The 102,881-nt window shown below is 71.8% G+C and carries 94 protein-coding genes and 2 pseudogenes; 48 read left to right on the top strand and 48 right to left on the bottom strand.

Going from position 1 to position 102,881, the window contains the following annotated elements:
- Positions 1 to 42: 42 nt before the first annotated feature.
- Positions 43 to 702, bottom strand: coding sequence for an NAD(P)H-binding protein (locus ACFRCG_RS29130; protein ID WP_380036839.1), 660 nt, complete (start codon positions 700 to 702; stop codon positions 43 to 45).
- 50 nt (positions 703 to 752) lie between these two features.
- On the opposite strand from ACFRCG_RS29130, the pseudogene ACFRCG_RS29125 reads away from it, so the two are divergent.
- A pseudogene (locus ACFRCG_RS29125) lies at positions 753 to 839 on the top strand (sulfite oxidase-like oxidoreductase); the annotation flags it as partial.
- A 6-nt stretch (positions 840 to 845) separates the two neighbouring features.
- Here the strand turns inward: ACFRCG_RS29125 and ACFRCG_RS29120 are convergent.
- Positions 846 to 1,493 (bottom strand): TetR/AcrR family transcriptional regulator, encoded by a 648-nt coding sequence (locus ACFRCG_RS29120; RefSeq protein ID WP_380036837.1) that lies wholly within the window; start codon positions 1,491 to 1,493, stop codon positions 846 to 848.
- Between the two features lie 140 nt (positions 1,494 to 1,633).
- Between ACFRCG_RS29120 and ACFRCG_RS29115 the strand changes: the two genes are divergently transcribed.
- Together ACFRCG_RS29115 and ACFRCG_RS29110 are read left to right on the top strand one after the other, a co-directional pair.
- A complete protein-coding gene (locus ACFRCG_RS29115; protein ID WP_380036835.1) occupies positions 1,634 to 2,563 on the top strand; it encodes an NADP-dependent oxidoreductase in 930 nt (309 codons plus the stop codon).
- A 32-nt stretch (positions 2,564 to 2,595) separates the two neighbouring features.
- A complete protein-coding gene (locus tag ACFRCG_RS29110) occupies positions 2,596 to 3,837 on the top strand; it encodes an MFS transporter (protein WP_380036833.1) in 1,242 nt (413 codons plus the stop codon).
- Here ACFRCG_RS29110 and ACFRCG_RS29105 read toward each other — a convergent pair.
- Positions 3,809 to 4,303 (bottom strand): hypothetical protein, encoded by a 495-nt coding sequence (locus ACFRCG_RS29105; RefSeq protein WP_380036831.1) that lies wholly within the window; start codon positions 4,301 to 4,303, stop codon positions 3,809 to 3,811. The genes ACFRCG_RS29110 and ACFRCG_RS29105 overlap by 29 nt on opposite strands.
- A gap of 422 nt (positions 4,304 to 4,725) precedes the next feature.
- Here ACFRCG_RS29105 and ACFRCG_RS29100 point away from each other — a divergent pair, with 422 nt between their 5' ends.
- From ACFRCG_RS29100 to ACFRCG_RS29090, 3 genes are all read left to right on the top strand, one after another.
- The gene (locus tag ACFRCG_RS29100) at positions 4,726 to 4,923 is read left to right on the top strand and encodes a hypothetical protein (RefSeq protein WP_380002243.1); all 198 of its coding nucleotides are present in this window, start codon (positions 4,726 to 4,728) and stop codon (positions 4,921 to 4,923) included.
- A 40-nt stretch (positions 4,924 to 4,963) separates the two neighbouring features.
- Complete coding sequence (locus tag ACFRCG_RS29095) at positions 4,964 to 5,827, top strand: phosphotransferase (protein WP_380036829.1); 864 nt, start codon at positions 4,964 to 4,966, stop codon at positions 5,825 to 5,827.
- Between the two features lie 399 nt (positions 5,828 to 6,226).
- Positions 6,227 to 6,739: a hypothetical protein gene (locus tag ACFRCG_RS29090; RefSeq protein ID WP_380036827.1), complete on the top strand. Its 513-nt coding sequence runs from the start codon at positions 6,227 to 6,229 to the stop codon at positions 6,737 to 6,739.
- 188 nt (positions 6,740 to 6,927) lie between these two features.
- Here the strand turns inward: ACFRCG_RS29090 and ACFRCG_RS29085 are convergent, their stop codons facing one another.
- Positions 6,928 to 7,965 carry a hypothetical protein gene (locus ACFRCG_RS29085; RefSeq protein ID WP_380036825.1) on the bottom strand — a complete coding sequence of 346 codons (1,038 nt, stop codon included), beginning with the start codon at positions 7,963 to 7,965 and terminating at the stop codon, positions 6,928 to 6,930.
- Positions 7,966 to 8,228: 263 nt separating this feature from the next.
- On the opposite strand from ACFRCG_RS29085, the gene ACFRCG_RS29080 reads away from it, so the two are divergent.
- Positions 8,229 to 8,666, top strand: coding sequence for a hypothetical protein (locus tag ACFRCG_RS29080; protein ID WP_380036849.1), 438 nt, complete (start codon positions 8,229 to 8,231; stop codon positions 8,664 to 8,666).
- A 270-nt stretch (positions 8,667 to 8,936) separates the two neighbouring features.
- On the opposite strand, the pseudogene ACFRCG_RS29075 reads toward ACFRCG_RS29080, so the two are convergent.
- A pseudogene (locus ACFRCG_RS29075) lies at positions 8,937 to 9,026 on the bottom strand (hypothetical protein); the annotation flags it as partial.
- A 14-nt stretch (positions 9,027 to 9,040) separates the two neighbouring features.
- On the opposite strand from ACFRCG_RS29075, the gene ACFRCG_RS29070 reads away from it, so the two are divergent.
- A complete protein-coding gene (locus ACFRCG_RS29070) occupies positions 9,041 to 9,349 on the top strand; it encodes a hypothetical protein (protein WP_380036823.1) in 309 nt (102 codons plus the stop codon).
- Positions 9,280 to 9,969: a 2-phosphosulfolactate phosphatase gene (locus ACFRCG_RS29065; RefSeq protein ID WP_380036821.1), complete on the top strand. Its 690-nt coding sequence runs from the start codon at positions 9,280 to 9,282 to the stop codon at positions 9,967 to 9,969. The genes ACFRCG_RS29070 and ACFRCG_RS29065 overlap by 70 nt, the downstream gene beginning before the upstream one ends.
- A gap of 59 nt (positions 9,970 to 10,028) precedes the next feature.
- On the opposite strand, the gene argG is transcribed toward ACFRCG_RS29065, so the two are convergent.
- Positions 10,029 to 11,477 carry an argininosuccinate synthase gene (gene argG / locus ACFRCG_RS29060; RefSeq protein ID WP_380002235.1) on the bottom strand — a complete coding sequence of 483 codons (1,449 nt, stop codon included), beginning with the start codon at positions 11,475 to 11,477 and terminating at the stop codon, positions 10,029 to 10,031.
- Positions 11,478 to 11,609: 132 nt separating this feature from the next.
- Here argG and ACFRCG_RS29055 point away from each other — a divergent pair, with 132 nt between their 5' ends.
- The 4 genes from ACFRCG_RS29055 to ACFRCG_RS29040 all read left to right on the top strand — a co-directional run bounded on the left by ACFRCG_RS29055 (position 11,610) and on the right by ACFRCG_RS29040 (position 15,683).
- Positions 11,610 to 12,044, top strand: a complete 435-nt coding sequence (locus ACFRCG_RS29055; RefSeq protein ID WP_380036819.1) for a VOC family protein — start codon at positions 11,610 to 11,612, stop codon at positions 12,042 to 12,044.
- Positions 12,045 to 12,577: 533 nt separating this feature from the next.
- A complete protein-coding gene (locus ACFRCG_RS29050; protein WP_380036817.1) occupies positions 12,578 to 13,645 on the top strand; it encodes a tartrate dehydrogenase in 1,068 nt (355 codons plus the stop codon).
- Positions 13,642 to 14,556, top strand: coding sequence for an alpha/beta fold hydrolase (locus ACFRCG_RS29045; RefSeq protein WP_380036815.1), 915 nt, complete (start codon positions 13,642 to 13,644; stop codon positions 14,554 to 14,556). The genes ACFRCG_RS29050 and ACFRCG_RS29045 overlap by 4 nt, the downstream gene beginning before the upstream one ends.
- A complete protein-coding gene (locus ACFRCG_RS29040) occupies positions 14,553 to 15,683 on the top strand; it encodes a M20 family metallopeptidase (protein ID WP_380036813.1) in 1,131 nt (376 codons plus the stop codon). Before ACFRCG_RS29045 ends, ACFRCG_RS29040 begins: the two co-directional genes overlap by 4 nt.
- Positions 15,684 to 15,717: 34 nt before the next feature.
- Here ACFRCG_RS29040 and ACFRCG_RS29035 read toward each other — a convergent pair whose 3' ends face one another.
- On the bottom strand, positions 15,718 to 16,488 hold the full coding sequence (locus ACFRCG_RS29035) for a TetR/AcrR family transcriptional regulator (RefSeq protein WP_380036811.1): 771 nt from the start codon (positions 16,486 to 16,488) through the stop codon (positions 15,718 to 15,720).
- A 188-nt stretch (positions 16,489 to 16,676) separates the two neighbouring features.
- On the opposite strand from ACFRCG_RS29035, the gene ACFRCG_RS29030 reads away from it, so the two are divergent.
- The 7 genes from ACFRCG_RS29030 (at position 16,677) to ACFRCG_RS29000 (ending at position 25,567) form a co-directional block, all read left to right on the top strand.
- Positions 16,677 to 18,398: a peptide ABC transporter substrate-binding protein gene (locus tag ACFRCG_RS29030; RefSeq protein WP_380036809.1), complete on the top strand. Its 1,722-nt coding sequence runs from the start codon at positions 16,677 to 16,679 to the stop codon at positions 18,396 to 18,398.
- 31 nt (positions 18,399 to 18,429) lie between these two features.
- Entirely contained in the window at positions 18,430 to 19,398 is a 969-nt protein-coding gene (locus ACFRCG_RS29025; protein ID WP_380036807.1) for an ABC transporter permease, read from the top strand.
- A complete protein-coding gene (locus ACFRCG_RS29020; RefSeq protein ID WP_380036805.1) occupies positions 19,395 to 20,342 on the top strand; it encodes an ABC transporter permease in 948 nt (315 codons plus the stop codon). The genes ACFRCG_RS29025 and ACFRCG_RS29020 overlap by 4 nt, the downstream gene beginning before the upstream one ends.
- A complete protein-coding gene (locus tag ACFRCG_RS29015; RefSeq protein ID WP_380036803.1) occupies positions 20,342 to 21,388 on the top strand; it encodes an ABC transporter ATP-binding protein in 1,047 nt (348 codons plus the stop codon). The genes ACFRCG_RS29020 and ACFRCG_RS29015 overlap by 1 nt, the downstream gene beginning before the upstream one ends.
- Entirely contained in the window at positions 21,385 to 22,452 is a 1,068-nt protein-coding gene (locus ACFRCG_RS29010; RefSeq protein ID WP_380036801.1) for an ABC transporter ATP-binding protein, read from the top strand. Before ACFRCG_RS29015 ends, ACFRCG_RS29010 begins: the two co-directional genes overlap by 4 nt.
- Positions 22,449 to 24,326: a S9 family peptidase gene (locus ACFRCG_RS29005; RefSeq protein WP_380036799.1), complete on the top strand. Its 1,878-nt coding sequence runs from the start codon at positions 22,449 to 22,451 to the stop codon at positions 24,324 to 24,326. Before ACFRCG_RS29010 ends, ACFRCG_RS29005 begins: the two co-directional genes overlap by 4 nt.
- Before the next feature lie 92 nt (positions 24,327 to 24,418).
- The gene (locus tag ACFRCG_RS29000) at positions 24,419 to 25,567 is read left to right on the top strand and encodes a glycerate kinase (RefSeq protein ID WP_380036847.1); all 1,149 of its coding nucleotides are present in this window, start codon (positions 24,419 to 24,421) and stop codon (positions 25,565 to 25,567) included.
- A gap of 14 nt (positions 25,568 to 25,581) precedes the next feature.
- Here the strand turns inward: ACFRCG_RS29000 and ACFRCG_RS28995 are convergent, their stop codons facing one another.
- A complete protein-coding gene (locus ACFRCG_RS28995; protein ID WP_380036797.1) occupies positions 25,582 to 26,478 on the bottom strand; it encodes a LysR family transcriptional regulator in 897 nt (298 codons plus the stop codon).
- Between the two features lie 96 nt (positions 26,479 to 26,574).
- On the opposite strand from ACFRCG_RS28995, the gene ACFRCG_RS28990 reads away from it, so the two are divergent.
- The 5 genes from ACFRCG_RS28990 (at position 26,575) to ACFRCG_RS28970 (ending at position 34,149) form a co-directional block, all read left to right on the top strand.
- A complete protein-coding gene (locus ACFRCG_RS28990; protein WP_380036795.1) occupies positions 26,575 to 27,534 on the top strand; it encodes an LLM class flavin-dependent oxidoreductase in 960 nt (319 codons plus the stop codon).
- Positions 27,535 to 27,617: 83 nt separating this feature from the next.
- Positions 27,618 to 28,469, top strand: coding sequence for a class I SAM-dependent methyltransferase (locus ACFRCG_RS28985; protein ID WP_380036793.1), 852 nt, complete (start codon positions 27,618 to 27,620; stop codon positions 28,467 to 28,469).
- 37 nt (positions 28,470 to 28,506) lie between these two features.
- Complete coding sequence (locus tag ACFRCG_RS28980) at positions 28,507 to 29,304, top strand: thymidylate synthase (protein WP_380036791.1); 798 nt, start codon at positions 28,507 to 28,509, stop codon at positions 29,302 to 29,304.
- 169 nt (positions 29,305 to 29,473) lie between these two features.
- Positions 29,474 to 31,057 (top strand): PQQ-binding-like beta-propeller repeat protein, encoded by a 1,584-nt coding sequence (locus ACFRCG_RS28975; RefSeq protein ID WP_380036789.1) that lies wholly within the window; start codon positions 29,474 to 29,476, stop codon positions 31,055 to 31,057.
- Entirely contained in the window at positions 31,054 to 34,149 is a 3,096-nt protein-coding gene (locus ACFRCG_RS28970) for an amidohydrolase family protein (RefSeq protein WP_380036787.1), read from the top strand. The genes ACFRCG_RS28975 and ACFRCG_RS28970 overlap by 4 nt, the downstream gene beginning before the upstream one ends.
- Positions 34,150 to 34,168: 19 nt before the next feature.
- On the opposite strand, the gene ACFRCG_RS28965 is transcribed toward ACFRCG_RS28970, so the two are convergent.
- Positions 34,169 to 34,393 carry a hypothetical protein gene (locus ACFRCG_RS28965; RefSeq protein ID WP_380002215.1) on the bottom strand — a complete coding sequence of 75 codons (225 nt, stop codon included), beginning with the start codon at positions 34,391 to 34,393 and terminating at the stop codon, positions 34,169 to 34,171.
- Between the two features lie 81 nt (positions 34,394 to 34,474).
- Positions 34,475 to 35,926 (bottom strand): MFS transporter, encoded by a 1,452-nt coding sequence (locus ACFRCG_RS28960; protein ID WP_380036785.1) that lies wholly within the window; start codon positions 35,924 to 35,926, stop codon positions 34,475 to 34,477.
- Between the two features lie 210 nt (positions 35,927 to 36,136).
- Here ACFRCG_RS28960 and ACFRCG_RS28955 point away from each other — a divergent pair, with 210 nt between their 5' ends.
- Positions 36,137 to 36,772, top strand: a complete 636-nt coding sequence (locus ACFRCG_RS28955) for a TetR/AcrR family transcriptional regulator (protein ID WP_380036783.1) — start codon at positions 36,137 to 36,139, stop codon at positions 36,770 to 36,772.
- A 147-nt stretch (positions 36,773 to 36,919) separates the two neighbouring features.
- On the opposite strand, the gene ACFRCG_RS28950 is transcribed toward ACFRCG_RS28955, so the two are convergent.
- From ACFRCG_RS28950 to ACFRCG_RS28940, 3 genes are all read right to left on the bottom strand, one after another.
- Positions 36,920 to 38,425, bottom strand: coding sequence for a S1 family peptidase (locus ACFRCG_RS28950; protein WP_380036781.1), 1,506 nt, complete (start codon positions 38,423 to 38,425; stop codon positions 36,920 to 36,922).
- A 116-nt stretch (positions 38,426 to 38,541) separates the two neighbouring features.
- Positions 38,542 to 39,501 (bottom strand): LysR family transcriptional regulator, encoded by a 960-nt coding sequence (locus ACFRCG_RS28945; protein WP_380036779.1) that lies wholly within the window; start codon positions 39,499 to 39,501, stop codon positions 38,542 to 38,544.
- A 64-nt stretch (positions 39,502 to 39,565) separates the two neighbouring features.
- Positions 39,566 to 40,753, bottom strand: coding sequence for a protein-glutamine glutaminase family protein (locus tag ACFRCG_RS28940; RefSeq protein ID WP_380036777.1), 1,188 nt, complete (start codon positions 40,751 to 40,753; stop codon positions 39,566 to 39,568).
- A 297-nt stretch (positions 40,754 to 41,050) separates the two neighbouring features.
- On the opposite strand from ACFRCG_RS28940, the gene ACFRCG_RS28935 reads away from it, so the two are divergent.
- A complete protein-coding gene (locus tag ACFRCG_RS28935) occupies positions 41,051 to 41,254 on the top strand; it encodes a hypothetical protein (protein ID WP_380036775.1) in 204 nt (67 codons plus the stop codon).
- A 95-nt stretch (positions 41,255 to 41,349) separates the two neighbouring features.
- Here ACFRCG_RS28935 and ACFRCG_RS28930 read toward each other — a convergent pair whose 3' ends face one another.
- The 3 genes from ACFRCG_RS28930 to ACFRCG_RS28920 all read right to left on the bottom strand — a co-directional run bounded on the left by ACFRCG_RS28930 (position 41,350) and on the right by ACFRCG_RS28920 (position 43,886).
- Positions 41,350 to 42,954: an ABC-F family ATP-binding cassette domain-containing protein gene (locus tag ACFRCG_RS28930; protein WP_380036773.1), complete on the bottom strand. Its 1,605-nt coding sequence runs from the start codon at positions 42,952 to 42,954 to the stop codon at positions 41,350 to 41,352.
- Positions 42,955 to 43,122: 168 nt separating this feature from the next.
- Positions 43,123 to 43,302, bottom strand: coding sequence for a hypothetical protein (locus ACFRCG_RS28925; RefSeq protein ID WP_380036771.1), 180 nt, complete (start codon positions 43,300 to 43,302; stop codon positions 43,123 to 43,125).
- 131 nt (positions 43,303 to 43,433) lie between these two features.
- Positions 43,434 to 43,886, bottom strand: coding sequence for a winged helix-turn-helix transcriptional regulator (locus tag ACFRCG_RS28920; protein ID WP_380036769.1), 453 nt, complete (start codon positions 43,884 to 43,886; stop codon positions 43,434 to 43,436).
- A gap of 92 nt (positions 43,887 to 43,978) precedes the next feature.
- Here ACFRCG_RS28920 and ACFRCG_RS28915 point away from each other — a divergent pair, with 92 nt between their 5' ends.
- Both ACFRCG_RS28915 and ACFRCG_RS28910 read left to right on the top strand, forming a co-directional pair.
- On the top strand, positions 43,979 to 44,572 hold the full coding sequence (locus tag ACFRCG_RS28915; RefSeq protein WP_380036767.1) for a dihydrofolate reductase family protein: 594 nt from the start codon (positions 43,979 to 43,981) through the stop codon (positions 44,570 to 44,572).
- Positions 44,569 to 45,024, top strand: coding sequence for a PPOX class F420-dependent oxidoreductase (locus ACFRCG_RS28910; RefSeq protein ID WP_380036765.1), 456 nt, complete (start codon positions 44,569 to 44,571; stop codon positions 45,022 to 45,024). The genes ACFRCG_RS28915 and ACFRCG_RS28910 overlap by 4 nt, the downstream gene beginning before the upstream one ends.
- A 53-nt stretch (positions 45,025 to 45,077) precedes the next feature.
- Here ACFRCG_RS28910 and ACFRCG_RS28905 read toward each other — a convergent pair whose 3' ends face one another.
- From ACFRCG_RS28905 to ACFRCG_RS28880, 6 genes are all read right to left on the bottom strand, one after another.
- Positions 45,078 to 45,401, bottom strand: coding sequence for a putative quinol monooxygenase (locus ACFRCG_RS28905; protein WP_380036763.1), 324 nt, complete (start codon positions 45,399 to 45,401; stop codon positions 45,078 to 45,080).
- A gap of 104 nt (positions 45,402 to 45,505) precedes the next feature.
- Entirely contained in the window at positions 45,506 to 45,916 is a 411-nt protein-coding gene (locus ACFRCG_RS28900; protein WP_380036761.1) for a GNAT family N-acetyltransferase, read from the bottom strand.
- 170 nt (positions 45,917 to 46,086) lie between these two features.
- Entirely contained in the window at positions 46,087 to 47,703 is a 1,617-nt protein-coding gene (locus tag ACFRCG_RS28895) for an NPCBM/NEW2 domain-containing protein (protein ID WP_380036845.1), read from the bottom strand.
- 235 nt (positions 47,704 to 47,938) lie between these two features.
- On the bottom strand, positions 47,939 to 48,982 hold the full coding sequence (locus ACFRCG_RS28890) for an ABC transporter permease (protein WP_380036759.1): 1,044 nt from the start codon (positions 48,980 to 48,982) through the stop codon (positions 47,939 to 47,941).
- Positions 48,979 to 50,526: a sugar ABC transporter ATP-binding protein gene (locus tag ACFRCG_RS28885; RefSeq protein WP_380036757.1), complete on the bottom strand. Its 1,548-nt coding sequence runs from the start codon at positions 50,524 to 50,526 to the stop codon at positions 48,979 to 48,981. The genes ACFRCG_RS28890 and ACFRCG_RS28885 overlap by 4 nt, the downstream gene beginning before the upstream one ends.
- Positions 50,527 to 50,640: 114 nt before the next feature.
- Positions 50,641 to 51,702 carry a substrate-binding domain-containing protein gene (locus ACFRCG_RS28880; RefSeq protein ID WP_380036755.1) on the bottom strand — a complete coding sequence of 354 codons (1,062 nt, stop codon included), beginning with the start codon at positions 51,700 to 51,702 and terminating at the stop codon, positions 50,641 to 50,643.
- Positions 51,703 to 52,064: 362 nt separating this feature from the next.
- Here ACFRCG_RS28880 and ACFRCG_RS28875 point away from each other — a divergent pair, with 362 nt between their 5' ends.
- On the top strand, positions 52,065 to 52,820 hold the full coding sequence (locus tag ACFRCG_RS28875) for a DeoR/GlpR family DNA-binding transcription regulator (protein ID WP_380036753.1): 756 nt from the start codon (positions 52,065 to 52,067) through the stop codon (positions 52,818 to 52,820).
- A gap of 23 nt (positions 52,821 to 52,843) precedes the next feature.
- Here the strand turns inward: ACFRCG_RS28875 and ACFRCG_RS28870 are convergent, their stop codons facing one another.
- Positions 52,844 to 53,482, bottom strand: a complete 639-nt coding sequence (locus tag ACFRCG_RS28870; protein WP_380036751.1) for a hypothetical protein — start codon at positions 53,480 to 53,482, stop codon at positions 52,844 to 52,846.
- Positions 53,479 to 54,036, bottom strand: coding sequence for a hypothetical protein (locus ACFRCG_RS28865; RefSeq protein WP_380036749.1), 558 nt, complete (start codon positions 54,034 to 54,036; stop codon positions 53,479 to 53,481). Before ACFRCG_RS28865 ends, ACFRCG_RS28870 begins: the two co-directional genes overlap by 4 nt.
- A 657-nt stretch (positions 54,037 to 54,693) precedes the next feature.
- Here ACFRCG_RS28865 and ACFRCG_RS28860 point away from each other — a divergent pair.
- Both ACFRCG_RS28860 and ACFRCG_RS28855 read left to right on the top strand, forming a co-directional pair.
- Complete coding sequence (locus ACFRCG_RS28860; RefSeq protein WP_380036747.1) at positions 54,694 to 55,404, top strand: FadR/GntR family transcriptional regulator; 711 nt, start codon at positions 54,694 to 54,696, stop codon at positions 55,402 to 55,404.
- A gap of 71 nt (positions 55,405 to 55,475) precedes the next feature.
- Positions 55,476 to 56,639: a CynX/NimT family MFS transporter gene (locus ACFRCG_RS28855; RefSeq protein WP_380036745.1), complete on the top strand. Its 1,164-nt coding sequence runs from the start codon at positions 55,476 to 55,478 to the stop codon at positions 56,637 to 56,639.
- A 55-nt stretch (positions 56,640 to 56,694) separates the two neighbouring features.
- Here ACFRCG_RS28855 and ACFRCG_RS28850 read toward each other — a convergent pair whose 3' ends face one another.
- Entirely contained in the window at positions 56,695 to 57,168 is a 474-nt protein-coding gene (locus tag ACFRCG_RS28850; RefSeq protein WP_380036743.1) for a MarR family winged helix-turn-helix transcriptional regulator, read from the bottom strand.
- Between the two features lie 122 nt (positions 57,169 to 57,290).
- Here ACFRCG_RS28850 and ACFRCG_RS28845 point away from each other — a divergent pair, with 122 nt between their 5' ends.
- Entirely contained in the window at positions 57,291 to 58,169 is an 879-nt protein-coding gene (locus ACFRCG_RS28845) for a DODA-type extradiol aromatic ring-opening family dioxygenase (RefSeq protein WP_380036741.1), read from the top strand.
- A gap of 83 nt (positions 58,170 to 58,252) precedes the next feature.
- Positions 58,253 to 59,188 carry an NADP-dependent oxidoreductase gene (locus ACFRCG_RS28840; RefSeq protein WP_380036739.1) on the top strand — a complete coding sequence of 312 codons (936 nt, stop codon included), beginning with the start codon at positions 58,253 to 58,255 and terminating at the stop codon, positions 59,186 to 59,188.
- A 73-nt stretch (positions 59,189 to 59,261) separates the two neighbouring features.
- Here the strand turns inward: ACFRCG_RS28840 and ACFRCG_RS28835 are convergent, their stop codons facing one another.
- Together ACFRCG_RS28835 and ACFRCG_RS28830 are read right to left on the bottom strand one after the other, a co-directional pair.
- Positions 59,262 to 60,008, bottom strand: coding sequence for a hypothetical protein (locus ACFRCG_RS28835; protein WP_380036737.1), 747 nt, complete (start codon positions 60,006 to 60,008; stop codon positions 59,262 to 59,264).
- Positions 60,005 to 60,658: a hypothetical protein gene (locus ACFRCG_RS28830; RefSeq protein WP_380036735.1), complete on the bottom strand. Its 654-nt coding sequence runs from the start codon at positions 60,656 to 60,658 to the stop codon at positions 60,005 to 60,007. Before ACFRCG_RS28830 ends, ACFRCG_RS28835 begins: the two co-directional genes overlap by 4 nt.
- A gap of 267 nt (positions 60,659 to 60,925) precedes the next feature.
- On the opposite strand from ACFRCG_RS28830, the gene ACFRCG_RS28825 reads away from it, so the two are divergent.
- The 4 genes from ACFRCG_RS28825 (at position 60,926) to ACFRCG_RS28810 (ending at position 64,818) form a co-directional block, all read left to right on the top strand.
- The gene (locus ACFRCG_RS28825; protein ID WP_380036733.1) at positions 60,926 to 62,191 is read left to right on the top strand and encodes a glycosyltransferase; all 1,266 of its coding nucleotides are present in this window, start codon (positions 60,926 to 60,928) and stop codon (positions 62,189 to 62,191) included.
- Between the two features lie 99 nt (positions 62,192 to 62,290).
- Complete coding sequence (locus ACFRCG_RS28820) at positions 62,291 to 63,124, top strand: arylamine N-acetyltransferase (RefSeq protein ID WP_380036731.1); 834 nt, start codon at positions 62,291 to 62,293, stop codon at positions 63,122 to 63,124.
- A gap of 104 nt (positions 63,125 to 63,228) precedes the next feature.
- Complete coding sequence (locus ACFRCG_RS28815; protein ID WP_126637880.1) at positions 63,229 to 63,555, top strand: hypothetical protein; 327 nt, start codon at positions 63,229 to 63,231, stop codon at positions 63,553 to 63,555.
- A gap of 45 nt (positions 63,556 to 63,600) precedes the next feature.
- Positions 63,601 to 64,818, top strand: a complete 1,218-nt coding sequence (locus ACFRCG_RS28810; protein ID WP_380036729.1) for a DUF6745 domain-containing protein — start codon at positions 63,601 to 63,603, stop codon at positions 64,816 to 64,818.
- Between the two features lie 28 nt (positions 64,819 to 64,846).
- Here the strand turns inward: ACFRCG_RS28810 and ACFRCG_RS28805 are convergent, their stop codons facing one another.
- From ACFRCG_RS28805 to ACFRCG_RS28775, 7 genes are all read right to left on the bottom strand, one after another.
- Positions 64,847 to 65,803, bottom strand: a complete 957-nt coding sequence (locus tag ACFRCG_RS28805) for an STM4011 family radical SAM protein (protein WP_380036727.1) — start codon at positions 65,801 to 65,803, stop codon at positions 64,847 to 64,849.
- Entirely contained in the window at positions 65,800 to 67,143 is a 1,344-nt protein-coding gene (locus tag ACFRCG_RS28800; protein WP_380036725.1) for an STM4012 family radical SAM protein, read from the bottom strand. The genes ACFRCG_RS28805 and ACFRCG_RS28800 overlap by 4 nt, the downstream gene beginning before the upstream one ends.
- Positions 67,144 to 67,341: 198 nt before the next feature.
- Positions 67,342 to 68,151 (bottom strand): STM4013/SEN3800 family hydrolase, encoded by an 810-nt coding sequence (locus ACFRCG_RS28795; RefSeq protein ID WP_380036723.1) that lies wholly within the window; start codon positions 68,149 to 68,151, stop codon positions 67,342 to 67,344.
- 56 nt (positions 68,152 to 68,207) lie between these two features.
- Positions 68,208 to 69,371: an STM4014 family protein gene (locus ACFRCG_RS28790; RefSeq protein ID WP_380036721.1), complete on the bottom strand. Its 1,164-nt coding sequence runs from the start codon at positions 69,369 to 69,371 to the stop codon at positions 68,208 to 68,210.
- A 22-nt stretch (positions 69,372 to 69,393) separates the two neighbouring features.
- Positions 69,394 to 70,371 carry an STM4015 family protein gene (locus tag ACFRCG_RS28785; RefSeq protein WP_380036719.1) on the bottom strand — a complete coding sequence of 326 codons (978 nt, stop codon included), beginning with the start codon at positions 70,369 to 70,371 and terminating at the stop codon, positions 69,394 to 69,396.
- Positions 70,372 to 70,450: 79 nt separating this feature from the next.
- Positions 70,451 to 71,434, bottom strand: a complete 984-nt coding sequence (locus ACFRCG_RS28780; protein WP_380036717.1) for an STM4015 family protein — start codon at positions 71,432 to 71,434, stop codon at positions 70,451 to 70,453.
- Positions 71,435 to 71,476: 42 nt separating this feature from the next.
- A complete protein-coding gene (locus ACFRCG_RS28775) occupies positions 71,477 to 73,090 on the bottom strand; it encodes a PucR family transcriptional regulator (protein WP_380036715.1) in 1,614 nt (537 codons plus the stop codon).
- A gap of 298 nt (positions 73,091 to 73,388) precedes the next feature.
- Between ACFRCG_RS28775 and ACFRCG_RS28770 the strand changes: the two genes are divergently transcribed.
- Positions 73,389 to 74,504: a serine hydrolase domain-containing protein gene (locus ACFRCG_RS28770; RefSeq protein ID WP_380036713.1), complete on the top strand. Its 1,116-nt coding sequence runs from the start codon at positions 73,389 to 73,391 to the stop codon at positions 74,502 to 74,504.
- A 65-nt stretch (positions 74,505 to 74,569) separates the two neighbouring features.
- Here the strand turns inward: ACFRCG_RS28770 and ACFRCG_RS28765 are convergent, their stop codons facing one another.
- The 8 genes from ACFRCG_RS28765 to ACFRCG_RS28730 form a co-directional block, all read right to left on the bottom strand.
- A complete protein-coding gene (locus ACFRCG_RS28765; RefSeq protein WP_380036711.1) occupies positions 74,570 to 75,436 on the bottom strand; it encodes an MBL fold metallo-hydrolase in 867 nt (288 codons plus the stop codon).
- On the bottom strand, positions 75,429 to 76,301 hold the full coding sequence (locus tag ACFRCG_RS28760) for an NAD-dependent epimerase/dehydratase family protein (RefSeq protein ID WP_380036709.1): 873 nt from the start codon (positions 76,299 to 76,301) through the stop codon (positions 75,429 to 75,431). The genes ACFRCG_RS28765 and ACFRCG_RS28760 overlap by 8 nt, the downstream gene beginning before the upstream one ends.
- A 172-nt stretch (positions 76,302 to 76,473) precedes the next feature.
- On the bottom strand, positions 76,474 to 79,641 hold the full coding sequence (locus ACFRCG_RS28755) for a LuxR C-terminal-related transcriptional regulator (protein ID WP_380036707.1): 3,168 nt from the start codon (positions 79,639 to 79,641) through the stop codon (positions 76,474 to 76,476).
- Between the two features lie 44 nt (positions 79,642 to 79,685).
- On the bottom strand, positions 79,686 to 80,774 hold the full coding sequence (locus ACFRCG_RS28750) for an ABC transporter ATP-binding protein (RefSeq protein ID WP_380036843.1): 1,089 nt from the start codon (positions 80,772 to 80,774) through the stop codon (positions 79,686 to 79,688).
- A 74-nt stretch (positions 80,775 to 80,848) separates the two neighbouring features.
- Positions 80,849 to 81,946, bottom strand: coding sequence for an ABC transporter ATP-binding protein (locus ACFRCG_RS28745; RefSeq protein ID WP_380036705.1), 1,098 nt, complete (start codon positions 81,944 to 81,946; stop codon positions 80,849 to 80,851).
- On the bottom strand, positions 81,943 to 82,941 hold the full coding sequence (locus ACFRCG_RS28740; protein ID WP_380036703.1) for an ABC transporter permease: 999 nt from the start codon (positions 82,939 to 82,941) through the stop codon (positions 81,943 to 81,945). The genes ACFRCG_RS28745 and ACFRCG_RS28740 overlap by 4 nt, the downstream gene beginning before the upstream one ends.
- A gap of 71 nt (positions 82,942 to 83,012) precedes the next feature.
- Positions 83,013 to 84,842, bottom strand: a complete 1,830-nt coding sequence (locus ACFRCG_RS28735; RefSeq protein ID WP_380036701.1) for an ABC transporter substrate-binding protein — start codon at positions 84,840 to 84,842, stop codon at positions 83,013 to 83,015.
- Positions 84,843 to 84,922: 80 nt separating this feature from the next.
- Positions 84,923 to 85,951, bottom strand: a complete 1,029-nt coding sequence (locus tag ACFRCG_RS28730; RefSeq protein WP_380036699.1) for an ABC transporter permease — start codon at positions 85,949 to 85,951, stop codon at positions 84,923 to 84,925.
- 697 nt (positions 85,952 to 86,648) lie between these two features.
- On the opposite strand from ACFRCG_RS28730, the gene ACFRCG_RS28725 reads away from it, so the two are divergent.
- Both ACFRCG_RS28725 and menC read left to right on the top strand, forming a co-directional pair.
- Positions 86,649 to 87,452: a GNAT family N-acetyltransferase gene (locus tag ACFRCG_RS28725; protein ID WP_380036697.1), complete on the top strand. Its 804-nt coding sequence runs from the start codon at positions 86,649 to 86,651 to the stop codon at positions 87,450 to 87,452.
- Complete coding sequence (gene menC / locus ACFRCG_RS28720) at positions 87,449 to 88,558, top strand: o-succinylbenzoate synthase (RefSeq protein ID WP_380036695.1); 1,110 nt, start codon at positions 87,449 to 87,451, stop codon at positions 88,556 to 88,558. Before ACFRCG_RS28725 ends, menC begins: the two co-directional genes overlap by 4 nt.
- Here the strand turns inward: menC and ACFRCG_RS28715 are convergent.
- Both ACFRCG_RS28715 and ACFRCG_RS28710 read right to left on the bottom strand, forming a co-directional pair.
- Complete coding sequence (locus tag ACFRCG_RS28715; protein WP_380036693.1) at positions 88,548 to 89,552, bottom strand: alpha/beta hydrolase; 1,005 nt, start codon at positions 89,550 to 89,552, stop codon at positions 88,548 to 88,550. The genes menC and ACFRCG_RS28715 overlap by 11 nt on opposite strands.
- Before the next feature lie 145 nt (positions 89,553 to 89,697).
- Positions 89,698 to 91,302, bottom strand: a complete 1,605-nt coding sequence (locus ACFRCG_RS28710; RefSeq protein ID WP_380036691.1) for an MFS transporter — start codon at positions 91,300 to 91,302, stop codon at positions 89,698 to 89,700.
- Positions 91,303 to 91,430: 128 nt separating this feature from the next.
- Here ACFRCG_RS28710 and ACFRCG_RS28705 point away from each other — a divergent pair, with 128 nt between their 5' ends.
- Complete coding sequence (locus tag ACFRCG_RS28705) at positions 91,431 to 92,036, top strand: helix-turn-helix domain-containing protein (RefSeq protein ID WP_380036689.1); 606 nt, start codon at positions 91,431 to 91,433, stop codon at positions 92,034 to 92,036.
- 39 nt (positions 92,037 to 92,075) lie between these two features.
- Positions 92,076 to 92,261: an antitoxin gene (locus ACFRCG_RS28700; protein ID WP_380036687.1), complete on the top strand. Its 186-nt coding sequence runs from the start codon at positions 92,076 to 92,078 to the stop codon at positions 92,259 to 92,261.
- Between the two features lie 112 nt (positions 92,262 to 92,373).
- On the opposite strand, the gene ACFRCG_RS28695 is transcribed toward ACFRCG_RS28700, so the two are convergent.
- Positions 92,374 to 94,722, bottom strand: a complete 2,349-nt coding sequence (locus tag ACFRCG_RS28695) for a collagenase (RefSeq protein ID WP_380036685.1) — start codon at positions 94,720 to 94,722, stop codon at positions 92,374 to 92,376.
- Between the two features lie 260 nt (positions 94,723 to 94,982).
- Here ACFRCG_RS28695 and ACFRCG_RS28690 point away from each other — a divergent pair, with 260 nt between their 5' ends.
- From ACFRCG_RS28690 to ACFRCG_RS28680, 3 genes are all read left to right on the top strand, one after another.
- Positions 94,983 to 95,522 (top strand): putative immunity protein, encoded by a 540-nt coding sequence (locus ACFRCG_RS28690; RefSeq protein ID WP_380036683.1) that lies wholly within the window; start codon positions 94,983 to 94,985, stop codon positions 95,520 to 95,522.
- A gap of 157 nt (positions 95,523 to 95,679) precedes the next feature.
- Entirely contained in the window at positions 95,680 to 97,203 is a 1,524-nt protein-coding gene (locus ACFRCG_RS28685; RefSeq protein WP_380036681.1) for a carotenoid oxygenase family protein, read from the top strand.
- Between the two features lie 365 nt (positions 97,204 to 97,568).
- Positions 97,569 to 97,958 (top strand): chaplin, encoded by a 390-nt coding sequence (locus ACFRCG_RS28680; RefSeq protein WP_380036679.1) that lies wholly within the window; start codon positions 97,569 to 97,571, stop codon positions 97,956 to 97,958.
- A 245-nt stretch (positions 97,959 to 98,203) separates the two neighbouring features.
- Here ACFRCG_RS28680 and ACFRCG_RS28675 read toward each other — a convergent pair whose 3' ends face one another.
- From ACFRCG_RS28675 to ACFRCG_RS28665, 3 genes are read right to left on the bottom strand one after another with little or no spacing between them, the layout of a single operon-like run.
- Positions 98,204 to 99,640, bottom strand: coding sequence for a hypothetical protein (locus ACFRCG_RS28675; RefSeq protein ID WP_380036677.1), 1,437 nt, complete (start codon positions 99,638 to 99,640; stop codon positions 98,204 to 98,206).
- Positions 99,637 to 100,881 (bottom strand): beta-ketoacyl-[acyl-carrier-protein] synthase family protein, encoded by a 1,245-nt coding sequence (locus ACFRCG_RS28670; protein ID WP_380036675.1) that lies wholly within the window; start codon positions 100,879 to 100,881, stop codon positions 99,637 to 99,639. The genes ACFRCG_RS28675 and ACFRCG_RS28670 overlap by 4 nt, the downstream gene beginning before the upstream one ends.
- 1 nt (position 100,882) lies before the next feature.
- On the bottom strand, positions 100,883 to 101,215 hold the full coding sequence (locus ACFRCG_RS28665) for an acyl carrier protein (protein ID WP_380036841.1): 333 nt from the start codon (positions 101,213 to 101,215) through the stop codon (positions 100,883 to 100,885).
- 397 nt (positions 101,216 to 101,612) lie between these two features.
- Here ACFRCG_RS28665 and ACFRCG_RS28660 point away from each other — a divergent pair, with 397 nt between their 5' ends.
- Together ACFRCG_RS28660 and ACFRCG_RS28655 are read left to right on the top strand one after the other, a co-directional pair.
- Complete coding sequence (locus ACFRCG_RS28660) at positions 101,613 to 102,491, top strand: SDR family NAD(P)-dependent oxidoreductase (protein ID WP_380036673.1); 879 nt, start codon at positions 101,613 to 101,615, stop codon at positions 102,489 to 102,491.
- 90 nt (positions 102,492 to 102,581) lie between these two features.
- Positions 102,582 to 102,881 (top strand): biotin carboxylase N-terminal domain-containing protein (locus ACFRCG_RS28655; protein WP_380036671.1); only part of this gene is annotated, 300 nt, incomplete at its 3' end.

Below are 102,881 nucleotides of genomic sequence, written 5' to 3'. Positions count from 1 at the left end.
CCGTCCCCGCTCCGGTGTCGTTCGCGGTGCCGACCCGACGGGTCAGCCGGCGACCGCCCCGACCGCCTCGTCCACCGGCACGCTCCCGCCGATCAGTTCCAGCGTCAGGCCGGCCGTTCCGGGGGCGTCGACCAGGGCGGCGAGTACGGCCGCCACGTCGTCGCGGGTGACGGGTCCGCGCCCGGTGGACGCGGCCAGCGCCACCGTGCCGGTGCCCGGTTCGTCGGTCAGGCGCCCCGGTCGCAGGATGGTCCAGTCGAGTCCGGCCCGTGACCGGACATCGGCGTCCGCCGCGCCCTTGGCGCGCAGATAGGCGGCGAAGACCGGGTCGGTGCCCTCCGGGGGTTCCCCGTTTGTGCCCATCGCGGACACGACGAGGAAGCGCCGTACGCCGGCCGCCTCGGCCGCGTCCGCGAACAGGGCGCAGGCCGCGCGATCGACCGTGTCCTTGCGAGCCGCCCCGCTGCCCGGCCCCGCGCCGGCGGCGAATACGGCCGCGTCCGCGCCCTCCAGATGCCCGGCGACCTCCGCGACCGTCGCCGACTCCAGGTCGCACACGACGGGTTCGGCGCCCGCCGCCAATACGTCGCCCGCCTGCTCCGGCCGACGAATGATCCCCGCGACCTCGTCTCCACGCCCATGCAGCAGCCGCGTGAGCCGCAGCGCGATTCGACCGTGACCACCCGCGATGACAATGCGCATGCGCACGACCATACGCCCCGGCGGCGATCATCACGCGGTTCGGCGCCACCTGGGAGGAACGCGGCTACCACACCATCGGCGACCCCTGGCGCGAGCGGCGGTACGCCCACCAGGAAGCCGTGCCGCACGAGGGGCCCGGCCGCTCAGTCCTTGCGCCACAGTTCGTCGTAGCGCCGCGCCGAGGGCGGCCGGCCGGGGAGCGGGAAGTCGGTGTTGTCCGGGCGGGCGCGCAGGCCGTCGAGGACCAGGGCGACCAGGCGCTCGCGGGCGTTGGCGTCCGCCGTCGTCGGTACGGGCGGGCGTCGGGAGAACTGCTCGATCACCTGGAAGATGTCGACGGTGGTGGCGTCGGCGCGCAGGACACCCGCGGCGTGGGCGCGGGCCACGACCTCCTCGGCCAGCCGGTCCGAGACGCGGCCCGCCTCGGCCATCTCCGCCGTGAAGCGGACCGTCCCGGCGATCGGCGCGAGTGAGCCCGGGCCGAAGTCGACGCATTCGCGTACATAACCGGCCAAACCCGCCCAGGGGTCCTCGGCGGCGAGCGCGGTCCGCGCGGCCTCCGAATACTGCTCGGCGGCCGACACCGTGAGTTTTTGGAGCAGTTCCTCCTTGGTGCCGTACCGCCGGTACAGCGTGGCGATGCCCACGCCCGCGCGCTCGGCGACCGCGGACACCGGCGCGTCGGCGCCCTGGCTCGTGAAGACCTCCCGCGCCGCGGCGAGCACTCGCCGGTCGTTGCGCGCCGCCTCGGCCTGGCGGCCGCGTTTGCGCGGCTGTTCGCTCGTGCTCATGCTCACCAGGATATCCGTTGCGGAGCGGATCACTCCGTTATAGTTTAACGGAGCATTCCACTCCGTTATTTTTCGGCGGTGCCGGTCCACGCCACGTGCGTGGTCCGACCCGCCGCTTCGGTCGCCGAGGAGGCAGAGCCATGAAGGCCGCAATCGTCAGGGAGTTCGGCGGGCCCGAGGTCCTGCACATCGCCGAGATCCCCACCCCGCACGCGGGGCCGGGCCGGGTGCGCGTCCGGGTGCGCGCGGCCGGTGTCATGCCCTTCGACACCGCCCTGCGCGCCGGGCGGTTCCCGCCCGCGATGACGCCCCGCTTCCCGGCCGAACCTCTCGTGCCCGGCAACGAGTTCGCGGGCGTGATCGACGAGGTCGGCGAGGGGGCCACGGGGCTACCGCCCGGAACGGAGGTGCTCGGTTACGCGACCACGGGCGCCTACGCCGAGTTCATCGTCGTCCCCGCCGACCAGGTCGCCCGCAAACCCCCGGGCATGCCCTGGGAGATCGCCGCGGGGTTGTCCGGCAACGGGCAGGGCGCGCACATGGCCCTGCGGCAACTGGCGGTCGGCCCGGGGGACATCGTGCTGATCAACGGCGCCGCGGGTGGTCTCGGCACCATCGCCGTACAACTGGCCGAGGCATGGGGAGCCGCGACCGTGATCGGCACGGCGAGCGAGCGCAACCACGACTACCTGCGCTCCCTGGGCGCGGTCCCGGTCACCTACGGCCCGGGCCTGGTCGAGCGGGTACGGGCGATCGCCCCGGACGGTGTCGACGCCGCACTCGACGCGGCGAGCCCCGAAGTGCTCCGCGACTTCGTCCAACTCACCGCGGACCGTCACCGCGTGCTCACCATGATCTCCGACGAGGCCGCCCGCGAACTCGGCCTGCGCGAGTGGAGCGGCGTACGCAGCGGCGAACTGCTGGGGGAGCTGGCCCAGTTGTGGAGCGGGGGCGGGTTCGTCGTGCACCTTCGCGAGACGTACGCACTGGCCGACGCGGCACGGGCGCATCGTGCCGTCGAGACCGGCCACGGCCGCGGCAAGGTCGTTCTCGTGGTCGACCCGTCATGACGGCGGTGCGCGATGCGGCGCCGGTGGGGGGTGTGCGGGGTCGGGACCTCTTCGACGACCGGCGGTTCCGGCTCCTCTTCCTGGCACGCACGATCTCCGTACTGGCCGCCGCCTTCGGCCCCGTGGCGCTGGCCTTCGGTGTCCTGGACCTGCCGGGCGCCGGTGCCACCACGCTGACGATCGTGCTCACCGCGCAGACGGTGCCGCAGATCGCCCTGATGTTGTTCGGCGGAGTCGTCGCCGACCGGATCTCCCGCACCCGGCTGATGCTGACGGCGGAACTGGGCTCCGCCGCGGCGTTCTTCGGCATCGCTACCATGTTCGTCACCGGACACGCCCCGGTGTGGGGCATCGCGCTCCTGGCCGCCGCCACCGGCATCGCACTCGCCCTCTACTACCCGGCGCTCACCGGCGTGGTACCCGAGATCGTCCGGGACGAGCACCTCCAGACCGCCAACGGCGTGCTGCGCCTCGGCGTCAACAGCGCGCGCCTGCTGGGCATGGCGGCGGCGGGCGGCGCGGTGGCACTGGTCGGTGCCGGATGGGCTCTGGCGGTCAACGGCGTCGGCCTCGTGGTGTCCGCGGCGCTGCTCGTGGCCCTGCGCCCGACGCCCGGGACGGATCGGGGGCGGACCTCCATGGTGAGCGATCTCCGGGAAGGCTGGCGGGAGTTCGCGTCCCGCCGCTGGTTGTGGGTGATCGTTCTCCAGTTCTCCTTCGTGATCGCCGCGATGCAGGCCGCCTTCGGCGTCCTCGGTCCCGTGGTGGCGAAGGCCGATCTCGGCGGAGCACCCGCCTGGTCGACGATCCTGGTCGGACAGGGACTCGGCACGCTGGCGGGCGTGTTCGTGGCCATCCGCCTCCGTCCCCGACGGCCCCTGTTGGTGGCCACGTCGATGGTCTTCGCGGTGGCCCTGCCGATCGCCCTGCTGGGCATCGGCGCCCCGGTGTACGTCGTCGCCTTCGGCGCGTTCGTCACCGGCGCGGCCTTCGACGTCTTCGGCGTGATGTGGGAGACCACGATGCAGCGGGAGATACCGCGCGAGGCGCTGTCGCGCGTGGCGGCGTACGACGGGCTCGGCTCCTTCATGTTCGGCCCGCTCGGCCTCGTCGCCGCCGCCCCCATCGCGGACGCCGTCGGCGCGCACCACGCGCTGCTGCTGTGCGCGGCGCTGATCGTGCTGGTGACCGTGGGGGCGCTGGCCGTCCCCGAGGTGCGCAACCTTCGTGCCGTGACCCAGGTGGTCAACGACCGGGTCGTTGCGTCGGGGTGACCAGGACCTTCAGGGCGCTGCGCTCGTCCATCGCGCGGTAGCCGCGTGGTAGCCGGTGCCCATGACGTCGGTCAGCGCGAGCAACCCGCGCGGCAGTCGCTCGTCCGAGGCAGCCTCGCCGGGTACCGGACTGCCCGCAGTGGGCCCACAGGTCGCTGCCGCACACACACGAGTGGTCCTCGAAGGAGTCGTTGAGGTACACGGCGACCCGGTCGCGCGGTCGTACACCCCGGTCGAGGTAGTGGCACGCCCACGCCTCGGCGAGGGCGTCGAGTGCGGCGATGCCGAACTCCCGCCGGGGTGTTCCGTCGCCGACCACGAGCGGCGGATCCGAGACGAGCAGGGGTGCGTCGGGGGCCCGGCTGTGCTCCAGCGCGATGCGCCAGAGGTTGCCACCCCCGAGGCGGGGGTCCCGGGCCAGGGCGATGCGGGCCGGTCGTGGGAGCAGGGTGTGTCGGGCGGACAACAAGGGATCCCCGATTCGCGGTGGGAGGACGGGAAGCCCGCACGTACGCCGACGGGGCGGCGGTGCGGGAACGGGTCCAATGCACCCACGGCGTGCGGCCGGAGGCAACGGGTTGCGCCGGTGGGGCGGGGGGGGCGAGCAACATTCACCGCATGTCGGGGAACGGCGTTGCGTTCGCGCAATCCGGCCGATTGCCAAGGTGGTTCACCGACGCGTGTGATGGACGGGTCTGCGCACGCCGGCGGGGGCCGGCCCGGCCACGAGACGCGGGCCCGCAGCACGATCGGCGGAAGAATCACCGAGTTCCGGTTCCATAGCGTGAAGACCTGTTACAGAATGCGAGGCGTCGTCCGTTCGCCTGCCCGGCGACGCGAGGAAGACGAAGACGCCGGAATCCGATACCGGAAGGAACGCAACCCCCGATGACACCGCTGATCCTCGGCCGCCGCGCCGCACCCCCGGCCCGTGCGGCGGGTCCGCTACCCGAGCACCACTACGACGACGCCGTATGCGCGAACGTCGTCCCCGACGGCCGACTCCTGATCCACGTCGTCGACGCGCGCACGATCGCCGCGTACACCCAGACCCAGGAACCCCTCGGGTGGAAGAAGGACGACTGACCCGCCCCGGGTCACCGGCCCCGAGAACGAGGACGTCACCGTGGACCCGCTGTTGGCCGCCGCCGTCGAGGCCCTGGGCGTCAGCGAACCCCCCGCGCCACTGAGCCCCCACCACACACACGCCTGGCGCACCGCCGACTGGAAGATTCGCACCGCCGACGACCCGACCGCCGCGGCGGCGCTGCTCCACGAGGCGCGGGCCGTACGCCTGCTGTCCGAGGCGGAACTCACCGCCCGCACAGGCGCGTACGCCCGAGTCGGCACCGGTGCGTGGGCCGCCCTCGCCTGGAGCCCCGGTACCACGTTGTGGGAGTGGTGCGCCGCCCACCGCGACGATCCGGCGGACGCCACCCCCCGGCTGCGCCGGATCGCGGACCGCGCGTTCGCCCTCCTGCGGCGCTGGCACGCGGCCGGCTGGCGCCACGGAGACCTGCATCCGGGCAACGTGCTGATCGGCGGCCCCGACGACGACGTCGAGTTCATCGACTTCGAGCTGACCCACCACCGCGAACTGCTGCCGCTGCCCGGCCCCTACCGGGGCGGGGGCGACCAGGCCACCGCCCCCGAGATCGCCCGCCTGCTCCTGACCACCGCGGCGGACGTCGACCTCGAACTCACCGACGCCGCCGAGGTCTACAGCCTCGGCGCCACGCTGCGCTGGGCGTGGACCGGCGCCGGCCCCGCGACCCCCCGCTTCGTCGGGCCGGGCGTCACGCCCACCGACGTCCTGGAGGACATCGTCGGCGGCCGGCGCAGGGTGCCGCTGACCGAGGCGCGACCGTGGGCCGACCGCCGGCTCGAAGCGCTCATCGAGGACACCATGGCCCTCGACCCGTGCACCCGCTCCCGCACCGCGTCGCACCGGATCGGGGGGCCCGGCGGGGCCGGCCGCCCGGGGCGGTGAAGGCCGTGTGCCGAATCGGCCGGCCCTCGCCGGCCGGGGCGGGATGGGGGAGGCGCGGGAGGGGCGGGACCGCAGAATCGGTTGTGTGACGCCGCCACCGGAGCGGGTCCGGCCCGACGCCACGACCGTGCCCGTCGGGACGGGCGCCGTGTTCGAACACCGGGCCGAATCGTGAGCAGGACTCGGGCTCGTCGAGTTCGGCGGTGAAGCGGTGAAGTGGTGAAGTCGGCGTCGGATGGCCGGGTTTCGGTCGCGTGTGTGAGCTTCGCGGTCGGCGGGGTGACTTCGGTACGACTGAGTGATTGTCGTTGCGGGTACACGCCGTCGACCGGCCGCCGGGGGCGAGTCCGGTCCGGTACGGGCGAGGTCCGGCCGATTTTCACCTGTAGGGAGACAGCCGTGACGTTCGCATCCGACCCCCAATCGCCTCCCCCGACACCGGGCCGCCACGAACCCGCCGCGCCCGCCGCGCACTTCGAGACATGGGCGCCGCCGCCCGCGCCGCCCGTACTGCCGCCGCGCAACACCTCGCGGGCCAACCGGTCGCGGCGGGATCCGACTCCGCGGCAGCCCACCCCGATGCCCGGGCACCCCATGCAGGACGCCCGGGGGCCGGCGGTGGGGGCACCCGCAGCCGCGGTCGAGGACGCGTTCCACGAACCCGTGCAGGGGCCGCCGGCGGACGCGGCGGAGCGGCTGTTGCGGCTGGTGGCGACCCATCGAACGGTTCCCGACGTCGCCCGGATGGTCGCGATCCTGCGGGACTACTCGGAAGCCGCCGCCGACGACGCGTTGCGCGAAGCGGCGATGACGCGGCCGGTGAGCGATCTGGTACTGCTGGCCGATTTGCTCCGGGACCCCGACCGCACCGTGCAGACTCAGCGCCCCGGCACGGATCCCGAACGTCGCTGATACGTCGTTGAGTTGCCGGCCGGAGACCACGGCGGCGCGTCGTTGCGGCCGGTCGGCGAAGTGAAAGCGGATGCCCGCCACGACCGGACTCGAACCGGCCGTGACGGGCATCGGGGCGTCGGGGCGTCGGGTGACCCGGGTGACCCGGGCGGTCGAGGCGACCCGGGCCACCCGGATGGTTTGCGGGGTCAGCCGAGCATGCGGGTGGTGCTCGGAGGGCGGTTCTCCAGCATCGTGGCCTCCCACGGCTCGAAGGCGACCGGCTGCTTGGGTTGCCGGGAGTTCGGCAGGTCGACCTGTCGGGCGAGGAACGCCGCCGCGCACAGGGCGGTGATCGAGCCCGCGCCCAGCGCGATCAGGCCCGACGTGTCGAGCCACGCGGCGGCGTGCCGTCCGGCGGTCAGCTGCGGGACGACGGAGGTGGCGATGGTGGCGCACCCCGCCGCCAGGGCCGCCAGACGCGCGTTCCGGCCGGCACGTACGGAGGTCAGTCCGGCCAGGAACAGGCAGGTCAAAGCCACCGCGGCCAACCACGCGGCGGTGTAGGGCGGCGTCCGGAAGGTCGCGGGAATCGCGCTGCCCAACGCGACCCCGGAGACGGCCAGGCCCACCGCCGTGACCCACCGCAGGCCCGCCCCTCCGGCCGCGGCCGAGCGCCGCGGCGCGTATTCGGGCGCGAACCCGGCGGTGCCTCCCGGCGCGTGCGGGTCGGGCTCCGTTGCGGGCCGTCCGTCCTGCGCGGCGTAGGTGGGGTTCCGCAACAGATCCGTCAGCAGTACCAGATCGCTCACCGGCCGCGTCATCGCCGCTTCCCGCAACGCGTCGTCGGCGGCCGTTCCCGAACCGTCGTCCAGGATCGTGATCATCCGGGCGAGATCCGGGATCGACCGATGCGTCGCCGCGATGCGGAGCAGTTTGTCCGCCGGCTCGTTGTAACCCCCTTGCGGGTAGCCGGACGGTTCCTCGATCGGGGCGCTCGGTGCGGGGTGCGCGACGGGCGGCGCGGCGGGTTCCGCGACCGGGGCCGGAGCCGGCGCGGAGGCGGGCCACGCGGGTGCCGGATTCTCCGGGTGGGCCTGCGGGCGGGACGGAGGTTCGGTGGGTCGCGGCGGCGTGGCGGGGGTGTCGGGCGGGGCCGCCCACGTCCCGAAACGCCCGGTGGGCGCGCCGGGTTCGTGATGCGTCGGTGTCGGCGTCGGTGATTCGGGATCGAATGGAAACATCACGAACTCTCCCTGGACATGGAACCGGCGGAGCATGCCCGTACCGGACGCGTCCCGGTGCCGGGCAACGGCGTGTACCCGCACCGGCGCCCGTTCAGACGCACGGCCCGCCGCCTCGAACCCCCGTGCGATCGGCGCACCGGCCACGGGAACGACCCCACCACGCCCGGGCGTGGAAGCGCCGGGAAGTCCCTCTCTTTTCCCGATACGGGGCGGATAGCTTGCCGAGGCTCGTCAAGTCCCCGTCCTGTCGCGGAGGTTGTGCCGTGTCGTATCCGCCCGTCGACCCCCGTCGTGGCAGCCGGTCCCCGCGTCCCCCGCGCTATCGCTCGGGCGTCACCACGGCCGCGGGCACGCTCTGCGTCCTGTACGGACTGGTCGTGGGCGGCGCCGGCGGGGCCGGGTTGCTCTGGGGGATCAGTGCCTTCGCCGACTGGGGGTGGGTGGCCCTGTTCAGCCCGTTCGTCCTGGCGCTGGGCGTGGGTCTGGCGCGCAATGGATGGAAACTGCTCGCGGGTGACCTCGACGCGGATTCCCGGTTGACCCGGCTGCTCATGGTGCCCACGACCCTGTCCGGTATCGCGATCGGCGGCATGGTGGCCCAGGCCGATTTGTCCACCGGTTCGGCGCAGCACCAACTGGCGGGTTTCGGCGCGGCCTTCGTGTTGTCGATCGTGACGATCGTGCTGGTCGAGGCGGGGTAGCGCGCGCCGCCGGGTGTCAGCGTGGTACGCCGAGGCCGTCGAGGACGATGTCGACCGCCCGGTCGAATGCCTCGCCCGCACTGAGGTCCGAGGCGTGGGCGAGGGCGCGCAGGAGGAGGGAGACAGGGAGGCGAACGCCTTGCCCGGGTCCTGGCTCTCGGCGAGCCGCAACGCCTCGGCGGTCGGCTTCTCCAGGTAGTGCACCGCGGTGGCCTCGATCAGGTACTGCTTGGTGGCGAAGTTTTGGAAAACGGTGGCGATGCCGACCCCCGCCCGCCGGGCGACCTCGTCGGTGGAGGCGGCGGCCCCCTGCTCGGCGAACACGTGCTCGGCGGCGAGCAGGGAGCCTGCTGGAGACATACTCCGCCACGTGTTTGAAGCACGTCTGGAACTACCAGGCATTCGCCGCCTGGTTCACCGACCTCATGCACGACACGGGAGACGCCTCCTGTCGAGGCCACTTCCGCCGCCACCTGGCCCGCGCCGAATTCGACCGCCTATACACCTCGAAAACCGCCAACCACCTCTTCGCCGAATTCCTCACCGGCCTGAACCGACGTCCGCCGCCGTTCCGAGCGGGTGGTGTCGGGTGGGAGTGCGCGATCATGTTCGGATGGATGTTCGGTTTCTCGGCATTGGTGATCTGGGCGAAGTCCCGTCCGTGGCGGTCGTGGTCGACGTGATGCGTGCCTTTACCGTGGCCGGCTGGGTCTTTGCTCGGGGGGCGGATCGGATCGTTCTCGCGGAGTCGCCGGCCGAGGCTCTGGCGCTCAAGGCGCGGCATCCGGATTGGGTGGCGATCAAGGATGGTCCGCCCGCGCCCGGGTTCGACTTCGTCAACTCGCCGGGGCTGCTGCGGTCGGTCGACCTCGGGGGGCGGACCGTTGTGCACAAGACCACGGCGGGGACGGTCGGTGCCCTCGCGGTCAAGGACGCGTCGTTGGTGTTGTGCGCCGGCTTCGTGGTGGCGGAGGCAACGGCTCGGCTTCTGCGGGTGTGCGGGAGCGACGGTGTCACGTTCGTGGTCACCGGTGAGGATGGGCGGGCCGATGAGGATTTGGCGTGTGCCCAGTACATCGCTCGGAGAGCCGTCGGGGCCGACACGGATGCCGGCGGGTTTCTCCGCCGTGCCGGTGCGTCGCGCGCCGCTGCCGAACTCACGGAGGGCGTGCGTCGAGGAGTCCATCCCGATGACGTCGCACTGTGTCTCGAGCTCGACCGGTTCCCCTTCGCCATGGTGGCGGCCATGGAAGGCTCGCTCATGGTTCTGCGTCCCCGTGCGACGGGAGAGCGGACGTCGTAGGTTGCGCGCCGGGGATGGGCCCGCCCGTGTTCGGGGCGGGCCCTTGGTCGGGGTGGGAGTCAGTCGGTGCCGAGTTCCATGGCCGCGCGGTCGAGGAGTTGGTCGTCTTCGGATACCTCGCCGCGGGAGGCGATGGCTTCGGCTCCGCCTTCCGGCATGTCTTCGATCAGGGCGGTCGGCGGGGCCTGGAGGGCGCCGATGAGCGCGGGGTGGGTGGTGCCGACGATGCCGAGGCCGGCGTACTGCTCCAGCTTGGCGCGCGAGTCGGCGATGTCGAGGTTGCGCATGGTGAGCTGGCCGATCCGGTCCACCGGGCCGAACGCCGAGTCTTCGGTGCGCTCCATCGACAGCTTGTCGGGGTGGTAGCTGAAGGCGGGCCCGGTGGTGTCGAGGATCGAGTAGTCCTCGCCGCGCCGAAGCCGCAGGGTCACCTCGCCCGTCACCGCGGACCCGACCCAGCGCTGCAGCGCCTCGCGGATCATCAGCGCCTGCGGGTCCAGCCAGCGGCCCTCGTACATCAGCCGGCCCAGCCGGCGGCCCTCGAACTGGTAGTGCGCGAGGGTGTCCTCGTTGTGGATGGCGTTGACGAGGCGCTCGTACGCGATGTGCAGCAGCGCCATGCCGGGCGCCTCGTAGATGCCGCGGCTCTTCGCCTCGATGATCCGGTTCTCGATCTGGTCCGACATGCCCAGGCCGTGCCGGCCGCCGGTGGCGTTGGCCTCCATCACCAGGTCGACGGCGGAGGCGAACCGCTTGCCGTTGATGCTGACGGGGCGGCCCTGGTCGAACCCGATCGTGACGTCTTCGGGGGCGATCTCCACGGTCGGGTCCCAGAACCGCACGCCCATGATCGGCTCGACCGTCTCGACGCCGGTGTCCAGGTGTTCGAGCGTCTTGGCCTCGTGGGTGGCACCCCAGATGTTGGCATCCGTCGAGTAGGCCTTCTCGGCGCTGTCGCGGTAGGGCAGCCCGTGGGCCACCAGCCACTCCGACATCTCCTTGCGGCCGCCCAGTTCGGTGACGAAGTCGGCGTCGAGCCAGGGCTTGTAGATGCGCAGGTGCGGGTTCGCGAGCAGACCGTAGCGGTAGAACCGCTCGATGTCGTTGCCCTTGAACGTCGACCCGTCGCCCCAGATCTGGACGTCGTCCTCCAGCATCGCCCGCACCAGCAGGGTGCCGGTGACGGCGCGGCCGAGCGGGGTGGTGTTGAAGTAGGCGCGCCCGCCGGAGCGGATGTGGAACGCGCCGCAGGCGAGTGCGGCCAGGCCCTCCTCGACCAGCGCCGCCCGGCAGTCGACCAGGCGGGCGATCTCCGCGCCGTAGGTCCGCGCGCGGCCGGGCACCGAGGCGATGTCGGGCTCGTCGTACTGGCCGATATCGGCGGTGTAGGTGCACGGGACGGCACCCTTGTCGCGCATCCACGCGACGGCGACGGACGTGTCGAGGCCGCCGGAGAAGGCGATACCGACGCGTTCGCCGGTGGGCAGGGAGGTGAGAACCTTGGACATGGGAAAGATATACAGGATCCCGCATGACTATGCAATTCGGTCTTGTGATGCGTCCGTGCGCGGCCCGGTCGCCCAGTCGGACCGGCGGCACCCGCGGGGCCGGTATTCGAGGGCCGTCGCTACGGTGGGGCGATGGCATCGATCAAGAAGTTCCAAGTCACCTTCGACTGCGCGGACCCCGAGCGCGTCGCCCGTTTCTGGTGCGAGGTGTTGGGGTATGTCGTACCGCCGCCGCCGAAGGGATTCGACACCTGGGACGACTACACGCGCTCGTTGCCGACCGAGCGCCAGGGCGCGGGATTCGCCTGCATGGATCCCACGGGCGAGGGCCCCCGCCTGTACTTCCAGCGGGTTCCCGAAGGCAAGGTCGTCAAGAACCGGGTGCATCTCGACGTGCGGGTCGGTACCGGGCTCGTCGGTGAGGAGCGCCTTGCCGCGCTCCAGGCCGAGCGGGTGCGGCTGGAGGCGCTCGGCGCGGTATGCGAGCGGGTCCTGCTCGCCGACGACTTCAACGAGTCGTGCATCGGGATGCGCGACATCGAGGGCAACGAGTTCTGTATCGACTGAGCCTGATCGAGGTGGTGCGTAGGGTTCCCTGTTCCGTCCCCGTGGGTCGGAACGGGGAACCTGTCTCGTTTGGGCCGGAGCGCGGGGGAGGGCCCGCCGGCGGGCCCGATGTGGGTTGTTCGGTGCCGGGAGGCAACCCCACGGAGCGTGTCGTCCGGCGGGGCTCGGCGTGGAGCGGGGCGACCGGGTGGCGGCGCGGGCCGGGAGGCGGCCTGTTCGCCGGCGCACAGCGGGGCGCGGGTGCTCGTCACGCTGTCCGAACACGACCGCGTGCTCCGGCTGTTGCCGCCCTGGGGCGGCACGCCCCCACCACCGCCCAAGCCATCCACGCCCGCCTTGCCGGCCGACCCTGAAAAGTCCCACGGCGGCACACGAGCCAGGCCGCGGGTCGCGCGGCCCCCACCCCCACCCCCATTCCCACCCCGCCGTCCGCCGCAGGTGACGTCGGCGGGCGTGCTGTGTGGACCTCTAGCAATTAACCGTGGCTATCTCATAGGCTAGGTGTGTTGCTAGTAGGGGTGATGGGAGTTCGTATGCGTACATACCGGATCGCGGCGATACCCGGTGACGGCATCGGTCGGGAGACCGTGGCGGCGGCTCGGCGGGTTCTCGACGTGTTGTCCGCCGCCCACGGGTTCGAGCTGTCGTGGACGGAGCACCCCTGGGGTTGCGCGTTCCACGCCGAGACCGGCGCGATGATGCCGAGCGACGGGATCGAACAGCTGAGCGCCGCCGACGCGATCCTGCTCGGGGCGGTCGGCACGCCGGAGGTCCCCGACCACGTGTCCCTGTGGGGGCTGCTGATCCCCATCAGGCGCGAGTTCGACCAGTTCGTCTCGCTGCGCCCGGTGCGTTCGTTGCCCGGGATCCGTGGGCCGCTGCGCGACGAACGACCGTTCGACCTGGTCGTGGTGCGGGAGAACACCGAGGGCGAGTACGGCGAGGTCGGTGGCCGGCTGTACCGCGGCCGCCCCCACGAACTCGCGGTGCAGGAAGCCGTGTTCACCCGCATGGGCGTCGAGCGCATCGCCCGCTACGCGTTCGGGCTCGCCCGTACCCGCTCGGGCCGGGTGGCCTCCGCGACCAAGTCGAACGGCATCGTGCACACCATGCCGTTCTGGGACGAGGTGGTGGCCGAGGTCGCCGCCGACTTCCCCGACGTCGAGCTGACCTCGTACCACGTCGACGCCCTCGCCGCGCTGCTCGTCCTGGACCCCACCCGCTTCGACGTGATCGTCGCCTCCAACCTGTTCGGCGACATCCTCAGCGACCTGACCGCCGCCCTCGCCGGGAGCATCGGCGTCGCCCCCTGCGGCAACATCGACCCCACCGGACGGGGCCCCTCGATGTTCGAGCCCATCCACGGCTCCGCGCCGGACATCGTCGGCACCGGATCGGCCGACCCGATCGGCCAGATCTGGTCCGGGGCGCTGATGTTGGAGCACCTCGGCGAGAAGGAGGCCGCCGACCGCCTCGTCCGGGCCCTGGATCGGGTCGTCGCGGCCGGCACCGTCACCCCCGACCTCGGCGGCACGCTGTCGACGGACGAGGTGTGCGACGCCTTCATCGAGGAACTGCGCCGCTCCGGGACGGCCGCATGACCCCGCACCACCCGCCGCCCGGCCTGCGCCGCGTGCGGTCCTCCCGCGGCGGCGTCCGGATCAACGCCCTCGTCGGCGGCGACGGCCCCCCGATCCTGCTGCTCCACGGCTACCCGCAGACCTCCGCCATGTGGCACCGGGTCGCCCCGGAACTGATCGCGGCCGGCCACACCGTCGTGCTGGCGGACCTGCGCGGCTACGGAGACAGCGACAAACCCGCCGACACGCCCTCCCATACGCCCTACAGCAAACGGGTCATGGCCGCCGACCAGGTCGCGCTGATGCAGTCCCTGGGCTTCGCGCGCTTCGCGGTCGTCGGCCACGACCGGGGTGCCCGCGTCGCCCACCGGATGGCGCTCGACGCGCCCGAGCGGGTGCGGTGCGTCGCCGTGCTGGACGTGGTGCCGACGCTGCACATGTTCGACAACGTCGATCGGGCGATGGCCTCCACCTACTTCCACTGGTTCTTCCTCGCGCTGGAGTCCGACCTGCCCGAGCGGCTGATCCTCGCGGACACCGACGCCTGGCTGCGCGGCCGCTTCGCGGGTCGGCACGCCGGCGGTGCGCCGTTCGACGAGGCGGCGATGGCCGAATACGCGCGCTGCTTCGACCCGGACACGGTGCGCGCGTCGTGCGCCGACTACCGCGCCGCGGCCGGCGTCGACCTGGTGCACGATCGCCGAGACCGCGAACAGGGCCGGGTGATCGAGGCTCCGCTGCTCGCGCTGTGGGGGACGAAGAGCTACGTGGGGCGCTCCTTCAACGTGCCGGGCGTCTGGCGGTCGTACGCGCGCCACGTCGACGCGGCGCCGATCGAGGCCGACCACTATGTGTGCGAGGAAGCGCCCCACGAGGTGGCGCGGGCCCTGGCGTCGTTCTGTCGGCCCACCGAATCGGGAGGCACCCGTTGACCACCACGTCCCACGACGTCGACGCCGCGCGCTCCCTGCGCCGACTGCGGCAACTGGTCGAACTGGAGACGCCGTCCGGCCACGCTCCGGGGTTGGACCCGCTGTACGAATTGCTGGCCTCGTGGTCGAGCGGTCTGCTGGGCCGGGCCGAACGGGTGGTCAGCGACGGGGTGCCGCACCTGTACGTGCACGAGCGGATCCGCGACCCGGCGCGGGCCCCGGTGCTGCTGCTCGGCCACGCCGACACCGTGTGGCCGCTGGGCACCCTCGCGGAGCGCCCGTTCACCGCGGTGGACGGGCGGGCGACCGGGCCCGGGGTGTTCGACATGAAGGCGGGTCTGGTCACGGCGCTGGACGCGCTGGAGCTGACGGGAGGTGCCGACGACGTGCGGATGCTGGTCACCGGCGACGAGGAACGCGGCTCGCCCACCTCGCGCGCGCTGGTCGAGGAGGCGGCGGCCGACTGCCGGGCGGTACTGGTCCTGGAACCCGGTCAGAACGGGGCCCTGAAGACCGCCCGCAAGGGTGTGGCGCTGTATCGCCTGGCCGTACGCGGGCGCGCGGCCCATGCCGGACTGGAGCCGGAGTCGGGGGTCAACGCCCTGGTGGAGTTGGCGCACCAGGTGTTGGCGATCGACGGCCTCGGCGACACCGGGCGCGGCACGACCGTCACCCCCACCGTCGGCTCGGCCGGCACCACGACCAACACCGTGCCCGAGTCGGCCCATGTCGAGATCGACGTACGGGCCTGGGAGCGGCGGGAGTTGGAACGCGTCGAGCGGGCGCTGAGCGCACTGTGCGCGCGGTTGCCCGAGGCCCGGGTCGAACTGGCGGGAGGCATCAACCGCCCCCCGCTGGAACGCGACATGTCCGTACACCTGTTGTCGGCCGCCCGCCGCCTGGCCCGCGAGCAGGGGCTGGCCGCGCTCGGGGAGGCCCGGGTCGGCGGCGCCTCCGACGGCAACTTCACCGCCGGACTGGGCATCCCCACCCTGGACGGCCTCGGACCCGCCGGCGCCGGTGCGCACGCCCGGCACGAGTGGGTGGACCTGGACTCCCTCCCGGACCGCGCGAGGCTGGTGGCCGGACTGATCCGGGCGCCGGCGGTCACCGCGACCGCCGGCTGACAAAGGGCACACCGGTCGCCCCGCCCGGGTCGGCTCATTCCCGCTCGCCCGGCGCGGCCCCCTCCCTCGCGGCCCTCGCCTCCCGGGCCTGTGCCGCACGCGCCTCGATCGCGTCGAGGAACAGGTCCACGGCGGTGTCGAAGACCCGGGGGTCGCCGATGTCCCGCAGCTCCCCGCTCATCGCGGCGATGCGCGGATACTGCTCGGCCGGCAGCCTGCGGTATTCCAGTTGCCAGGCCAGCGTGTCGCCGTCGCGGGTCTCCGGGTCCAGGACGAGCATGCCCGCCTCCATGCTCGCCAGCGAGCGCACCACGTTGCCGAACACGCGCAGGTACATGGCCGCGTCCTCCTCGTCGAGGCCGGCGCGCAACAGCGCGTCCAGGGCGAACTCGACGTTGGCGAACTCGGTGGGCCTGCGGGTGGTGCGCGCGGCCATCTGCACGGCGAACTGCGGGTAGCGCATCAGGTGTTCGTGTACATAGCGGGCCAGCGTGCGCAGATCCTCGCGCCAGGAGGCGGTCGCCTCCAGGCGACCGCCGTAGGAGCGCGCCCGGAGGTCGTCGATCAGCTCCAGGACCAACTGGTCCTTGTCGCGGAAGTGCCGATACAGCGACGTCGGGTGGGCGTTCACCTCCTTGGCGAGCGACTGGAAGGTGAAGGCGTCCAGTCCGTCCCGGGCGGCGACCCGCTCGGCGGCCTCCAGGATCACCTGGCGGCTGAGGGTGTCCCGGGGGAGTCGACGGCGCCTGGGGCCGGTGGTTTTCGCCGGCGCACCGGAGGGTTCCTCGGCGTTCGGGGCACTCATGTGCGGGGTCCTTCCCGGTAGTCGGCGCCGGTGGGCGCCCTTGTTCCGAGACTGGCGGAGCCATGGCCACATTTCAAGTCAATCTCATCGGCTAACTCCTAGCCTATGTGTATTGCTATGCCGTTCACGTCTCCTTACCCTTGATCCTCGAGTCCCGGGGACATCCCGTACAGGGAAGGTCGAACACCATGATTCCTGAACGAACCGGCCATCGGCCGCCCAGAGCCCGAAGACTGCGCAACCCCGTCGCCGGTGCCCTCGCCGCCTTGACCGTGCTCGTGGCGACCGCGTGCACCTCCGGTGCGCCGGCGCTGGCGCCGGGGACCAACTCCATCCGCGACGTCCCCGTCAAGGACGGCGGAAGCCTGGTGATCGGCGCCGAACAGGAGCCGGACTGCGCCGACTGGATCTCCACCTGCGCAGGCTCCATCTGGGGCACCTACCTCATGCAGGCGCAGACCATCCCGCAGGTCTTCACCGTCGTACAGCGGGGCAAGGACTGGGTGCCCGTCGCCTCCCCGCTGATGGCCGGCACGCCCACCACCGAGGTGGCGGACGGGCGGCAGACGATCACCTACACGCTCAACCCCGCCGCGGTCTGGTCCGACGGGCAACCCATCACCTCGGCCGACCTGAAGTACACCGCGCTGCAGATCCGCGACGGCAAGGACGTCTTCACCCAGACCGGCTACGACCTCATCGACACGATCGCCACCCCGAACGCGCGCACCGCGATCGTCACCCTCAAGTCCCCCTACGCCAACTGGCGGCAGCTGTTCGGCGCCGAGTACGGCGTACTGCCCGCCCACCTCCTCGAGGGCAAAGACCGCAACGAGGTGATGAAGAACGGCTACGGCTTCAGCGGCGGGCCGTGGAAGATCGCCTCCTGGATCAGGGGTACCTCCGTCACCCTGGTCCCCAACGAGCGCTACTGGGGCCCCAAACCCCACCTGAACAAGGTGACGTTCCAGTTCACCACCGACACCGCCGCCGAGTTCCAGGCCTTCGCCAGCGGCCAGCTCGACGCCCTGTACCCGACGCCGCAACTCGACGTGCTCTCCCAGATCAACTCGCTCGGCGGCAGCGCCGACATGCAGGTGGAGACCCGGACCGGCAACCTCCAGGCACTGTGGATGAACAACGCCGCGTTCCCGTTCGACTCCAAGGCGGTGCGCGAGGCGTTCGCCTACTCCATCGACCGCGCCGCGATCGTGCGCAAACTCTTCGGCTCGCTGGGCGTGACCGCGCCCGCGCAGAGCTTCCTGTCCCCGCTGGTGTCCGCGTTCGCCGCCGAGGACTTCGCCGTCTATCAGCGCGACCTCACCAGGGTCGGACAGATCATGACCGCCGCCGGGTGGGCGAAGAACGGCGACGGGATCTGGGCCAAGGACGGCCGCGCCGCACAGTTCGCGATCGTCTCCCTCGCCGGCAACCAAAGCCGCGAACTCACCGAGCAGATCCTGCAATCGCAACTGCGTCAGGCCGGATTCAAGATGACCATCAAGAACACCAGCGCCGCGAACCTGTTCGGCAAGGTCGCCCCGGCCGGGGACTTCCAACTCGGACTGTGGAACCTGACCGACACCTTCCCCGAACCCACCCTGGACGCCAGCTTCGGCTCGGGATCCATCCCCGGCGACGCCAACGGCAACTCGGGCATCAACTTCGTCCGTGCGAACATCCCCGGCCTGGACGCGCTGCTCGGCCGGGTCGGCAGCGACGTCGACGAGGCGTCCCGTCTGGAGGCGTCCCGCCGAAGCGAGAAGCTGCTCGCCGAATCCGTGCCGTCGCTGCCGCTCGGGGCCGTGCCCAACATCCTGCTGACCGGCAAGAAGGTCGGCGGCCCGATCAGCATCAACCCCGTCCAGGGCCCGTTCTGGAACCTCGCCGAATGGGGACTGGCGAAATGACCGGCGTCCGAACCCTCGCCGAGGACATCCCATGCTGAGATACACCCTGCGCCGTCTGGCCTACTCGCTGCCCGTCCTGGTGATCGCCTCGTACATCCTGTTCTGGGCCGTGCGGGCGACCTTCGACCCACTCGCCAAACTGCGCCAGTCCACCGACCCGGGCGCCGTGCGTCGCCAGACCGAACTGCTCGGCCTGGACCGCTCCGTGCCCGAGCAGTACCTGCTCTGGATGAAGGCGTTCGTCACCGGCGACTGGGGCACCAGCACCCGGACCAGCGGATCCGTGATGCCGATGATCGGCTCCGCGCTCGAAGTCACCCTGCAACTGATGTTCTGGGGCGTGTTGTTCGCCGCCGCGATCGCCCTCGCCATCGGGATCTACTCGGCGGCGCGCCAGTACTCGGCCGGGGACTACGTGCTCACCGGGCTGTCCTACGTCGGCATCGCGATGCCCGCCTTCTGGCTCGGCCTGGTGCTCATCCAGGTCCTGGCGGTGTGGCCCAGGCAGCAGTTCGGCCTGAGCGAACCCCCGCTGTACTTCGTCGGACTGCACTCGGTCGGGGAGAGCGGGATCAACCTCGACTACTTCCGTCACCTGGCGCTGCCCGTGGTCACCCTGACCATCGGACTGGTCGCCAGCTGGTCGCGGTTCAGCCGCGCCTCGATGCTCGAAGCCCTCGGCAGCGACTACGTGCGCACCGCCCGGGCCAAGGGTGTCCCGCGCAGGCGCATCCTCTTCCGGCACGCGCTGCGCAACGCGCTCGCGCCCTTCGTCACCGTCGTGGCGCTGGACGCGGCCGTCCTGGTCGGCGGCCTGGTCGTCACCGAACAGATCTACGCGATCCCCGGCATGGGCCGACTCTTCCTCAGCTCGATCCTGGCCGGCGACGTGTTCGTGCTGATCCCGTGGATGCTCGTGGTGGCCGTCGCCGTGATCGCCTTCAACCTGCTGGCGGACGTGGCCTACGCGCTCCTGGACCCGAGGGTGGCCCTGCGATGACCGACTCCGCCGCGGCCCGGATCGCCGCCTCCCAGGCGCCGACCGCCCCGACGCCGGCAGCGGGCGAACCCGCGCCGACCGTACCCGCGCGCACCGCGGACAAGCCCCGATACCGGATCGTCCTGGCCCGATTCCTGCGCCACCGCCTGGCCGTCGTCGGCCTGTTCATCCTGATCGCACTGGCGATCGCGTGTTTCGGCGCCGACTGGATCGCCCCCTACGGGCACAACCACCAGGACCTCCTGCTGGGCGCCCGACAGCCGTCCTCGGGCCACTGGCTGGGCACCGACTCGCTCGGTCGCGACTACCTCAGCGAACTGCTGTACGCCGGGCAGGTCTCGCTGGCGATCGGCATCTGCGTCGCGCTGCTGTCCACCGTCGTCGGCACCGCCGTCGGCGCGATCGCCGGCTTCGCCGGCGGGTGGGCCGACGAGGTGATCATGCGGGTGACCGACCTGTTCCTGATCGTGCCAGCCATCGCCGTGCTGGCCCTGGCACTCCAGGCGGTGGGATCCTCCCCGACGACCATCGTCCTGGTCCTGTCCGCCCTCGGCTGGACCATGATCGCCCGGGTGGTGCGCGCGCAGGTACTCACCCTGCGCAACAAGGAGTTCATCCAGGCCGCCCGGGTGATCGGCGCCTCGAACGCGCGGATCGTGGTGCGCCACCTGCTGCCCAACCTCACCGGCGTGATCGCCGTCAACGTCTCCCTGGCCGTCGCCTCGGCCATCATCCTCGAATCCACCACCAGCTTCCTCGGGTTCGGCATCCAACCGCCCCAGTCCAGCTGGGGCAACATGCTCAGCCAGGCCGCCGGACTGATCGGCACCTCGCAGGCATACCTGCTGTACATACCGGGCCTGGCGATCCTGATCACCGTGCTCGCCGTCAACTTCGTCGGCGACGGCCTGCGCGACGCCTTCGACCCCCAAGGAAGGCAGTGATGAACACCCAAGCGCCTCCCGCGACGAGCGGCGACCCGGCCGCGCCGGCGACCGGCGACACGCCCCCCGTGCTGTCCGTGCGCGACCTCACCGTCACCTACCGCACCGACTCCGGGCCGGTGGTCGCGGTCGAACGCCTCTCCTTCGACGTGGCCCCCGGGGAGACCCTGGGCATCGTCGGCGAGTCCGGCTCCGGCAAGAGCGCCGCGACCATGGCGATCATGGGCCTGCTCCCGCGCAACGCCCGCGCCCAGGGATCGGTACGTCTGCACGGCCGGGAACTGCTCGACCTCTCCGACCGGGAACTGCGCCCGATCCGCGGCAAGCAGATCGCCGTGGTCTTCCAGGACGCGCTCGCCGCGCTCAACCCGATGATGACCATCGGCGCACAGGTCGCCGAGGCCGTCGGCGTACACGACGCGAGCCGGGACCGCCGGGCGCTGCGCGAGCGCACCGTCGACCTCCTCGACCTGGTCGGCATCGCCTCCCCGCGCGAGCGGGTGGACCGCTACCCGCACGAACTCTCCGGCGGCATGCGCCAGCGCGTCATGATCGCGATGGCCATCGCCAACGAGCCCGCCCTGCTGATCGCCGACGAGCCGACCACGGCCCTGGACGTGACCGTGCAGGCCCAGGTCCTCGACGTGATCGAACGGGTCCAGGACCGCACCCACACCTCCGTCCTGCTGATCACCCACGACCTGGGGGTGGTCGCCGGCATCGCCGACCGGGTGATGGTCATGTACTGCGGCCGCAAACTCGAGGAGAGCCCGGTCGACCCGCTGTTCCACCACCCCGCCCATCCGTACACGAGCGGCCTGCTCGGGTCGCTGCCGCGCATCGACCGGCGCGCCGAACGACTCGCACAGATCCCCGGACGGCCGCCGCTGCCGAGCGAACGGCCCACCGGATGCCCGTTCCAGCCCCGCTGCGCGCACGCGGTGCCCTCGGTCTGCGGCGAACCCGACGCGCCACTCCTGGCCGTCGACGCGACGCACACCACGGCCTGCGTGCGCCACCACGAGATCGGGAGCGTGAAGCGATGACCACGACCGCGGTGGACGTCACCGGACTGGTGGCCGAGTATCGCACCGGCCGCGGCCGCAACGCCGCCGTCGTACAGGCCGTCTCCGGCGTGGACTTCACCATCCCGCGCGGGCGCACCCTGGGCCTGGTCGGCGAGACCGGCTGCGGCAAGAGCACCCTCGGCCGCTGCCTGGTGCGCCTGGTCACCCCCGCCGGCGGCCGGGTCCTGCTCGACGGCACCGACATCGCCACCGCGAACCGGCGGGCCCTTTCGGACCTGCGCCGCCGCGTGCAACTGGTCTTCCAGGACCCCTACTCCTCGCTCAACCCGCAGATGAGCGTGCAGGCCATCCTCGCCGAGCCGCTGCGGATCCACGGCCTGCACCCCGGGCACGAACGCGAACGGGTGCACGAACTCCTCGACCTGGTCGGCCTCGACCCCGCGCACGCCCACCGCTTCCCGCACCAGTTCTCGGGCGGGCAGCGCCAGCGCATCGGGATCGCCCGGGCCCTGGCCGTGGAACCCGACGTACTGGTCCTGGACGAACCGGTGAGCGCACTGGACGTCAGCGTCCAGGCCGGCGTGGTGAACCTGTTGGAAGACCTCCAGGAACAGCTGGGGCTGACCTACCTGTTCATCGCCCACGACCTGTCCGTGGTCCGCCAGATCAGCGACGAGGTCGCGGTGATGTACCTCGGCCGGATCGTCGAACACGCGCCGGTGGACGCCCTGTTCGAGGCCGCACGACACCCCTACACGCGGGCGCTGCTGTCCGCCGTGCCGATCCCGGACCCACGGATCCAGCGCACCCGCAAGCGCATCGTGCTGGAGGGCGACATACCCAGTCCGCTGGCCCCGCCCTCCGGCTGCCGGTTCCGCACCCGCTGCTGGAAGGCGCGGGAGATCTGCGCGGAGGTGACCCCGCCGCTCGCCGAGTCGGGCGACGGACACCGTACGGCCTGCCACTTCCCCGAAGTCCTCCCGGGCACCGACCCCGACCCGTCCGGCGCGCCGCATCCGAGCCACGACACCCACGCCGCGCCGCACTCGCCCGCCGACACCCCCGAAAGGCCCGCCTCATGACCGCGTCCTGGCATCGTTTCTTCACCACCGACCGCGTCCTGTCCATGCGCCGAGGGCGGGGCGAGCGCGACCTGTGCCTGGTGGTCGAGGACACCGAGCAGGGCCAGACGCTCGCCCGCTGGGACGCCGAGCGGGGAATCGGCCTGCCGCTCCCGGGCGACTTCGGCGACCCGGGCGAGGCGGTGCTCAGCGCGGACGGCGAACGGGTGCTCAGCCTGCACGACGACAACGGCTCCGAGGTCGGACACGTGTGGGCCACCTCCGTCGACGGGACCGATCGTCGCGACCTGACCCCCGACCTCGCGCCCTACGCCCTGCGGGGCATCGACACCGCCCGGCACGGCGACGACGTCGTGATCACCGCCGCGGCCCCCGACGGCTTCAGCCTCTGGCACCTGCACGACCGCGGTACCCCCGCGCCCCGGCGGCTGTTCACCTCCCCGCACGAGGCGTGGAACGGCCTGATCTCCGCCGACGGGCGGATCGCGAGCATCGACACCACCGACCACAACCCCGGCGTGCGCCGTTTCGCCGTCACCGTCGTGGCGACCGACACGGGAGCGCTGCTGGGCCGGCTCACCGACGGGCCCGAGGCACCCGTGCGGGCGGTACGGTTCTCCCCGGTCGCGGGCGACGACCGCCTGCTCGTGTCGACCGAGCGCACCGGCTTCGCCCGCCCGTGTGTCTGGGATCCCGCCGACGGCGGCCGAATAGACGTGGACGCCCCGGATCTGCACGGCGACCTGGTCGCGCTGGACTGGTCCGACGACGGCACCCGGATCCTGCTCGCGCACGTCGACCGCGGCCTGCACCGGATCCTGGAATTCGACCTGCTCCAAAGGGAGTTGAAGGCGATCGCGCACCCGGACGGGGCGTACTTCGAGCCCGACGTCGCCGCGGCCCACCTGAACCAGTGGGCCTCGCACTACGCCGCCGACGGGCGCGTCCGGCTGCTGCACCAGCGCTTCGACCAGCCGCTGACGGTCCGGTACGTGGACCGCTCGACGGGCGAGGTCGCCGCGGTCGACCCGGCCACGCCCCCGGCGCCGGGTGTGCGGGCCGACTCGGTCGTCGTGTACTCCACCGACGGCACCCCCCTGCAACTGTGGGTGTGCCGGCCCCCGAACACCGACGGGCCGCTGCCGCTGGTGCTGAACCTGCACGGCGGCCCGAACCTCGTTTCCGTCGACTCCTACAACCCGCAGGCACAGGCGTGGGTCGACTCGGGCGTGGCCTACGCGTCGTTGAACTATCGGGGCTCGGTCACCTTCGGCCGTCGGTTCCGGGAAGGCTTCATCGGCTCCATCGGCGACCGCGAACTGGAGGACATCGAGTCCGCGGTGCGCCGACTGGTGGCCGACCGCGTCGCCGACGCCGACCGGGTCTTCGTCACCGGCGCCTCCTACGGCGGTTTCCTGTCGCTGCTGTCCGTCGGCCGGTCGCCGAAGGTGTTCGCGGGGGCGATGGCCTTCGTGCCGATGGCCGACTGGGTAGGCGCGTACGAGGACATGAACCCGGCCCTGCGCGCGGCCTGGAAGGCGTTCTTCGGCGCCGACCCCGGCCTCGACCCGGACCGCTTCCGGCACTCGTCGCCGATCACCTACGTCGCGTCGGTGCGCGCACCCGTGTGCGTCGTGCAGGCCACCCACGACACCCGAACCCCGCCCAGGCAGGCGTACGAGTACGCGAAGGCCCTCCAGGACGCGGGCGGGGACGTACGGCTGGACTGGTTCAGCGGCGGCCACGAGACCAGCAGCCGCCGGCAGGAGGTGGACGACCAGCAGCAGCTGATGGACCTGGTACAGGCCGCCCTGCGCGGCGAGCCCTGGTCGCGGGGACCCGTCGAGCCGCCGACCGGGCGACACCTCGGATGACCGGGACCCGCTTCGTGCCGCGCACGCGTGACCCGGACGGCGGCACCGACGCCGCGCCGGGCGCGCGGGCGCCCGGGGCGCCGGCCCCTCATGTGTTGCTCGCCCCGGACAAGTTCAAGGGCTCGCTCGACGCGGCCGAAGCGGCCCGGCACCTCGCGGCCGGGCTGCGCCGGGCCCGTCCCGGCCTGTCGGTGGCCGAACTGCCCGTCGCGGACGGTGGTGAGGGCACCGTGGACGCGCTGGTCCGGCGCGGATTCCGCCGTCGGGTCGTCACCGTCGGCGGGCCCACCGGCCGGCCCGTGCGCGCCGCCTTCGCCCAACGCGGCACCACCGCCGTGGTGGAACTCGCCCAGAGCTGCGGCCTGTCGCTGCTGCCCGACCACGTTCCGGCGCCGCTCACCGCGAGCAGCCGGGGAGCGGGCGAGGTGGTGCGGGCCGCGCTGGACGCCGGCGCGCGCACCGTCGTGCTGGGCCTGGGCGGCAGCGCCTGTACCGACGGGGGAGTGGGCCTGCTCGGCGCCTTGGGGGCCCGGTTCACCGCCGCCGACGGGCGGGCGATACCCGACGGCGGCGCGGGACTGCTCGGCCTGGCCGGCGCCGACCTGTCGGGCCTGGACGCGCGGTTGGCGGCCACCGAGTTCGTGGTGGCCGGCGACGTGGACGCACCCCTGCTCGGGCCCGGCGGGGCCGCCGCCCTGTACGGCCCGCAGAAGGGTGCCGGCCCCGAGGACGTCGCCATGCTGGAGGCCGGTCTCGGGCGACTGCTCGACGTCCTGACGGCGACCGTGGGTGCGCGTGCCGCGCGGATGGCGGCGCTGCCCGGTGCCGGAGCCGCCGGTGGCGCGGGCTTCGGGGCGCTGGTCGGCCTGGGCGCGCGGCGCCGCTCGGGCGTCGACCTGGTCCTGGACGCGGTGGGGCTCGACCGGGAACTGCGCGCGGCGACCCTGGTCGTCACCGGCGAGGGCGCGATGGACGCACAGACCCTCCAGGGCAAGGCCCCACTCGGCGTCGCCCGCCGTGCCGGCCTCGCCCGCGTGCCGGTCGTCGCCGTGTGCGGGCGGCTGAGCCTGACCCGCGAACAGCTCGCCGCGGCGGGATTCCTGGCCGGCTACAGCCTGGGCAGCCTCGAACCCGACCCGGCGCGCTCGATCGCCGCGGCCGCCTCGCTGCTGCGCGCGATGGGGCGGGTGATCGCCCGCGAACACCTGCCCGACCCGCCGGCGGCGCCGGGCGTGGGGTAGGCGGCCCGGTGCGACTACGCGGATCGGACGATCGTGTCGGCGACCCGCACGGCGATCTCGATGGCCCGTGTCGCGAGGGGGGAGTGGGTGCGGCCGGCCTGCCAGAGCAGGAAGATCTCGCGGGCCGGGAGCGCGGGTCGCAGTTCGTGCAGGCACAGCGTGTCGTCGGCGCGGACGTCGCCGCCGTGCACGACGAGCCGGGGGAGGATCGCCGAGCCCATGCCGGCGCGCACCATCGACAGCACACTTTCGTTGCCCGCGGTGCGGAAGACGATCCGCGGCCGGACGCCTCGGCGGGCGAGTTCCCGCTCCATCCGGGCCTGGTCGCAGATCGGCGGGTGCGCCACCATCGGCGCGCCGTCGAGGTGGGCCGGGAGTACCGGGCCGTCGGGGAAGGTGCCGCGGCGGGCCACGAGCACGTAGGGATCGTCGAGCAGTTTGAGGTGTTCGACATCGCCGTCGCCGCGGCCGTCGAAGAACATCAGGTCGAGGTCGCGCAGTTGCGGTGTGTCGGCCTCCTCCTCGAACAGCCTGATGTCGCAGCCGGGGTGCTCGTCCCGCAGCGTGCGGACGATCGGCGGCAGGATCACGTTGGACACGCTCTGGAACGTGCCGATGTCGACCCGGCCGTCGCCGGCCTTGAAGCGGTCCACGGCGGCCGTCATGGCCCGAGCCCGCGCGAGCAGTGCGCGGGCGTGTTCCAGGACCACCACGCCGAGCGGGGTCAGCCGCACCGCCTTCGGCCCGCCGGGCCGGTCGAACACGGCACCCCCGACAACCTTCTCCAGGGCCGCGATCTGCTGACTCACCGTCGACTGGGTGTATCCGAGCCGCACGGCCGCCCGCCCGAACGAGCCCTCGTCGGCGACGGCGGCCATCGCGGCGAGATGCCGCAACTCCATGTCACGCATGGGCCTCACCCTAGCCCGCGAACATCGTCAGAAACGATCGAGTCGATCGAAAACCATCGCTTTTCGCGATGGAATCCCCGGTCTAGCGTGGCCCGCATGAGCGATCACGACACCTCGCGGACCACCCACGACGACAAGCCGGCCGAGACCCCCGGCGCCGAATCGCACGTCGAGACCGGCGCGGACCGCGCCGCCCCCGCCGACCGGACGGCCCCCGCGGCCCCCGGGCGGCCGGCCGTGCCGGGGCCGCGTTCGGCGTTGTGGTTACCGCTGTTCGACGAGCTGGCCGAACCGGCGGTGGTCGCCCGCCTGGCCGCCGACGCCGAGGAGGCCGGCTGGCACGGCCTGTTCGTCTGGGACCACCTGAGTTGGCGGTCGCCGATCCGCGCCGTGGCCGACCCGTGGATCACGCTGACCGCGATCGCCGCCACTACCGACACCCTTCGGTTCGGCCCCATGGTCACCCCGCTCGCCCGCCGCCGGCCGACCAAGGTGGCCAGGGAGACCGCGACGCTCGACCGGCTCAGTGGCGGTCGCCTCACCCTCGGCGTCGGTCTCGGCAGCGACCGCTTCGCCGACGAACTGCGCGCCACCGGCGACGAGACCGACCCCGTACGGCGCGGGCGGATGCTCGACGAATCGCTGGAGATCCTCACCGCGGCGTGGTCCGGCGACCCGGTGCGGTACCACGGCCGGCACTACACCGTCGACGACATGACCTTCCTGCCCCGACCCGTGCAGCGGCCCGGTGTACCGGTATGGGCGGCCGGATTCCCCGGCAACGTCAAACCGCTGCGCCGCGCCGCCCGGTACGACGGCTTCTTCCCGATCAACCTCGACCACCCGGACCGTCTCGCCGACATCGTCGCCACCCTCACCGACCTTCGCCCGCCGAGCACGACCCCGTACGACATCGCCGTAGCCCTCCCGCCCGGCACCGACCCGACGCCCTACGTCGACGCGGGCGCCACATGGTGGCTGGCGGAGTTCGCCCCCGACACCGTGTCGGTGGACCAGGTGCGAGGCGTACTCCACGACGGCCCGATACGGCCCTGAGGTACCGCCTCCCACGTGCCGACGAACACATCGAAACCCGTCGAACACATCGAAACCCGTAACGGAAGAAGCCGGTGACAACCATGCCCGACCGAAACCGCCCCACCCGGGCGGCGCCCGACACCCGGCCGCCCGCCGACGAACATCCCACCGGAGACACCACCCTCTTCGACTACGACGCCGAGCTGCGCCCGCACAACGACCACCTCCGCGCCGCCGCCCGTATCGGTCCGCGCGACCGCGTCCTCGACATCGGCTGCGGCACGGGCCAAACCACCCGCGAGGCCGCCCGCGCCGCCGTTGCCGGCAGCGCGCTGGGCGTCGACGTCTGCGCCCGCATGCTCGACCGGGCCCGTCGGCTCGGCCACGCCCAGGGACTGACCAACATCACCTACGAACAGGCCGACGCCCAGACCCACCGCTTCCCTCCGGCACACTTCGACACCTGCATCAGCAGATTCGGCACCATGTTCTTCACCGACCCGGTCGCCGCGTTCACCAACATCGGCCGCGCCCTGCGCCCGGCCGCCCGCCTGGTACTGCTGGTCTGGCAGGACCGCGACCACAACGAATGGGCCACCGCCATCCGCCGAACCCTCCCCGACGCGACACCCGCGCCCACCCCGCCCACCGGCGGGCCGGACGCCTTCTCCCTCGCCGACCCAGCCGTCACCGAACGTATCCTGACGGCCGCGGGCTTCACCGACGTCACCTTCACGGACGTACACGAACCCGTCTACTACGGCCCCGACAGCGCCACCGCCTTCGAGGCCGTCCGCCGCCTGAAGGAATTCGACGACCGCCTCGCCGGCCTCGACCCCACCACCGCGGAGCGGGCGCGCACCCGCCTACGCGCCACCCTGGCCGCCCACGACACCGGCACCGGCGTGTACTTCGACTCCCACGCCTGGCTCGTCACCGCCCACCGCCCCTGACATCGCGCCGCGCCGACGGCCCATAGACTCGACGGCTGTGTCAGACACCCAGTACGAAGACCTGTTGCGCCTGGTGCTCGACTCCGGGACGGCCAAAGCCGACCGGACGGGCACCGGTACCCGAAGTGTGTTCGGGCACCAACTGCGCTACGACCTCTCGCGGGGATTCCCGCTGGTCACGACCAAGAAGGTGCACCTCAAGTCGATCGTGTACGAACTCCTGTGGTTCCTGCGCGGCGACTCGAACGTCGGCTGGCTCCGGGAGCACGGCGTCACCATCTGGGACGAATGGGCCGACGCGAACGGCGACCTCGGACCGGTCTACGGCGTCCAGTGGCGCACCTGGCCCACGCCGGACGGTCGGCACATCGACCAGATCGCCGAGGTGCTCGACACCCTGCGCCGGGACCCCGACTCCCGCCGGATGATCGTCTCCGCCTGGAACGTCGGCGAGCTGGCGAACATGGCCCTCGCGCCGTGCCACGCCTTCTTCCAGTTCCACGTCGCCGACGGCAGGCTCTCCTGCCAGCTGTACCAGCGCAGCGCGGACCTGTTCCTCGGCGTCCCGTTCAACATCGCGAGCTACGCCCTGCTCACCCACATGGTGGCGCAGCAGGTCGACCTCGAACCGGGCGAATTCATCTGGACCGGCGGCGACTGCCACATCTACGACAACCACGTCGAGCAGGTGACCGAGCAGCTCTCCCGCACCCCGTTCGAGTTCCCCACGCTGCGCCTGCGTCGAGCCGACTCCCTCTTCGACCACACCTACGCCGACGTGGAGGTGGTCGGCTACCGCCACCACCCGGCCATCAAGGCCCCTGTCGCGATCTGATTCCCGCGGCGGCGTCCACCGCCCCCGGCCCGGTGCGGGCTCGGATCGGGGACGCCGCGCCGCGACATAGCGCGGACCCCATCTCCCTTTCGGCATGGTTCACACGATGTCGGATGACGGAAACCTGAGGCGACTCGTGACTCGCCAGTGCCTCAGGACGGGAGTGGACGTGCCTGTGTTCAAGAGGAGAGGACGCATCGCAGCGATGGTCGCCGTCGCGGCGCTGTTGGTCTCCGGCACCGGGGCCGCCGACGGCGCCGAGGAATCGTACGGTCGTCCGGGCGACTGGCCGACCTGGCAGGGGGATCGCACCGGTTCCCGGCACAACGCGGCGGAGTGGCGGATCAACACGCACACCGCGGGCAGGTTGAACCCGAAGTGGGCGTTCGCCTATTCCAAGACCGGCTTCCCGGCGAAGAGCCAGCCCGCCGTGGTCGACGGTTCGATCTACTTCGGCAGTCCCGATGGGAAGTTCCATGCCCTGAACGCCAAGTCCGGTGCCACGGAGTGGAGTTTCGACCTGAACACGGTCGATCCGAACGGTGTGGTCATCGACGGCCCGACGGTCGCGCGGGGCAAGGTCTTCTTCGGCGACAACCGGGGCTTCCTGTACGCACTGGACCGCGGGACCGGGCGGGTCGCCTGGGCCGAGAACACCGAACCGCACGCGGCCGGAATGCACACCAGTTCACCCGTCTACCACAAGGGGCGCATCTACGTCGGCGCGTCCAGCGGCGAGAACATCAACCCCGATCGCAACTATCCGTGCTGCACCTTCCGGGGCCACATCGACGCCTTCGACGCGGACACCGGCGAACTCGTTTGGCGCCACTACACGGTGCCCGAACCCCAGGCGGTCGGCACCTGGCCCAGCGGGGCGACTCGCTTCGAGCCGTCCGGCGCGGGCGTGTGGAGTTCGCCGATCATCGATCCGCGTACCGACACCCTGTACGTCGGCACCGGCCAGCTCTACTCCGGCACCAGCGGCGACTTCGACTCGCTGCTCGCGCTCGACGCGCGCTCGGGCGCGGTGCGTTGGAAGCAGCAGGTGACCAAGGCCGACACCTGGCGACTGTTGTGCGGTTTCCCGGACAACGACGGGTACTGCCCGGGGCAACGGGACGGCACCGCACTGGACTTCGACATCGGCGCGACCCCGAACCTGTTCAAGGTCAAGGGGCGCACGATGGTCGGCGTCGGCCAGAAAAGCGGCGTCTACCACGCGTTCGACGCGCGCACCGGCGAGGTCGAGTGGCGCCGGCAGCTGTCCGTGCCGATGCCCGGCGGCGGACTCTCCGGGCTCCAGTGGGGGAGCAGCTACGACGGCAAGTCCCTGTACATGGCCACCTATCAGGCCAATCCCGGCACACTGTTCGCGTTGAACCCGGCCAACGGCGACGTGCGGTGGCAGACGCCCAATCCGGCCGACGGCTGCACCACGGGCGGCGCCGCGAAGTTCCCCACCGTGTGCCGGCTCGCGCATACCCCGGCCGTCAGCAGCACCCACGGACTGGTGTACGAGGGCAGCAACGACGGCAAGATGCGGATCTACGACGCGCGTGACGGCAAGGTGCTGTGGACCTTCGACACGATTCGCGACTTCGCCGGCGTCAACGGCCTCACCGGATTCGGCAGCGCGATCTCGGGCAACGGCGGCGCGGTGATCGCCGACGGCATGTTGTACGTCCAGTCCGGTTACTACCCCGGCTATCCGAGCGAGCACGGCACCGTGCTGCTCGCCTTCGGGCTGTGAGCCGCGCCATGCGGCGTCGACGCCTTCTCGGAGCGGCGCCGGTGTGCGCCCTGGCCGTCGTGTTGATCGCCACCACCACCGCGGCGACCGGGAAGCCGCAGGGGACCGATCCGGCGGCGGATACGACCGAGGTCACGGTCGGCGAAGGCACCAACCTCGCCGTGGCGGCCACCCCCGGAAACGGTCCGTTCGTCCTCGATCTCCAGGGGCAACTGTTCTCGCTGCCACGCGAGGGCGGCACCGCGACGCCGATCGCCGACAAGCTGCTCGACCCGTTCCGGCCCGCGATGTCGCCCGACGGCCGGCGTGTGGCGGTGCAGTCCTTCGCCGACGGCATGTTCCACATCCGGATCGTGGGGGTCGACGGCCACGGCTCGCGGCAACTCACCTTCGGCGACCACGACGACCTGCATCCCGCGTGGTCCCCGGACGGTACCCGGATCGCGTTCGTGTCCGACCGCGCCGGCGGGCAGGACATCTGGACCGTGGACGCGCACGGCGGCGAACCGCACCGGGTCACCACCGCGCCGACCCAGGAGACCCAACCCACGTGGTCGCCGGACGGTCGCGCCATCGCCTACGTCCAGGGCAACACGGTGGAGAGCGTCGACCTGGGAACCGGGACCGTACGCACCGTGGTCCCGGCAGCGGGCGCGTCGTTCGTCACCGCGCCGTCCTGGTCCCCGGACGGGCGCCGCATCGCGTTCGTGCGCAACGACCGATCCGGCGGCACATTGTCGGTCGCCGAGATCGAGACGGGCGCGATCCGCCGAGTGGGCGGGTACGACGACGTGTTCCCCTTCCCGGCCCAGTGGTTGTCCGCCGACGAGGTCGCCTACGGCGCCAACGGCCGGCTCGTGGTCTCGCACCTCGGCGCCGCGACGGACGGAGCCACGACCGTCGGCGCCGGGACCGACCGCACCGTGCCGTTCTCCGCGACCTTCCGGCTGAAACGGCCCCACTACCCGCCCAAGAAGCACGACTTCGACTCCCGCGCGCCGCGCACCGTGCGCGGCATCGTCGGCCCGGCGCTGTCCCCCGACGGCCGCTCGGTGGTGTTCAAGGCGCTCAACGACCTGTGGTTGCTGCCCATCGGCGGCCGGCCTCGACGGCTGACCCAGGACGCGTTCTACGAGGTCGACCCGGCCTGGTCGCGGGACGGGACCCGCATCGCCTACGCGTCCGACAAGGCCGGCACCGAGGACCTGTACGTACTCGACCTCGCCGACGGTCGGGAGAGCCGGGTCACCAGCCTGCCCGGCACCGAGTTCGCCCCCGCCTGGTCCCCCGACGGCCACACCCTGGCCTTCCAGGACGAGGTCTACCGCACCCTGACCGTGGACACGACCACCGGCACGGTCACCCCCGTGCTCGGCCCGGCCCTGCCGAACGTGCCCGGTCGCCCGAGCTGGTCGGCGGACGGCAGGACCCTGGCGCTCACCGTCAACGACGCCGAACACAACCGGATCATGCTCGCCGACGTCCCGTCGGGCGCCACCCGCATCGTCGACCCCGCCCCGCTCGGCTCGATCACCACCCGAGGCGACGACGGCCCGGTCTGGTCCCCGGACGGGCGCCGACTCGCCTTCACCATGGACGGCGCGATCCACGTGCTGCCCGTCGACCCGGCGGGCAATCCCACGGGTCCGGCCCGCCGCGTCACCCGGGACGGCGGCGACGCGCCCAGCTGGAGCGGCGACTCGCGAACGCTGCTGTACCTGCACAACGGCACACTGCGCACCACGACCCTGGACGCCGGCACCGCGGCCCCGGCGGATGCCGCCGACGCCGCGGGCGGTACCCGTGACATCCCCGTGCAACTCACGTACACCCGCGCCCAACCCGAAACCCGCATGGTGATCCATGCCGGCCGGCTCTGGGACGGCCGCAGTCCGCAGGTGCGTACCGACGTCGACATCGTGGTGGTGGGCAACCGGATCCGTGCCGTCGAACCCCATCGTGCGCATCGCCCCGGCAAGGACTGGCGGTTCGTCGACGCGAGCGCGCTCACCGTCACCCCCGGCCTCACCGACATGCACAACCATCAGGAGATGCGCTCGAAGTCCTTCGGCGACCGCCAGGGCCGGCTGCTGCTGTCGTACGGCATCACCACCACCCGCTCGACCGGCGACCCGGCCTACCGGGCGCTGGAGGACCGCGAGTCGCTGGACTCCGGCGCCCGGCTCGGACCGAGGTTCTTCGCGACCGGCGAGATGCTCGAAGGCACCCGATTCAACTGGGAGTTCGCCCGCCCGGTGCGCGACGAACGGCAGCTCGACCTGGAACTGTCCCGGGTGCGGGCGCTCGACTACGACCTGGTCAAGACCTACGAAAGGTTCCGGGTGGACTGGCAGGCCCGGGTCACCGGGCAGGCGCATCGCCTGGGCATCCCGACCACCTCGCACTACCTCTACCCCGCCGTCGGCATCGGCGTCGACATGAAGGAGCACCTGGCCGCACCGTCCAAGTGGGGGTTCGCCTTCGCCCGCGAATCCTCCCTCGGCAACGTCTACGAGGACGTCGTCAAGCTGGAGGCGGCCGGTGGGATGCCGGTCAGCTCCACGCTGTTCAGCTCCGGTTCGCTGCTCGCCGACGACCCGGGCATCGAGCAGGACCCGCGAGTGCGGGCGCTGTACCCCGAGCAGGAGCGCCGGGCGTTGCACGCCAAGGTGTTGTGCGCGCTGGGCCAAGGACCGTGCGGGTTCCTGGACGGGACACCGGAGCAGGCGCGCCGCGACGTCGGTGTGGCCAAGCGGCTGATCGCGGCCGGCGGCACCGTACTTGCCGGTACCGACGCGCCGCTCGACTCCACCGCCGTCGCGCTGCATCTGAACCTGCGGGCCATGGTCGCGTACGGCATGACCCCGTTCCAGGCGCTGCAGAGCGCGACCCTGCTGCCCGCACAACAGCTCGGCGTGGCCGACGACCTGGGCAGCGTGGAACCGGGCAAGCTCGCCGATCTCGCGATCACCGGAGGTGACCCGTCCCACGACATCGCCGCCTTGGCGGACATCCGCATGGTGGTGAAGAACGGCGAAGCGCACACCCCCGAGGACCTGATCCGCCCCTTCGCGGATCCGGCCCGCCCGTGATCCACCGCAGTCTCGACGGTCAGGCGTGCCGGATGGCGAACAGGTCGAGATGCCCGCAGTTCGGGCAGCGGAAGGCATCGATCTGCCAACGCACCTTGCCTATGCGCTTCGCTCCTCCGAATGCTCCCCGTTCGACGAAGCCCGAGATCCATCGGGCGAATCCGGTCGCGTGTGGACCGGAGTCCTCGATGAATCCGGGCTCCGGCCCGACGTGTCCGCAGTACGTGCAGCGCATGTCCTCCATCGCCCGATCATGGCATGACGCACGAACCTGCCGTTGCGGTAGGCGTGTTCGTGTGATCGATCCGGCGCCGGGAACCGTGCGTCAGTCCCCGGGACGGCGGCGGAACAGGGGGAGCGCCGCGGCGAACGCGGCGGCGGCGCACAGGGCCGCCGCCGCGAACGCCGTCGCGATGCCGTGCGTCAGGACGTGTTCGGGGCCGCCGTCCGAGGACGCGCCGCGGGTCGCGGCGCCGAACACCGTCACCCACACGGCGAGGCCGAGTGTGCCGCCGATCCACTGCATGGTCTGCAGCAGACCCGACGCGGCCCCGGACTCGCGCGGGTCGACGCCGGACATCCCGTAGGTGTTCATCGTCGGCATCGCCGCGCCGATCCCGATGCCGATCGCCAGTAGCGGCCCCAGGACACCGCCGACATAGGTGGCGTGCTCGTCGAGTCGCCCGAGCCACGCCAAGCCCGCGGCGACCAGTGCCAATCCGAGCACGGCGGGCCACGCCGTGCCGACTCGGCGCCCCAGTGCGGGGGACAGGCGCGCGACGGTGAACTGGGCGACCATCAGCGGCAGGAAGGCCAGGCCCGCCCGGACCGGACCGAAGCCGCGCACGTCCTGGAAGTACTGCGCCAGCAGGAACAACACGCTGAACATCGCCGCTCCCGCCGCCGTGATCGTGGGCAGTACGCGCGCGAGCGTGCCACGGGTGGCCAGACGCAGCGGGGTGAGCGGTTCGGCCGCACGCTTCTCGACGCACGCGAACACGATCAACAACACGGCGGCGGCGATCAGCGACCCGATCGTGCGGGCGTCGCGCCACTCGTGCGCGGCGGCGCGGATGAACGCGTAGACCAGGGCGCCCATTCCGGCCGTCGCGGTCAGCGCGCCCGCGACGTCGAACCGTCGTGGCCGATCGGTCCGGGCCCGCGCGGGCTCGGTGACCAACCGCGCCGCGAGCGCGATCATCAGCGCGCCCAGGGGCACATTGATCAGGAACACCCAGCGCCACGAGGCGAGGTCGGTGATCACGCCGCCCAGGACGAGCCCGACGGAGGCGCCGCCGCCCAGGACGGCGGAGTACCAGGAGATGGCCCGGGCGCGAGCATGGCCGTCGAACGTGCTGACGATCAGGGCCATCGTGCTGGGGCCCGCGAGCGCGCCGCCGAGGCCCTGGAGGACACGCGCGGTGATCAGCCACCAGGCCCACGGGGCGCAGCCGGCGAGTAGAGAGGCGCCGGTGAACACGGTCGCGCCGGCGAGGAAGGCGCGTTTGCGACCGAACACGTCGCCGAGCCGTCCGGCGAGCAGCAGGGAGCCGCCGAAGGCCAGGGTGTAGGCGTTGAGGACCCACGACACGGACGTGCGCGACATGTCGAGGGCGTCGCCCATGCGCGGGAGCGCGAGGTTGACCACCGTGACGTCGATGCCGATCAGCAGCATGAATCCGGTGATGACGGCCAGTACGAGCCCGGGTCGTGGCGCGGGCGGCGCGGATTCGCGGGATGGTCGCCCGGTGGCGGACGCGGTGGCGGACGTGGACATGGTGAATCCCCCGGAGTGTGGTCGCGGACGCGGGCATGGCGATGGGCACGGCATGCCGATGCGCGGGCGTGGGGTGACGGCGCGCACGAGCGGGCAACGCCGCATTAGAGACGTTGACGTCTCTAGTGACAGGACGAGATTAGGAGACTCTTTGGTCTCTTACAAGTCTTCGGCGATAATCGGTGCACGACTTGAGAGAGGTGAGCCGCCTTGGCCTCCGCCCCCGACCGCCCGGGTACCCACGAGCCGACCGGCCACCACGCGCCACCCGTGCGGCGGCGTGGTCGGGCGCTCGAACAGGCCATTTACCAGGCGGTGTTCGACCAGCTTCTCGAGGTCGGCTACGCGGGCCTGACCATGGACGGCGTGGCGGCGGCGGCCGGGACCGGCAAGGCGCCGCTGTATCGCCGCTGGTCGGACAAGCAGGCGCTGCTGTCCGACGCCCTCCGCGACCGGCTCCCGAACGCCGACGACGTGGAGATCGTCGGGGACCTGCGCCGCGACCTGCTGGCGGTGCTGCGGTTCATGTTCGGCGCCTGTACGGTGACCGGCGATCCGGCGCTGCAACTGGCCAAGGCGGAGGCCGACGCCACCCACGACGTGGTCCGCGCGCGGGTGTCCGCACCGGCCCGACACATGATGCTCGACGTGCTCCGGGCCGGCGAGGCCCGCGGCGAGGTGCGGCCGGGCGCGGCGACCCCGCTGATCGCCCGGGTCGGCATCGCGGCCGTGGTGTACCAGAACCTCACGGACCGGGACGGCCTCGACGACGCGTTCATCGAACAGGTCGTCGACGAGGTTCTTCTTCCGCTGGTTCGCAACCCCGACGGCCCGGCGCCGGGGTAGGACCGGCGGGGGCCGCCGAGAGCGGGGCGCCTCCGGCGTGGGCCGGCCGCCCTTCGGGCACGGCAACGGGTACGGACGTCCCGGGGGACGTCCGTACCCGTGCGGTGCCGAATCGTTGTGGGTTCGTTCGGCGGTGTCAGGTCGGGGTCAGGGCTTGCTCACCCCCAGGGTGTAGCCGCCCGAGCCGCTGTAGGCGAGCACGATGTAGCGGTAGCGGCCGGCGGTTCCGTTGTAGGAGATCGTCTCGTCCGCCTCCGGAGTGGTGCCTTCGGCCACCGTGTTCCAGGTGGAGCCGTTCCACTTTTGGAGGGTGAGGTCGAAGTCGGCGCCGGCCGGTCCGGTCAGGCAGCCGGCGTGCGTGCCGGACGTGGTGGTCTCGTAGTACGAGTTGTCGGGCTGGGTTGCCTGGGCACCCGACGCGAGGGTGCCGGAGTAGGTGTTCTGCGCCCCGGCGCAGCCCGTCGGCGGGTTGCCGCCGCCCGTGGTCAGGGTCAGACCGTAGGTCTGGAGGATTTCGTTGACCGGCTGGTGATAGGTCTCGCCGCCGGACGAGCAGTTGCCGGACCCGCCCGAGGTGACGCCCTGGGCCTGGCTGCCGGAGATGAACGAGCCGCCGGAGTCGCCCGGTTCGGCGCATACGTTGGTGCGGGTGAGGCCGGTGACGGTGCCCTGCGGGTAGGTCACGGACGTGTTGTGCTGTTGGATCGTGCCACAGTGCCAACCGGTCGTGGAGCCGGAGCGGCAGATGGAGGATCCGGCCGGCGACTGGGTGGACCCGGCCACCGGCACCGTGCCGGGATAGCGGTTGACCAGCGCGCGCGGGGTCCAGTTGGCGTTCGTGGCCACCCACGCGTAGTCGTTGCCGGGGAAGGACGATCCTTGGAACGTACCCTGGGCCGCGCCGTTGCCGGTGGTCGTGGAGCCGGCCCGGCCGCAGTGTCCGGCGGTGACGAAGCCGCCCTGGGTGCCGCGGGTGATCGGGAATCCGATGGAGCAGCGGGTGTTGCCGTTGATGTTGTACGCGTCGCCGCCGCGCAGGTCGGCCAGCACGCGCGGCTGTACGGCGGAGGGCAGGATCTCGACCGCGCCGGCGTCGACTCCGCTGTCCACGACGAACGCGCGGGTGCGGGCGGGGTCGTGGGACTGGATCACGACCTTGTTGGTCGCGACGTCGACGTACCACAGCGGTGTGTCGGCAGGGGCCCGACGCCGTGCGGAGCGGTCGAGTGCCTCGCGGACCCGATCGAGGTCGGCGAGCGAGTGTGGAACCACCCGAGCGGCGGCGCCGTTGGCCTCGATGGCCCGCACGTCGTGTCGGTCGGTGGTGGCGATCACGAACTGCGCGGTGTCGCCGCTGAGCCAGGCTCCGGCCCAGTGCGCGCCGAGGCGTTGGCGCAGGAGCGGTTCCCGGACGGCGGCCCGATATTCGTTCGCCAGGCGGGATTTGGCGACATCCGCGGTGAGACCGAGGTCGCGTTGGAGGGCTTCGAGGATGCCTTCGGGGGCGGCGGGGGCGGGCCCGACGGGGACGACGAGGGCGTCGTCGCCGGAGGAGGGGGGAGTGGGGTCGGCGGTTGCGGTTGCGGTGCCGCCGAGGGACAGGACAGTGAGCAGGGCGGCACAGGACGCGGCCGCGACATGCTTGAGACGCATGGGGACTCCTGTCGAGGGGGACGACAGAAACGTATCTGCGAGCGATGTGACGAGGTACCTGTCAATCGACCCCCAACACGGTGATATGGACGGGCTGTCGCGCTGATGGGCCGTGGTCAGTTCGCCGTTCCGTAGCCCTCGTGGTCGGTGAGCCAGTCGGCATAGTCCGGGGCCTCGCGGACCGCCGCCGCGTGGGCGGCGCGGGCCTGTTCGGTCACCAGGGACGCGGTGCGCGCGGCGGGGGCGTGCGGATGCCAGCCGATCAGGTGCCGCCACGAGAGCGGCGTGCCGGCCAGCGCCACCCGGGTGATGCCCGGCGTCGGCGGCATCGTCGCCCGACACAGGCCGACGGCGCGGCCGACCCGGCTGAGGTACACGCACGCGGCCACGTCCGTCTCGTAGACCGCCCGCGGGGTGAAGCCCGCTCGCGCGCACGCGGTGAAGAAGCAGTCCTCGAAGCACCCTTCGCCGGGAACGGCGGCCCAGCTGTCGTCGGCGAACGCGGCGAGATCCACCTCCCGCTCGCCGGCGAGCCGGTGGTCGTGCGCGAGCATCAGGAAGACCGGGTCCGTGCCCACCTCGCGCCACGCCAGTCCACCGCCGTACGCCGGGCGGCTCTCGCCGCACGCGCCGAGCAGTACGTAGTCCAGTCGCCCGGTTGCCACCATGGCGGTCAACTCCCGGTTGGACCACGACATGTGTGTGGTCACGGTGTCGGCGTGATGTTCCTCGGCGAGCCGGTCGACCAGACCGCCGAACAGCGGTCCGTGCGTGCCGCCGAGGCGAAATCTGGGTGTCACCCCCACCCGATTGGCGAACCGTACGGCCTCCTCCTGGAGTTCCCGGGCAGCGGGTAACAACATTCGGGCCCGGTCCAGCACCAGTTCGCCGAGCGGAGTCAACGTGACCCCTTCGCGACCGCGCTCGAACAGCGCGCCGCCCAAAGCCTTTTCGATCCGTTTGAGTTGCGTACTCAGTGCCGGCTGAGCCAGGCCCAGCACGGCGGACGCGCGGGTCAGACTGCCCGCATCCGCGATGGCCCGAATGGTGCGCAGATGGCGTAGTTCCATGTCCATGCCCGGCAAGGTACGGCCGACCGGCGACGGCGAACAAGATGCCGCCCGGTCGACCGCGCCCCGGTTACCAACCGCGTTTGCAGGCTTCGATGTTCGTGCGCAGGGTCGCGCCGATCGGGGTCAGCGTCTCGGGAACGAAGTCGGCCGCCGCGGGGGCGGGAGCGCCGAGCAGCTCCCACGGGGCGGTCGCATCGAACGTGTCGGCGGGTGCGAAGGCGCCCCTGGCGGCCGTCACCCACGCCTTGTGGGCCATCGGCGCCTGCGCGCCCAGGAGCAGGTCGATCACGAACAGGCCCTCGGTACAGGTGATTTGGGGAGCGACGTGGTGCTTCCAGTGGTAGGGCGGGTGCATGCCGCCGCTGGGCGCCACCACCCAGCGTTTGCACAGGTGCAGCCTGGCCCAGTCCGGGTGGGTGTTCTCGAACCATTCGCAGACGGCGTGCGCGAGGAATTCACAACCGTCGTGCGTCGCGCTCCGCGGGACGATCAGCGCGTCCGTGAGTTCGCGCCACACCGCGGTCAGTTCGGCGAGGCTCGGTGCCGGGGTCGCGGGTGCCGCGAGCCCCGCCGCCTTCGCGTCGCACAGCACGATCACGTCGGGGACGAGGGCGGCCCGGGAACGGAGCCAGGTCCGCACCTGGCCGATGCACATGGTGCTTTTGGCCAGGTGCAGGTCGTTGCCGAGTACGAGCGCGGCTTGACGGAACGTCAGGAGAGGGGTGTCGGGGGTCATTCCGCCGAAGTCCTCCATCCGGTCCTCGATGGCCTCCGCGAGCTGACCCGGCGTCATGTGGGCGATCGCCGTCGGGTCCGCTTCCGTGAACCGCACATCGGGGAGGGGCGAGGAGCCCTTCTTCGGTTCGGCCACCGGAGCCGGGGTGCGCGGTTTGGGCTTGGTCGAGGTTTCCGCCTTGGCCCGTTCGGCCTGGAGTTGCGTTTGCCGCCGCTTTTCCTCCTCGGCCTCGGCGCGCCTTTGCTCCACCTCTTGCGCGAGGAGGAAGTTGGCGGGCCTGGTGAAGCGGTGGGGCTGAGGCTGCGGTGTGGGGCCCGGGACGGGTTGGACCGCCGGTTGGGCCGTGGGATGAGGCGGGGGCGCCTGTACGTCCGCCTCCGGTGTGTCCGCCGCGGGTGCGGGAACCGTGGTGTGTGCGTCGGTTCGGGCGCGCTTGGTGTCGTCGTCCGGGCCTCGCTCGCCCTGCGGGGCTTCGACACCCTGACTGCTCGGATTCTTCAGTTCGCGTTCGCGCTTCATGGATCATCCCCCCGGAAATCCGTCCACCCTGGGCCCCAAGCGTAGCGACCGACATCTCGGCCGACCCGGAAACCGCGATTCCGCTCGGCCGTGTTCGGATCGGCCCGGTCCGACGACGGATGGCCGGATGGCCGGATCCAGGTGCATGCGAGGTACTTTCCAATGGTGCGTCCTTCGCGCATCCCCTCGATCGTCCTGCGCCGACGTGGGGTCGGAACTTCCGTGCATGGGAGCGGAGTTACCGGGTAGCCGAGGAGTGCACACCCGCGCTTCCGGTTACGCGAAGACAGGACACCCATGTCGACTCCCTTGATTCTCGGGCGCCGCGCGGAACTTCCCACCGAGCAGCATCGGTCGCGGTTGCCCGAACACCACTACGACCCGATCGCATGCGTCAATGTCGTCGCCGACGGCAGACTCCTCATCCACGCCGCGGCCCCCCGCCTGATCGCCGAGTACACCCGAACCCAGGAGCCCTCCGGCCTCAAGCAGGACGACTGAGCCGAACCCCACGCCCCGCCACACCCGCGCGCCGGAGCTGGATCCGGACGGGGGCGGCGGGGCGTGTCACCGTGCGGTGGTGCGTCCGTGCGCGGTCAGGTGAGGGTGATCAGGTCGAGGTAGGTGTCGCTCCACAGGTCCTCGTCCGCGTCGGGGAGCAGCAGGACGCGGTCGGGGCGCAGGGCGTCGATGGCGGACGGGTCGTGGGTGACCATCACGATCGCGCCCGGGTAGGTGCCGATCGCGGCCAGGACCTCGGTGCGGGACGCGGGGTCGAGGTTGTTGGTGGGTTCGTCGAGGAGCAGGACGTTGGCGCCGGAGTGGACCAGTCCGGCCAGGGCCAGGCGGGTCTTCTCCCCGCCTGAGAGGACTCCGGCGGGCTTGTCGGCGTCGTCTCCGGGAAACAGGAACGCGCCCAGTACGTGCCGCACTTCGCCGTCGGTCAGGTGCGGGGCCGCGGCGGCGAGGTTGGCCCGGACCGTGCGGGTGGTGTCGAGGGTGTCGTGTTCCTGGGCGAAGTAGCCGAGGCGCAGGCCGTGTCCGGGTACCACCCGGCCGGAGTCCGGTTGTTCGTGGCCGGCCAGGATGCGCAGCAGCGTGGTCTTGCCCGCGCCGTTGGGGCCGAGGATCACCAGGCGGCTGCCGCGGTCGACGGCCAGATCCACGCCGTTCAGGACCCGATGTTCGCCGTAGGACTTGGTGAGGTTGACGGCGCCGAGCGGTATGCGGCCGCACGGGGTGGGTTCGGGCAGCCGGATGTGCGCGGTCTTGTCCGTCGACCGGGTGGGTTCCAGTTCGGTGAGCATCCGGTCGGCGCGGCGCGCCATGCTCCTGGCGGTGACGGCGGTGGCCGCGCGCGCCTTCATCCGGTCCGCCTGGGCGTGCAGGGACGCGGCCTTGCGCTCGGTGTTCGACCGTTCCCGGGCGCGACGGCGCCGGTCCGCGTCGCGCTGGGTCAGGTGGGTCGCCCAGTCGGTGTTGTGGATGTCGATGGTCGCGCGCTGCGGGTCGAGGTGGAAGACGCGGTTGACCACGGCGGCCAGGAGGTCGGTGTCGTGACTGATGATCACCAGGCCGCCCCGTCGCTCCCGCAGGAAGGTGCGCAGCCAGGCGATCGAATCGGTGTCGAGGTGATTGGTCGGCTCGTCCAGGACGAGGGTGCCCTCGGCTCCCGCGAACAGGATGCGGGCCAGTTCGACGCGGCGGCGCTGTCCGCCGGAGAGCGTGCCGATCGGCTCGCCCAGTATGCGTTCGGGCAGGCCGAGCCCTGCCGCCACCCGGGCGGCCTCGGCCTCGGCGGCGTAGCCCCCACCGGCCTGGAAGGCGGCCTCGGCGCGGTCGTAGGCGCGCATCGCCCGCTCCAGCGCGGCCGGCCCGTCGGCCTCGGCCATCGCGACCTCGGCCCCGCGCAGGGTGCGCAGTGCCCGATCGAGGCCGCGGGCGGACAGGATTCGGTCGGAGACGCCGACGCCGGGATCGGCGGTGCGGGAGTCCTGTGCGAGGAAGCCGACCGGGCCGGTGTGCTTGATCGTCCCGGCGGCGGGGCGTGAGCGGCCGGCGAGGGCGGTCGCGAGGGTGGTCTTGCCCGCGCCGTTGCGGCCGATCAAGCCGATGCGGTCGCCGGGGGAGACGGTGAAGGAGATGTCGGAGAGCAGCAGGCGGGCGCCCGCGCGCAGCTCGACACCGCGAACGGTGATCATGAAGTAACGCTCCGAAAAAGCAAAAGGACACACTTCTGACGCGGAAGTGAGTCCTTCGCTAGGAAATTCGGGGCGTAGACATGTCAGCACTGTAGCCGACGCCGTGGGACTGCCCCAGCCATTAACCCGAAGGCTCGGGCAGACACCTCACCGCCGTGGACGTTCGTCTCAACCCGCCTGCACCGAGGGATGCGCCGCCGTCGGGCCCATCGGTGTCGTGATCGGCGCGGATCGGTCGTACTCCGTGGCCGGGTACACCTGCGTCGCGCTCGCCGACGTCGCGCCGATGAGGATGAGCAGGGGAGTGGCGGCCAGGGTGAGCGCGAAGGCGATGCGGGGTGACTTCACGAGTGATCGACCCTTTCGAGATGACGAACCGGGCGGGTGGCCGCGATTTTGATGCGTCAACAGTGCCGGCCTCCGCCATGGCGGCGTAACCCGCGAAAGTTGGTGATGGTGATCCGAAGGGTGTCGGGTCCCTACGCGGCTGAGCCCCGGCCCGGTAGGGGGTCGATGTCGGTTGCGTGCATGGGGTTGCCGCAGTGGCCGCAACGTAGTTCGACGGTGCTGATTTCGCCGCACGTGTGGTGGCGGTACAGCACCGGTGGGCCCGCCTCGCCCGCGAGCCATTTGTCGCCCCAGCCGGTCATGACCATGAGCAGGTCGACCAACTCGGTGCCCTTCTCGGTCAGAACGTATTCGTAGCGCGGTCGCCGGTCGTAGGGGCGCCGCTCCAGTACACCGTGTTCGACCAGGTGGTTCAGCCGCTCCGTCAGGACCTTGCGGGAGATCCCGAGGTCGGCCTGAAGCTGCTCGAAGCGGGTGAGCCCGACCCATACGTCGCGCAGCACCAGCGGCGACCAGGGCTCGCCGATGACATCGAGGGTTCGGGCGATCGAGCACGCCATTTTGCTGAAGTCCGTCCGCTGCATGTGAGCAGTCTAGCAATCGGGGTTCCCTGAAGGAACTTGGGCTGCTACGGTTTCAACGTCTCTTGAAGGAACTCCAGAGAAGGATGCCGAGGATGAGCAAGGTCATCAGCAGCCACGCGGTGTCGGTCGACGGCTACATCACCGGTCGCGAGCCCGGCCCGGGGCGCGGCCTCGGTGCCGGGACGATGCTCTTCGACTGGTACTTCGACGGCGACACGCCCAGCCGGGTGTTCGACGGCTTCCGGCAGAGCGAGCCGAGCGCGCGGGTCTTCGACGCCCTCGCCGGCCGGATCGGCGCGGTCGTGGCCGGGCGCAACACCTACGAGGACTCCGATCACTTCGGCGGCGGCAGCCCCCACCCGACGGCCCGGCTGTTCGTCCTCAGCCACCGCCCGGCGCCGGAGATCACCGAGCGGCAGACCCTGATCACCTCCGGAATCGCCGACGCGATCGCCGCGGCCCGCGAGGCCGCCGGCGACAAGGACGTCGCGCTCATGGGCGGCGGGGTCCTGGCCGAGGGCTTGTCGGCGGGGCTCGTCGACGAGGTGATCCTCCATCAGGTGCCGGTCCTGCTCGGCGAAGGCCGCCCGTTCTTCCGGGAGTTGCCCGAACACGTGCGCCTGCGCCTGGTCGACGCCGTCCCGGCGCCCGGCGTCACGCACCTCCACTACGCGGTGGAACGGTGACCCCCGCCGCCGACCACGAGCACGAACACGAGAAGCCCCACCGGAAACGACCCGAGGAGATCAACGCCATGCTCGACCCCGAAGTGCGCCGCGTACTCGACGGAACCCCGATCGCCCACCTCGCCACCGTCCTCCCGGACGGCGCGCCGCACTCGGTCCCCGTGTGGATCGGTACGCACGGCGACCGCATCGTGATTTTGACCGGCCCGGACAGCCGCAAGGCCCGAAACCTGCGCCGCGACCCCCGAGTCGCGCTGTCCCTGACGCCGGAGGACGACCCGTTCCGGCCGATCGCCATCCGCGGCCGGGTCGTCGAATGGCTCGACGGCGACGCGGGCTGGGCGGTGGTCGACCGCGTGGCCGCCAAGTACATCGGCCGGTCGTACTCGCGAGACCAACAGCGCGTCGTCGCGATCATCGAGGCGGAGCGGCAGGCGGTAGGGATGTCGTGACGGCAACGGCGGCGGCGGGGAGGGCCGTTCGGGGTCGGCGGCCCGTCGTCGGCTCAGTCCCGGCCGCCGCGCTCCTCGTACGGGCTGTGCATCGTGAGGTAGCGGATCTCCAAGTCCTGCTCCAGATAGTCCATCCGGCGCTCCCGGAAATCCTGGAGATGGGGCAGGGCCAAGTGGGCGTCCAGATCCTCTCGGCTGCGCCAGGCCTCGTAGAAGACGAACACGCCCGGTGCGTCGAGGTCTTCGTGGAAGTGGTACTCCAGGCAACCGGGCTCGCGCCGGGTCGGCTCGACGAACGACAGCAGCAGTCGGCGCAATTCCTCCGCGCGCTCCGGTTTGGGCCTGGCGGTACCGACCAGGGTGAATGGTTGACCCATGGGGTCCCCTTCTCGAAGGTAGGACGTTCCTCGTACCTTGGAGACGTTAGCGATCATAAAGATACGATGCAAATCGTACCTTGAAAGAGGTGCGGGCGCCTGCGCTACGGCTCCGTGGGCAGGTGGATCAGTCCCGCGTCGGTGCCGCGGAAACCGCAGGCGTCGAAGTAGAAGCGCCGCAACTCCGGTTCGAAATCGACGTGCAACCACTCGCAGCCCGCCGCGCGCGCCTGCTCGGCCGCGAGGCGGACGACGGCCGTTCCGATGCCGCGATGCTGGTACGAGCCCCGCGTCTTGGTGTCGATCAGGAACGCGTGGTCCTCGCCATCCCATGCCACGTTCACGAAGCCGACCAGGAGTCCCGCGCCGTCGCGGGCGCTCACCCAGCCGAGGCTGTGCGGCTCGATCCGGCTCCACCAGCCCGCAACGGCGTTGCCGCCGTGTGATCGGACGAGGTCGACCATCTCGTCGTCGGTGATCGGATCGCGCCAGGCGTAGGAGATCGTTTCGCTCATCCCGACAGCATCACCGATCCCGGCTTTCCCGCAACCGCTTTCGATCCCGGCCCATACCGGTGGTCGAGCGACCGGATGGGAGGTCGTCGAGGGCCGGCCCGGGCGGCTCGTCGGTCGTTGTCGCGACCGTGAGCATCGTGTGGTGCCCGGGCCGGCCCGGTCGGGAGGGGTCAGACGCAGGTGAGCCTCGGTGCCGCCCAGTCGGCGTGGTCGTGGTCGACGCCGTTGCCGCCGTCGGTGACGGCGAGGGTCAGTGTTCGGCCTCCGGTCAGGTCGGCGGTGAGCGTTTTGGCACCGTCCGACGTGGTCATCACCCCGCTGTCCGCGACCTTCGTCTCGTCCCGGTAGATCCGGAAGGCGACCGCCCCGGTCGAGGTGCTTTCGTCGTCGACGCCGACGTCCACGGTCAGGCCGGTGCAGCGGGCGCCGAGGTGGTAGGTGACGGTGCCGACGGCGTGTGCGCCGAGGCCCTTGGCGTAGACGGTGCCGTTGATGGTCAGCGCCCTGCCGTCGCCGGCCGCCCGTTCGCCGTTGCTGCGGTCCTTCTCCACCGGCCCCCAGCCGTTGAGCATGCCCGTCCAGGGGATGTCGGACAGGTGGGAGGTGCCGGCGGGCGGAAGTGGGGCCGGGCCGGGGGTGATTCGGTAGACGACCGTGCCGTGGGAGGGTACGGAGGCGCCGAACGTGCCGGTGGTGTTCGTGGAAGCGACCTTGGTCCACAGGTCCTTCAGCCGGTACGGCCCGCGGTTGGCGATGCCCAGCGCGTCCGCGGTGGTGGAGATCGTGGCGGTGCTCCCCGTCTCGTTGGTCAGCGAGACGGCCCGGTCGCCGTTGGCCAACTCCTTGACCATGACCACCAGGCCGGAGTCGTTCGCGACCACGGTGCCCTGCCTGCCCAGGGGGTCCTGGTCGACGGCGATCACGTCGGCATCGGAGAGGATCGAGAGCGTCTCCGCGCTCGCCTTGCGCAGATCGGTCCCGATCAGCAGGGGCGCGGACATCATCGACCAGAGCGTGAAGTGGGTGCGGTACTCGGTCGCGGTCATGCCGCCGTTGCCGACTTCCAGCATGTCCGGGTCGTTCCAGTGACCGGGGCCGGCGTACGGGGCAAGCGGCTGGTTGCGGTGGGCGATGCCGATCATCGAGGACCAGTTGTCCGAGATGTCGCCCGTCGTGCGCCACAGGTGGGCGATCGGGGCGGCCCACTCCCAGACCTTGTTCTGGCCCCAGTCGCAGATGGAGTAGACGATGGGCCGGCCGGTGGCGCGCAGGGCGTCGGCCATGTCGGTGTAGCGCTTTCTCGCGTCCACGCCCTGGTTGTTGCAGTTGTCGTACTTGAGGTAGTCGACGCCGAAGGAGGCGAACAGGTTCGCGTCCTGGCGCTCGTGGTCGAGGCCGCCGGGGAATCCGGCGGTGTTGCAGGTCTTGGTCCCGGCACTGCTGTAGATGCCGAACTTGAGGCCCTTGCCGTGTACGTAGTCGGCGACGGCCTTGATGCCGTGCGGGAAGCGCACCGGATCGGCGACCAGGTTGCCCGCCGCGTCCCGGGCGGGCAGGGCCCAGCAGTCGTCGAGGTTGACGTACTGGTAGCCGGCGGCCTTGAGTCCCTTGGACACGAACAGGTCGGCGATGCCCTTGACCATCGCCTCGTCGAACTCGGCCCGGCAGTGGGTCGAGTTCCAGTTGTTGAATCCCATCGGGGGGACGACGGCCCGGCCGTCGGGCGCGGCGGCGGCCGACGGGGCGGCGGCGACGGATACGCCGGCCAGTGCGGCCGTGCCCATCATCGGGGCCAGCAGGGGCAGTGCGGTGAGGGTGGCCGCGAGGCGGCGGATGAGGGTGGTTCGTACCTTGTGCACGGACGGCTCCAGTGCTCGGGGATTCGAGAGAGCGCAGGTGCGGAATGGTGCGTTGGTACGTGCGGATTCGTGCAATCGGTGCGGTCGTGCGGTCGAGTGGTCGAGTGGCCGGGCCGAGTGCGCCGAGCGAACGGCGCAACCACCGGGCTCCGCCGGGAAGTTCCTACGTCGGCAGTCCCACCGCCCGTTCCCCGTTGCGGCGTTGTTGGATGACGACGGCGACGACCAGGAGGGCTCCCTGCGCGACGTTTTGCCAGAACGAGTTGACGCCGACGACGTTGAGGCCGTTCTCCAGCGCGCCGAGGAGGAAGACGGCCAGGAGCGTGCCGCCGACGCCGCCCTTGCCACCCTTGAGGGCGCAACCGCCCAGTGCGGCCGCCGTGATGGCCTTGAGCTCCAGGCCCTCACTGCCGGAGGTGGGCTGGCCGGATCCGGTGCGCGCGGTCAGGATGACGCCGGCGATCGCCGCGACGACGCCGACGAGGGCGTACACGGACACCAGATACTTGTTGATGTTGATGCCCGCGAGGCGCGCGGCGGTGTCGTTGCCGCCGATCGCGTAGATGTTGCGGCCGATGTCGGTGTACTTGAGCAGGACGTGCACGGCGACGGCGACCACCGCCAACGTCCAGATCTGGACGGACAGTCCGAGGATCTTGCCGCGTGCGACGAAGATGAAGAAGTCGTCGCCGAGCACGTAGCCCTGGGCCCGGCCGCCCGCGAGGAGTTGGGCGACACCCTTGTACGCGGCGAGGGTGGCGAGGGTGGCGATGACGGGGTTGACCCGGCCGTACACGATGACGATCCCGTTGACCACACCCGCCGCGATGCCGACCCCGATCGCGGCGAGGACGCCCAGGGCGGCGTTGCCGTCGGTGGAGGTGAAGGCCATGGCGCTGACGACGGAGGCGATGCCGGCCTGCGAGCCGACGGAGATGTCGAGCGCGCCGCAGATGATGACCACGGTCTGGACCACGGCGAGCAGACCGGTGACCGCGACCGTGTCGCCGATGACGGTCATGTTGGCCCGGGTGAGGTAGCCGTCGTCGAGCCAGGCGAATGTGCCGACGACGACGATGAGCGCGCCGATGAGGCTGGTGTTCTGCGCGCCGACGGCGCCGGCGACCCGGCGGGGCAGCGCGCGGGCATGGGCGCCGCCGGCGGATGTGGCGGGCATCGGTGGCGGCGCGTCGGTCGTGGTGGTCATGTCGGGTTCCCCTGGGTCGGTTCGGCGAGGTCGAATGCCATGGCGAGGGCGAGAACGGCCTCCTCGTCGGCGTCGGCGCGGTCGAGTTCGCCGGTGATCCTGCCGTTCTGCATCACGACGACGCGGTCCGCGAGGCCGAGTACCTCGGGCAGTTCGGAGGAGATGACGAGGATGGCGACGCCGGCTGCGGCCAACTCGTCGATCAGGCGGTAGATTTCGGCCTTGGCGCCGATGTCGATGCCGCGTGTGGGCTCGTCCAGGATCAGGATCTCGGGCCGGCGGGCGAGCCAGCGGGCGAGTACGACCTTTTGTTGGTTGCCGCCGGACAGTTTGCGCACCTCGTGGTCGAGGGACGGGGTGCGTATTTCGAGGCGGTCGACGAACTCCCGGGCGAGGCGCCGTTCGCGGCGCGCGCCGACGAAGCGGAAGCGGCGCAGTCGGTCGAGGACCGCGACGCCGATGTTGTAGCGAACCGAGCCGGTCAGGAACAACGCCTGCGCCTTGCGCTCCTCCGGCGCGTAGCCGATGCCCGCGCGCACCGCGTCGCGGGGCATGCGCAGGCGCAGCGGCCGGCCGTCGACGCGTACCTCGCCGGAGCGGATCGGCACGTCGCCGACCAGTGCGGCGGCGAGTTCGGATCGACCGGCGCCGACCAGCCCGGCCAGGGCGACGACTTCGCCCTCGCGGACGTGGAGGTCTATGTGCGAGACGTCGTCGGTACCGACGTCGCGGACCTCCAGGACGACCCGGTCGCGTGCGCTGCGGTTGCGGGCGAACAGCGCCGACAGGTCGCGTCCGACCATCAGGCGTACCACCTCGCCCTCGTCGGTGCGTTCGGCGTCGCGGATACCGGCCAACTCGCCGTCGCGCAGGACCGCGACGCGGTCGGCGAGGCGGAAGATCTCCTGCATGCGGTGCGAGACGTAGACGATGGCCAACCCCTGGTCGCGCAGGCGCCGAATGAGGCCGAAGAGCGTTTCCACCTCGTGTTCGGACAGCGACGAGGTCGGCTCGTCGAAGGCCAGCACGGCGGCCTCGGTGGTGAGGGCGCGCAGGATCTCGACGAGTTGGCGCTGCGCGGGCGAGAGCCGCGAGCCGAGGGTTTCGGGGGCGATGGCGTGGGCGAATCCCAGGCGTTCCAGGTCGGAGCGCATACGCCGGTACAGCGTGCCGCGGTCGAGGAGGCGGCCCGGTTTGCGGGGCAGCGCGCCGATGTAGACGTTCTCCGCGACGCTGACGTGCGGAACGATCTCGGGTTCCTGGGGGATGACGCGGATGCCGTGCCGGCGGGCGTCGGCGGGGCTGTGCAGGACACGGGGGATGCCGGCGACGAGGACCCGGCCGCGGCCGGGTCGATGGTCGCCGTTGATGATCTTGATGAGGGTGGACTTGCCGGCGCCGTTCTCCCCCATGAGCGCGGTGACGGTGCCGCGGGGGAAGTCCAGCGTGATGCCGCGCAGGGCGTGGACTCCGGCGAAGTCCTTGTGGATGTCCTCGACGGCGAGCGCTGGGCCCGGGAGGTCGGGGGATGGGTTCTTCGTCATGGGTGGACCTCGAGGGCGTCTCGGGAGGTCGCGGCGGCCCGGAGGGCGCCGGGTCGCCGCGACCCGGTCAGGGGCGACGACGGGCGGGTCGGCGCGGTCGCACGTCGGGCCCGCTCACGTGCACTTGAGGCCGGATTGTTGCCAGTCGGCGGGGTCGACCATCTTCGTCGTCGCGAACGCCTCGGCGGGGAAGGGTTTTCCGTTCCTGAGGCGATCGACCATCGTCTGTACGGCGAGGCCGCCGACCTCGTAGCCGTTGATGAACAGCGCGGCCTTCATCCCGCTCGGCTTGCCGGAACCCCAGTCCTTGCACGCCAGATAGCCACCCAGTCCCACGCCGATCACGTCGGCGGCGCCGTAGCCGCCGTTCTGGAGCGCGGTGACCGCGCCGGTGACGTTCTCGTCGTTGCAGCCCCACACGATCCAGTGCTTCACCGAGCGGTTGCCGCTCATCGTGGCGGCCGTCTTGTTCTGCGCGTCGGGCGGGGTGTTGTCGGTGCCGACCTTGAGCACCTTGACGTCCGCGCCGGTCGCCTGCCTGAAGGCTTCGCGGGCGGCGTCGACCCGGTCGGTGCACACGGTCACGTCCTGTTTCCAGGCGGCGATGATCGCGGTGTCGGCGGGATTCCAGCCCGACTTCTTGAATTCGTCGGCGGCGCGCCCGCCCACCTGGGTGCCCATCTGGGGGCCGCTGAAGCCCACGCGCGGGACGAGTTTGTCCTTGGCGCACTTGGTCGGGTCGGGGCCGGTGAGGCAGATCTGGTCGTCGGACGCGAGCAGGGGTGCGCCGCCCTTGCCGGCGATGTCGACGACCTGCGGTCCCACGGCGGGGTCGGGCACGACGATCACGACGCCGTTGTATTTCTGGGCGATTGCCGCCTGGACCTCGCTGACGGCCTTGTTGGTGTCGTTGCCGAGGTTGACGACCTTGAGATCGACGCCGAGTTCCTTGGCCTTGGCACGGGCGCCGTCCGCTTCGTCGACGAAGTACTGTTGGTCGCCCTGCTTTTGCAGGTAAGCGATCTTGATCGTGCCGGATAACGAAGCCGGCGGGCCCGAAGGAGAGCCGGAGCCGGCGTCGTCGTCCTTGCCGGACGAACATGCGGTGAGCGTCGCGGCGAATGCGAACGCCGCCACCATCGCGGCCGCCCGCCGGGTGCGTCTGCGGTGCGTCATGATCAGCCCCTGTGAAGGTCGGCGGCCTGCGAGGACCGCGGGGGAGTGCCGTGACCTGCGGAAGAGCGGGATGTGCTGGTAATGGAAACGTCGATCTTGAAATCGAACACGGTATGCGCCGTATTCACTCGTAACGCGACTCACATATCTAGCAGTTCAAACATTAACCAACAAGCCCCGATTTGGTAAAACTCCTGCTGCGAGCCCTCCTCACGTGCGGGAATGGCCGTGTGCACGCGCGTATTTCCCGATGCCGAAGTCGGGTGCGATAAACGAACACTGCTATGTTGGAAATTGTTGGATATCCAGGGGTGGGAGGATCGGGGATGCTGGCACGGCAGCGACAAAACACGATCTTGGAGATGATCGCCGATCAGGGATCCGTCCGGGTCGCCACGCTGGTGCGGAAATTCGGCGTCTCGGACATGACGATTCGACGCGACCTCGAGGTGCTGGCCGGGCAGGGGCTGATCGCCAAGGTGCACGGCGGCGCGACCTCGCGGGACGGCAGCTCGACCGAGGAACCGGGGTTCGTGCGCAAGTCCGGACTCCAGGCCGCGGAGAAGGAGGCGATCGCCCGCCGCGCCGCCGCGATGGTCGCGCCCAACAGCGCCATCGCGCTGTCCGCGGGGACGACGACGTGGACACTGGCCCGGCAACTCGTCGACGTCCCGGGACTGACCGTGGTGACCAACTCGATTCCGGTCGCGGACGTCTTCCATCAATCGGGCCGCTCCGACCAGACCGTGGTGATCGTCGGTGGCGTGCGTACACCCTCGGACGCGCTGGTGGGCCCGGTCGCGGTCGCGGCCCTGCGCAGCCTCAACGTCGACATGCTCATGCTGGGTGTACACGGCATCAGCCCGCGCGTCGGGTTCACCACGCCCAACCTCCTGGAGGCGGAGACGAATCACGCCCTCGTACGCGCGGCCCGCCGCCTGGTCGTGGTCGCCGATCACACCAAGTGGGGCCTGATCGGGATCAGTACGATCGCCCAACTCGGCGACGCCGACACGCTGATCACGGACACGGGCGTGCCCCAGGAGGCACGCGAGCAACTGGGCGAGCACATCGAGGACCTCGTCGTGGTCGACCCGGTCGAGCCCGCCACCCCCTGACGGGGCGTCACGCGAGCGCCGCCCTACGCGGGGTCGGTGCGCGGTGGCGGTGCCGGTGGCGCGGCCGGGTCCTGGGCCGGGAGCAGGGCGATGCCCGACCTCAGCCGCACGGCGCCCGGCAGATCCAGGGCGCTTCGGCGGCTGGCGACGACCGCCTCCTGCATCGCCAGCGTGCCGGTGGTCGTACAGGTGCCGCAGCGCAGCGATTCGAGGCGGGCCCGGCGGACGACCGCCAGCATGCCCTCGACGTCGAACGCGACGGTGAGGCGGAGCTCCAGGGTGCCGACCCGGACGCCGTCGACCTTCAGGTCCACGCAGGGACGATGGGTGGATGTGACCCGGTGGGTGGCCAGCGCGACGACCTCCTCGGTGTCCGGTGCGGCCCGGGTACGCCGCGCCGCCGCGACCAGCGCGCCGTGCTTGACCCATCCGGCGGCCACCAGGTCGACGAGATCCATGCTCAGGAAGCCGTCGACCATCGAGGCGACCTCACGCTCGACGGTCCGGCCGGCATCGTCCGTGAGGCCCCGGGCACCGCGGCCGAGCATCGCGGCGACCTCGTGTTCGTGAGCCGCGTCGACGAGCGTTTCCGCGGCGGCTTCACCGTCGCCACCGAACAGCAGTTCGCGTACGGATGCGGGAAGCGGCACGGTGTCGGTCATGGATCCACGTCCTTGATGGTCTGTTCCCCGGGGTCCGAGCGCGGTTCCAGCCGCACCGATCGGCTCGTTCCGCCCGTGTCCGCGACGTCCTGCACCCCGTCGGACACGAGCCCCGATCGCATGACGGCGCGGAAGTGCCGACGTGTCCAGCGTGGTCCGCGCCCCCGGCGGAAGACGCCCACGTAGCCCACGAGGGCCACCACCAGGAAGACGCCGGCCGCCACCGTCCCGATCATCCAGCCCGAACTCGCGCCGGCACCGGTGCCCGGCACCGCGGTCGCCGACGACGAGGTACCGGTCGCGGTCGGCCGGGACGAGCCGGGTCCGACACCCGTCCCGACCCCGAAGGAGGCGGAGGCGTCGCCGCCGCCACATCGCGCCGAAACCTTGTGGACCCCCTTCGACGCGTCCTTCGGCACCACAAGCCGGACGCTGAAGCCGCCCCCCTTCGGGGCCGCCGGCACATCGCGGGCGGCGATCGCGGCACCGTCCCACAGGACGTCGACCCGGGACCCGGGACCACACACCGGGAAGCCCGACCCGGTGACCGTCACCGTCGTACCGGCACCACCCGTCGCGGGGGCCAGGACCAGAGCCGACCGCGATCGGGGATCGGGGGTGGTCGGGGGCGTGGTCCGGCCGGACGGCGGCGCGCTCTTCGACGGCGGCGGCGTCGTCCCCTGAGGACGCGGCACCACGGGGGAGGGGCTATACGGCGGATAGGTAACCGGCGGCGGCGGAGGAGGTGGTGGCGGCGGCGGAGGCGGAGGCGGAGGAGGAGGGGGCGGAGGAGGAGGGGGCGGCGGCGGGTTCGGTGCCACGTGGGCATGCGCGAAACCCGGCGGCGCCACGACCCCGGCCCCGACGCAGAGCAGGGCACCCAACAACCCCGAGACCACGACGACTCGCCTGCTCCGCCCGCTCCCCGCGCGTCGGGTGGGATCCTCGGACTCCTTCACCGCCGATGCCGATCCTTCCGCGTGTCCGCGACGCGAGAGCAGGCTCGCGACTCGATCAGGAGCCGTACGAAAGCGTGTTCCGGCCCGCGACGCACCGGCGCGACTCCGGTCCAGCCAAACATGGGCCCGCACGCCGCGCATCCGGATACGCCGGTATGGCGGAGCGCCGGATCTCCTCGGGTGAGAGGCGGACGCCCGGGCCTCGATATATGCGATGTTCAAATGTCTGACGTTTGTATGTATGCTCTTTCCATGAAGCGCATCAGCACACCGCGGCGGTCCGCGAGCCTGGCCTCGCAACTCGTGGACAGCCTTCGTTCGCACATCGAGGCGGGGGGATGGCCCGTGGGCACCCGCATCCCGCCGGAGCAGGCCCTCATGGAGGAGCTGGGGGTCGGCCGCAGCACGCTGCGGGAGGCGATCGGCGCGCTCGTGCACCTGGGCCTGCTGGAAGCCCGGGTCGGGGACGGCACCTACGTCCGCGCGTCGAGTGAGCTCCAGTCGGTCATGGTGCGGAGAGCGGGTTCCGCGCAGCGGGACAACGTGCTCGAACTGCGCACCGTCCTGGAGGAGTACGCCTCGGGAGCCGCCGCGCTGCGCCGCACCGAGGAGCAACTGCGCCAACTCAGGGAGCTGTTGGCCGACGCCGACGCGGCCTGCGCCGGAGCGGACGCGACCGCGGCCGGCAACGTCGACGCGTTGTTCCATCGGGCCGTCGTCCGGGCGAGCGGAAACGACCTGCTGATCGAGGTGTACGACCATCTCGGTACGGCCCTGACCGCCCACCTCGGCGGCCTGTCCTGGGACGCCGCCGGCGCCGAGAAGCACGCGGGACTGCACCGGCGGCTCGTCGACGCGATCGAGGCCCGGGACGAGAGCGGTGCCCGCGACGCGGCGGCGGCGATCGTCGGGCTCACCCGCGACCACGAGGCCGAGGTGTCCGGGACGGCGGAGGCGCGGTGAACCCGCGGTCGTCGACGGCCCGCCCGCTCACTCCCTCGACATCGCCGACCCCCGACCGGACCCTGCCCGCCGTGTCGATCGGGCTCGTCGTCGCGATCTGCCTCGTGGCGGCGAACCTGCGCACGAGTCTCACCGGCGTCGGCACCCTGCTGCCGGCGATCGAGCACGGCAGTGGCCTGACCGCGAGCTGGGGCGGCCTGCTGAGCACCCTCCCGCTGCTGACCTTCGCCGCGACATCGCCGCTGGTGGCCCGGGCCTCGCACCGATTCGGCAGCGCGCGCCTACTGGTGGCCGCCCTCGCCGCACTGACCGTCGGCACCGCGGTCCGCTCATTGCCCTCGGTGATCTGCCTGTTCGCCGGCACCGTGATCCTGTCCGCGGCCATCGCGTTCGGCAACGTGCTGCTGCCCGCGCTGATCAGGCGCAACGTGCCCGCACACCGCATCCAGGGCGTCAGTGCCCTCTACATCACGGTCATGGGCGTCACGGCCGCGGTCTCCTCCGGGATCTCCGCGCCGCTTTCGCACACCCTGCCGGGTTCCTGGCACACCGCGCTGGCCTGGGGCGTCGCGTTCAGCGTCGCGGCGTTCTTCGTCTGGCTGCCCCGGATGCGGGGGGACAAGCCGCAGACCGATGGTGGCGTGACCCGCAGTCCGGTCCCGTGGCGGTCGCGACTCGCCTGGCAGGTCAGCATGTTCATGGGCCTGCAGTCCCTGGCCTTCTACACCGCCGTCGCGTGGCTGCCCAGCATCTTGATCCACCATGGCACCAGCAGCACCACGGCCGGATGGATGCTCTTCCACTACCAGCTGATGTCACTGGCCTCCGGCAGTCTCCTGCCCCTGTTCACCCGGGGCCGGCGCGACCAACGCCGGACCGCGGCCGGGGGGTCGATCGTGGTGGCCGCCGGCTTCGTGGTGCTGCTGTCCGCCCCCGGGCTGTCCGTCGTCGCGTGCACCCTGCTCGGCCTGGGCGGCGGCGTGTGCCTGGTCCTCGCGCTGACCTTTCAGAGCCAACGTGCCGGCAACGCCGGCGAAGTCGCCGCGCTGGCGGGCATGGCGCAGTCGATCGGCTACCTGGTGGCCGCGTCGGGCCCGCTCCTGCTCGGCATCCTGCACGACGCCACGAACAGTTGGACCCTGCCGCTCGTGGTCCTGATCGTGCTCTGCGTCGCGATGGCGGGTGCCGGGTACGGCGCGGGCCGGGATCGCCAAGTGCGGTACCGCGCTCGTTGACGGAGTGCGCGTGCGCGCCGGACGCGGCGCGCACGCTTGCGGCACGCGGGAGTGATCAGCCTCCTTCGAGTTCCGCGCGCACGGTGGCGGCGATGCGGGTGAGCGCGGCGCCGAGGTGGCGGCGTTGGGCGGTGCTCAGGGGATCGAACACGAGCCGCTTGACCTGTGCGACGTGTTCCGGCGCGCTCGCGACAAGCTTTTGCCCGCCGGTGTCGGTCAGGGTGGCGAGGGTGTACCGGCCGTCACCGGGGTCGGGCCGGCGGACGACCCAGTCGCGCGCCTCGAAGCGGTCCATCGCCTTCGACAGGCGGGGTTGCGTGCTGTCGCAGTCCCGGGCCAGGTCGCTGAGCCGCATCGTGACCTCGTCGGCCATGGACAGCCGGGCGAGCACGCCGTACTCGAAGTTGGAGATGCCCGCGTCTCGTTGCAGTTGCCGATCGAGGGCCGCCGGGAGTGCGATCACGACCGTGAGCAGGGCCTGCCACACGTCCTGCTGATCCTCGTCGAGCCATGGTGACTGGGTGTCCATGGCACTCATCATACTTGCCCGGGAAACTCACATGACTTGCCTGGGCAAGTCGTCATCGACTAGCTTCTGACTTGCCCAGGCAAGTAAAAACACTTGCCGAGGCAAGTGAAGGAGCTGATTCGATGGTCACCGCGAATGGCCTGACCTCCCCCTATCCGTTGCGTCCACCGGCAGCGGCGTACGACGAACTCCTGGCCCGAGTGCTGCCGGAGGCGCGCGGGCAGCGGGTGTGGAGCCCCTCCGACGGGCCGCTGCCCAGCATGTTCGTCAGCCATGGAGCCCCGTTCACCCTCGACGATCCGCAATGGCTCGGCGACCTGTTCGACTGGACCCGGTCGATACCCAAGCCCAGGGCCATCGTCGTCGTCTCGGCGCACTGGGAGCACGCGCCGGCGGCGATATCGGGGGTCGCGGCCGGCACTCCGCTCCACTACGACTTCAGCGGTTTCCACCCCCGGTACAAGACCCTGCCCTACGCGACCCCGGACGCCGCCGACCTGGCCCGGCGGCTCAGGGGTCTGCTGGGGCGCACGACGGTGCACGAGTTCCGCGACCGCGGGCTCGACCACGGGGCCTTCATTCCGCTCATGGCCATGTATCCCGCGGCCGACGTACCGGTCGTGCAGCTCTCGATGCCCGGCCTCGATCCGCGCGCGCTTCTCGAACTCGGGGCGCTTGTGCGGCCGTTGCGTGCGGAGGGCGTGCTGATTCTCGGCTCGGGATTCATGACGCACAGCTTCGCCGTCTTCCACCGCCCGGAACTCGCCGCCGAAACCGCGGCTTTCGACGCCTGGGCGGTCGACGCACTCGCCGCGGGCGACGTGGACGCGCTCGTCGACTACCGCGACAAGGCCCCCGGCGCCGCGGTCGCCCACCCGACGGCCGAGCACTTCGTGCCGTTGCTGCTCACGGTCGGCGCCGCGGCCGATCCGGGGAGTGCCGTGAGTGCGATCGATCGTGTGGTGATGGGCAATTCGACCCGGTCCGTGCAGCTGAACTGACGGGCCCACGGCGCGACGCGTCGCGGCCGCTCCTCTTGCTTCCCCCTGCTCTCCCCCATCGATACCCATCGGAGGAAAGTGTCATGAAGGCAATACGTTTCCACGAGTTCGGCGGCAGTGAAGTCCTGCGCTACGAGGATGTCGAGCACCCGGTCCCGGGCCCCGGGCAGGTGCTGGTGCGGGTCGCGGCAACGTCGTTCAACCCGGTCGACGACCACATCCGCGCGGGTGTATTGGCCGCGATGATCCCGATCAGCCTTCCGTATGTGCCCGGGATCGACCTGGCGGGCACCGTTGCCGAACTCGGCCCGGACGTACGGGGGTTCGCAGTCGGCGACCGGGTCGTGGCGATGTTGCCGCTCGACCGTGCCGGTGGCGCCGCCGAGTTTGCGCTCGTGCCGGCCGAGTCCCTGGCCCCCGCGCCCCGTACGGTGGACCCGGTCGACGGCGCGGCGCTGCCGCTGAGCGGTCTGGCGGCCTGGCAGACGGTGTTCGAGCTCGCCGAGGTGAAGCCGGGGCAGAGCGTACTGGTCAACGGGGCGGGCGGCGCGGTGGGCAGCCTCGTGGTGCAGCTCGCTGTCGACACGGGAGCGACCATCACGGCGGTGGACGCGCCGCGGAACGCGGACCGGCTTCGGGGCTACGGCGCGGAACGGGTCGTCGGTCCCCTCGATTTCGCCGAGGGCCCCGCGGCCGTGGGTGGTCCGTTCCACGTCGTGGTCAACCATGTGCGGGTCTCGCCGGAGGAACTCGCGCGGTTGTCGGACTACGTCGCCGACGGTGGGGTCGCGGCCAGTACGGCCGGGCCGATTCCCGAGGACCCCGCCCGGTCGGTGCGCAGCGCGAGCCTGTGGGTTCGCAGCGACGCCGACCAGCTGGCGGCGCTGGCGGCGAAGGTGGATGCCGGCAGCCTGAGGCTCCACATCGCCTCCCGCCGCATGGTGGCGGACTTGGCCGCGGTGCATGAGGACGCCGGTGCCGGGCGGCTGCCGGGCAAGACGGTTGTGATCGTTCCCTGATCCGGGTCGGTGTGGCCTGACGTGATCCGACGTGACCCGACCCGGACCGACCCGGCCGGTGTGGAGCGGCGTGTCAGCCCAGTTGGGTGTAGCGGGTCAGGGCTGTGCGGAAGGAAGTCGGGTGTACGGCCAGGGGGTCGGTGTAGGGGTTGCGCAGTTGCAGGACGAACAGGACGGCGAAGGCGATGATCGCGCCGACGAAGGCCAGGGCGGTCGTGTGGCGGCGATCCGCCGTCGGGCCGACCAGGGCCGGGAAGACGATCGCGAAGACGCCGGTGACGATCATGGCGACCGGGAGCACGATCGGGGTGATCGAGGACGGGTCGGCGAGCCGGGCGTGGCGTTTGACGTACAGGTCGGCCACCGCCGCCTCGGTGTCGGCGGTCCGCTCGTGCGCCGTGGCGGCGAGGGTGGCGACGCGGGAGGCGATCAGGTCGAGTTGGCGCCATGCGCGCGGGGTGTCGTGCCCGTCGGCCAGTGCCGGCCACTCCTGGTCGATCACCGTGTGGGTGTAGTCGCGCAGTCCGGCGCGCACGGCCTCGCGATCGGAGGGCGGGAGCGCGCCTGCCGCCGCGTAGGTCTTGGTCAGCACCCGGGCCTCCTCGCTCGCGTGTTGGCGGACCGTGGCCTGCAGTTCCCACGCGCCGACGATCTGAAAGCTCGTCAGGAGCACGAAGGAGGACAACACGGCGCCGCCGCAGAAGGACAACAGTTGACCGTCGGTTCCGCTCGACCTCGTCTTCTCGCCGCGGCTCAGGAGGACGAGGGCTCCCGCCGCGACGCCGGCGCCGAGCAGCGCGGCGAGGATCCACAGGATCACGGGCGCACTCCGCGTCGGCTCGGGCCCGGCAGCAGCGCGGCGAGGGCGGCGGGGAGGATCGATACGACGAGGGCCGGGACGAACCCGTCGGCGAAGCCCGAGGGTGCGGCGGTGTCGTCGGGCGGCGCGGCGGCGCGTCGCGAGGGCCGGGACGCGGGCGGCGGTTCGGCGGAGGGCGCCCGGGTGTTCGGCGGCTCCGGGGTGGGGGCCGCGTCGACGGGGGCATGGGCGGGGGCGTTGGCGCCGGCGGGCGTGGCGGCGGGCGGCGCTCCGGTCCGGATCGGTGCGGCCGGGGCCCGCTCGGTCGACGGCGGGCGGGCGCTCGGTGGCCGGGTCGGCCGGGACGAGGGCGGCGGTGTGGCCGGCCGGCTCGGGCATCCGCACCCGGGTCGTACGGTCACCGCGACGTCGTCGCCGATCCGGACCGAGGTCAGCACCCCCGGCTGGTACACGACGTGCACCCGGCCGGCGTGTACCTCCGTGCGCGTCGTGCCGGGCCCGGTCCCGTCGGCTGACCGGTCGTCGGCCGACACGGTCACCGCGACGGCGTCGCCGGCCGATGCCCCGAACGCCGCACCGCTCGCGGCCGGGACCGGCAGACACACGCACACCACCAGCAGACACCGAGCCGCACATCGAGGGTTGCCCATGGCATCAGAGTGACGACGCCACCTCGACACACTACGAAGAACACCATCGAAACCCCACCTTCGAGTGAAATGCCGCGAAAGCGGGCGCGGCCCCGAAAACGAGACCGGACCCGAAGCGGAGGGACCACAGGCGATGAAGCCGACCGAGCACATCGCCGTTGCCACCCGCGACAGGGGCGAAATGAGCCTGCTCATAGGGGACTCGCCATGGGGGTGAGGGGTGGGTCGGGGGTTGGGTGGGCGCGGGGGGCGGGGGATGCTGTCGCCATGCGTGTTGCTCTCATGACGTCGGGTTCCCAGGGTGATGTCGCTCCGTTCACCGGGCTGGGGGCCGGGCTTGTCGCCGCCGGGCACAAGGTGACCCTTGTGACGCACGCGCGGTTCGAGCCGTTGGTCGCGGATACCGGGATGCGGTTCCACGCGTTGCCGATCGATCCGCAGCAGCAGATGCATTCGGAGAGGGGCCGGGCGCTGCATCGCAGTACCACCGGTGCGGGAAAGCTGGTTCGGGTGCTCGCGCTGGCCCGGTCGTTGGCGTGCGAGATCGCCGACGGTCTGGTCGAGGCCGCCCGGGGGCACGACGTGATCGTGGCGTCGGCGTCGTTGGCGCCGGCGGCGTGCACGATCGGCCTGGGGTTGGGCCTGCCGTGCGCGGGGGCCTATCTGCAACCTCTGCACCCCACGCGGGAGTTCGCGCCGGCTTTGGTTTCGGAGCGCTCTTTGGGCGGCGTGGGAAATCGGCTGGCCGCGCATGCCGTCGACCTTGCCTTCGACCGGATCTACACCGACGTGACCCGCGACCTCCGCGAACGCCTGGGGTTGCCCGCGGCCGGTCCGACCACGGCGCGCCGGGCGCGGGAGCGTTCAGGCTGGTCGGTGGTGTACGGGTACAGCCCGATCGTCGTGCCACGGCCCGCGGACTGGCGTCCGGGGTTGGCTCCGGTCGGGTATTGGTGGCCGTACGACGCGCGCGAACTGCCCTCGACCGTCGAGGACTTCCTTCGGGCCGGTCCGCCGCCGGTGTTCGTCGGCCTGGGCAGCGCCACCGTTCCCGATCCCGGACGGGTCAGTGAGCAGGTGGTACGCGCGCTGCGCGCCGCCGGTCTGCGCGGGATCATCCAACGCGGGTGGGCCGACCTCGGCGCCACGGGCGACGACATGCTCACCGTCGACGACCTCCCGCACCACCTGCTGTTCCCCCGCGTGGCCGCGGTCGTCCACCATGCCGGGGCCGGTACCGCCGCCGCCGGGCTGCGCGCGGGTGTGCCGAGCGTACCCGTGCCGATCCAGCTCGACGCCGCCTTCTGGAGCGATCGGCTCGTGCGCCTCGGCGTCGCACCGGGCGCGGTGCCCCTGCGCCGGCTCTCGGCGGACCGGCTTCGAGCGGCCCTCGTCGAGGCCACGGGCCGACCGCGCTACCGCGACCGCGCCGGCGCGATCGCCGCGCGGCTCGCGGTGGAGAACTCCATCGCACCCGTCGAGGCGTTGGTGGACCGGCTCGCGGGCAGCGGCGGGGGCAGTCGTCGCGGTTGACGGCGATCGGTCGTCGTCCCGGGGCCCCCTCCCGACACCACGAGGCGTTTCCACGGGCCCGCCGGGGCCGGGCCGGCCGGCACTGGTTGACTTGGGTCCGTGAGTACCGACGTTTGGCAAGTGGACGATCTCGACCTCGGCGGCTATCTCGGGCGGCTCGCTCTCCCGGCGAGGGCGCCGGGGCGGGAGGCGTTGGACGAGTTGCACGAGGCGCATGTCCGCACCTTCACGTTCGACGACATCGACGTGTTCCTCGGGCAGCCCGGCGGGGTGGATCTGGCGGCCGTGCAGGAGAAGTTCGTGGGCCGGGGGCGGGGCGGCTACTGCTTCGAGCACTCGACGCTCTTCGCGGCCGCGCTGGAACGGCTGGGCTACCACGTGGTCCGCCGGCTCGGGCGGGTCGGCGATCCGGCCGACGGCAGTCTGCAGGGCCGGACCCACATGGCCGTCGAGGTGACCCTGGACGGACAACGGCTGCTGTGCGACCCGGGGTTCGGGATGAGCGTGCTGCGCCCGATGCCGGTGGCGCACGGCGCGCAGGACGACCACCTCGGTTGGCGCTACCGCCTCGACCGCGACGACGAGGTGTGGCGGATGCGCCGTTGGCGCGACGGCGGCTGGCAGATGATGCACTCCGTCGACGAACTGCTCGTGCTGCCCGTCGATGTCGAGATCGCGCACTACTACACGAGCACCCACCCGACGTCGCACTTCAAGCGCACCCTGATGATCACCCGCCACCTGCCCGACCGGCACGTCACCGTCACCCACGCCGCGCTCACGGTGCGCCGAACCGACGCGCCCACCGAGCACCGCCCGCTTCGCGACGGCGAACTCGCCGACTGGCTGCGCGTCCTGGAGGTCCCGCTCACACCGGACGAGGAGCAACGCCTGCTCACCCGCGCCGCCGAGGAGGCCGCGAGCCGGGCGTGAGCCGGCCGGGCGGCGTTCGTCGTCGCGTGGCTTGTCGGTTGGGGCGCGTAGCGTTCGGGGTGTCGGGGGTGGGCCTCGAATTCGCGGAGCCGTGAGGGGAATCCATGTATCGCCAGGGTGACATTCTGCTGCTTCCCGTCGACGAGGGCGCGGTGCCCGTCGGGGTGACCGGGTTGCCGGCCAAGCCGCGCGACGGGCGTGGCCGGATCGTGCTCGCGCTGGGTGAGGTCACCGGACACGCACACGCCGTCGTGGGGGCCGGCACGTTGTTCCTCGACCCGGAGCCGACCACCATCGGCCACCTCAAGCTCGACGCGCCGACCCGGCTCGTGCACGAGGAGCACGCGACGATCTCGCTGCCCAAGGGCTGGTACAAGGTGGTCCGCCAGCGCGAATACATCCCGGGCGCCGTCCGCATCATCGCGGACTGACCCGCCGCCCCGACCGCCGACCCGCCACTTTCCCGGGAGCCTTCCGTGACCGCCGCCCCGACCGTCTTCCCGCCGCTCACGCTCGCGCACCGGGCGAGCCTCGCCGAGTCCGCCGACGGGTGGGCCGAGGTCGCCGCGGCCGCGCGGCCCGCCGATCGGGACGCCGCCGAGCGCGGCATCCGGGCCGCCTACCGGGCGGCGGGGCTGGCCGAACCCGGCAAGATCCTGTGGTACGACTCTCCGCTCGCCGCCGCCGTGGCCGCGACCGTGGTGTCCGGCGCGTTCAAGCCGCAGGAACTCGCCGCGCTGCGGCTGCCCGTGCGCGCGCCCATGGCGTCGCGCGCCGGGGCGAGCGTGCGCGAGCGGATCCGGTCGGCGAGTTGGGAGCGTGCCCGGGCCGACGCGGTCGCGCTGCTCGGCCACGCCGGCTGGGCGCAGGCGTGGGGCGAGATCGCGGAACGCCTGTGGGACCCGACCACGAGCCTGTCCGCGCGCATCCGCGACGGCATCGAGGAGGCCGTGCTGTCCGCGACCGGCACCGACCGCGGCCCGGCCCGGAGGGACACGGTCACCCCGACGGCGCCCGTGGCCCGGGAGGCCCGCGCCGCGACGCTCGACGCGCTCGGTGGCCAGCACGACGCCGCGTGGCTGGCCGCGTTCGACGGCCTGCGGCGGTGCTTCCCGCGACTGGACGACTCCCCGTCGGCGGCGGCGCTGGACGCGGTCGCCGAGGTCGCGCGGTCCGCGGGCTGGTGGTGGCCGTACGAGAACGTCGTCCTGGTCGCCGAACGCCCCACCGTGCTGCACCGCGACGAGTCCGCGCGCCTGCACAACGGCGAGGGCGCCGCGCTGGCCTTCCCCGACGGCTTCGCGCTGCACGCGTGGCGCGGCATGCCCGTGCCGGCCGACTTCGTGACCACCCTCGGGCCGGCCGGCGGCGCGCTGAACGCCCAGCGGATCCGCGACGAGGACAACGCCGAACTCCGCCGCGTGATGCTGGAGATCTACGGCTACGACCGCTACCTCGCCGAGGTCGGCGCCCGCCCGCTGCACCGCGACGAGACCGGCGTGTTGTGGCGCATCGAACTGCCCGGCGACGAGCCGATCGTGATGGTCGAGGTGCTCAACTCCACGCCCGAGCCCGACGGTTCGGTCCGCGTCTACTGGCTGCGCGTCCCGCCGACCACGCGCACCGCCCGCGCCGGCGTCGCCTGGACCTTCGGCCTGACCGAACAGGAATACCGCCCGGCCCGGGAGACCTGAGCCGCCGGCGAGGCGACAGGCGGCGGAATCAACCGGTTTTCGCTCCGGCACCGGTCGGGGGTCGGGCCGGGCCGCCGTCCGGGCGCGGCCCGGTGCCGTACCCCGCCGGAACGCGCTCCAGGATCCCGCCCGCGAAGACGTCGTACAGCGGCAGCGCGTCCATGTGGACGTAGCCGATGTGGCAGTCGCACAGCGGGCGCGGGCACGGGCGGCGCCCCAGGGCCGCGCGGAACGAGCCGTCGTAGAGGTTGCCCAGCACCTCGGGTACGAAGTGGCAACGACGCACCACGCCGTCGCCGTCGACGCTGACCACCGTGTCCCCGGTCCGGCACGCCGCGCCCGCCGAGACGTGGGCGTGCCGGCTGAAGCCGAAGTGCGGGTCGAGGTCGGTCCACGCCGCGGCCTCGGCGTCGGTGTACGTGCGGCCCTCGGCGGCGTTCACCCACAGGTACACCTCGGCCGGCAGGTCGCCGCGCAACCTCCGGGCGGCATCCAGGTGTTCGGGCAGCCCGACGATTCCGACGGCGAAACGCACGCCGCGCGCGCGGAGTTCGCGGCAACGGCCGAGGAAGCGCTCGTAGGGGACCTGGTCCGGGTGATACGTCCCCCACAGCGCCAGCCGCCGCAGGTCCGCCGCCTCGGTCCACGACGGCCGGGCGCCCAGGTTGGTCTGCACGGCGACGCGGTCGACGTTTTGCAGGTGGGACAACTCGGCGAGGGTACGCCGGTACCAGGGCCGGACCAGTGCCTCGCCCCACGGCGTGAACAACACCGAGATCCGCTCCGGGGCCGCCGCGATCCAGCCCGCGAAGCGCGCCAACGCCTCGCGGTCGGCCAGCAGTCGCGCCCGCGAGTCGCGGCGTTTGGCGAACGGGCAGTAGCCGCAGTCGTAGTCGCAGGAGGCGAGCGGTCCGCGATACAGGATCGTCAACGGCCGCGCGGCTTCCCGGGCCGAGGCGAGGGAGAGCGACAGCGGCACGCTCATCGCGCCCGGTACCCGTCCATGAGCGCCGCCGTGGCCGCGGAGAACAGCGCCGGGCCGATGGCGTCGGACCAGCCCAGGCCGTCCTCGGTGAGCACGACGCGATCCGCGTCGACGCTCAACAGGCCGCCGTCGGCGAGGGGTTCCAGCGCCCGGGCGAAGTCCGCGACGGCGTCGGAGGCGTACCGGGCGCGATACTCCGCGACGTCCACGCCGTCGGCTTGGAGCAGCGAGGTCAGCAGGTACCGGCGTCGTTGCTCGGCCGCATCGAGGCGGTAGCCGAACCGGGCCCGGGAGAAGGCGTCCCGGTCCAGGGCCACGTACTCGTCGATGATGCCGCGGACCTCGCCCACGTTCACCGCGTAGTCGAACGAATAGTGCAGCTCGCTCGTGTACGACCGGGCCCCGCAGCCCAGGCCCACCATCCCGTCGCGCTGGCACCGGTACCCGGTGTCCGCGTCGGCCGGGGCACCGGCACGACGGAACATCCGCATCGACACCTGCTCGTAGCCGGCCGCACGCAGGTGGTCGCGGCCCGCACGATAGAGCGCGAGCCGGTCGTCGTCCCAGTCGGCGCGCGAGACGGCCCGTCGGCCCAGGCCCGTGAGCGGGCGCACGTACAGCGGGTACAGGTAGATCTCCTCGGGCCGCCAGGCGAGCGCCGCGTCGAGGGAGACGAGCCAACTGGCGGGCGTCTGGCCGTCGATGCCGTAGATCAGGTCGATGTTCAGCGTCGGGACGGCCGCCTCGCGGATCGCGGTGAGCGCCGCCTCGACCTCGGCGCGCTTCTGCGGTCGCCCGGCGGCCCTCGCCTCCGCGTCGAGGAACGACTGCACGCCGATGCTCACCCGGGTCGTGCCGTGCGCGGCCAGGACCGCGAGCCGGTCGGGCGTCGCGGTCGCCGGCGAGGTCTCCACGGACAGCGGCATGGATCCGAACTCGGCGCCCATCACCTCGGCGGCGATGCGGAACATCCGGGTCAGCTCGGCGGCTTCCAGATAGGTCGGCGTGCCGCCCCCGATCGCCCCGACCGCGAACCGCGCGTCGGGCACGGCATCGCGTACCGCGTGCGCCTGCCGCTCCAGCGCGTCCAGGTAGCGCGCCACCAACTCCTGCGGCGCGCCGGTGCGGGTGAACAGGTTGCAGAACCCGCAGCGCATCTCGCAGAACGGTATGTGCAGGTACAGGAACAGCGCGGACAGATCCTGCCCCGCCCACACCTCGCGCAACGCGGGCGCGGGTTCGAGCGGCCGGTAGGCGGTCTTGTGCGGGTACGAGTAGACGTATCCGGTGTACGGGGACCCGATGGCCACGGACGGGGCCTCGGCGGCGGTCGGGGCCATGGACGGGTACCTCCGGACGTGCGACGGGTGGTGCGGCGAACCCCGCGAGCCTAGGCGGCGGGCCCGACACGGCGGGCACCCGGGCCCGACACGGCGGGCACCCGGGCCCGACACGGCGGGCACCCGGGCCCGACACGGCGGGCACCCGGGCCCGACACCGCCGCCGGCCGGGCCCGTTCCGTCCGCCCGCGCCCGCGCTCACCACTGGCCGGGGGCGAGGGTGAAGTGGGCGTACGGGACCGTCCACACCACCTCGTGGCCGAGTCGATGGCCGGTGTAGCCGTCCTCGCCGTAGGCCGTGCCGTGGTCGGACGTGACGATCGCGAAGCACGGACGGCGGCCGCTCATCGCCCGGAACAGCCGGCCGATGTGCCGGTCCACGTACTCCAGCGCCGCGGCGTGCGTCTCCCGGGTGTCGCCGTCGGCCGGGTCGGCGCCCGCCAGGTGGAACCAGTTCGGCTGGTGCAGCGCCGAGACGTTGACCAGCAGGAACAACCTCCGGTCGGGCTCCAGCGCACCCACCACCCGCTCGGCGCACGCGACCTGGGCCTCGAACGAGGTCGGTGAGGCGACGCCGAGTTCCGGATCCCAGTGGCTCTCCGCGAACATGCCGGGCAACACCGAGCCGAGCGCGCCCCGCTTGTCGAAGAACCCGACGCCGCCGATACAGGCCGTGTGGTAGCCCGCCGCGGCCAGCGCGGTCGGCAGGTCCGCGTCGTCGAAGACCCATGTGTGCGGCGCGGTCGACTCGCTCCCGCCGAACCGGGCGGCGAACAACCGCGGATGCGGACCCCGGCCCACCGGCGTCGGCAGGAAGCCGGCGAGGAAGGCGGTGTGCGCGGCGAACGTGAAGCTCCCCGGCGTGTGCCGGCGCTCCCACCGGCCGTCCGGGAGCACCCGCGCCAGGTTGGGCAGGCGCCCCGCCGCGACGAGTTCGGCGGCGACGTCGTAGCGCAGCGTGTCCAGGGTCACCATCAGCAGGTCGTGCCGGCCGACGACGGCGTTCATGTCCACAGGCGCGGACCGGCCGACGCGATCCCCGGGTTCGGGCGATGGTGGTGTCGTCATCTCGGGCACGGAACTCGATCCTCGTCTCGTGGCGCCACCCCGGTGGTTCCGGCCGGCCGCCAACCCGCCATCAGGGCGTGGACCTGTTCCCCCCACGTGTCCCGACCCTGACGCAGCACACCCGGCAGCAGGTCCCCGAACGCGTTGACCTCACCCACGGCGTGCCGGCGCCGGTCCACCGCGAACAGCAGGTCGACGCCGACGTGCAGCGTACGGGGGAAACACCCGGCCGCCCGGACGCAGGTCGCCATCGCCCGCGCCCACGCCTCCTCCCCGACCGCGCCGCGCACCGCCGCGACGTCGCCGCGCGCGTTGCCCAGGTGCAGGTTCGTCATCGGCGACCGGCTCGACCGGGCGACGACGTGCGTGGCCCGTCCCGCGACGACCAGGACGCGCAGGTCGGTCGCACGCCCGTCCAGGGTCAGCTTCGGCAACCACGCCTCGACGTGCAGGCCGCCCGCGTCGCAGTCCGCGCCGAGCGCGTCCACGAGCGCCGCGATATCGGCCTCGTCCCGATATCTGCTGATCCGCAGCGAGTTGTACAGGGCGACGCCGCCCGCGTCGTGCACGAGTTCGACGGACGTCGTCGCCTGGACGCGCGTCGTCCCGTGCGTCTCCAGGGCCACCACACCGGACGCCGACGACCCGTGCGGCGGCTTGACGAACACCCGAGGGCAGCGCGCGTCGGCCATCCGCCGCCGCAGATCGGCGTACGAGCGCACCGGCGCCGCCCCGGGCCCGGTCAGCGCGGGCGGCAGCGCGACGCCGCCCGCCTCCAACAAGGCGTGCGCCCGGCGCTTGTCGAACATCACCGCGATCTCCCCGGCGTCGTTCACCGACCACGCTCCGGGGGAGGCCGCCACGGCCGCCTCGATCCGCCCGAGCGCGGCGACGAACGCGGCGTGCCGGGCGCTGCCGCCCTCGACCCGGAACGGGTCGGCGGGCGCGCCGCTCAGCAGCGTGTGCACGTCCGCGTCCTCGCCCGGCGAGTCGATCCGCACCGGCCCGGCGGGGAAGGCGAGCGGCTCCCCGGTGAGGACATCGCGCCAGGCGACCAGTCGCGGCTCGGGAAGCCCCGCGGCCTCGGCCGCCGCGGCGAACCCGACCACCCGGCGGTGGCCGGGATTGCCCACGACGGTGACGGCGGGACGTTCGCTCACGCCGCCACTCCCGCGCGGCGGGTCACTCGGAGACCTCGACGTAGCGGCCCGAGCCCCAGTCCCGCAGCTCCTCGGCGCGACTGATGTCGACGGTGACCCCGTGTGGGCGAAGCGTCTCGCGCAGGCGCTCGGCCATCGTGTCGGACACGAAGTGGTGGTTGATACGCAGCGTCTTCAGGTGGGTGAGCGGCTGGCCGGCGAGCAGCGCCTCGACGCCCTCGTCGCCCAGGGTCCCCATCGACAGGTCGAGGGATTCCAGACGGGCGGTCAGCGGCGCGGCGGCCACGGCCGCGGCCACCGCGTCCTGGATCTCACTGTTCATCAGGCCGAGCCGGCGCAGCGCCGGGACGCGTACGCCGGACAACAACTCCGCGAGGTCGTCGACGGTCGCGGTGCCGTCGTACTGGCTGACGCCCAGCCAGAGCTCCAGGTCCTCCAGCGCGGGGAGGTCGCAGAGGCCGATGGCGCCGACGAGGCGTGCGGACAGGCCGCCGCTCTCGAACCGCAGGGCACGCAGCGCGTCGTGCCGCAGCGGCTCCAGCGCCGGCGCGACATCCGGGTTGCCGTCGAAGGCGCCGCCCCGCACGACGAGTTCTTCGAGCCGCGGGTACGCGTGCAGCACCGGGGTGAGGGTGCCGATGTTCATCCACGAGATCTCGGACTCCTCCTGGACGACGTCGCCGAGGAACAGGTGACGCAGATTCGGGAACCGGTCCGCGTGCTCCACCAGGAGTTCGAGCGCGGGACTCTCGGCGGACAGGTCGTCGGTCCAGCACCCACACAGCAGCGCGGTGACCCGGGTGGTGTCCACGGTGTCGAGGAGGTACCGGAAGTCCTTCTCGAATTCGGCGTCCTCGTGTTCCCACGGGTCCACCCGGATCCGCCAGGCGACGGCGTCCGGCGGGTCGCCCGGCGTGGTCGACGTCGCGGTGGAGTCGAGGGGCCGGAGGTCGGCGACGGGGAGGCCGCCGAAGTGTGCGGTGAACTCGTAGAGTGACATGTGCTGTTCCTGGCTTCCGGGCGGGTTCGAACGGCCGGGCGGTGGGGTGCCTTCGGCCGGAGGGCGGTGTGCGGGTCGCTCACTCGGCGACGGCGATGTAGCGCCAGGCCTCCTCGCCGTCGTCGTCGGGCTGCTGCGGGTCGCCGAGGTCGAGCCTGAGGCCGGGTGTCGCGAGGGCCGCGGTGAGTCGCTCCCGCATGGCGGGGGTGATGAAATGGTGACTGAGATCCAGCACCCGCAGGTGTCCGAGGGGCTGGCCGAGGAGCAGCGCCTCGGCGCCCTCGTCGCCCAACGCGCCCATGGACAGGACCAGTTCGGTCAGCCGCCCGAGGACGGGGGACGCCGAGACCGCCGCCGCGACCTCGTCCTGGATCTCGCTGTTCATCAGGCCCAGCCGGGTGAGCGCGGGCAGGCCGCCGGCGCGCAGGATGCCCTCGATGTCGCGGACGGTCGCGTCGCCGCCGTACTCGTCGGTGCCCAACCACAGTTCCAGCGTGCGCAGCGCCGGGAAGGTGCTCGCGCCGACCGCGCGCACCACGCGCGCGGGGAGCCCGCCGGTGCGGAACTCCAGGTGCAGCAGGCTCTCGTGCCGCACGGGCTCCAGCACGAGGTCCTGGCCGCCCTGGACGATCAGCGTCTCCAGCCGGGGAAACGCCTCGAACAGCGGCGTGATGTCCGACTGGAGGATCCACGAGATCTCGTTCTCCTCCTGCGCGATGTCGCCGAAGTAGAGGTGGCGCAGCGCGGGCAGCCGGTCGGCGGCGTCGACGAGCGAGCGCACCGCCTCCTTCGAGTCCTCGCCCGGCTCCCACATGCCGACCAGCAGGGCGGTGACCCGCGTGGTGTCGACGGTGTCGAGGAAACGCGCGACGTGCTCGGTGAACTTCTCCGTGCTCCGATACCCCTCGATCCGCAGCCGCCACGCCGCGTCCGCCGCCGCGGGCAGCGGCCTCGCGTTCCTCGCCGCCGCGTTCTCGGCCCGCGTGGCCTTGCGGTTCGCCGACGGGGCGAGTTCGGCTATGGGCAGTCCGGCGAACCGCTCGTCGCCGTCGTAGTTCGACATGGGCCATGCCTACCAGAGCCCGGTGACCACGGGGCGGGGGGCCTACCAGTCGAGTCGGCCGCCGAGGCGCAATCGCAGCCACAACACCAGGCGTTCGTCCGGGTCGGCGAGATCGAATCCGAAGATCTCCGTGGCCCGGGACAGCCGGTAGCGGATGGTGTTCGGGTGTACGGACAGCAGCTGCGAGGCGGCCGCGACATCGCCGTCGGCGTCCAGGTAGGCGAGGATGGTCGACGCGTAGGTGGTGCCGTGTTCGAGGTCGTGGGCGCGGATCGCCGGTCCGAGTCTGCGGGGGACCACCTCGTGGGTGGCCAACATCCCGGCCAGCGCGGACAGTGTCGCGCCGGCCCACATCTCGTCGATCGAGGCCACCTGGCACGGCTGCGGCTCACCCGGCCGCTCGGACAGCGCCCGCAGCACCAGATCCGCGTCCGCGCGCGAACTCTCGATCGAGCGCAACTCCTGGACGAGCGCGCCGAGTCCGGCCCGGACCGGCACCCGCAGCGCGCTGTGTGCCCGCCGCGCGATGTAGGCGACGAGTTCGCGGTGCGCGTTCGGCGACGGTTCGCTCGGGAGCAGCGCGTACACCGTTCCGTCGATCAACGCGCAGCCGTGCCGGCCGTAGCGCGCCTCGCAGTGCAGGCTGACCAGGTCCGCGAGTCGGGTGGCCGCGTGTGCGGTGAGCGCGTCCTCGGCGTCGACCGAGGCGACGGCGAACGCGGCCATGGCGACGGGCAGGTTCGGGTCCAGACCGAGTTGTGGGGCCACCGCCGTGACACTGCTCGGGTCGGCGAGCAGTCGCCGCAGCAGGTCGGCGTACCTGCGCCGGACGGCGGATTCGGTGGTGCGGGCCGCGAGCAGGTGCAGCGCGACGTTGTCCGCCACATCGGACAGGGCCTGTTCGGCGGCGGAGTCCAGGTGTTCGCCGGCGTCGACGACCCAGATCGACCCCAACACCTCGCTGCCCACGCGCACGGCGACGCCGAGCCGGGGAAGTCCTCCGGGGACGGCGGGGAATCGGCAGGTGCGCCCGAGCCGGGTGAGCACCCGGTACTGCTCGTCGTAGGCCGGGCCGTCGGGCACCTGGAGGCCGAGGATGCCCTGCCGGCGGCCCTCGTCGACGGCCTGGCCGGGCAGGGTCGAGTAGGCGAGGATGCGCCGGTGCGGATCCTCGATCACGGTGGCTCCGCCGACCATGCCGGCGATCGCGTTGGCCAGCGCGAACAGGTCGCCGAAGGCGGGGGCGCCGGCGGCCTGTCCGAAGCGCACGGTGGGGGTCAGGGCCGAGGAGATCATGGCGTCCAGGTGGTGCCAGGCCACCGCCTCGTTGGCGGCCAGGAGCACGATGTCGGCCTGCCGGGCGGCCTCCACCAACGCGGTGACCGGCTCGCCGAAGCTCTTCACCACCACGCACGTGTACCCGGCCTGTGCGGCCGAGCCGATCAGGTCCATCGCCCGCGCCTCGTCCATCCCCACGCCGACGGCGAGCAGGATCGCGTCGGTGACCGGGGGGAGGGGGAGCGGGGCGCGTCGTTCGAGGATGAGTACGCCCGAGACCGGCACCGGCTTTTCCGGCGGTTCGGTCAACGGCCGCAACAGTGACGAGCCCAATACCTCCAGGACCTGTCCGAGATCGGGAACCCCGGTACCGAGCATTCTCACCTCTTTGGCCGGACCCACAAAGCATTCGGGGAATCTCTGGACCGGCGTCACATGCCCCCGGCCGATCCGGGCGCCACGCTTTCCGCATGCACAATTCGGCAGGCGTGCGGCGGGCACTTCCGGTGACCGTACCTGCTGTGACCCCATGGAGCGCAACCGACCGCGGCCGGCCGTGACGAGCCGAATGCCGCGGGTGACCGTCGACTGTTTGTCCGCTCGCCGATATCGAAATCCGTATCCGTCGGGCCCTATCGATTACGGCACACGTATAAGTGCTGCAGAAGGAGACATTGTGCGATACAGGACGAGTGCGGTCGTGGCCTTGGCGTGTGCGGCGTCTTTGTTGACGGTGCCGGCGAAGGCGAGTGCGGCGTCGCAGTGCGACACCACCCCCATCCGGACGGCGATGAAGGCATTGGAGGGTGTCGGCGCCACGGGGATGAGCGTGACGGTGAAGAGCCCGAACTGCGGGGTCCGAACGGGCGGCGTCGGTGTCGCCGATCGCGGAACGGGCCGCAAGGTCGTCGGCGACGAGCACAGCCGCATCGGCAGCGACACCAAGACCTGGACGGCCACGGTCGTGCTGCAACTCGTCGGGGAGGGCCGGATCGCCCTCGACGACACCGTGGACGACTACCTGCCGGGTCTGATCCGCACCAGGCTCTACGACGGGCGCACCATCACGATCCGACAGCTTCTGCAGCACACCAGCGGCCTGCCCGACTACCTGGACGCGCCGTTCTGGGAGGACGAGGACGCGCACCGCTGGGATCACATCGAGCCCCTGCAGACGGTCCGGCAGGCGCTCGCCCTGCCCAGGCCCGAGCGCGCGCCGTCGGGCTTCGCCTACTCCAACACGAATTACAACCTGGTCGGTCTGATCGTCAAGGAGGTCACGGGCCGCGGCATCGCCACCGAGATCGAGGAGCGGATCATCCAACCGCTCGGACTGTGCGAGACCCTGTGGGCCGGCGATCGCACCACCTTGCCCAAGCCGGAGTTGCGCGGCTACGCGCAGCGGGGCAAGACCCTGGTGGACCGGACCGAATGGAACACCTCGGAGGCCGACGCGTCGGGCGCGCTGATCTCCGACGGCGCGGACACCACCGCCTTTTGGACCGCGCTGTTGACCGGGAAGTTGCTGGCCCCGGCCCAACTCGCGGAGCTGAAGCGGACGGTCGCGGAGGACGTCGCGAACGAGCGCTACGGGCTGGGCGTCGAGCGCCACGAGCCCTACCCGGGCTTCGTGTTGTGGGGACACAGCGGCAGCATGTCCAGCGGCCACAAGTTCCGGAACGCCGTCACCGACGACGGCCGACGGGCGGTGACGCTGCTGATCGGTTCGGAGTCGTTCGACTCGGACCGGGTGGACGCCATCATGAGCAAGCTTCTACGCGACCTGCGCTGACGGCGACATCGTCGCGGCGGGGCCGGTTTCGGCCCCGCCGCGACGACGCGTGATCGGTGGTGCGTTCAGGCGGTACGGTCCGTCGCGGCGCCCTCCCAGGCGAGGTAGCGCTCGACGGAGCGGCGCAGGACCGCGTTGCCGTCGGCGGTGACCACGCGGTCCCACCAGGCGCCGTAGACGCGTTCGAAGCGGTGGCGGCCGAGGAGTTCGGCGGCGTGGCGGACGGCGTCGGGGTGTTCGGGGATGTGGTTGGCGTAGCTGTGCATCACGGTGATCCAGCGGCAGTCCGGGCAGACGTTGAGGACGTCGCCGGAGAACAGCGCCCCGCCGCCCGCGCTCCAGTGCAGGACGGCGCTGCCCGGGAAGTGGATCCTCGGGTTGATCAGCGTGAGTTCGTCGGTCAGCCGGTGGGTTTCGCCGGACCAGAAACGCAGCGCGGGGTCGGGGCGCCCGACCCAGGAGCGATCCGCTTCGTGCAGGTGCACGGGTGCGTCGAAGGCGTGCGCCCACTCGACCATCACGGAGTAGAAGTGCGGGTGGCTGATCGCGATGGCGGTGATGCCGCCGAGGTCGGCGACGGCCTCGACCATGGAGTCGTCCAGGTAGGGCGGGCAGTCCCAGAGGATGTTGCCCTCGGTGGTGCGCAGCAGCAGTGCGCGTTGGCCGATGGCGATGGACTCCGTGGTGCCGATGCCGAGGACGTCGGGGCCCTGCTCGGCGAACCTCGCGGTGTGGCCCGCGGCGTGCAGCTCGGCGAGGGTGGTCCACCGCTGGCCGGCGACGGGGACGTACTGCCGGTCGTCCCGACAGACGGGGCAGTCGGGACGGGGGCCGGCGTACTGGGTGCCGCAGGCGGTGCAGATGGGGAGACGGGCGCCGGGAAAGGCGCGCCGGGCGGATGTGGCGGCCGGCGCGTTGTCGACGTCAGGCACGGGTGCCGGCGGCGAGGTCGGTGGTCGGGTGGGCCTGGGTGGGCCGCCAGCCGAGCAGGCGCGTGGCGCGCTCGCCGGAGACGGTCTGGTCGAGCGCGAGCGCCTCGGCGAACGGGAACCCGAGGGCTTCGGCGGCCTGTTCGACCGGCCAGGGCTCGGCGCGGCCGACACCGCCGGCGGCGACGTCGACGGCCGCGGCGAGCGCCGGGGTGGCGACGGCCTGGACGGCGACGCCGTGCCAGAGGGTGCCGGCGTCGGCCTTGGCGAGGACGAGCGCGTACAGGGCGGCGAGGTCGTCGATGTGGACCATCGGCCAGCGGGTGCCGGGCGTTCCGACGTAGCGGCCGGTGCCGTGCTCCTTGGCCCAGCCGAGCATGAGGGCGGGTATGCCGCCGCCGTGGCCGTACGCGATGCCGGGGCGGATGACGGCGCTGCGGACGTCGTCCCGGGCGGCGGCCAGGACCTGCTGCTCGATGCGGGGGCGGTAGCCGACGATGTCGATCGCGTCGGTGGGGGCGTCCTCGTCGACGGCGTGGTCGCCGGTGGCGCCGAGCACCCAGATGCCGCTGGTGTAGACGAAGGCGCGGCCGGTGCCGTGCAGCGGTGCGGTGAGGGCGTCCACGGCGGCGGCGTCGGCCTGTTCGTCGCCGGTGGGAGTGGCGAGGTTGACGACGGCCTCGATGTCGTCGGTGACGGCGTCGATGAGGCTGTCCGGGTCGGTGAGGTCGCCGAAGCGCGCGTCGACGCCGGGCTCGGAGGGGGTGCCGGTCTTGAGGAACGGGACGACGGTGTGGCCGTCGTCGATGAGGCGGCGGGTGACGGCGGTGCCGATGTAGCCGGTGGAGCCGAGGACGAGGACCTTCATGGTGTGCCCCTGGTGCGTGTGGGTCCGTGGGCCGATGTGGTGATCGGCGTTGCGAGCACGACGGTAGGCGCGCGCGGGGCGCGGCGGATCCGTCGAATGACCGGGGTGGATACCGGGTTGCCGGGGTGTTGTCGATCCTCGCGAACGCCGTTGCGATCCCGGGCGTGCGCGGTCAGGCGGTCGGCCAGTCGAGGGTGCCCAGCGCGGCGCGGGAGGTGATGCCGAGCTTGGGGTAGGCGTTGGAGAGGTGGTAGCCGACGGTGCGGGGGCTGAGGAACAGGCGGGCGCCGATGTCGCGGTTGCTGAGCCCGGTGGCGGCCAGACGGGCGACGTGCAACTCCTGCGGGGTGAGCCGCGTGGTGGCGTCGGTGTGGCCGCCGGTGTCGACGGGGCCGGCCGCGGGGGCGCCGGCGGCGCGGAGTTCGGCGGCGGCGCGGTGCTGCCACGGGCCGGCCCGGAGCGTTTCGAAGGCGGTGCGGGCGGCCGTGAGGTGGGTGCGGGCGGCGGCGCGCCGACGGTTGCGGCGCAGCCATTCGCCGTAGAGGAGTTCGGTGCGGGCGGCTTCGAAGGGCCGGCCGTCGCCGCGGTGGGCTTCGAGGGCGGACCGGTACAGGTCGCCGGCGGTGTCGTCGGCGGCGAGGAGGGCCCGACAGCGCAGCGCGACGGCGTGCGCCCACGGGGTGCCGGTGCCGTGCGCCCACGTGGTGAACCGCTCGGCGGTGCGCCGGGCTTCGTCGGGGCGGCCGAGGCGGGCGGCGGCCTCGACGTGGTCGGCCAGGCCGTGGATGGCGACGGCGACGTGGGCGCGGGGGCCGTCGGCGATGTCGGTGAGCCGGGTCAGCGCGGTTTCGTGGCGGCCCCGGCCGAGGTCGAGGAGGGCTTCCGCGCAGGCCGTCCAGACGGCGGGCCCGCCGCCGGCGCCGGCGTGGCGGGCGGCGGCGTGATACCCGTCCTCGTCGCCGTCGATCGCGGCGAGGACGGCGAGCACGCCGTGGAGCATGGCCTCGTGGTGGTGGTTGGCGGTGCTTCGGGCGATGTCGAGGCCCTCGACGGCGGTGCTGTGCGCGTGCTCGTGGCGGCCGAGGAACAGCCGGCAGCGGGCGAGCCGGAGCAGCAGCGTGGGCAGGATGCCGATCGCACCCTGCTCGCGGGCCCGCCGTTCGAGGACTTCGGCCCGGTCGTGCACGCCCCGGTAGTCGCCGAGGAGCATGTCCCAGCCCTGGAGGCGGGTTTCGTCCGCGAGCGGGCGGGTGTCGCCCGCGGCCCGCGTGCCGTCGGTGAAACGGCGCAGGAGGGGGTGGCCGGCCTCGGGGTTTCCGGTGGCGAGGTGGTGGAGGGCGAGGGCGCCGGTGTGCGCGGGGCCGGCGCCGAAGTCGAGGCCCGCGAGCGTGTCGAGGATGCCGGTGGTGGCGCCGGCCGGATCCGGGGTGTCCCAGGCGGCGGCGACGGCCTCGAAGAGGATTCCGGCGGCGGTGTCCGGGTCGTGTGGCGCAGTGGCGCGGGCGGCCTCGACGAGGATGAGGCGGGCGGCGTCGGGGCGTCCGGCGGTGTGTTCGACGGTGGCGCGGATCGACGCGAGCCTGGCGGTCACCGCCGGACCGTCGGCGTACGGCGCGGCGGCCTCGGCGAGCGCGGCGGCGGTCTCGGGCCGGCCCGCCTCGGCGGCGGCGAGCGCGGCCTGGGTGAGCCGGTGGGCGCGCCGTCGCGGGTCTTCGGTGAGTTGGGCCGCTCGCCGGTACGCGGTGGCGACCGTCGCGCGCCCACCTCGGGCGCGGAAGTGTTCGGCCGTCTCCTCGAGCCGGTCGGCCACGGCGGCGTCGTGGCCGACCGTGGCGGCGGCCAGGTGCCAGGTCTGCCGGTCGCGGTCGCTCTCGGGCAGCGCCGCGGCGAGCGCGTGGTGGGCGGCGTTGCGCCGGCCGAGGGTGGCGCCGTGATAGGCCGCCGCGCGGGCGAGCGGATGGTGGAACGCGAGATGTGTCGGGGTGAGGTGGATCAGCCCCGCCTGTTCGGCCGGTTCGAGATCGTCGGGCACGGCGCCGAGTTCGCGTCCCGCGCGCAGTACGAGGGCGGGGTCGCCGGTGTCGTCGGCCGCGGCGAGGGTGAGGAGGGTGCGGGTGGCGGCGGGCAGGGTCGCGATGCGTTCGTCGTACAGGCGTCGCACGCGCCAGGACGCGGGCAGCACGGCGATCTCGTGGTCGTCGAGCAGGTCCGCCTCGGTGCGCAGGCCGGGCGTGAGCGCGGCGGCGAGTTCGACCAGGGCGAGCGGATTCCCGGCCGCCCGGCGCAGCAGCCTGCGGCGCACGGCCGGGGTGAGACCGGGGGCGTGCCGGTCGAGCAGCGCGGTGCCGGCGTCGTCGTCGAGCGGCTCCAGACGGTGCACGGGCAGCCCCGGCGCGTCGAAGTCGGCCGACCCGTCGCGCGCGGCGAAGACGATCGCCACGGGCTCGGCCGCGAGCCGGCGCGCGGCGAACAGCAGGGCGTCGGCGCTCTCCTGGTCGAGCCAGTGGGCGTCGTCGACGAGCACGAGCAGCGGCTGCTCGTCGGCGAGTTCGCCGAGCAGGCTGAGCGCGGCGGCGCCGACGAGGAACCGGTCGTAGTCGCCCGGCGCGGCCGGATCGGCGGCGGTCCCGTGCACGGCGTGGCGCAGCGCCTCGGCCTGATGCCGGGGGAGCCGGTCGGCCAGATGCAGCGCCTCCCGAAGCACGACATGCAGCCCCGCGTACGGCAACCGAGCCTCCGACTCGACCCCGGCCCCCCGCAACACCCGCACCCCACCCACCCCATCGGCGCCACGCACCACACGCCCCCCGGCCCCGGCCTCCGCCCCGGCACCGCGCGGCACGCGCACCGCGGTCTCGGCATCGTCGCCACGCGGCACGCGCGCCCCGGTCCCGGCCTCGTCGCTGCGCGCCACACGCACTCCGGCCCTGGCCTCGGTCCCGGCACCGCGCGGCACGCGCACCGCGGCCTCAGCGTCGTCGCCACGCGGGAGGCGCACCCCGGTCCCGGCTTCCACGCCGGCGCCACGCACCACGCGCGCCCCGGCCCCGGCCTCCGCTCCGGCACCGCGCGGCACGCGCACCGCGGTCTCGGCATCGTCGCCACGCGGCACGCGCGCCCCGGTCTCGGCCTCGTCGCTGCGCGCCACGCGCACCCCGGTCCCGGCCTCCGCCCCCGCACCGGGCGGTACGCGCATCGCGGTTTCGGCGGCGGCGTCGAGCAGGGCGCTCTTTCCGGTCCCGATGTCGCCGACCAGCACGACCGCGCCCCCGTGGCCCCGGGCCGCGGCGCGGACCAGGGCTTCGAGGGCGGCGATGTGGGGTGTTCGTCCGTGGAGCACGAAGGTCAACTTATCCGGGGCCCGCGGCCCCGCCCGCACGGGTGTTACCCACGAGTCGGCGTCACCCGTGCCGGCGTGGCCGCGCCGGTGTCCTGCGGGGCCTGCTCGGCGGTGTTCTCCGGGTGATGGCAGGCCACCTGTTGCCCCGGCCGCAGTTCCTCCAACGTCGGCTCGGCCGTCGTACAGACCCACGTCGCCTTCCAGCACCGGGTATGGAAGCGGCAGCCGCTCGGCGGGTCGATCGGCGAGGGCACGTCGCCTTCGAGCCGCACGCGCTCGCTCCGGTCCCTTCGGCGCCGCGGGTCCGGGATCGGGACGGCCGACATCAGCGCCTTGGTATAGGGGTGCATCGGCGCCCGGTAGAGCGGTTCCCGGTCGGCGAGTTCGACGATCCTGCCGAGGTACATCACCGCGATCCGGTCCGAGACGTGCCGGACCACGGACAGGTCGTGCGCGATGATCACGTAGGTCAGGCCCAGTTCGCGCTGCAGGTCGTCCATGAGGTTGACGACCTGGGCCTGGATCGACACGTCGAGCGCCGACACCGGCTCGTCCGCCACCACCAGCTTCGGCCTGAGGGCCAGCGCGCGGGCGATGCCGATGCGCTGGCGCTGACCGCCGGAGAACTCGTTCGGGTAGCGGTTGTAGTGCTCGGGACTGAGGCCGACCACCGACAACAGTCGCTGTACCTCCTTCTTGACGCCGCCCTCGGGCTCGACCCCCTGGAGCCGAAACGGGGCGCCGATGATCGTGCCGGTGGTGTGGCGCGGGTTCAACGACGAATACGGGTCCTGGAAGATCATCTGCACGTCCCGGCGCAGCGGGCGCATGCCCCGCACGCCGAGGCGGGTGATGTCCTCGCCCTCGAACTCGATCGTGCCCGAGGTCGGTTCGAGCAGGCGGGTGATCAGCCGGCCCATAGTCGACTTGCCGCAGCCCGACTCCCCCACCACACCCAGTGTTTCGCCCGAGCGCACCTCGAAGTCGATGCCGTCGACGGCGCGCACCGCGCCGGCCCGGCGCCGGAAGAGGCCCTTGTGGATCGGGAAGTGCTTCTGCAGCCCGGCCACCTTCAGCAGGACCTCGCCGGGCACGGCGGCCTCGGCGCGGCCGACCTTACCGCCGGTGTCCAACGCGCCGACCCCACCGGCCCGTTCGCCGTCCCCTCGCACAGGGTTGCTCACTGCGTCGTCCTCCGCGTTCTCGCTCACGACCTCGGCGCAATCTCTTCGGTCCGGATCCGCTCCCGCTGCTCCCGGGTCAGGTGGCAGGCGACCCAGTGCCGCTCGCCGACCTCGGTGGGTTCGGGGCGGATCGTGCGGGTGACGTCGTCCTTCGGCACGTCCGCGTACGGGCAACGCGGGTGGAAGGCGCAGCCGGACGGCAGGTTGATCAGGGACGGCGGGGAGCCCTCGACCGGGACGAGCCGGTCCTGCTGCTCACGGTCCAGGCGCGGCATCGAGCCGAGCAGACCCCAGGTGTAAGGGTGCCTGGGTTCGTGGAACACCCGTTCCGCCGGGCCGCGTTCGACGCAGCGGCCGGCGTACATCACCAGGATGTCGTCGGCGAGTTCGGCGACGACGCCCAGGTCGTGGGTGATCACGATGACCGCGGAGCCGAACTCCTTCTGCAGATCCACGACGAGGTCGAGGATCTGCGCCTGGACGGTGACGTCGAGGGCGGTGGTGGGCTCGTCCGCGATGAGCAGTTCGGGGTTGTTCACCAGGGACATCGCGATCATCGCGCGCTGGCGCATGCCGCCGGAGAACTCGTGCGGATAGGCGTCGACCCGCTTGTCCGGCTGTGGGATGCCGACCCGGTCGAGCATCTCCACCGCCCGTTTGCGGGCGGTCTTCCTGTCGACGTCGTGGTGGATCCGGTACGCCTCGACGATCTGCCGGCCGATCGTGTAGTAGGGGTGCAGCGCGGACAGCGGATCCTGGAAGATCATCGCCATCCGGCGGCCCCGCAGCCTGCGTACGTGTTCGGGTCCGGCCGACAACAACTCGGTGCCGTCCAGCCAGATCTCGCCGGAGATCCGCGCCTTGCGCCTGCCGTACCGCCCGGTCGTGTGCAGGCCCATGATGCCGAGCGAGGTCACCGACTTGCCGGAGCCCGACTCGCCGACGATGCCCAGGGTCCGGCCCTTCTCCAGGTGGAAGCTGAGCCCGTCGACGGACTTGACCAGGCCGTCGTCGGTCGGGAAGTGCACCCGCAGGTCGCGCACGTCCAGGAAGGGGCGCGGCGCGGTCGAGGCGCCGGCGGGCCGGTCGGATACGGCGGTGCTCGGGTCGGAGGTGGTCATGCGAGCCTCACTCGGGGGTCGATCACGGCGTAGAGCACGTCCACCAGGAGGTTGGCCAGCAGCACCGAGAGGGAGGTGATCAGGACGACGCCCAGGATGATCGGCAGGTCCTGGTTCCGGATGGCGTTCAGCACGGCCTGCCCGAGGCCGGGCAGGTTGAACGTCGACTCGGTCAGGACCGCGCCGCCGATGAGCGCGCCGAGGTCCATGCCCAGCATGGTCAGGACCGGCGTCATCGTGGAGCGCATGGCGTGCTTGCCGATGACGGTCCGCTCAGGCAGGCCCTTGGCGCGCGCGGTACGGATGTAGTCCTCGCCCAGGACCTCCATCATGGTGGCGCGGGTGATGCGCGCGTACATCGCCGCGTACAGGAAGGCCAGGGTGATCCACGGCAGGATCATGCCGCCGAACCAGCCGCCGGGATCCCGGCCGAACGGCACGTACTGCGCGTCGAGCCACTCGAGTCCGAACGCGAAGGTCGCCAGGGAGAGCATGCCGGTGAAGTAGATGGGCAGGGACACCCCCGCGAGGGCGGCGACCATCGCGCCGCGGTCCCACAGGCTGCCGCGCTTGAGCGCGGAGAGCACGCCCGCTGCGACACCGAAGACCAACCACAACACGGCGGCGCCGAGCGCGAGTCCCAGGGTCACCGGGAAACGGTCGGTCAGCACCGGCCAGACGGCCTGTTCGCTCTTGAACGAGTAGCCGAAGCACGGCGCGGAGCAGTGCACGACATCGCCGCCGGTCGAGTAGGTGCGGCCCGCGAAGACGCCCTTGAAGAACTCCCACGCCTGGACGTGGATGGGCTCGCTCAGGCCGAGCTTGTCCCGCACGGCCTCGACGGCGGCGGGGTCGGCCTGCTTGCCCACGAAGCTCGTGGCGATGTCGACGCCCGTCCATTCGGGGACCAGGAAGAAGATGCCGAAGACCACCATGATGATGACCACCAGCATCACTGCGGCGGCGAACAGCCGCCTGATCAGGTAAGTGAGCACAGCTGACGGCCCGCGGTCATGCCGCGCCGGCCTTCACCTGCCTTTCGTGCCGTTCGACGGGTGGCCGGGGTTCACTGGGAAGTCTTCGACGGATTCGCGGAGTTCACAGACTTCGCGGACTTCGCGGACTTCGTGGAGTTCAGACCGAGGCTGACGAAGTCGTAGCCGTTGTAGGCGTCCGTCATGTAGACGTTGGCGAGTCGCCCGCCGCGCCAGTTCAGATACTTCTCGTACGTGAAGGGCAGGTAGTACCCGCCCTCCATGACCCTGTGGTTGATCTGCGCGGCGATCCGGCCCTTGTTGCCCTCGTCGGGCTCCTTGGCGTAGGCGTCGAAGAGGTCGTCGATCGTCCGGTCCTTGATCAGGGCGTAGTTGACGTTGCCGCTCTCCAGCACGTACTTGCCGTCCCACAGCGGCCGGCCGAAGCCCTGGACGGACGGGAAGTCGGCGGCCCAGCCGTCGATGACGATGCCGTAGCCCTTCTTCGCCACGTTGTCGGGGCTGCCGACGATGCCGGAGGTCTGCGAGCCGTCGTACTGGTCGATCTGCGCGTCGATGCCGATCTTCTTCAACGACGCCTGCAGGGACTGGGCGGTGGCCACCTCGACCGGCTTGTTGTTGCGTACGGCGATGGTGGTGGTGAAGCCGTCCGGCTTGCCGCAGGCCGCCAACTCCTGCTTGGCCTTGGCGACGTTGCCGTTGCGGTCGGCGCCCGCCATGTCGTATGGGTCGTACGTGACGCCCTGGGCGCCCGGGACCGACGGCGGCAACATGTTGGTCCCGATGTCGCCGCCGGCCACGGGGCCGCCGCGCGCGGTCTGCAGGGACACGTGGTCGGCCCCGTGGATGACCGCCTTGCGGCAGTGCTCGTTGTCGAACGGCTTCACGTTCTGCGGGAAGGTCGCGTAGCGGACGTAGCCGGAGAGCGGGTTGTCCAGGTTGCCCTTGTGCTGCTTGAGCGCGGTCTGGCGGCCCTGCGGCGACAGGCCGGACTGGCCGAGATCCAGGTCGTAGTCGCCGGCGATCAGCCGCTGGTCCATGTCGTTGGCGTTGGAGAAGAACTTGACACTCACGGCGTCCGGGTAGGCCTTGCGGACCGGGTCCGAGGCTTCCTTCCACTGCGGGTTGCGGACCAGTTCCAAGCCCTTGCCCGGCTCGTACGACTCGAACCGGTACGGGCCGCTGGAGAACGGGCGCAGGCCGTACTTGGACTTGGTGTCCTTGTCCTGGCGCACCGGGGAGGCCGACGGGATCGCGAGCATCTGTGGGAAGTCGCTGTTGGGTTGCGGCAGACGGAAGACGATCGTCCTGTCGTCGGGTGTCTCGATCGTCTTCAGGCCGAGTTTGTCGGCGGACTCGTCCTGGTAGGGGCCGTGGTACTCGCCGTCGGGGTCGAGGACGTCCTTGAGGTAGACCGGACCGCCCGACAACACGTCCTGCGCCCACTGGCGTTCGATGCCGTACTTGACGTCCTTGGTGGTGATCGGCTTGCCGTCCTCCCACGTGACCCCGTCGCGCAGGGTGAACGTGTACGTCCTGCCGTCGTCCGAGACCCTGCCCCCGTCGGTGGCGAGGTCGGGGGTCAGCGTGGCGCCCGCCTTGCCGGGCTCGGTCTTGTAGGTGACCAGTTGGCGGCTGTAGAAGCGCATGAAGTTCCAGGCGAAGCCGTAGTAACTGCGGGTGGTGTCCCACGAGTCGCCGTCCTGGGTGCCGGCGAATCTCAGGGTGCCGCCCTTCGTCGTGGCGGCGTTCACGACCTTGGTGGTGGCGGCGTCGTAGCCGGCCGCGCTCGCCTTGTCGCCGCCACCGCCGCCGCACGCCGTCGTGGTCAGCAGTCCTGCGACCACGGCCGCGGCGGCCAGTGCCTGCGTGCGTCGCCCTGGGGCGTGTCGGATAGTCACGATCTCGGATCCTCCGGATTGCGTGCGGGACCCCGGGTGAAGTGCCTCGGGTCGCCTCGGGTGGCCTGGGGTACGGCGGTTCAGCGCGAGCCCTTGGGGTCGAGCGCGTCGCGCACGCCGTCGCCGAAGAGGTTGAAGGCAAGAACGGTGGTGAAGATGGCCGCGCCCGGAACGATCATGTACAGCGGATCCGAGTCGTAGTAGTCGATCGCGTTCGAGAGCATCTGTCCCCACGAGGCGGTGGGCGGCTTGACGCCCACACCCAGAAAGCTGAGCGCGGCCTCGGTCAGGATGTTCGTGGGGATCATCATCGTCGTGTAGACGACGATCGGGGCCACGAGATTGGGCAGCAATTCCTTGGCCAGGATGTGGAAACGCCCGGCACCCAGCGCTCGGGCGGCCTCCACGTACTCGCGCTCGCGCATCGACAACGTCTGGCCGCGCACCACGCGCCCGATGTAGGGCCATCCGAAGAAACCGATGACCAGGATCATCACGAAGACGCGGACGCTCGAACCGGTCATGCCCAGCATGTCGTTCGGCATGACCGAGACCAGCGCGATGATGAACAACAGCTGTGGGAAGGCGAGCAGACCGTCCATGACGCGGCTGACGGCCGCGTCCACCCAACCGCCGAAGAAGCCGGCCACAATCCCCAGGACCGTGCCCAGGACGACCGCCACCAGGGCGGACAGGAAGCCGACGAGCAGCGAGATCCGGGCGCCGTGGAGGATACGGGCGAGGATGTCCCGGCCGTTGACCGGCTCCACGCCCAGCAGGTGCTCGCCGCTGATGCCGCCGAGGGATCCCTTGGGAGTGCCGAACAGCGGGTCGATCGTGTCCTCGTGGAAGACGTCCGGATCCTGTCCGATCAGGTTCGAGATCACCGGCGCGAACACCGCGATCACGACGAGCGCGAGGATGACGGCGCCGCCCGCCAGGGCCAACCTGTCCCGCCTGAGCCGATCCCAGGCGATCCGCGCCGGCGAACGGCCCTGTACGGGCTCGCTGTTGCCCCCGACCGCCGCCGCTTCGTCGACCGCGCCGGGGGCCGCCGCGACCGGGCTCGGGGCCGCCTTCGCGGTCGGCTCGTGCAATGGTGCCGTCATCTGACAGGGACCCCTCTCGACCGGCGCCGGCCGGACCGTAATGGATGCGCACGGGCGCGGGACGAGCACACCGCGCCGCGGAGCTCGGCCATCGGGACCGGAGCGCGGATTCGCCACCGCTCACACCGGCACTTCCCGCGGGGCGGGACGGGCCCGCCGTACGTTTGCCGGATTGTGCCTGCGGAAAGCGTGGCCCCTGGATCCGCCGGAGGCATGTGATGCCCGTCCAGAGATTCCTCGAATGCTTTGTATGCCCGGCCAAAGAGGCGCGCCGGCGCGATACCGGGGGTCCGGATCCCGGAAAACTCCCGGAATTAACGGATACGCGCGCGCCCGAACCGCGCGCGGGCACGGGAATACCGAATCTCCGGCGCGCGGGAATTCCGCCGCGCGGCCGACCCGCCCCGATTGTTCCGGCGTACAAATCGGCGGGCGTATCCCGGTAGCCCGAAACAAAGGCGCCGGAACCCCGCCGGTTCTAACCTGCCGAAGTGACGTGAACGCGTTCGGCCACGGCCCACCGCGGCGGACGGCTTCCGCGCGGCCCGATACGGCAACCACCCCGCCGGGGTGGGGTATTGCGCCCGACGCCCCCGTGCGCGGCCGGCCGCGCCGCGCACACCGATCACCCACATGCCCTCACCGCCACCGTGCCGGCCCCTGCCCGGCCGCCGGCCCACCCAGTCGGAGCACTGCGATGAACGGATCCACAATCCGAGAACTGCGCATGATGGAGGACCTCGATGCGGTGAGCCTCCTCTATGCCGGCATCTGGGGGTCCCGACCCGGCAACTCACCCATCTCCGCCGAGGTCCTGCGGGCACTCGCGTACACCGGGAACTACGTGGCGGGAGCGTACGAGGACGGTCGTCTGGTGGGAGCGTCGGTCGGCTTCTTCGGCGAACCCGTCGGCACCAGCCTGCACTCGCACATCACCGGCTCCGTGGTGGGGCGCGGCGTGGGCCTCGCCCTCAAGATGCATCAGCGCCAGTGGGCGCTCGCCCATCGACTACGCCGCATCACCTGGACCTACGACCCGCTCATCCGCCGCAACGCCCACTTCAATCTGACCAAACTCGGCGCACTGCCGGAGGAGTACGTGCCGTCCTTCTACGGCGCGATGCACGACACCATCAACGGCGGCGACGAGTCCGACCGGGTCCTGGTCGCCTGGGACCTCACCGCGCCCACCCCGCCCGCAGCGGTCGAACCGCCGCTCGGCGCCGCCCACGGCGTGCGCAATCACCAGGGCCGCCCGGAGACCGCCTCGACCGACGCCGAGACCGTACTCGTCGACCTCCCCGACGACATCGAGGCGCTGCGCCTCACCGACCCCGGCACCGCCCGGGCCTGGCGGCTGGCCGTACGGGCCACCCTGGGCGGTCTGCTCGCCGAAGGCGCCCGCGTCGTCGGCTTCCACGAACGCCGCCGCTACGTGGTGCGACGCGGCACCGCCACCACCACCCGTGTCCGCCCCCCGGTACAGGAGCACCAGTCATGAAGACGAAGATCAACGGCATCGAACTGCGTCGGATCGCGATGCCGCTCGTCACCCCGTTCCGCACCTCCTTCGGCGTGGAGACCACCCGCGACGTGCTGCTGGTCCGTGTCGTCACCGCCGACCACGAAGGGTGGGGCGAGTGCGGGGCCATGTCCGAGCCGCGCTACTCCTCCGAGTACGTGGACGGCGTCCAACACGTGCTGCGCCGGTTCCTGATCCCCGCCCTGCCGAAGGACGGCCTGGACGTGCACGAGCCGGCCCGGGTCATGGCGCCCTTCACCGGCCACCGCATGGCGAAGTCCGCGCTGGAGACGGCGGTGTTGGACGCGCGTCTGCGCGCCGCCGACGAGTCCTTCGGCTCCTACCTGGGCGCTGCGCGGGACCGGGTGCCCTGCGGCGTCTCGGTCGGGATCATGGACTCCGTGCCCGAACTCCTCGACGCCGTGGAGGGGTACATCGCCGAGGGCTACGTGCGGATCAAGCTGAAGATCGAGCCCGGGTGGGACCTCGCTCCGGTACGCGCGGTGCGCGAGCGCTTCGGCGACGAACTGCCGCTGCAGGTCGACGCCAACGCGGCCTATACCCTCTCGGACGCGCAACACCTCGCCGCACTGGACGACTTCGGCCTCCAGCTGATCGAACAGCCCCTGGCCAACGACGACCTGGTCCGGCACGCCGCGCTGGCCAAGCAGCTGCGCACCCCGATCTGCCTGGACGAATCCATCACGTCCGCGGCCGACGCGGCGGCGGCCATCTCCCTCGGCGCCTGCTCCGTCGTCAACATCAAGCCGGGGCGCGTCGGCGGCTATCTCGAAGCCCGCCGCATCCACGACCTCGCCCGGGCCCACGGCGTCGCCGTCTGGTGCGGCGGGATGCTGGAGACCGGCCTCGGCCGCGCCGCCAACGTGGCCCTGGCCGCGCTGCCGGGCTTCACCCTCCCGGGCGACACCTCCGGGTCCGGCCGATACTTCGCCACGGACATCACGAAGCCTTTCGTGCTCTCCGACGGTCACCTCGACGTCCCCACCGCCCCCGGCCTCGGTGTCGAACCCCTGCCCGACATCCTCGACGCGGTGACCACGTCGGTCGAGTGGATCAAGATGTAGGGGGTGGGGCCGCGGCGGGTCGGTTGCCGTGCAGGGCTGTGTGCAGGGCGTTGACGGCGAGGGTGCGGGCGACGTTCGCGGCGCGGGTGTCGCGCAGGCTGTCCAGCAGGAGGAAGTCGTGGACCATGCCCGCCACGCGGACGGAGGTGACGTCGACGCCGGCCTCGCGCAGCCTGTTGGCGTACTGCTCGCCCTCGTCGCGCAGGACGTCGGCCTCGTCGGTGACGACCAGGGTCGTCGGGAGACCTTTGAGTTGATCCAGGGTCGCCCGCAGCGGGGAGGCGTGCGGTTCGGCGCGTTGGGCGGGGTCGGTGGTGTAGGCGTCCCAGAACCACTTCATGCCGTCGCGGGTGAGGTAGTAGCCCTCCGCGAACTGCAGGTACGACGGGGTGTCGAAATCGGCGTCGGTCACCGGGTAGAGCAGGACCTGGGCCTTGAGGTCGATGCCCCCGCGCTCCTTGTTCATCAGCGCGAACACCGTCGCCATGCAGCCGCCGACCGATTCGCCGGTGACGGCGATCCGTGAGGTGTCCAGGCCGTGTTCCGTGCCGTGCTCCAGGACCCACCGGCCCACGGCGTAGTTCTGTTCGACCTGGGTGGGGTACTTCGCCTCGGGCGCCCGGTCGTACACGGGGAAGACGCCCGCGGCGCCCGCGCCGACGGCGAGTTCGCGGAAGAGGCGGTCGTGGGTCCGGTCGTCGCCGAAGACCCAGCCGGCGCCGTGGATGTAGAAGACCACCGGCAGCGCGCCGGTGGCTCCCTTGGGTCGGATGACGCGGGTGCGGACGGTGCCCCACTCGTCGGCGTCCACGTCGACCCACTCCTCGTCGACGTCCGGCCGGGGCACACTCGGGTCGCTCTGCAGCCCCAGCAGGATGTCGCGGCCCTTCTCGGGCGGCACTTCGTAGATCCGCGGATGCGGGGCGGTGGCGTCGCACAACTCCTGCGCGGCGGGTTCGAGGTAGGGCTTGATCGGCGGAGGAAGCGGGGTCATGTCGGCTCCGATCACGAGCACTGCGTGGCCTGGAATGTCCGTCCCGCGCCTACGGCCGACCGCTCGGGTGCGGACGGCCGCTCACGGGACGAGCCCCCCGGCCCATCCTGGTACATATCGGCCGGGTTCGCCTTCGAGGCGGTCGCTACGGTTGCCGGCTCGGGGGTGAAGCGGCGGCGGGGGTTTCCGGCTCGTGCACGGCGGTGGGGGCTTGGTTTCGCGGGCCGCGGAAGGCGATGTAGAGGAAGAGCGCGCCCAGCACGGCCGCGCCCGCCCACATGGCCTGCTGCCAGGCGTCGACGAAGGACTGCCGGGCGGCGTGGAGCAGGTCCGGAGCGTGCGGGCCGGTGTCGTCCGCCACCTCGACGGCGTTGGCGATGCCCTCCCGGGCGGTGTCCGCGGGCCCCCGGGGGATGCCGGTCAGACGGTCCGCGATGGCGCCGCGGTATCCGGCGGACAGCAGCGCGCCGAGCAGGGCCACACCGAGGGCGGTGCCGAACTCGCGGGTGACGTCGTTGAGCGCGGAGGCGACACCCTGCTTCTCGCGCGGCAGGGATCCGGTGATCGCCTCGGTGGAGGGCGTCATGGACAGGCCCATGCCGATCCCCATGGCGAGCATGCCGGGCAGGACGGTCGGATAGCCGCCGGCGGCGGAGACGAACAGGGCCATCAGGGCCAGGCCGATCCCGGCCAGCGCGATGCCCACGGCCATCGTCGCGCGGGAGCCGATCCGTGCCGCGAGCCCGGGGGCCAGGCCCGAGGCCGTCATCATCATCACGGCCATCGGCATCAGCGCCAGCGTGGACAGCAGGCCCGACCACCCGAGCACGGCCTGGAAGAACGGGAACAGGACCACGGCGATACCCGCCTGGACCCCGAAGAGCACCAGCAGCGTCAGCGACCCGCCCGCGAGGCCACGCTCGCGGAACAGCCGTACATCCAGCAGCGAGGCGTCCCGCCGGCGCAGTTCCCAGGCCACGAAACCGAAGGCGGCGACCACGCCGACGGCGAGGGCGACCACCGTCGCCGGGGCCGTCCAACCGTGCTCGGGACCCTCCTGCAGGACGAAGATGAGGCCGACCACGGCGACGACGCAGACCAGCGCGCCGACCGTGTCGAAACGATGAGCCGACTTCTCCCGGGAGTCGGGGACCGACTTCAGCGTCATCGCCAGCGCCACGACGCTCAGCACGACGGGCAGTACGAACAACCAACGCCAGTCCGCGACGTCGACGAGGAACGCGGACAGGAACATGCCCAGGATGCCACCGCCCCCGGCGACACCGGTCCACACGCCGATCGCCTTGCCGCGCCGCGCCTCGGGGAAGGTGGCGGTGATGACGGCCAGGGTGATCGGCATGATCATCGCGGCCCCGACACCGGCGGCCACGCGCGCGGCCAGCATGACCTCCGCCGTCGGGGCCAGGCCCGCCGCGACGCTCGCCGCGGCGAAGACGCCCAACCCGGCGATCAGCATCGGTTTGCGGCCCAGGCGGTCGCCGATCGCGCCGAGCGGCAGCAGGAGCGCGGCCAGGGCGAGGGTGTAGATGTTGATGATCCACAGGACCGTGCCCTGTGAGGCGCCGAACTCGACCGCCATGTGGGTCTGGGCGACGTTCAGCCCGGACACCGACGCGATGACGGCCATGAGCGCGACGGATACGGCGATCAGGATGGCACGCAGCCGGCGTGCGTCGGGTACACCGTCCCCGCCGGCCGCGGCGGTCGGTTCGGGCTGGTTCGTACTCATGGGGTCCTCTCGAAAACGGCATGCCGGGCAGACGCCGGTCGGACCGGTCGCGGGGCGCCGTGGGTGGGGCCGAAGGCTGGGGATCGAGCACTCTCGACGCTAGGCCCGCTTTGCATCACAGGCATACAATGTTGCCCATGACGCAAGAAGATGGGGAGCTGGACAGCCTCGTACGCAAACGCATCCGTGCCCTGCGGGTGGCGCAGGGCTGGTCTCTCGAGGAACTGGCCGGGCGCGCCAACCTCAGTCAGTCCTCACTGAGCCGGATCGAGAACGGCCGGCGCCGGCTCGCCCTGGATCAGCTGGTCACCCTCGCCCGCGCGCTGGACACCACGCTGGACCAGCTCGTGGAGACCGCCGCGGACGACGTCGTGGTCAGTCCGATGATCGACGGCGCGCACGGCCTGATGCGCTGGCCCGTCAAGGGCGACCCCGGCATGAGTGTGGTGCGTCAGCGCATGACGGAGCCGCCGCCGGACAATCCGGCGAGGATGCGCGCCCACCCGGGCCGGGAATGGCTCGTCGTGCTGTCCGGCACGGCGATCCTGATGCTCGGCCATCGCCGCCTCCGCATCGAGACGAACCAGGCCGCCGAGTTCCCCACGATGTTGCCGCACGCGATCGGCACGGCCGGCGGGCCCTGCGAGATCCTGGGCATCTTCGACCGCGACGCCCGCCGCGGCCACCAGCGCGAGGGCGGCGACTCCGGATGCACCCCGCTGGAACGAGTGTGACGCTGGAGTGCGGGATCACCACGTTCGAGGAGGGCCACGATGTCCGTCATGGACAAGCTCAAGCAGATGCTGAAGGGCCACGAGGACAAGGCCGGGCAGGGCGTCGACAAGGCGGGCGACGTCGTCGACGACAAGACCCAGGGCAAGTACAGCGGTCAGGTCGACACTGCCCAGGACAGGCTCAAGGACCGACTCGGCCGGGATCAGGACACTCCGCCGCAGTAACGGCGGAGCGCCACGCGGCGGTCCCCGCCATCCGACATCGGATGGCGGGGACCGCCGTCGTGTTCCGGGTTTCGCCGGCTCACCCCGGTTCAACGATCGCCGGCGGACCGGCTCACCTGTACTGCGTGCTCGCGGTCACGCCGGTGAAGGTCTGCGCGGCGGCGAGGGTGAAGTAGACCCAGCCGGATGGCGGATCGGCGATCGTCAGGGTCTCGGCGTTGCCGGCGTTGGTGGACTTCGCCCGGTAGTCGGTGGTGGTGGCCCAGGTGCCGCCGCCGTAGTACAGGTCGGCGTTGCCGGTGCCCCCGGTGGTGGTGATGGTCAATTCCTTGACGCCGGCCGGCAGGTACAGGAAGTGGTAGGCGGCGTTGCCGGTGGTGGCCGCGAGATTGTCCCGGCGGCAGTTCTTGTCGAACTGCCGGGGGTCGGCGTTGGTGCACAGCGCGATGGCCGCGGCCTCCGGCAGCGGGCCGCAGTCGGCGGTGGCGCAGGTGGTCGTCAGCCAGCCGGCGAAGTCGGCGTCGTAGCCGGTGCCGATGGTCTGCTTCAGGAAGGTGCGGGCGCCGGCCCAGTCGCCGGTGCGGTACTTGGCGAGCACGGTCTCGACGTCGGCGGGGTGCGCCTGGAGCATGTAGCGCACGGCCAGCCAGCCCCACCGGTAGACGCGGGCGGAGTTGACGTCGGGGTTGTCGTCCTGGTCGTAGACGGTGTCGAAGAGTTGGCTGAGCGTGTAGGTCTTCTGTCCGGCCGCGGCGATCGCGTCGGCGTTGCGCTGATTGCGGTAGCCGTACGAGATGTTCTCGGCGATGCCCTCGACCCACCAGATGGTCGGTGTGGTCATGCCGGCCTCGAAGTCGCCGTACATGTTGTAGCGGCCGTCGAGGTAGTGGGTGTACTCGTGGTTGAGGTTCCAGATCTGGAAGGACGGACGCAGCCAGTCGGCCTCGTGGGCGATGAAGCGGGCCTGGTTGCCGGCCAGGTTCGGGTTGCCCTCCTCGTACGTGCCGCCGTTGTCGACGTCGATGTCGTAGATGGCCCAGCCGTACAGCGAGTACTGGGTGTAGTCGTCGAAGACGACGACCTCGAGGTTGGTGTTCACATCGCCCGGGATCGCGCCCTTGTCGCCGATCACCCGGTGGAAGTAGGCGTCCTGGTTGATCAGACTGGTACAGGTTCCGGTCAGTTGCGCGGGGGACATGTCCTGGGCGCGGATCTTCAGGTTCGGGCTACACGTGTGTAGGGTCGGCAGAACCACCGGGAGCACTCGGGCGCCCAGGTCGCAAATGGCGTACGCCGCACAGTTGTTCCGGTCGAACGCACGGGTGTACCAGGCCAGGTTCATGGTGATCGGTCCGGTGGGGCCGATGTTCGGGTAGCGGTTGATCAGGTCCTTCAGCAGCGGCCGGACCCGATCCTTCAACTCGGGGATGTCGAGGGCGTAGCCGAGGAAGCGGCCGACATTGCTGACCACGTCCAAGCGGTTGAGCTGAGCGTTGTTGCGGATGATGAAGTCGGCCCAGGTGTTCGTGATGGTGGGGTCGGCCTTGAGGGCGGCCCGCCAGCCGCGCGCGTCGTTCTTGGCCTTGAAGCCGTTCTCGGCGACCCACTCGACGTGCGCCACGGCGAGCGTCATCCCGTCGGGCCACGTGGCGTCGTAGTTCGCGAGGAGCCACTTGACGACGCCGGCGTACCGGCCGGCGGTGCCGGTGCTGTCGATCAGCGTGACGACCTCGTTGAGGGTCGCGCCGTTGGCGTCGGTGACGTCCTTGCTGCGCGGGGAGGCGAAGAAGGCGTCCAGTGCGCCGCGGGCCGCGGTGTCCAGCGCCGGGCCGTAGGCGCCGACGGCGTTCGTGTTGTTGTCCTGCACGTAGTAGCCGGCGCGCAGGAACAGCACCAACTGCCCGACGGAGGTGTCGTTGGTGCCCGGGTACGCCGCCGAGGCGTCGCGGAGCGCGTCGGCGACGGTGACCATCTTGGCTTCGCGGAAGGCCGTTCCCGCGGTCTGGCCGGTGAGGTTGAACAGTGGGTAGGTGCACGTGACGTCGGGGAGCGCCTTCAGCTGTCGGATCAGCTCGGGGCCGCTCGCGTCGATCACCGCGGACAGGTCGCCGCACGCGTTGGCGGCGGCCGAGAACTGCCTGGCGTCCGCGCCGGATTCGGCGGTCGGGGCGGCCGACCGGGCGTGCTCCTCGGTGCCTTCCTGCGAGGAGATGTTGAAACCGGAGGCGTCGGCCCGGGCGTCGGGTGACTTGGGGACCGGGATCGACCGGGGCGCGGTGGGCGGGGTCTTGCCGGCGCGGGCCGCGGCCGGGGCGGTGGCGGCTTGGGGCTGGGACCGGGCTCGGGTCGTCTGGGCCTGGGCCTGGGCCTGTGGAGCGAACAGGCCGAGGGTCAGGAACAGGGCTACGCCCAGCGCGGGGAGTCTTCGCGCGTGGGCCGTCGATATCCGGGAGAGACGCATGTGCGGGGGCCTCCGGAGCTGTTGGGGCCGCGTACCGGGACGCAGCCTTCCGATGTGCGACATGTAACATGGCACATGTCGCACCGCGCCGGAAGAGTCTCGACCGGAATGCCACCCGCTACGCCTGAAACGCCGTCACATCGCGGGCCCCGTACGGGCGTTGGCCAAGGTGTGCTCGGTCCTGCGAACGTCGACATACCGACGGGCAGGGCCCGTATCCGGGGGCTCGCCCGTCCGCCGGTGGTGGCAGGATCGAAGCCATGGCGAGTGTTTTCGGTGACTTCGAGCTGACCATGGACGAGTTGCGCGTCGTGACGCGCTACGCGGCGGAGAGCGCGCGGGACGTCCTGCACGTGTTCGAGGAGGACGTTCCCGGCGACCCTCGCCCGCGCGAGGCGCTCGACGCCGCCTGGGAGTTCGTCGACGGGGCGCGGCGGACCAGGCTGCAGCGCGTCACCTCCCTGGACGCGCACCGGGCCGCGAAGGACGCGGGCACCGAAGCGGCCCGCCTTGCCGCGCGGTCCGCCGGTGACGCGGCGGCCGCGGCCTACCTGCACCCGATATCGCGGGCCACCCAGGTCGGACACATCCTGCGCGCCGCGGCGAGCGCCGCCCGCGTCGGCGAACTGGGCGCGGGCGGCGACCCCGCGGTCGGGGACGCGCTGATCGAACAGGCTCGGCGACGCGCCACGCCGGAACTGGTGTCCGTGCTGCTGCGATACCCCCTCGCGCCGACCTCGGGAAACCGCGTCGGACAGCTCATGAGCGCCCTGGACGCCGCGCTGCGGGCGGGTGCCTGAACCGCGGGGCGCCGTCGAGTTGTTCACCCGGCCGGGCCTGCTCGCGCCGATGGCCGGGGGTGGGTACAGGCCCACCGGGGTCCGGGGGACAGTGCCATCGTCGTGGTGTCGGGGCGGCGGCAGGCTGGACGCACAGCCCACGAAACGGAGTGTCGTCATGAACAGCCCCACACGACGGACCGTCCTGCGCGGTGGCGCACTCGCGGCGGGCGGGATCGCCGCAGGCGTCCTCGGCGCGACCGGGCCGGCCTTCGCCGCCGGAGCGCAGGCCGATCCCGACGCCGTCGATCGTCGCCGATTCCCGTTCCTGGAGGGCGCGTTGGCTCCGCAGCGGGAGGAGGTCACCGCCTTCGACCTGCCCGTCACCGGTCGTCTGCCGCGCGCGCTCGACGGTCGATACCTGCGCAACGGACCCAACGTGCTGGGCCTCGAAGACCCCCGGGCGCACCACTGGATGATCGGCGCGGGAATGGTCCACGGCGTACGGCTGCGCGACGGCCGGGCCGAGTGGTACCGCAGTCGCTGGGTGCGTTCCGCCGACGTCGCCGCCCGCCTCGGGGAACCGTACCGGGGCCCCCAGCCGCCCCCCGTCGACGACTTCGCGGCCAACACGCACGTGATCGGGTACCGGGGACGTATCCTGGCGTGCCAGGAGGGCGGACCGCTGCCCTACGCGCTCGACGGCGACCTGAACACCGTCGGGCTGTGCGACTTCGACCGCACCCTCGACGGATCCTTCGCGGCGCACACCAAGTTCGACCCGCACACCGGCGAACTGCACGCGGTGACGTACGCCATCGACTGGGACCACGTGCGCCACATCGTGCTGGACCGGGCCGGGCACGTCGCCCGAACCACGCGCGTCCCGGTCGCGGACTCGCCGATGATGCACGACTTCGGCCTCACCGAGAAGTACGTCGTCCTCTTCGACAACCCCATCACCTTCGACGCCGAGGCCGCCGCAGCCGGGGCCCTGGTGCCCTACGTCTGGAACGCACGACACCCGGCGCGCGTCGGCCTGTTGCCACGAGCGGGCGGCCCGACGGCATGGTTCGACATCCCGCCGTTCTACTTCTCGCACACACTCAACGCCTACGACGACGGCGCCGGCCGTGTCGTCGTCGACTTCACGCGCATGCCCGCGCCCTTCGAGCCCGCCGGACGCGGACTCGGCGGTCCGGCCGCGGCCGGACCACCCTCGCTGCATCGCTGGACGATCGACCCCGTGCGCGGCGTCGTGCGCACCGAACGGGTCGACGATCGCCCGCAGGAGTTCCCCCGGATCAACGAGGCGTACCTGGGCAGGCGCCACCGATACGGCTACACCGCGGCGTCCGTCGAGCTGTACCGCGCCTACGGGCCGGCGGTGAGCGAGAGCGGCATCCGGGCGGGCAATGGGCTGGTCAAGCACGACCTGCTGCGCGGTACGACCGCGGTGCACCGCCTTCCGCGCGGCGCGGACGCGAGCGAGCCGGTGTTCGTTCCGGCCGAGCGGGGCGCGTCCGCGGGACGCGCCGAGGACGACGGCTACATCCTCGCCTACGTGAACAACCCCGAGCGCGACGCCACCGACCTGGTCGTCCTGTCCGCGCAGGATTTCACCGGCAAGCCGGTGGCGCGTGTCCATCTCCCCGTCCGGGTCCCGCTCGGCTTCCACGGCAGCTGGGTCCCGACGGACTGACGCCGCGATGCGCCGCCCGCCGGGCGAGCGATCACGAACATCGCGAATACATAAGGTTGTTGGTGTATTGCCCTGTGTGACAGGGGTAGTTGTACGGGTGTGCCGGCTCCCCCCGTGGTCGGCACCCGCGCGGCCCGACGTCGGTAGACCCCCGTCCGACCGTCGGGCCGCGTCCGCCACGCACCCGTCCGGTCACGGCGTTGGCATCGGGGACGACCCGGGGCTCGGGGACGTAGTGGTCGTTGGGGGTATGGATCATTCGGGTGAACTGGGGGGATGGGGGTTGCCGGAGACGGGCGGCCTCGTTGAACCGGGTGCGCGTCGCGGTCCGGCGGCGCGGATGTTGCGCTATACGGGAGAATGTCGTGAACTCGTTGAAAAAGGCCGGAGCCCTGGCCGTCGGTACCGCCGCTCTCGTGATGGCGGGCACGGGTGCCGCGAGCGCGAGCTCCGAGGCCGACGCCGCCGCGGTGAAGTCCTCGGGGGTCTTTTCCGGCAACATCGGCCAGTCTCCGTTCCACACGCCGGCCGAGGGGTGCGCCAATACCGCCAACGCGGTCGCCGCGCTCAACCCGGCGTTCGGGAGCGAATGCGTCATCGCCGAGATCGAGAACAACGACTACGACGACGGGGACTACGACGACTACGACCACGAGGGTGACCACCACCGTCCCCACGGTCACCGCCCCCACGGCGGCGGTGGCTACCAGCACGACGACGGCCACCGCTCGCTCCTGGAGCGTGTCGGGGTCTGACGACCCGCCGAACCGGGAGCCGGTGCTCGCGCGGTCGGCCCCGACCATCGGAACGAACGCCGTTGATTGAACGCGGTTCCCGTTGCCTCGCCCCGTCGGATCCCACCCGGATCCGGCGGGGCGAATCGGTTGACGGGTGACGGTGCGCGGCGTTCGTCATCCGGTCCACGTGACGACGTCGGCCTCCGGGACTCGAATCGTGGTCTCGGAGGCCGACGCCGTCACGTGGGTGTGCGGGCTACCGCTCAGCAGGGTTGGTCGATGTGGTCCGCGTGGAAGTGCACGGCTCCCAGCACCTGCGGATCGAACACGTCCAGGAGACCGCGCAGCGGCTCGTCGGGCTGGTCGGGGCCCCAGAGTTCCAGGGCCATCTCGCCGTGGTAGAGCATCGGCCAGCGCACGTAGTGGCGGGTGTCCTCGGGATCGTGCAGCGCCCGCGAGTCGGCCAGCGTGGAGCGGGCCACGTCGATCATCAGGTCGGTGCCACAGCCGAACCCGTACGGATAGCGGTCCCGGTCCGGCGGGATGCTCTCGATCAGCGCCGGGTCGGCGTACGAGACACCGACGTGCGCGTGCAGGCCCGCCCGAATGGCCGGCACCTCGCGGGTGCCGTTCGGATCCCACTGCCAGTGCCCCGCCGCGTTTTTGCCGACGCGCACGGTGGGTGCCGCCTCGAACAGCGCGCAGACCTCCCAGGCCTCGACCGACGGTGCCATCGGCTGCACGCCCTCCGGCGCCAGGACGCGCACCCGGCCCCGCTCCAGGTGATGGTCGACGGCCACGAGGTCGCCGGTGGACAGGTCGCGTTTGTCGACCCCCCAGCGTCCGGACGCGGTGACCACGAGCGCGTCGAGGTCGGGATCGAACGCGAAGAGCATGCCCTCGCTGAAGCCCTGGAGGTTGAGGTACATCGCATAGGTGCGGCTCAGCCGGGGCGAGACGAAGTCGCGCATCGCGTGCGGCGCGGGCAGCAGCCCGAGGTCCCCCATCCGGGTCCCGGCCGCCACCAGGCTTCGCGGCGCGCGGGCCGCGGCCCACGCCTCGGCGGTGATCGCGTCGCGCACCACGTCGTGCCGGCCCGCCACCTCGTGCGCACACGCCGCGGCGACCAGTCGATCGCAGACGCCCTGGGCGACGTGCGCGGTCTCGGTGGGGTGTCCGCCCTCCATCGTGCACAGCGTCGCCTCGGCGACCTCCCCGGGCAGCGTGCCCGGGGTGATGAACACGACGGTGAACACGCCGACCCTGGCCATCAGGATCCGGGCGACGCGCACCACCTCGGGATGCGCCATCTCGCTCATCCGCTCGGGCACTTCCGCGACCGCGACCAGTCGCCCGACCATGCCCTGCCGACCCTGGTCCTTGCGGAGCCTGAGCAGCAGCGGAGTGGGTTCCTCCACGATCCGGTCGGCCAGCGGCGCGGGGCCGTCGGGCACCGACACGCCCACCAGGACCACGTCGAGCCGGGTCTCGCGATCGGCCGACGGGATCAGCCGGTGCCCGCCGCGGACGAACGCCGCCGTCAGGTCGTCCAGGAACGACCGCACCACGTCGGAGAGTTCGGGGGCCGGCTCGACGACTCGGACACTGCACGAACGCCACCAGTCCAACTCTTCCAACCGCCGCCCGGAGGCCGGGGCGGCGCAGTACGCCGACGTTGTTTCCGCTGGGGTCACGGTCATGCGGGGGCTCCTGAGGTTGCTGCGCGGAAGGCGAGGACGGCGTTTTGGCCGCCGAACGCGACCGAGGTGGAGATCGCGGTGTTCAGGCGAGTGGGGCGGCGCGGGGCTTTGGCAACCACGTCCAGATCGAAAGCGGGGTCGGTGCGATGGTGATTGGCCGTGGGTGGGATGCTCCCGTGTTCGAGGGTCAGCACGGTGACGGCCGCCTCGATCGCGCCGCCCGCGCCCCCGGAGTGGCCCAGGACGCTTTTCACGGCGGTGACCGGCGGGCAGCGGTCGAAGGTGGCCGCGAGGAAGCGGGCCTCGGCGGCATCGTTGAGGACCGTGCCGGTGCCGTGCGTGTTGACGTGGTCGACGTCGCCCGGGCTCCAGTCGGCGTCGGCCAGCGCCGCGAGGGTGGCGAGCCGGGCGCCGCGGCCGTCGGGGTGCGGCGCGGTGACGTGGTGGGCGTCGTTGGCCGAGCCGTACCCGGACAGCAGGGCTCGCACCCGGGCGCCACGGGCACGGGCGTGCTCCAGCCGCTCCAGGACCAGGACGCCGATGCCCTCGCCCAGCACGAAGCCGTCACGGTCGGCGTCGAACGGCCGACACGCCTGCTCCGGGTCGCCGGACCGGGTGGACAGCGCGCCCAGTTGGGCGAAGGAGGCCGCGGTGATGCGGTTGCACATCGTGTCGGCGCCGCCGGCGAAGACGACGTCCAGGGTGCCCGCGCGCACCAGGTCGCGGGCGACGCCCAGCGCGGTCGCGCCCGACGCGCAGCCGGCCGCGGGCGCGAAGTTGGTGCCCTGGGCGCCCAGGTCGAGGGCGACCTCGGTGGCCGGGTTGTTCGGCAGGGAACGGGGCAGCGCGGCGGGGGAGATGGTGGTGGCCCGATCCGCGCTCAGTCTCGCGATGGCCTCCGTCAGGGACTCCATGCCCGGACCGCCCGAGCCGATGATCACGCCGACGCGGGTGGGGTCCCAGGCACCCGGGTCCGGGGCGGCGTCGGCCAGGGCCTCGCGCGCGGCGGCGACCGTCATGCGAGCCGTGCGATCCATGCGACGGGACAACCGCCGACCCAGGAGGGCGTCCCCGTCGAAGTCGGGCACGGTACAGGAGACGTCGACGGCCAGGCCGGCGAGGACCGGGTCGCGGCGGGCCGTGGAAACGCCCGCGCACAGGGTCCGCCAGGTGGCTTCGACGCCGATCCCGCCGGCGGTGACCAGGCCCAGACCGGTGACCGCGACCTCGGCCGAGGCCACCTCAGCCCTCCGAGGACGGGGCACCCGCAACGGAGGCCGAGCCGGAGGGAGCGCCGGCGCCGCCGGGTGCGTCGGAAGGGGCCGCGGTGCCGCGAGCCCCCGGGACGAACGCCTCGCAGCCCGGGGCCGCCTCGAACGCCGCGGCGGCCTGGACCAACGTGGTGTCCTTGTCCAGGTTGCCGAGCCCGCGGAAGTCCTTGTCCGTCCGGTCCGCGACGATGACCGCCAGCTCCGCCAGTGACAGCGAGTCCAACTCCAGCGTGGCGAACGTCGCTTCGGGAACGATATCTGCGGCGTCGATGCCGAACTCCTCGACCAGCAACTCACACAGCATCGCGTACACGGGGAATGCCTTCCTGCTCGGTCGGACCGGGCACACCCGGCGGCGCGTCGCCGTACAGCAACCCCGATCGGGTATGCGATCGAGCATCTTGTGTATCGGTGGCGAGGTCGGGGGCAAAACTCCCGAGCGACCGCCCCCGCACCCCCGAACCGGCCCTTCACCTGGGGCGATGCGTCGGGAACGGCACCGGTAGCCCGCCCGGATGTTCACCCGCAAGTACGCAACCATCGGGGGCCGCGAACGCGCGACCGCGGACGTGGCGTGACCTTTGCCGAGTCCGTGCGGTTAACCGGCCCGTACGAGGTGCGCTCGCTCGTCCCTCCGCACCCGAGGACGCCCCCGGGGTGCCGGGCGGTTCGCTTCCGCCCGTTTCGAGAAGGAGGCAGTAATGTCCACGGCCCTGGTCACCGGCGCCAGTTGTGGTCTCGGCGCCGACCTCGCCCGCGCCCTCGCTGGCCGCGGCCACGATCTGGTCCTGGTCGCCCGAGGCGCCGAACCCCTCGACCGCCTCGCGAGCGAACTGGCCGCCGAACACGGCATCGAAGCCCGCGCGTTGCCCGCCGACCTGACGGTCGAGGGCGACCTCGAACGGGTGGCCGAGGCGGCGTACGGCAGCGACATCCTGATCAACAACGCCGGCGCCGCCCTGGGCACACCCTTCGACCGCACCACGTGGGCGGACGAGCAGCGCATGCTCGCGCTCAACGTCGTCGCCCCGTCGCGGCTCGTCCACGCCGCGCTGCCGCACATGCTCCGGCGCGGCTTCGGCCGGATCCTGGTCGTCTCCTCGGTGGCCGCGCTCGGGCCCGCCTGGCAGGGCACGGCGTACGGCGCGACCAAGTCGTACGAGTTGGCCATGACCCAATCGTTGGCCTACTCCCGTCGTATCCGCGCCTCGCCCGTCGCGCTCACCGCACTCGTACTCGGCTACACCGCATCGCAGTTCCACGTGCGGGCCGGCATCACCGCACCACCCCCCTCGCTCACGCTCGCATCGCCCTACGTGGCGAAGCAGGCGGTACGGGCCATCCATCGGCGGCGTCCGCCGGTCGTATGCGTCCCGAGCGTGCGCTACCGGGTGCTGGCCGGGCTCCTGCGCCATGCCCCGTACCGGTCGCTGACCGTCCCCGGCATCGCCAAGGACTTCACCAGCGACCCGGCCGAACTCGGCGGCCCCGACGCCGGTCGGGTGGTGTCGCCCCGCGACGAAGGCCCCGACGAGGTATCCGCCGTCGAGGGCCGCGGGGACGACCGGGCTCGATCCTGAGGGGTGATACTGCGCCGAACGAGCGACCGCCAATCAGGCGATCATCACGCCCCGGAACTCGACTCTCGTTGATATGCCCTGGTCAGGCGCGTGCGCACGACGACTCGTGGGCATTTCTCGTGCGCCGCGCCCGGTAGCCTGCCCGGTCTGCGACACGGCCGCGGTCGGGGGACGGAATGCCGTCACCGCCGGAACCGCCCTGTCGCGGCGCGCACATCGTTCGTTCACAGGAGGTTCGGTCGGGTGTTCAGTCGTGTTGCCATCGTCAATCGCGGGGAGGCCGCGATGCGGCTCGTCCACGCCGTCCGGGAGCTGGCCGCGGAGACCGGCACCCGGATCGAGACCGTCGCTCTGTACACCGACGTCGACCGTACGGCCACCTTCGTGCGC

The sequence above is a fragment of the Embleya sp. NPDC056575 genome (assembly GCF_042793325.1).
GTDB lineage: Bacteria > Actinomycetota > Actinomycetes > Streptomycetales > Streptomycetaceae > Embleya.
Note: the sequence above shows the minus strand (reverse complement) of the source record. Positions and strands in the feature narration are given on the sequence as shown.

What these genes read in the sequence shown, in the direction of transcription:
- ACFRCG_RS29130 (WP_380036839.1), bottom strand. Translation starts at nt 702, where the DNA reads ATGCGCATTGTCATCGCGGGTGGTCACGGTCGAATCGCGCTGCGGCTC.
- ACFRCG_RS29120 (WP_380036837.1), bottom strand. Translation starts at nt 1,493, where the DNA reads ATGAGCACGAGCGAACAGCCGCGCAAACGCGGCCGCCAGGCCGAGGCG.
- ACFRCG_RS29115 (WP_380036835.1), top strand. Translation starts at nt 1,634, where the DNA reads ATGAAGGCCGCAATCGTCAGGGAGTTCGGCGGGCCCGAGGTCCTGCAC.
- ACFRCG_RS29100 (WP_380002243.1), top strand. Translation starts at nt 4,726, where the DNA reads ATGACACCGCTGATCCTCGGCCGCCGCGCCGCACCCCCGGCCCGTGCG.
- ACFRCG_RS29065 (WP_380036821.1), top strand. Translation starts at nt 9,280, where the DNA reads ATGGATGTTCGGTTTCTCGGCATTGGTGATCTGGGCGAAGTCCCGTCC.
- argG (WP_380002235.1), bottom strand. Translation starts at nt 11,477, where the DNA reads ATGTCCAAGGTTCTCACCTCCCTGCCCACCGGCGAACGCGTCGGTATC.
- ACFRCG_RS29055 (WP_380036819.1), top strand. Translation starts at nt 11,610, where the DNA reads ATGGCATCGATCAAGAAGTTCCAAGTCACCTTCGACTGCGCGGACCCC.
- ACFRCG_RS29050 (WP_380036817.1), top strand. Translation starts at nt 12,578, where the DNA reads ATGCGTACATACCGGATCGCGGCGATACCCGGTGACGGCATCGGTCGG.
- ACFRCG_RS29045 (WP_380036815.1), top strand. Translation starts at nt 13,642, where the DNA reads ATGACCCCGCACCACCCGCCGCCCGGCCTGCGCCGCGTGCGGTCCTCC.
- ACFRCG_RS29035 (WP_380036811.1), bottom strand. Translation starts at nt 16,488, where the DNA reads ATGAGTGCCCCGAACGCCGAGGAACCCTCCGGTGCGCCGGCGAAAACC.
- ACFRCG_RS29030 (WP_380036809.1), top strand. Translation starts at nt 16,677, where the DNA reads ATGATTCCTGAACGAACCGGCCATCGGCCGCCCAGAGCCCGAAGACTG.
- ACFRCG_RS29025 (WP_380036807.1), top strand. Translation starts at nt 18,430, where the DNA reads ATGCTGAGATACACCCTGCGCCGTCTGGCCTACTCGCTGCCCGTCCTG.
- ACFRCG_RS29020 (WP_380036805.1), top strand. Translation starts at nt 19,395, where the DNA reads ATGACCGACTCCGCCGCGGCCCGGATCGCCGCCTCCCAGGCGCCGACC.
- ACFRCG_RS29015 (WP_380036803.1), top strand. Translation starts at nt 20,342, where the DNA reads ATGAACACCCAAGCGCCTCCCGCGACGAGCGGCGACCCGGCCGCGCCG.
- ACFRCG_RS29010 (WP_380036801.1), top strand. Translation starts at nt 21,385, where the DNA reads ATGACCACGACCGCGGTGGACGTCACCGGACTGGTGGCCGAGTATCGC.
- ACFRCG_RS29005 (WP_380036799.1), top strand. Translation starts at nt 22,449, where the DNA reads ATGACCGCGTCCTGGCATCGTTTCTTCACCACCGACCGCGTCCTGTCC.
- ACFRCG_RS28995 (WP_380036797.1), bottom strand. Translation starts at nt 26,478, where the DNA reads ATGCGTGACATGGAGTTGCGGCATCTCGCCGCGATGGCCGCCGTCGCC.
- ACFRCG_RS28990 (WP_380036795.1), top strand. Translation starts at nt 26,575, where the DNA reads ATGAGCGATCACGACACCTCGCGGACCACCCACGACGACAAGCCGGCC.
- ACFRCG_RS28985 (WP_380036793.1), top strand. Translation starts at nt 27,618, where the DNA reads ATGCCCGACCGAAACCGCCCCACCCGGGCGGCGCCCGACACCCGGCCG.
- ACFRCG_RS28965 (WP_380002215.1), bottom strand. Translation starts at nt 34,393, where the DNA reads ATGGAGGACATGCGCTGCACGTACTGCGGACACGTCGGGCCGGAGCCC.
- ACFRCG_RS28960 (WP_380036785.1), bottom strand. Translation starts at nt 35,926, where the DNA reads ATGTCCACGTCCGCCACCGCGTCCGCCACCGGGCGACCATCCCGCGAA.
- ACFRCG_RS28950 (WP_380036781.1), bottom strand. Translation starts at nt 38,425, where the DNA reads ATGCGTCTCAAGCATGTCGCGGCCGCGTCCTGTGCCGCCCTGCTCACT.
- ACFRCG_RS28945 (WP_380036779.1), bottom strand. Translation starts at nt 39,501, where the DNA reads ATGGACATGGAACTACGCCATCTGCGCACCATTCGGGCCATCGCGGAT.
- ACFRCG_RS28940 (WP_380036777.1), bottom strand. Translation starts at nt 40,753, where the DNA reads ATGAAGCGCGAACGCGAACTGAAGAATCCGAGCAGTCAGGGTGTCGAA.
- ACFRCG_RS28935 (WP_380036775.1), top strand. Translation starts at nt 41,051, where the DNA reads ATGTCGACTCCCTTGATTCTCGGGCGCCGCGCGGAACTTCCCACCGAG.
- ACFRCG_RS28930 (WP_380036773.1), bottom strand. Translation starts at nt 42,954, where the DNA reads ATGATCACCGTTCGCGGTGTCGAGCTGCGCGCGGGCGCCCGCCTGCTG.
- ACFRCG_RS28920 (WP_380036769.1), bottom strand. Translation starts at nt 43,886, where the DNA reads ATGCAGCGGACGGACTTCAGCAAAATGGCGTGCTCGATCGCCCGAACC.
- ACFRCG_RS28915 (WP_380036767.1), top strand. Translation starts at nt 43,979, where the DNA reads ATGAGCAAGGTCATCAGCAGCCACGCGGTGTCGGTCGACGGCTACATC.
- ACFRCG_RS28905 (WP_380036763.1), bottom strand. Translation starts at nt 45,401, where the DNA reads ATGGGTCAACCATTCACCCTGGTCGGTACCGCCAGGCCCAAACCGGAG.
- ACFRCG_RS28900 (WP_380036761.1), bottom strand. Translation starts at nt 45,916, where the DNA reads ATGAGCGAAACGATCTCCTACGCCTGGCGCGATCCGATCACCGACGAC.
- ACFRCG_RS28895 (WP_380036845.1), bottom strand. Translation starts at nt 47,703, where the DNA reads ATGATGGGCACGGCCGCACTGGCCGGCGTATCCGTCGCCGCCGCCCCG.
- ACFRCG_RS28890 (WP_380036759.1), bottom strand. Translation starts at nt 48,982, where the DNA reads ATGACCACCACGACCGACGCGCCGCCACCGATGCCCGCCACATCCGCC.
- ACFRCG_RS28885 (WP_380036757.1), bottom strand. Translation starts at nt 50,526, where the DNA reads ATGACGAAGAACCCATCCCCCGACCTCCCGGGCCCAGCGCTCGCCGTC.
- ACFRCG_RS28880 (WP_380036755.1), bottom strand. Translation starts at nt 51,702, where the DNA reads ATGACGCACCGCAGACGCACCCGGCGGGCGGCCGCGATGGTGGCGGCG.
- ACFRCG_RS28875 (WP_380036753.1), top strand. Translation starts at nt 52,065, where the DNA reads ATGATCGCCGATCAGGGATCCGTCCGGGTCGCCACGCTGGTGCGGAAA.
- ACFRCG_RS28870 (WP_380036751.1), bottom strand. Translation starts at nt 53,482, where the DNA reads ATGACCGACACCGTGCCGCTTCCCGCATCCGTACGCGAACTGCTGTTC.
- ACFRCG_RS28860 (WP_380036747.1), top strand. Translation starts at nt 54,694, where the DNA reads ATGAAGCGCATCAGCACACCGCGGCGGTCCGCGAGCCTGGCCTCGCAA.
- ACFRCG_RS28850 (WP_380036743.1), bottom strand. Translation starts at nt 57,168, where the DNA reads ATGGACACCCAGTCACCATGGCTCGACGAGGATCAGCAGGACGTGTGG.
- ACFRCG_RS28845 (WP_380036741.1), top strand. Translation starts at nt 57,291, where the DNA reads ATGGTCACCGCGAATGGCCTGACCTCCCCCTATCCGTTGCGTCCACCG.
- ACFRCG_RS28840 (WP_380036739.1), top strand. Translation starts at nt 58,253, where the DNA reads ATGAAGGCAATACGTTTCCACGAGTTCGGCGGCAGTGAAGTCCTGCGC.
- ACFRCG_RS28830 (WP_380036735.1), bottom strand. Translation starts at nt 60,658, where the DNA reads ATGGGCAACCCTCGATGTGCGGCTCGGTGTCTGCTGGTGGTGTGCGTG.
- ACFRCG_RS28825 (WP_380036733.1), top strand. Translation starts at nt 60,926, where the DNA reads ATGCGTGTTGCTCTCATGACGTCGGGTTCCCAGGGTGATGTCGCTCCG.
- ACFRCG_RS28815 (WP_126637880.1), top strand. Translation starts at nt 63,229, where the DNA reads ATGTATCGCCAGGGTGACATTCTGCTGCTTCCCGTCGACGAGGGCGCG.
- ACFRCG_RS28805 (WP_380036727.1), bottom strand. Translation starts at nt 65,803, where the DNA reads ATGAGCGTGCCGCTGTCGCTCTCCCTCGCCTCGGCCCGGGAAGCCGCG.
- ACFRCG_RS28800 (WP_380036725.1), bottom strand. Translation starts at nt 67,143, where the DNA reads ATGGCCCCGACCGCCGCCGAGGCCCCGTCCGTGGCCATCGGGTCCCCG.
- ACFRCG_RS28795 (WP_380036723.1), bottom strand. Translation starts at nt 68,151, where the DNA reads ATGAACGCCGTCGTCGGCCGGCACGACCTGCTGATGGTGACCCTGGAC.
- ACFRCG_RS28785 (WP_380036719.1), bottom strand. Translation starts at nt 70,371, where the DNA reads ATGTCACTCTACGAGTTCACCGCACACTTCGGCGGCCTCCCCGTCGCC.
- ACFRCG_RS28780 (WP_380036717.1), bottom strand. Translation starts at nt 71,434, where the DNA reads ATGTCGAACTACGACGGCGACGAGCGGTTCGCCGGACTGCCCATAGCC.
- ACFRCG_RS28775 (WP_380036715.1), bottom strand. Translation starts at nt 73,090, where the DNA reads ATGCTCGGTACCGGGGTTCCCGATCTCGGACAGGTCCTGGAGGTATTG.
- ACFRCG_RS28760 (WP_380036709.1), bottom strand. Translation starts at nt 76,301, where the DNA reads ATGAAGGTCCTCGTCCTCGGCTCCACCGGCTACATCGGCACCGCCGTC.
- ACFRCG_RS28745 (WP_380036705.1), bottom strand. Translation starts at nt 81,946, where the DNA reads ATGACCACCTCCGACCCGAGCACCGCCGTATCCGACCGGCCCGCCGGC.
- ACFRCG_RS28730 (WP_380036699.1), bottom strand. Translation starts at nt 85,951, where the DNA reads ATGACGGCACCATTGCACGAGCCGACCGCGAAGGCGGCCCCGAGCCCG.
- ACFRCG_RS28725 (WP_380036697.1), top strand. Translation starts at nt 86,649, where the DNA reads ATGAACGGATCCACAATCCGAGAACTGCGCATGATGGAGGACCTCGAT.
- menC (WP_380036695.1), top strand. Translation starts at nt 87,449, where the DNA reads ATGAAGACGAAGATCAACGGCATCGAACTGCGTCGGATCGCGATGCCG.
- ACFRCG_RS28715 (WP_380036693.1), bottom strand. Translation starts at nt 89,552, where the DNA reads ATGACCCCGCTTCCTCCGCCGATCAAGCCCTACCTCGAACCCGCCGCG.
- ACFRCG_RS28710 (WP_380036691.1), bottom strand. Translation starts at nt 91,302, where the DNA reads ATGAGTACGAACCAGCCCGAACCGACCGCCGCGGCCGGCGGGGACGGT.
- ACFRCG_RS28705 (WP_380036689.1), top strand. Translation starts at nt 91,431, where the DNA reads ATGTTGCCCATGACGCAAGAAGATGGGGAGCTGGACAGCCTCGTACGC.
- ACFRCG_RS28700 (WP_380036687.1), top strand. Translation starts at nt 92,076, where the DNA reads ATGTCCGTCATGGACAAGCTCAAGCAGATGCTGAAGGGCCACGAGGAC.
- ACFRCG_RS28695 (WP_380036685.1), bottom strand. Translation starts at nt 94,722, where the DNA reads ATGCGTCTCTCCCGGATATCGACGGCCCACGCGCGAAGACTCCCCGCG.
- ACFRCG_RS28690 (WP_380036683.1), top strand. Translation starts at nt 94,983, where the DNA reads ATGGCGAGTGTTTTCGGTGACTTCGAGCTGACCATGGACGAGTTGCGC.
- ACFRCG_RS28685 (WP_380036681.1), top strand. Translation starts at nt 95,680, where the DNA reads ATGAACAGCCCCACACGACGGACCGTCCTGCGCGGTGGCGCACTCGCG.
- ACFRCG_RS28675 (WP_380036677.1), bottom strand. Translation starts at nt 99,640, where the DNA reads ATGACCGTGACCCCAGCGGAAACAACGTCGGCGTACTGCGCCGCCCCG.
- ACFRCG_RS28665 (WP_380036841.1), bottom strand. Translation starts at nt 101,215, where the DNA reads ATGCTGTGTGAGTTGCTGGTCGAGGAGTTCGGCATCGACGCCGCAGAT.
- ACFRCG_RS28660 (WP_380036673.1), top strand. Translation starts at nt 101,613, where the DNA reads ATGTCCACGGCCCTGGTCACCGGCGCCAGTTGTGGTCTCGGCGCCGAC.